General features: G+C 70.0%; 97 protein-coding genes and 5 pseudogenes (1 of these 102 running past the window's edge). 50 read left to right on the top strand and 52 right to left on the bottom strand.

From position 1 onward, the window contains the following. Positions 1-415, bottom strand: the 5' portion of a protein-coding gene (locus ABD357_RS25220) for a pirin family protein (protein WP_344393144.1). 242 nt of this gene lie to the left of the window's left edge; only the first 415 of its 657 coding nucleotides appear in the window; the start codon lies at positions 413-415; the stop codon falls past the left edge of the window. 81 nt (positions 416-496) lie between these two features. On the opposite strand from ABD357_RS25220, the gene fasR reads away from it, so the two are divergent. The 5 genes from fasR (at position 497) to ABD357_RS25195 (ending at position 5,464) form a co-directional block, all read left to right on the top strand. Then, positions 497-1,702: a fatty acid biosynthesis transcriptional regulator FasR gene (gene fasR / locus ABD357_RS25215; protein WP_344393142.1), complete on the top strand. Its 1,206-nt coding sequence runs from the start codon at positions 497-499 to the stop codon at positions 1,700-1,702. Between the two features lie 89 nt (positions 1,703-1,791). Further along, the gene (locus ABD357_RS25210; protein WP_344393140.1) at positions 1,792-2,706 is read left to right on the top strand and encodes an ACP S-malonyltransferase; all 915 of its coding nucleotides are present in this window, start codon (positions 1,792-1,794) and stop codon (positions 2,704-2,706) included. A 16-nt stretch (positions 2,707-2,722) separates the two neighbouring features. Continuing rightward, the gene (locus ABD357_RS25205) at positions 2,723-3,754 is read left to right on the top strand and encodes a ketoacyl-ACP synthase III (RefSeq protein WP_344393138.1); all 1,032 of its coding nucleotides are present in this window, start codon (positions 2,723-2,725) and stop codon (positions 3,752-3,754) included. Between the two features lie 103 nt (positions 3,755-3,857). Further along, on the top strand, positions 3,858-4,106 hold the full coding sequence (locus ABD357_RS25200; protein ID WP_119106693.1) for an acyl carrier protein: 249 nt from the start codon (positions 3,858-3,860) through the stop codon (positions 4,104-4,106). Between the two features lie 86 nt (positions 4,107-4,192). Then, complete coding sequence (locus ABD357_RS25195) at positions 4,193-5,464, top strand: beta-ketoacyl-[acyl-carrier-protein] synthase family protein (protein ID WP_344393136.1); 1,272 nt, start codon at positions 4,193-4,195, stop codon at positions 5,462-5,464. A gap of 117 nt (positions 5,465-5,581) precedes the next feature. Here ABD357_RS25195 and ABD357_RS25190 read toward each other — a convergent pair whose 3' ends face one another. Next, the gene (locus tag ABD357_RS25190) at positions 5,582-6,076 is read right to left on the bottom strand and encodes a DUF3145 domain-containing protein (protein WP_344393135.1); all 495 of its coding nucleotides are present in this window, start codon (positions 6,074-6,076) and stop codon (positions 5,582-5,584) included. A 493-nt stretch (positions 6,077-6,569) separates the two neighbouring features. Here ABD357_RS25190 and ABD357_RS25185 point away from each other — a divergent pair, with 493 nt between their 5' ends. After that, positions 6,570-7,496: an SGNH/GDSL hydrolase family protein gene (locus ABD357_RS25185; protein ID WP_344393134.1), complete on the top strand. Its 927-nt coding sequence runs from the start codon at positions 6,570-6,572 to the stop codon at positions 7,494-7,496. Positions 7,497-7,538: 42 nt separating this feature from the next. On the opposite strand, the gene ABD357_RS25180 is transcribed toward ABD357_RS25185, so the two are convergent. Then, positions 7,539-10,034, bottom strand: coding sequence for a glycoside hydrolase family 3 protein (locus ABD357_RS25180; protein WP_344393133.1), 2,496 nt, complete (start codon positions 10,032-10,034; stop codon positions 7,539-7,541). Between the two features lie 116 nt (positions 10,035-10,150). Between ABD357_RS25180 and ABD357_RS25175 the strand changes: the two genes are divergently transcribed. Both ABD357_RS25175 and ABD357_RS25170 read left to right on the top strand, forming a co-directional pair. Next, a complete protein-coding gene (locus tag ABD357_RS25175; protein ID WP_425584991.1) occupies positions 10,151-10,738 on the top strand; it encodes a TetR/AcrR family transcriptional regulator in 588 nt (195 codons plus the stop codon). Between the two features lie 130 nt (positions 10,739-10,868). Beyond that, on the top strand, positions 10,869-12,128 hold the full coding sequence (locus tag ABD357_RS25170; RefSeq protein ID WP_344393130.1) for a pyroglutamyl-peptidase I: 1,260 nt from the start codon (positions 10,869-10,871) through the stop codon (positions 12,126-12,128). 21 nt (positions 12,129-12,149) lie between these two features. Here ABD357_RS25170 and ABD357_RS25165 read toward each other — a convergent pair whose 3' ends face one another. Both ABD357_RS25165 and ABD357_RS25160 read right to left on the bottom strand, forming a co-directional pair. Beyond that, complete coding sequence (locus tag ABD357_RS25165) at positions 12,150-12,965, bottom strand: EI24 domain-containing protein (RefSeq protein ID WP_344393129.1); 816 nt, start codon at positions 12,963-12,965, stop codon at positions 12,150-12,152. Positions 12,966-13,046: 81 nt separating this feature from the next. Beyond that, positions 13,047-13,910, bottom strand: a complete 864-nt coding sequence (locus tag ABD357_RS25160; RefSeq protein ID WP_344393128.1) for a hypothetical protein — start codon at positions 13,908-13,910, stop codon at positions 13,047-13,049. Between the two features lie 154 nt (positions 13,911-14,064). On the opposite strand from ABD357_RS25160, the gene ABD357_RS25155 reads away from it, so the two are divergent. From ABD357_RS25155 to ABD357_RS25140, 4 genes are all read left to right on the top strand, one after another. Then, positions 14,065-16,614, top strand: a complete 2,550-nt coding sequence (locus ABD357_RS25155) for a M14 family zinc carboxypeptidase (RefSeq protein ID WP_344393127.1) — start codon at positions 14,065-14,067, stop codon at positions 16,612-16,614. A gap of 59 nt (positions 16,615-16,673) precedes the next feature. Then, on the top strand, positions 16,674-17,822 hold the full coding sequence (locus ABD357_RS25150; protein ID WP_344393125.1) for a serine hydrolase domain-containing protein: 1,149 nt from the start codon (positions 16,674-16,676) through the stop codon (positions 17,820-17,822). A gap of 227 nt (positions 17,823-18,049) precedes the next feature. Continuing rightward, positions 18,050-23,233 (top strand): family 43 glycosylhydrolase, encoded by a 5,184-nt coding sequence (locus ABD357_RS25145; RefSeq protein WP_344393123.1) that lies wholly within the window; start codon positions 18,050-18,052, stop codon positions 23,231-23,233. A 202-nt stretch (positions 23,234-23,435) separates the two neighbouring features. Then, entirely contained in the window at positions 23,436-25,844 is a 2,409-nt protein-coding gene (locus tag ABD357_RS25140) for a SpoIIE family protein phosphatase (RefSeq protein ID WP_344393120.1), read from the top strand. Positions 25,845-25,921: 77 nt separating this feature from the next. On the opposite strand, the gene yjfF is transcribed toward ABD357_RS25140, so the two are convergent. The 6 genes from yjfF to ABD357_RS25110 all read right to left on the bottom strand — a co-directional run bounded on the left by yjfF (position 25,922) and on the right by ABD357_RS25110 (position 33,360). Continuing rightward, positions 25,922-26,950: a galactofuranose ABC transporter, permease protein YjfF gene (gene yjfF, locus ABD357_RS25135; RefSeq protein ID WP_344393118.1), complete on the bottom strand. Its 1,029-nt coding sequence runs from the start codon at positions 26,948-26,950 to the stop codon at positions 25,922-25,924. Next, entirely contained in the window at positions 26,950-28,062 is a 1,113-nt protein-coding gene (locus ABD357_RS25130; RefSeq protein ID WP_344393117.1) for an ABC transporter permease, read from the bottom strand. The genes yjfF and ABD357_RS25130 overlap by 1 nt, the downstream gene beginning before the upstream one ends. After that, positions 28,059-29,597: a sugar ABC transporter ATP-binding protein gene (locus ABD357_RS25125; protein WP_344393116.1), complete on the bottom strand. Its 1,539-nt coding sequence runs from the start codon at positions 29,595-29,597 to the stop codon at positions 28,059-28,061. Before ABD357_RS25125 ends, ABD357_RS25130 begins: the two co-directional genes overlap by 4 nt. Positions 29,598-29,705: 108 nt before the next feature. Beyond that, positions 29,706-30,716, bottom strand: a complete 1,011-nt coding sequence (locus ABD357_RS25120) for an ABC transporter substrate-binding protein (RefSeq protein WP_344393115.1) — start codon at positions 30,714-30,716, stop codon at positions 29,706-29,708. A gap of 141 nt (positions 30,717-30,857) precedes the next feature. Further along, on the bottom strand, positions 30,858-31,922 hold the full coding sequence (locus ABD357_RS25115; protein WP_344393114.1) for a LacI family DNA-binding transcriptional regulator: 1,065 nt from the start codon (positions 31,920-31,922) through the stop codon (positions 30,858-30,860). A 439-nt stretch (positions 31,923-32,361) separates the two neighbouring features. Then, positions 32,362-33,360, bottom strand: coding sequence for an NADP-dependent oxidoreductase (locus tag ABD357_RS25110; RefSeq protein ID WP_344393113.1), 999 nt, complete (start codon positions 33,358-33,360; stop codon positions 32,362-32,364). An 87-nt stretch (positions 33,361-33,447) separates the two neighbouring features. On the opposite strand from ABD357_RS25110, the gene ABD357_RS25105 reads away from it, so the two are divergent. The 3 genes from ABD357_RS25105 to katG all read left to right on the top strand — a co-directional run bounded on the left by ABD357_RS25105 (position 33,448) and on the right by katG (position 36,789). Further along, the gene (locus ABD357_RS25105; RefSeq protein ID WP_344393112.1) at positions 33,448-33,888 is read left to right on the top strand and encodes a MarR family winged helix-turn-helix transcriptional regulator; all 441 of its coding nucleotides are present in this window, start codon (positions 33,448-33,450) and stop codon (positions 33,886-33,888) included. A gap of 211 nt (positions 33,889-34,099) precedes the next feature. Further along, positions 34,100-34,552: a Fur family transcriptional regulator gene (locus ABD357_RS25100; RefSeq protein WP_344393110.1), complete on the top strand. Its 453-nt coding sequence runs from the start codon at positions 34,100-34,102 to the stop codon at positions 34,550-34,552. A 20-nt stretch (positions 34,553-34,572) separates the two neighbouring features. Next, the gene (katG, locus tag ABD357_RS25095) at positions 34,573-36,789 is read left to right on the top strand and encodes a catalase/peroxidase HPI (protein WP_344393107.1); all 2,217 of its coding nucleotides are present in this window, start codon (positions 34,573-34,575) and stop codon (positions 36,787-36,789) included. 122 nt (positions 36,790-36,911) lie between these two features. Here the strand turns inward: katG and ABD357_RS25090 are convergent, their stop codons facing one another. Beyond that, complete coding sequence (locus ABD357_RS25090; RefSeq protein ID WP_344393105.1) at positions 36,912-37,625, bottom strand: SCO2400 family protein; 714 nt, start codon at positions 37,623-37,625, stop codon at positions 36,912-36,914. A 263-nt stretch (positions 37,626-37,888) separates the two neighbouring features. On the opposite strand from ABD357_RS25090, the gene ABD357_RS25085 reads away from it, so the two are divergent. From ABD357_RS25085 to ABD357_RS25050, 8 genes are all read left to right on the top strand, one after another. Further along, entirely contained in the window at positions 37,889-39,046 is a 1,158-nt protein-coding gene (locus ABD357_RS25085; RefSeq protein ID WP_344393102.1) for a mandelate racemase/muconate lactonizing enzyme family protein, read from the top strand. Beyond that, a complete protein-coding gene (locus tag ABD357_RS25080; protein ID WP_344393101.1) occupies positions 39,043-40,050 on the top strand; it encodes a zinc-dependent alcohol dehydrogenase in 1,008 nt (335 codons plus the stop codon). Before ABD357_RS25085 ends, ABD357_RS25080 begins: the two co-directional genes overlap by 4 nt. A 122-nt stretch (positions 40,051-40,172) precedes the next feature. Next, positions 40,173-41,141: a glycosyltransferase family protein gene (locus tag ABD357_RS25075; protein ID WP_344393099.1), complete on the top strand. Its 969-nt coding sequence runs from the start codon at positions 40,173-40,175 to the stop codon at positions 41,139-41,141. Between the two features lie 99 nt (positions 41,142-41,240). Next, a complete protein-coding gene (gene chvE / locus ABD357_RS25070; RefSeq protein WP_344393097.1) occupies positions 41,241-42,353 on the top strand; it encodes a multiple monosaccharide ABC transporter substrate-binding protein in 1,113 nt (370 codons plus the stop codon). A gap of 32 nt (positions 42,354-42,385) precedes the next feature. Continuing rightward, positions 42,386-43,936, top strand: a complete 1,551-nt coding sequence (gene mmsA, locus ABD357_RS25065) for a multiple monosaccharide ABC transporter ATP-binding protein (RefSeq protein ID WP_344393095.1) — start codon at positions 42,386-42,388, stop codon at positions 43,934-43,936. After that, positions 43,933-45,177, top strand: coding sequence for a multiple monosaccharide ABC transporter permease (gene mmsB / locus ABD357_RS25060; RefSeq protein WP_344393094.1), 1,245 nt, complete (start codon positions 43,933-43,935; stop codon positions 45,175-45,177). Before mmsA ends, mmsB begins: the two co-directional genes overlap by 4 nt. Before the next feature lie 4 nt (positions 45,178-45,181). Next, on the top strand, positions 45,182-46,303 hold the full coding sequence (locus tag ABD357_RS25055; protein ID WP_425584998.1) for an aldose epimerase family protein: 1,122 nt from the start codon (positions 45,182-45,184) through the stop codon (positions 46,301-46,303). 123 nt (positions 46,304-46,426) lie between these two features. Continuing rightward, on the top strand, positions 46,427-48,139 hold the full coding sequence (locus ABD357_RS25050) for a pyridoxal phosphate-dependent aminotransferase (RefSeq protein ID WP_344393090.1): 1,713 nt from the start codon (positions 46,427-46,429) through the stop codon (positions 48,137-48,139). A 240-nt stretch (positions 48,140-48,379) separates the two neighbouring features. On the opposite strand, the gene ABD357_RS25045 is transcribed toward ABD357_RS25050, so the two are convergent. Beyond that, on the bottom strand, positions 48,380-49,306 hold the full coding sequence (locus ABD357_RS25045) for an arabinan endo-1,5-alpha-L-arabinosidase (protein WP_344393267.1): 927 nt from the start codon (positions 49,304-49,306) through the stop codon (positions 48,380-48,382). 312 nt (positions 49,307-49,618) lie between these two features. Between ABD357_RS25045 and ABD357_RS25040 the strand changes: the two genes are divergently transcribed. Continuing rightward, positions 49,619-49,828 (top strand): hypothetical protein, encoded by a 210-nt coding sequence (locus ABD357_RS25040; RefSeq protein WP_344393088.1) that lies wholly within the window; start codon positions 49,619-49,621, stop codon positions 49,826-49,828. A 31-nt stretch (positions 49,829-49,859) separates the two neighbouring features. Here ABD357_RS25040 and ABD357_RS25035 read toward each other — a convergent pair whose 3' ends face one another. The 3 genes from ABD357_RS25035 to ABD357_RS25025 all read right to left on the bottom strand — a co-directional run bounded on the left by ABD357_RS25035 (position 49,860) and on the right by ABD357_RS25025 (position 53,049). After that, complete coding sequence (locus tag ABD357_RS25035; RefSeq protein WP_344393085.1) at positions 49,860-50,594, bottom strand: class I SAM-dependent methyltransferase; 735 nt, start codon at positions 50,592-50,594, stop codon at positions 49,860-49,862. Positions 50,595-50,791: 197 nt separating this feature from the next. Then, positions 50,792-51,562, bottom strand: a complete 771-nt coding sequence (locus ABD357_RS25030; protein WP_425584988.1) for a carbonic anhydrase — start codon at positions 51,560-51,562, stop codon at positions 50,792-50,794. Positions 51,563-52,137: 575 nt separating this feature from the next. Further along, positions 52,138-53,049, bottom strand: a complete 912-nt coding sequence (locus ABD357_RS25025; RefSeq protein WP_344393084.1) for a sulfite exporter TauE/SafE family protein — start codon at positions 53,047-53,049, stop codon at positions 52,138-52,140. A 409-nt stretch (positions 53,050-53,458) separates the two neighbouring features. Here ABD357_RS25025 and ABD357_RS25020 point away from each other — a divergent pair, with 409 nt between their 5' ends. Both ABD357_RS25020 and ABD357_RS25015 read left to right on the top strand, forming a co-directional pair. After that, positions 53,459-53,701, top strand: a complete 243-nt coding sequence (locus ABD357_RS25020) for a hypothetical protein (protein WP_344393082.1) — start codon at positions 53,459-53,461, stop codon at positions 53,699-53,701. A 298-nt stretch (positions 53,702-53,999) separates the two neighbouring features. Further along, a complete protein-coding gene (locus ABD357_RS25015) occupies positions 54,000-55,262 on the top strand; it encodes an MFS transporter (protein ID WP_344393080.1) in 1,263 nt (420 codons plus the stop codon). Between the two features lie 15 nt (positions 55,263-55,277). Here the strand turns inward: ABD357_RS25015 and ABD357_RS25010 are convergent, their stop codons facing one another. Continuing rightward, positions 55,278-56,030, bottom strand: coding sequence for a TetR/AcrR family transcriptional regulator (locus tag ABD357_RS25010; protein WP_344393078.1), 753 nt, complete (start codon positions 56,028-56,030; stop codon positions 55,278-55,280). Between the two features lie 131 nt (positions 56,031-56,161). On the opposite strand from ABD357_RS25010, the gene ABD357_RS25005 reads away from it, so the two are divergent. Together ABD357_RS25005 and ABD357_RS25000 are read left to right on the top strand one after the other, a co-directional pair. Then, positions 56,162-57,130: an ABC transporter ATP-binding protein gene (locus ABD357_RS25005; RefSeq protein ID WP_344393076.1), complete on the top strand. Its 969-nt coding sequence runs from the start codon at positions 56,162-56,164 to the stop codon at positions 57,128-57,130. Next, a complete protein-coding gene (locus tag ABD357_RS25000; RefSeq protein ID WP_344393074.1) occupies positions 57,123-57,866 on the top strand; it encodes an ABC transporter permease in 744 nt (247 codons plus the stop codon). Before ABD357_RS25005 ends, ABD357_RS25000 begins: the two co-directional genes overlap by 8 nt. Positions 57,867-57,872: 6 nt before the next feature. Here ABD357_RS25000 and ABD357_RS44815 read toward each other — a convergent pair. The 3 genes and pseudogenes from ABD357_RS44815 to ABD357_RS24985 all read right to left on the bottom strand — a co-directional run. Beyond that, positions 57,873-58,052 (bottom strand): annotated as a pseudogene (locus tag ABD357_RS44815) (hypothetical protein); the annotation flags it as partial. A 420-nt stretch (positions 58,053-58,472) separates the two neighbouring features. Further along, entirely contained in the window at positions 58,473-59,660 is a 1,188-nt protein-coding gene (locus ABD357_RS24990) for a helix-turn-helix domain-containing protein (RefSeq protein ID WP_344393071.1), read from the bottom strand. Positions 59,661-59,764: 104 nt separating this feature from the next. Next, entirely contained in the window at positions 59,765-60,406 is a 642-nt protein-coding gene (locus ABD357_RS24985; RefSeq protein WP_344393070.1) for an HAD family hydrolase, read from the bottom strand. A 149-nt stretch (positions 60,407-60,555) separates the two neighbouring features. Between ABD357_RS24985 and ABD357_RS24980 the strand changes: the two genes are divergently transcribed. Then, positions 60,556-61,122 carry a GNAT family N-acetyltransferase gene (locus tag ABD357_RS24980; RefSeq protein ID WP_344393069.1) on the top strand — a complete coding sequence of 189 codons (567 nt, stop codon included), beginning with the start codon at positions 60,556-60,558 and terminating at the stop codon, positions 61,120-61,122. Between the two features lie 215 nt (positions 61,123-61,337). On the opposite strand, the gene arfA is transcribed toward ABD357_RS24980, so the two are convergent. The 8 genes from arfA to ABD357_RS24940 all read right to left on the bottom strand — a co-directional run bounded on the left by arfA (position 61,338) and on the right by ABD357_RS24940 (position 69,770). Then, the gene (gene arfA, locus ABD357_RS24975) at positions 61,338-62,852 is read right to left on the bottom strand and encodes an arabinosylfuranosidase ArfA (protein ID WP_344393067.1); all 1,515 of its coding nucleotides are present in this window, start codon (positions 62,850-62,852) and stop codon (positions 61,338-61,340) included. A gap of 174 nt (positions 62,853-63,026) precedes the next feature. After that, the gene (locus ABD357_RS24970; RefSeq protein ID WP_344393065.1) at positions 63,027-63,890 is read right to left on the bottom strand and encodes a carbohydrate ABC transporter permease; all 864 of its coding nucleotides are present in this window, start codon (positions 63,888-63,890) and stop codon (positions 63,027-63,029) included. After that, a complete protein-coding gene (locus ABD357_RS24965) occupies positions 63,887-64,828 on the bottom strand; it encodes a carbohydrate ABC transporter permease (RefSeq protein WP_344393063.1) in 942 nt (313 codons plus the stop codon). The genes ABD357_RS24970 and ABD357_RS24965 overlap by 4 nt, the downstream gene beginning before the upstream one ends. Next, positions 64,825-66,180, bottom strand: a complete 1,356-nt coding sequence (locus tag ABD357_RS24960; RefSeq protein WP_344393062.1) for an extracellular solute-binding protein — start codon at positions 66,178-66,180, stop codon at positions 64,825-64,827. Before ABD357_RS24960 ends, ABD357_RS24965 begins: the two co-directional genes overlap by 4 nt. Positions 66,181-66,443: 263 nt before the next feature. Then, positions 66,444-67,304 carry an SMP-30/gluconolactonase/LRE family protein gene (locus ABD357_RS24955; protein WP_344393061.1) on the bottom strand — a complete coding sequence of 287 codons (861 nt, stop codon included), beginning with the start codon at positions 67,302-67,304 and terminating at the stop codon, positions 66,444-66,446. Next, on the bottom strand, positions 67,301-68,074 hold the full coding sequence (locus tag ABD357_RS24950; RefSeq protein WP_344393059.1) for an IclR family transcriptional regulator: 774 nt from the start codon (positions 68,072-68,074) through the stop codon (positions 67,301-67,303). Before ABD357_RS24950 ends, ABD357_RS24955 begins: the two co-directional genes overlap by 4 nt. Positions 68,075-68,364: 290 nt before the next feature. Further along, complete coding sequence (locus ABD357_RS24945; protein ID WP_344393057.1) at positions 68,365-69,615, bottom strand: PucR-like N-terminal domain-containing protein; 1,251 nt, start codon at positions 69,613-69,615, stop codon at positions 68,365-68,367. A 2-nt stretch (positions 69,616-69,617) separates the two neighbouring features. Next, positions 69,618-69,770 (bottom strand): hypothetical protein, encoded by a 153-nt coding sequence (locus ABD357_RS24940; protein WP_344393054.1) that lies wholly within the window; start codon positions 69,768-69,770, stop codon positions 69,618-69,620. A gap of 266 nt (positions 69,771-70,036) precedes the next feature. Here ABD357_RS24940 and pgfA point away from each other — a divergent pair, with 266 nt between their 5' ends. The 10 genes from pgfA to ABD357_RS24890 all read left to right on the top strand — a co-directional run bounded on the left by pgfA (position 70,037) and on the right by ABD357_RS24890 (position 82,754). Then, positions 70,037-71,014, top strand: coding sequence for a cell envelope lipid trafficking protein PgfA (pgfA, locus tag ABD357_RS24935; RefSeq protein ID WP_344393052.1), 978 nt, complete (start codon positions 70,037-70,039; stop codon positions 71,012-71,014). A gap of 225 nt (positions 71,015-71,239) precedes the next feature. Next, complete coding sequence (locus ABD357_RS24930; RefSeq protein WP_344393050.1) at positions 71,240-72,391, top strand: glycosyltransferase family 4 protein; 1,152 nt, start codon at positions 71,240-71,242, stop codon at positions 72,389-72,391. Beyond that, positions 72,388-73,170 carry a class I SAM-dependent methyltransferase gene (locus ABD357_RS24925; protein ID WP_344393049.1) on the top strand — a complete coding sequence of 261 codons (783 nt, stop codon included), beginning with the start codon at positions 72,388-72,390 and terminating at the stop codon, positions 73,168-73,170. The genes ABD357_RS24930 and ABD357_RS24925 overlap by 4 nt, the downstream gene beginning before the upstream one ends. Further along, positions 73,167-77,825 (top strand): alpha-(1->3)-arabinofuranosyltransferase, encoded by a 4,659-nt coding sequence (locus tag ABD357_RS24920; RefSeq protein WP_344393047.1) that lies wholly within the window; start codon positions 73,167-73,169, stop codon positions 77,823-77,825. Before ABD357_RS24925 ends, ABD357_RS24920 begins: the two co-directional genes overlap by 4 nt. Beyond that, entirely contained in the window at positions 77,822-79,171 is a 1,350-nt protein-coding gene (locus tag ABD357_RS24915; RefSeq protein ID WP_344393045.1) for a condensation protein, read from the top strand. Before ABD357_RS24920 ends, ABD357_RS24915 begins: the two co-directional genes overlap by 4 nt. Continuing rightward, positions 79,168-79,911 carry a class I SAM-dependent methyltransferase gene (locus tag ABD357_RS24910; RefSeq protein ID WP_344393043.1) on the top strand — a complete coding sequence of 248 codons (744 nt, stop codon included), beginning with the start codon at positions 79,168-79,170 and terminating at the stop codon, positions 79,909-79,911. The genes ABD357_RS24915 and ABD357_RS24910 overlap by 4 nt, the downstream gene beginning before the upstream one ends. A gap of 3 nt (positions 79,912-79,914) precedes the next feature. Beyond that, on the top strand, positions 79,915-81,003 hold the full coding sequence (locus ABD357_RS24905) for a hypothetical protein (protein ID WP_344393042.1): 1,089 nt from the start codon (positions 79,915-79,917) through the stop codon (positions 81,001-81,003). After that, positions 81,000-81,263 (top strand): Trm112 family protein, encoded by a 264-nt coding sequence (locus tag ABD357_RS24900; RefSeq protein ID WP_344393039.1) that lies wholly within the window; start codon positions 81,000-81,002, stop codon positions 81,261-81,263. The genes ABD357_RS24905 and ABD357_RS24900 overlap by 4 nt, the downstream gene beginning before the upstream one ends. Beyond that, positions 81,260-82,210: an FkbM family methyltransferase gene (locus tag ABD357_RS24895; protein WP_344393037.1), complete on the top strand. Its 951-nt coding sequence runs from the start codon at positions 81,260-81,262 to the stop codon at positions 82,208-82,210. The genes ABD357_RS24900 and ABD357_RS24895 overlap by 4 nt, the downstream gene beginning before the upstream one ends. Next, positions 82,098-82,754 (top strand): hypothetical protein, encoded by a 657-nt coding sequence (locus ABD357_RS24890; RefSeq protein WP_344393034.1) that lies wholly within the window; start codon positions 82,098-82,100, stop codon positions 82,752-82,754. Before ABD357_RS24895 ends, ABD357_RS24890 begins: the two co-directional genes overlap by 113 nt. On the opposite strand, the gene ABD357_RS24885 is transcribed toward ABD357_RS24890, so the two are convergent. Then, on the bottom strand, positions 82,738-83,616 hold the full coding sequence (locus ABD357_RS24885) for an ATP-grasp domain-containing protein (protein WP_344393033.1): 879 nt from the start codon (positions 83,614-83,616) through the stop codon (positions 82,738-82,740). The genes ABD357_RS24890 and ABD357_RS24885 overlap by 17 nt on opposite strands. A 201-nt stretch (positions 83,617-83,817) precedes the next feature. Between ABD357_RS24885 and ABD357_RS24880 the strand changes: the two genes are divergently transcribed. Further along, entirely contained in the window at positions 83,818-84,885 is a 1,068-nt protein-coding gene (locus ABD357_RS24880; RefSeq protein ID WP_344393030.1) for a MerR family transcriptional regulator, read from the top strand. A 19-nt stretch (positions 84,886-84,904) separates the two neighbouring features. Here the strand turns inward: ABD357_RS24880 and ABD357_RS24875 are convergent, their stop codons facing one another. Next, positions 84,905-85,330: a GyrI-like domain-containing protein gene (locus tag ABD357_RS24875; RefSeq protein ID WP_344393028.1), complete on the bottom strand. Its 426-nt coding sequence runs from the start codon at positions 85,328-85,330 to the stop codon at positions 84,905-84,907. 201 nt (positions 85,331-85,531) lie between these two features. After that, entirely contained in the window at positions 85,532-85,894 is a 363-nt protein-coding gene (locus tag ABD357_RS24870; protein WP_344393026.1) for a DUF4180 domain-containing protein, read from the bottom strand. 161 nt (positions 85,895-86,055) lie between these two features. Between ABD357_RS24870 and ABD357_RS44810 the strand changes: the two are divergent. Beyond that, positions 86,056-86,241, top strand: a pseudogene (locus ABD357_RS44810) (alpha/beta hydrolase); the annotation flags it as partial. Positions 86,242-86,262: 21 nt separating this feature from the next. After that, entirely contained in the window at positions 86,263-86,916 is a 654-nt protein-coding gene (locus ABD357_RS24860) for a hypothetical protein (protein WP_344393022.1), read from the top strand. Positions 86,917-86,948: 32 nt separating this feature from the next. Here the strand turns inward: ABD357_RS24860 and ABD357_RS24855 are convergent, their stop codons facing one another. Beyond that, positions 86,949-87,689 (bottom strand): Type 1 glutamine amidotransferase-like domain-containing protein, encoded by a 741-nt coding sequence (locus ABD357_RS24855; RefSeq protein WP_344393264.1) that lies wholly within the window; start codon positions 87,687-87,689, stop codon positions 86,949-86,951. A gap of 102 nt (positions 87,690-87,791) precedes the next feature. Beyond that, positions 87,792-88,511 (bottom strand): FadR/GntR family transcriptional regulator, encoded by a 720-nt coding sequence (locus tag ABD357_RS24850; protein WP_344393020.1) that lies wholly within the window; start codon positions 88,509-88,511, stop codon positions 87,792-87,794. Between the two features lie 185 nt (positions 88,512-88,696). On the opposite strand from ABD357_RS24850, the gene ABD357_RS24845 reads away from it, so the two are divergent. The 5 genes from ABD357_RS24845 to ABD357_RS24825 all read left to right on the top strand — a co-directional run bounded on the left by ABD357_RS24845 (position 88,697) and on the right by ABD357_RS24825 (position 94,715). Next, the gene (locus tag ABD357_RS24845; protein WP_344393018.1) at positions 88,697-90,088 is read left to right on the top strand and encodes an SLC13 family permease; all 1,392 of its coding nucleotides are present in this window, start codon (positions 88,697-88,699) and stop codon (positions 90,086-90,088) included. Between the two features lie 130 nt (positions 90,089-90,218). Beyond that, the gene (locus ABD357_RS24840; protein ID WP_344393016.1) at positions 90,219-91,715 is read left to right on the top strand and encodes an acyl-CoA synthetase; all 1,497 of its coding nucleotides are present in this window, start codon (positions 90,219-90,221) and stop codon (positions 91,713-91,715) included. A 37-nt stretch (positions 91,716-91,752) separates the two neighbouring features. Beyond that, positions 91,753-93,159, top strand: a complete 1,407-nt coding sequence (locus ABD357_RS24835) for a carboxyl transferase domain-containing protein (protein WP_344393013.1) — start codon at positions 91,753-91,755, stop codon at positions 93,157-93,159. 41 nt (positions 93,160-93,200) lie between these two features. Further along, the gene (locus tag ABD357_RS24830; RefSeq protein ID WP_344393012.1) at positions 93,201-93,551 is read left to right on the top strand and encodes a CU044_2847 family protein; all 351 of its coding nucleotides are present in this window, start codon (positions 93,201-93,203) and stop codon (positions 93,549-93,551) included. A gap of 126 nt (positions 93,552-93,677) precedes the next feature. Continuing rightward, positions 93,678-94,715 (top strand): rod shape-determining protein, encoded by a 1,038-nt coding sequence (locus ABD357_RS24825; protein WP_344393010.1) that lies wholly within the window; start codon positions 93,678-93,680, stop codon positions 94,713-94,715. Between the two features lie 88 nt (positions 94,716-94,803). On the opposite strand, the gene ABD357_RS24820 is transcribed toward ABD357_RS24825, so the two are convergent. Together ABD357_RS24820 and ABD357_RS24815 are read right to left on the bottom strand one after the other, a co-directional pair. After that, positions 94,804-95,385, bottom strand: coding sequence for an Rv1733c family protein (locus ABD357_RS24820; protein ID WP_344393008.1), 582 nt, complete (start codon positions 95,383-95,385; stop codon positions 94,804-94,806). A gap of 749 nt (positions 95,386-96,134) precedes the next feature. Further along, positions 96,135-96,785 (bottom strand): phosphoribosyltransferase, encoded by a 651-nt coding sequence (locus ABD357_RS24815; protein WP_344393007.1) that lies wholly within the window; start codon positions 96,783-96,785, stop codon positions 96,135-96,137. 173 nt (positions 96,786-96,958) lie between these two features. On the opposite strand from ABD357_RS24815, the gene ABD357_RS24810 reads away from it, so the two are divergent. Next, on the top strand, positions 96,959-97,378 hold the full coding sequence (locus tag ABD357_RS24810) for a CBS domain-containing protein (protein WP_344393005.1): 420 nt from the start codon (positions 96,959-96,961) through the stop codon (positions 97,376-97,378). 99 nt (positions 97,379-97,477) lie between these two features. Next, positions 97,478-97,939, top strand: a complete 462-nt coding sequence (locus tag ABD357_RS24805) for an archease (protein ID WP_344393263.1) — start codon at positions 97,478-97,480, stop codon at positions 97,937-97,939. Positions 97,940-97,965: 26 nt separating this feature from the next. On the opposite strand, the pseudogene ABD357_RS24800 reads toward ABD357_RS24805, so the two are convergent. Beyond that, positions 97,966-99,246: pseudogene (locus ABD357_RS24800) on the bottom strand (RtcB family protein); the annotation flags it as partial. A 408-nt stretch (positions 99,247-99,654) separates the two neighbouring features. After that, a pseudogene (locus ABD357_RS24795) lies at positions 99,655-100,956 on the bottom strand (flavin-containing monooxygenase); the annotation flags it as partial. A 188-nt stretch (positions 100,957-101,144) separates the two neighbouring features. Between ABD357_RS24795 and ABD357_RS24790 the strand changes: the two are divergent. Then, positions 101,145-101,771 carry a TetR/AcrR family transcriptional regulator gene (locus ABD357_RS24790; protein WP_344393003.1) on the top strand — a complete coding sequence of 209 codons (627 nt, stop codon included), beginning with the start codon at positions 101,145-101,147 and terminating at the stop codon, positions 101,769-101,771. On the opposite strand, the gene ABD357_RS24785 is transcribed toward ABD357_RS24790, so the two are convergent. The 15 genes and pseudogenes from ABD357_RS24785 to ABD357_RS24715 all read right to left on the bottom strand — a co-directional run. Then, positions 101,764-102,051 (bottom strand): DUF3303 family protein, encoded by a 288-nt coding sequence (locus tag ABD357_RS24785; protein WP_344393002.1) that lies wholly within the window; start codon positions 102,049-102,051, stop codon positions 101,764-101,766. The two genes, ABD357_RS24790 and ABD357_RS24785, sit on opposite strands and share 8 nt — an antisense overlap. Positions 102,052-102,227: 176 nt before the next feature. Next, positions 102,228-103,256, bottom strand: coding sequence for a glycoside hydrolase family 5 protein (locus ABD357_RS24780; protein ID WP_344393001.1), 1,029 nt, complete (start codon positions 103,254-103,256; stop codon positions 102,228-102,230). Positions 103,257-103,643: 387 nt separating this feature from the next. Then, the gene (locus tag ABD357_RS24775; RefSeq protein ID WP_344393000.1) at positions 103,644-104,042 is read right to left on the bottom strand and encodes an SseB family protein; all 399 of its coding nucleotides are present in this window, start codon (positions 104,040-104,042) and stop codon (positions 103,644-103,646) included. A 129-nt stretch (positions 104,043-104,171) separates the two neighbouring features. After that, entirely contained in the window at positions 104,172-105,068 is an 897-nt protein-coding gene (locus tag ABD357_RS24770; protein WP_344392998.1) for a glycosyltransferase family 2 protein, read from the bottom strand. Beyond that, complete coding sequence (locus tag ABD357_RS24765) at positions 105,065-105,943, bottom strand: glycosyltransferase family 2 protein (RefSeq protein ID WP_344393262.1); 879 nt, start codon at positions 105,941-105,943, stop codon at positions 105,065-105,067. Before ABD357_RS24765 ends, ABD357_RS24770 begins: the two co-directional genes overlap by 4 nt. Positions 105,944-105,993: 50 nt before the next feature. Then, positions 105,994-106,971, bottom strand: a complete 978-nt coding sequence (locus ABD357_RS24760; protein ID WP_344392997.1) for a glycosyltransferase family 9 protein — start codon at positions 106,969-106,971, stop codon at positions 105,994-105,996. Continuing rightward, positions 106,968-108,401 (bottom strand): D-glycero-beta-D-manno-heptose 1-phosphate adenylyltransferase, encoded by a 1,434-nt coding sequence (gene rfaE2 / locus ABD357_RS24755; RefSeq protein ID WP_344392996.1) that lies wholly within the window; start codon positions 108,399-108,401, stop codon positions 106,968-106,970. Before rfaE2 ends, ABD357_RS24760 begins: the two co-directional genes overlap by 4 nt. Position 108,402: 1 nt before the next feature. Further along, positions 108,403-108,996, bottom strand: a complete 594-nt coding sequence (locus tag ABD357_RS24750; RefSeq protein ID WP_344392994.1) for a D-sedoheptulose-7-phosphate isomerase — start codon at positions 108,994-108,996, stop codon at positions 108,403-108,405. Then, positions 108,996-110,213, bottom strand: coding sequence for a glycosyltransferase (locus ABD357_RS24745; protein WP_344392993.1), 1,218 nt, complete (start codon positions 110,211-110,213; stop codon positions 108,996-108,998). Before ABD357_RS24745 ends, ABD357_RS24750 begins: the two co-directional genes overlap by 1 nt. Further along, complete coding sequence (locus ABD357_RS24740; RefSeq protein WP_344392992.1) at positions 110,210-111,160, bottom strand: glycosyltransferase; 951 nt, start codon at positions 111,158-111,160, stop codon at positions 110,210-110,212. Before ABD357_RS24740 ends, ABD357_RS24745 begins: the two co-directional genes overlap by 4 nt. Next, positions 111,157-112,146, bottom strand: a complete 990-nt coding sequence (locus tag ABD357_RS24735) for a glycosyltransferase family 9 protein (protein ID WP_344392991.1) — start codon at positions 112,144-112,146, stop codon at positions 111,157-111,159. The genes ABD357_RS24740 and ABD357_RS24735 overlap by 4 nt, the downstream gene beginning before the upstream one ends. After that, on the bottom strand, positions 112,143-112,757 hold the full coding sequence (locus ABD357_RS24730; protein ID WP_344392990.1) for a D-glycero-alpha-D-manno-heptose-1,7-bisphosphate 7-phosphatase: 615 nt from the start codon (positions 112,755-112,757) through the stop codon (positions 112,143-112,145). Before ABD357_RS24730 ends, ABD357_RS24735 begins: the two co-directional genes overlap by 4 nt. Further along, positions 112,754-113,755, bottom strand: coding sequence for a glycosyltransferase family 2 protein (locus ABD357_RS24725; protein ID WP_344392989.1), 1,002 nt, complete (start codon positions 113,753-113,755; stop codon positions 112,754-112,756). Before ABD357_RS24725 ends, ABD357_RS24730 begins: the two co-directional genes overlap by 4 nt. Next, positions 113,752-114,276, bottom strand: a pseudogene (locus tag ABD357_RS24720) (carbamoyltransferase C-terminal domain-containing protein); the annotation flags it as partial. The pseudogene ABD357_RS24720 and the gene ABD357_RS24725, both read right to left, overlap by 4 nt. Before the next feature lie 746 nt (positions 114,277-115,022). Beyond that, positions 115,023-115,343: transposase (locus ABD357_RS24715; RefSeq protein ID WP_344392986.1), on the bottom strand; the 321-nt coding region annotated here is incomplete at its 5' end.

The following is a 115,343-nucleotide window of genomic DNA, read 5'->3' as shown; positions in this document are numbered from 1 at the left end:
CCGCGATGCCGTGGACGATCTCGTACGCGGGATCGCCGCCCGGCGACAGCGGGGCGAGCCACATCTGGACGAAGACCAGCGGCTCGGCGCCGTCGTTGCGCTCCACGTGCCGTACACCGCCCGCCGAGCTGAGCCGCTGCACGTCCCCGGGACGGACCACCGACTCGTGGCCCGCCGAGTCCCGGTGCGTCAGCTCGCCCGAGACGACCCAGGTCACTATCTCCGTGTGACTGTGCGGATGCTCGTCGAAACCCGCACCGGGCGCGAGCCGCTCCTCGTTGCAGGCGATGACCGCGCCGAAACGGAGGTTGTCGGGGTCGTAGTGGGGCCCGAAGGAGAAGGCGTGCAGGGACTCGATCCCGGCCGCCGGGTCGCCTCCGCGGTAGCGCTCGCCAGAGCGCCGTACGTCAATCACACGGCCCACCGTAGACCCGCGGCCACCCTCATCTGAGACCCGCCGCCGCACACTCCCGTCCGGATAAGGCAGTCTTGTCCCGTGCCCGAACCCGAATCCCACGCCACCAAAGCCGCTGCGCACGCCGCTCACGCGCACGCCGCGACCCTGAAGCGGCTGGAGAAGTCCTCCGGAAGTCTCGCCGCGCAGGCCATCGCGCGCATGGACGAGACGCTGCCGTGGTACCGGGCGATGCCTCCGGAGAACCGGTCGTGGATCGGGCTGGTCGCCCAGGCCGGTATCGCCGCCTTCACCGAGTGGTTCCGGCATCCGGACGCCCCGCAGGCCATCTCCACCGACGTCTTCGGCACCGCACCCCGCGAGCTGACGAGGGCGATCACGCTGCGCCAGACCGTGGAGATGGTGCGTACGACCATCGAGGTCATGGAGTCCGCGATCGACGAGGTCGCGGCCCCCGGCGACGAGTCCCTTCTGCGCGAGGCCCTCCTCGTGTACGCCCGCGAGATCGCCTTCGCCACCGCCCAGGTGTACGCACAGGCCGCCGAGGCACGCGGTGCCTGGGACGCCCGGCTGGAGTCGCTGGTCGTCAACGCCGTTCTGTCCGGCGAGGCCGACGAGGGAGCCGTCAGCCGGGCCGCGGCCCTCGGCTGGAACTCGCCCGAGCATGTGTGCGTGGTGCTGGGCACGGCGCCCGACGGTGACAGCGAGCTGACCGTCGAGGCGATCCGGCGGGCCGCCCGGCACGCCAAGCTCCAGGTCCTCACCGGCGTTCTTGGCGACCGGCTCGTCGTCATCGCCGGTGGCAGTGACGATCCTCTGGGGGTCGCCAAGTCACTGATCGGGCCGTATGCGGCGGGACCGGTGGTGGCGGGACCCGTCGTACCCGATCTGCTCGCCGCGACCCGGTCCGCGCAGGCCGCCGCCGCCGGGCTCAAAGCGTGTTTTGCCTGGCAGGACGCCCCGCGGCCGGTGTTGGCGGACGATCTGCTGCCGGAGCGCGCGATCGCCGGCGACCCCGCGGCGCGCGAGCAATTGGTGGAGGAGATCTACAGACCACTGGAGGAGGCCGGGTCCGCTCTCCTGGAGACTCTGAGCGTGTATCTGGAGCAGGCGAGCAGTCTGGAGGGCGCCGCCAGGATGCTCTTCGTTCACCCGAACACCGTGCGCTACCGGCTTCGACGTGTGACTGACGTCACCGGCTGGTCACCCTCCGATGTACGATCCGCCTTCACACTCCGGATCGCGCTGATCCTGGGGCGTCTGGCCGATGGAGATCCCCAGCTCTAGGCTTTTGTCGGGGCTCCACAAAACCCCCTGCTGTTCTTCGTCCCTGTCCCCACGGGCGGCGTGGGCCGTCCACAAGAGAGAGTGTGAGAGTGCTCGTACTCGTCGCTCCCGGCCAGGGCGCCCAGACGCCCGGCTTCCTGACCCCCTGGCTCGAACTCCCCGGCGCCGCCGACCGTCTCGGAACGTGGTCGGACGCCATCGGACTCGACCTTGCCCACTACGGCACGCAGGCCGACGCGGACGCGATCCGCGACACGGCGGTGGCGCAGCCGCTCCTCGTCGCGGCCGGACTCCTGTCGGCGTCCGCGCTCGGCGAGGTGGCACCGAGTGCCGTCGCGGGCCACAGCGTCGGCGAGATCACAGCCGCCGCCTTCGCGGGCGTACTGGACGACACGGCCGCCCTGGAACTCGTACGCAAGCGCGGTCTGGCCATGGCCGAGGCCGCCGCGATCACCGAGACCGGCATGTCGGCGCTGCTCGGCGGTGACCCCGAGACGACGATCCCGCATCTGGAGAAGCTCGGCCTGACCCCGGCGAACGTGAACGGCGCCGGTCAGATCGTCGCCGCCGGCACCATGGAGGAGCTGGCGGCTCTGGAGGCCGACAAGCCCGAGGGTGTACGACGCGTGGTGGCCCTCAAGGTCGCCGGCGCCTTCCACACGCACCACATGGCCCCCGCGGTCGCGAGCCTGGAGCAGGCCGCGGCGGAGCTGTCGCCGGCCGACCCGAAGATCACGTACGTCTCGAACAAGGACGGCCAGGCCGTCGCCACCGGCGCGGAGGTGCTGTCCCGCCTGGTCGGGCAGGTCGCCAACCCGGTCCGCTGGGACCTGTGCATGGAAACCTTCAAGGCGCTGGGCGTGACCGCGCTGGTCGAGGTGTGCCCCGGCGGCACGCTGACCGGTCTCGCCAAGCGCGCGCTGCCCGGTGTGAAGACGCTGGCGCTCAAGACCCCTGACGACCTCGACGCTGCTCGCGAGCTCATCGCCGAGCACGCTGCCTGACAAGGAGCCCGAGAGCATGTCGAAGATCAGGCCCAGCAAGGGCGCCCCGTACGCACGGATCATGGGCGTGGGCGGCTACCGTCCCACCCGGGTCGTGCCGAACGAGGTGATCCTCGAGACGATCGACTCCTCCGACGAGTGGATCCGCTCGCGCTCCGGCATCGAGACCCGTCACTGGGCCTCCGACGAGGAGACCGTCGCCGCGATGTCCATCGAGGCCTCCGGCAAGGCGATCGCCGACTCCGGGATCACGGCCGAGCAGATCGGCGCCGTGGTCGTCTCGACCGTCTCGCACTTCAGCCAGACCCCGGCCGTCGCCACCGAGATCGCCGACAAGCTCGGCACGAACAAGGCCGCCGCCTTCGACATCTCGGCGGGCTGCGCGGGCTTCGGCTACGGCATCACGCTCGCCAAGGGCATGGTCGTCGAGGGTTCGGCAGAGTACGTACTTGTCATCGGCGTCGAGCGCCTTTCCGACCTCACCGACCTGGAGGACCGGGCGACGGCCTTCCTGTTCGGTGACGGCGCGGGCGCGGTCGTCGTCGGCCCCTCGCAGGAGCCGCACATCGGCCCGACCGTCTGGGGCTCCGAGGGCGACAAGGCGGACACGATCAAGCAGACCGTGCCGTGGGACCGTTTCCGGATCGGTGACGTGTCCGAACTGCCGCTCGACTCCAAGGGCGACATCAAGTTCCCTGCGATCACGCAGGAGGGCCAGGCGGTGTTCCGCTGGGCCGTGTTCGAGATGGCGAAGGTCGCTCAGCAGGCGCTGGACGCGGCCGGAATCACCCCGGACGACCTGGACGTCTTCATTCCCCACCAGGCCAACGAGCGGATCATCGACTCGATGGTGAAGACACTCAAACTGCCGGAGCACGTCACGGTCGCGCGTGACGTGCGCACCACCGGCAACACTTCGGCCGCCTCGATCCCGCTCGCTATGGAGCGGCTCCTGGCGACCGGCGAGGCGAAGAGCGGCGACACCGCGCTCGTCATCGGTTTCGGGGCGGGTCTCGTGTACGCCGCGACGGTCGTTACCCTCCCCTAGGCACCCCGTGCCAGGTCCCCCTCGGACCCGGTGCGGACAGCAACACCTGCCGCTGACGCGGCGGGCGCCACACCCTCTGGATATCTACGAAGGAGCGCCTCACATGGCCGCCACTCAGGAAGAGATCGTCGCCGGTCTCGCCGACATCGTGAACGAGATCGCCGGGATCCCCACCGAGGACGTCCAGCTGGACAAGTCCTTCACCGACGACCTGGACGTCGACTCGCTGTCCATGGTCGAGGTGGTCGTCGCCGCCGAAGAGCGCTTCGACGTCAAGATCCCGGACGACGACGTCAAGAACCTCAAGACGGTCGGCGACGCGACCGAGTACATCCTCAAGCACCAGGGCTGAGCAGGCCGCTGAGCCCCGGGCGCTGAAGGCCCCGCCACCCGGCGGTGGCGCCGCTGATCCTCGTAAACGTTGGAGAAAGAATTCCCGTGAGCCCGACCAATCGCACCGTGGTCGTCACCGGTATCGGCGCAACCACACCGCTGGGTGGCGACGCAGCCTCGACCTGGGAGGGTCTGGTCGCCGGTCGTTCCGGTGTCAAGGCCCTGGAGCAGGAGTGGGCCGCCGAGCAGGCGGTCCGTATCGCGGCCCCGGTCGCCGTGGAACCGACCGAGGTCATTCCCCGGCCGCAGGCCCGTCGCCTCGACCGCTCGGCGCAGTTCGCGCTGATCGCGGCCAAGGAGGCCTGGGCGGACGCCGGTTACACCGACAAGGCTGGCGAAGGCGGGGACGTCGACCCGAACAGGCTGGGCGCGGTCATCGCCTCCGGCATCGGCGGCGTCACCACCCTCCTCGACCAGTACGACGTACTGAAGGAGAAGGGCGTACGCCGCGTCTCCCCGCACACCGTTCCGATGCTGATGCCTAACGGCCCGTCCGCCAACGTGGGTCTCCTCGTGGGAGCCCGCGCCGGTGTGCACACCCCGGTGTCCGCCTGCGCGTCGGGCGCCGAGGCCATCGGCTACGCGATCGAGATGATCCGCACCGGCCGCGCCGACGTGGTCGTCGCCGGTGGCACGGAGGCGGCCATCCACCCGCTGCCCATCGCCGCGTTCGGCAACATGATGGCGATGTCCAAGAACAACGACGACCCGCAGGGTGCCTCGCGCCCCTACGACACGGCGCGCGACGGCTTCGTCCTCGGTGAAGGCGCGGGCGTCATCGTCCTCGAGTCGGCCGAGCACGCCGCCAAGCGCGGTGCCCGCGTCTACGCGGAGGCGGTCGGCCAGGGCATCTCCGCCGACGGCCACGACATCGTGCAGCCGGAGCCCGAGGGCCTCGGCATCTCGCACGCCCTGCAGAACCTGCTCGACAACACCGACCTCAACCCGGCCGAGATCGTGCATGTGAACGCGCACGCCACCTCGACCCCGGCCGGCGACGTCGCCGAACTGAAGGCGCTGCGCAAGGTCTTCGGTGACGACGCCGACCACTTCGCGGTCTCCGGCACCAAGTCGATGACGGGGCACCTCCTCGGTGGCGCGGGCGGCGTGGAGTCGGTGGCGACGGTGCTCGCCCTGTACCACCGGGTGGCTCCGCCGACCATCAACATCGAGAACCTCGACCCGGAGGCCGAGGCCAACGCCGACATCGTCCGCGGCGAGGCCCGCAAGCTCCCCGTCGAGGGCCGCATCGCCGCCCTGAACGACTCGTTCGGCTTCGGCGGACACAACGTGGTGCTGGCGTTCCGGACCGTCTGATCCGGCTGATTCCAGCCGCCGCAGAGCGATTTCCGGTCGTACGCAGTGTGATGTGCGTCTACGCGTGCGAAGGGCCCCACCGTCTGGTGGGGCCCTTCGCACGTGTTTGAGCAGGCGTCAGACCACTTGGTGGAGCCAGCGCACGGGGGCGCCCTCTCCCGCGTACCGGAAGGGCTCCAGTTCGTCGTCCCAGGGCTTGCCGAGGAGCTTGGTGAGTTCGGACTCCAGTTCCGTCTCGCCGCTCTGGGCGCGGACGAGGGCGGCGCGCAGCCGGTCCTCGGGGATCAGGATGTCGCCGTGGATTCCGGTGACGGCGTGGAAGATACCAAGGTCAGGGGTGCAGCTGTAGCGCTCGCCCTCGTCGGTGGCGGACGGCTCGGCGGTGACCTCGAAGCGCAGCATCTGCCAGCCGCGCAGTGCCGAGGCCAGTTTGGAGGCGGTGCCGGCTTCTGCCTGCCAGGAGAACTCGGATCTCCAGGTGCCAGGCGCCGCGGGCTGCCGGATCCAGTCGAGGTTGACGCGAGTGCCGAGCACGCCCGCGACTGCCCATTCGACGTGTGGGCACAGCGCACGCGGCGCGGAGTGCACGTAGAGAACTCCACGTGTCGTCACTGGGACCTCCGGGCAGAGCGGGACATCTTGTAACTTGGCGGAACCTCGGTGGCAGGCAGCCACGTGGCGAGGCTACCGCGCGAGGGCGCAAGGAGTGTGACGTACCGTCGGTCCCAGCGCCCCGAAACACCTAGGTTTCACCCGGCGGGACGCGCGTTCGGAGTGTCGGCCGGGGGTCCGGGGGTTGCCCCCCGGGAAAACACAGCCACCCGGCGGGACTCGCGTTCGGAGTGTCGGCCGGGGGTCCGGGGGTTGCCCCCCGGGAAAACACAGCCACCCGGCGGGACGCGCGTTCGGAGTCTCGGCCGGGGGTCCGGGGGTTGCCCCCCGGGAAAACACAGCCACCCGGCGGGACCCGCGTTCGGATTCTCGGACGAGGGTCCGGCCCGCGGCGTAGCCGCAAACGGACTACGCGTCCTCCGGAAAAACACAGCTACTCGGAGGACGCCAGAACGACGGGTTACCGTTGCACGACTAGCGAGGGGATCCGGGAATGCGGAAGCGTAGATACCGATCACGTGCCGTTGCCGTCACAGCGGCGGCGGCACTTCTGGGCATCGTGGGGACGGCCGGCTGCGACGCGGTCGGCGGCAACGAAGCTGCCCCCACCGGTAGCACCTCGCGGTCGAAGCCGTCCACGGAACCCACCACCTGGGACCTCAGCCCGAACTCGATCGCTGCGGTCGGCGACTCCATCACGCGTGCCTTCGACGCCTGCGAGGCGCTGTCCGACTGCCCCAAGGTCTCATGGGCGACCGGCACCGACGCGAAGGTCGACAGTCTCGCGCTGCGGCTGCTCGGGAAGTCCGGGGCCGCCCAGCGGAGCTGGAACTACGCGAAGACCGGCGCCCAGATGGCCGAGCTGGACGACCAGTTGGCCCAGGCGGCGACGAGGAAGCCGGAACTGGTGACGGTGCTGGCCGGCGCCAATGACGCCTGCCAGCCGACGGTGACCGCCATGACATCAGTACCGGAGTTCCGCGCCCAGTTCGAGGACGCGATGAACACGCTGCGCGAGGCGTCGCCCAAGACCCAGGTGTTTGTGGCGAGCGTGCCCGATCTGAAGCGGCTGTGGTCGATCGGCCGGACCAGCGAGCTCAGCAAGGAGATGTGGAAGCTGGGCATCTGCTCCTCGATGCTGGCGGACCCGGACGACCTGGGCACGGCGGCGATGTCGCGGCGCGACAGGGTGCAGGACCGGGTCAAGGAGTACAACGCCGTGCTGGAAGACGTGTGCGAGAAGGACGAGCGGTGCCGCTTCGACGGCGGGGCCGTCTACAAGTACCGGTTCGACGCAGCGCAGTTGAGCACCGTGGACTGGTTCCACCCGAGCACCAGCGGCCAGAAACTGCTGGCGGAGATGGCGTATCGCGTGGTGACGGCGCCGAAGCCGGACGACTTGAAACTGCCGACCGGCTGACGGACGCGGCGCGCGCAGGGGCTCGCAAGGGCCCCTGCACCGTCACACGTCGATCGTCGTCGTGACCCGAAGGTCCGCGATCGACCGCCCCGCCTCCACCTCGTACGAACCCTTCACGAACGCCCACGAGTTCGCGGTCTCGTCCCAGATCTCGAAGGCCCGGCGCGGAAGTTCGACACCGACCTCGACGCTCTCACCGGGCCCGGCCTCGACACCCGCGAACCCGGCGAGCCACCGCACCGGCCGCTCGGCGTCGGCCTCCGTCGGCGCGAGGTAGACCTGGACGACCTCGCGGCCCACGCGCGTACCGGAGTTGGTGACGCGGACCGTGGCAGTGCCGCCCTCGACCTTGACCGACTCGTACGTCCAGTCGGTGTAGCCGAAGCCGTGGCCGAAGGCGTACGAGGGGGTCCTGCCCTCCTTCTGCCAGGCGCGGTAGCCGATGAACACGCCCTCGGTGTAAGGGAGTTCGCCGTCGACCGGGGTGACCTGGGTGACCGGGGCGTCCGTCAGCGAGCCCCAGGTGGTGGGCAGCCGGCCGCCCGGTTCGTACGCGCCGGTGAGCACGTCCGCCAGCGCGGCGCCGCCCTCCTGGCCGGGGAACCAGTCGAGCAGGACGGCGGCGACTTCGTCACGCCAGGGAAGTTCCACCGGGGAGCCGGAGTTGACGACCACGACGGTGTTCGGGTTGGCGGCGGCGATCGCGCGGACGAGGTCGTCCTGGCGGCCGGGGAGCCGCAGGTCCTTCCGGTCGAAGCCCTCGGACTCCACGCGTTCTGTGGTGGCGACCACGACGACGGCGGTGTCGGCGGCGCGGGCGGCTTCGGCCGCCTCGGCGATCAGTTCGTCGGGGTCGCGCTGCGGCTCCTGGTGGGCGAGGGTGAAGGCGATGACCTTCATGGTGACGCTCTCGGGCAGGGTCACGACGTACTTGAGAGACACCTCCACCGGCTCGCCCGCCCGCAGTTCGGCCTCGGCGCGCGGCGCTGGGGGCGCGAAGTAGGCCTGGAACGGGTCGGCGCCCTCGGCGGGGAGCTGGGGCCCGTCGAAGTGGGTGGTGCCGTCCACCTTCAGCGTGAACTCGCCCAGGCCCCGGACGCCGAACGTGTGCGGGCCGCTCTCACGCGGGGTGAAAGTGCCGGTCAGCTCGACGCTGTGCAGGGTGTCGTAGGTGACGCCCTCGGGGAGGTCGTTGCCCATCCACTGGAGGTGGCCACTCGGTACAGGGGCAGTCCCGATGACGTTGCCGTCGACGTCCCGGCAGTCGGCGCGCAGCTCGAACCCCTTGTCGGCAGCGGCGAGTTCCTCGTTCGGGTCGGCCCCGATCGCGTACGTCAGGCTGCCCTCGGGCAGGGCGGCGGTGAGTCCGTCGAGCGGTGAGACGATACGGGCGGGGAAGACGGTGGCGGACCCCCCGCCGAGAACGCGGGCGTCGCGGGCGGCGGCGCCGATCAGGGCGACCCGGTGTCCTTCAGGGAGCGGAAGGGCGCCTTCATTGCGTACGAGGACGAACGAGCGGCGGGCGATCTCGCGGGCCAGGGCCTCGCCGTCGACCGTCCCGGGCAGCTCGGTCACGGCGGGCTCGGCGCCCTCCAGGATGCCGGTGCGGGCGGCGAGCCGCAGCACGTTCCGTACCGCCGCGTCGATCTTGGCCTCTGCGACCCGGCCTTCCCGTACTGCCTGGGCGAGAGCCGCGCCGTACACGGTCTGAGGGCCGGGCATCGCGATGTCGAGGCCGCCGTCGATGGCGGCGACGGTGGACCGGGCGGCCGTCCAGTCGGAGACGTTGATGCCGTCGAAGCCCCATTCACCGCGCAGGATTTCGTCGACGAGCCGGCGGTGCTCGGTCATCGTCGTGCCGTTGACCGAGTTGTAGGCGGTCATGACGCCCCAGGGGTGGGCGCCGGCGACGATGGCCTCGAAGGGGGCCAAGTAAAGCTCGCGCAGGGCGCGTTCGGAGACCAGGTTGTTCACCGTGAAGCGGTCGGTCTCGGCGTCGTTCGCGACGAAGTGCTTGACGGTGGTGCCGACGCCGCCCTCCTGCACACCGGCGACGTACCCGGTTCCGATCCGCCCCGTCAGATACGGGTCCTCGCTGTACGCCTCGAAGTGGCGCCCGCCGAGCGGCGACCGGTGCAGGTTGACGGTGGGCGCGAGCAGGACGTGCACGCCCTTGCGGCGGGCCTCCTGGGCGAGTAACACCCCTGCCCTGCAGGCGAGTTCAGGATCCCACGTGGCGGCGAGCGCGGTCGGGGACGGCAGCGCGACGGACGGGTCGTCGGCGGTCCAGCGCACGCCTCGTACGCCGATCGGGCCGTCGGACATGACCAGGGACTTCAGCCCGATCTCGGGCAGCGCGGGCAGGGACCAGGTGTCCTGACCGGCGAGCAACCGTGCCTTCGCGTCGAGATCGAGCCTGCCGAGTGCGGCTTCGACCACGGCTTCGCGCGCCCGGTCGGCCGGGTGGACGGCCTCGTTGGCCGGGGGACTGCCCTGGTTCGCGCGGGAGCTGCCCTGATTGCCCTGCGTTTCCGCCATGCCGGTGTCTCCTCATTGACGACGTCCGTGCCGTCCGTCCATCGTGCACGTGTCACCTGTAGACAGGTAGGTTCCGTTATCCTGCCGTTATATGAATCTTCACGCACGTCGTGTGCATGTCGTACGGTGGCCATATGACGACGACCAGGGCAATCAAGGGTGCCGAGCGGCGTGCGGAGATTCTCCGGGCCGCTCTGGAGGTGATTGCCGAGCGTGGGTACCGGGGGGCGAGCCTGAGTGCGGTCGCCGAGCGGGTGGGGCTCACCCAGCAGGGGCTGCTGCACTACTTCCCGACGAAGGAGGCCATGCTCGTCGCCGTCCTGGAGGAGCGCGACCAGTGGGACGCGATGCCGGACTCCCACTGGCGCCTCGACCTGCTCGCCTCGCTCGTCGACTACAACGCGATGCGGGCGGGCATCGTGCAGACCTTCTCGGCACTGCTCGGCGAGAGCGTGACCGAGGAGCATCCGGCACGCGAGTTCTTCACCGGCCGGTACGAGAACGTGCGGGCGAACATGGCCGGGGTGCTGCGCTCCGAGTACGGCGAGCGGCTGCCGAGCGGACTCACACCGGAGCGGGCGGCTCCGCTGCTCGTCGCGGTGATGGACGGGCTTCAGTACCAGTGGCTGCTGGCTCCGGAGAAGGTGGACATGCCCGGTGCGTTCCGGGACTTCCTCACGCTGCTTGGTGAGAAGGAGAGTTAAGGAGAGCTGAGGGCGCCGACGGCTTCCGGGGCTGACGGTTTCGGCGACCGTGCCCCATGGCGTACGCCCCATCCGTCACGCGATACTTCCGCGACCCCGCGTTTCGCGTGACGGAAGGACCTGAACTCCCTTGACTTATATACGTGTTCGGCTTGGCACCCTTGGAGTGGCGGCCGTTCTCGCAGGCCTCGCGACCCCGCCCGCCCTGGCCGCGCCCGCCGAGGAGCCCACGGCTGCCGGGCCCACCGTGGAGGAACAGCGCCTCGACAGGGCGGCGCCCCAGGAGATCCTGCGCCGCTCCGGATTCGACGCGGTGGCACCGGAGTTGGCGCGGACGCTGGGCAAGGTGCGGTCGTATGCGGAGGCTGAGCGGGTGGTCGTACGGCAGGGTTCGCGGCTGTGGCAGCGGGCCGTGGACCGGGCCCAGGGCCGGGGTCCTGCGGGCGGTGACCTGAGCCGGGACGACGACCGGCCGCTGTACTGGGCGCGGCTCGGGATGACCCGAGAAGTACGCCAGTGGGAGCCGGAGTTCGGCCTGACCGATGCCCAACGCACCAAGCTGCTCACGTCAATTGAGCGAACGTCCCGAGGTCAGGACACCATCCGCTATTCGCACCGCAAGGGCGTCAAGAGGATCCTGGTGACCGGCTTCGACCCGTTCACGCTGGACCGCGACGTACGGATCTCCAACCCGTCCGGGGCCACCGCCCTCGCGCTCGACGGCACCGTGATCAATACATCGGATGGCCCGGCCCGTATCGAGACCGCGCTCTTCCCGGTCCGCTGGCAGGACTTCACCGATGGAACGGTGGAGCGGACGCTGCGCCCGTACCTCCCCCGCGTCGACCTGTTCACCACGGTCAGCCAGGGCCGGGTGGGCCGTTTCGACATCGAGCGCACCAACGGCGCCTGGCGGGGCGGTTTCCCGGACAACGAGAACCTCTCGCGCACGGAGACCATCCCGGTGAACGACCCGGCCTCGCAGCCGCAGTGGACGTCAACGACCCTGCCGTACAAGGACATTGTGGCCGCGAGTACGGGGCGCTTCCCCGTGTACGACAACACGGAGGTGACCGAGGTCCCGGCGGGCGGCTCGGATCCGGTCGTACGTCCGCAGGGACCGACGCCGGGCTCGACGGCGCGGGCCGGCGGCGGCGGGAACTACCTCTCCAACGAGATCGCCTACCGGGCGACGCTGCTGCGTGACCGCCTCGGCCTGTGCGGCTCGCTGCCCGGCGGGCATGTGCACACGCCGGTGCTCCAGTTCGGCACGGGCAACACGGATCCGGCGACGGGTACGGTCACGGATCCGCAGTTCGTCCAGAACCGGCTGGACATCATCGCGCAGGTCCGCGAGATCGTGAGGGTGGCGGCGGAGGCGTCACGGTAGGTCAGGACGCGTATCGGCAGATCACCAGGTGACGGAGTCGCCCCGGACCTGCCCCCGGGCCTCGCCCTCGTCTTCTCCCACTCCTTCTCCGGTCTGCTCGCCCAGCAGGTCGCGGGCCATCAGCGTGGCGCCCGCGACCGCGCCGGGCATCAGGAACACGGCGACGAACGGGACGACGAAGGCGAGGGCGAGGGGTGTGCCGAAGCCCCACACCAGGGTCTTGCGGGCGCGCAGCAGGCGGAGACGCTCGCGGAGTTCGACGCGACGGCGCTGCATCGCGACTGCCGTCAGCTCCTCGGTCAGGAAGAACCCGGTGACGAAGAATCCGATCACCGGCACGACGGTCTGCCCGACGAACGGAATGAACCCGAGCGCGAAGAGCAACACGCCCCACCCCGCCGCCCTGACGACGATCCGCAGACTGTCCCGCCCCGAGATCACCAGCTCCCGCCACAACGACAGCCCCGACTCGGGCGCCGTCCCGTCCGGCGAGACATCCCGGTCCACCTTCTCGGAGAGGTTCTCGTAGAAGGGCTGCCCGATGAGCAGGGTCACGGCGGTGAAGGTCACGACAGCGAGGAGAAGAGCGAGCGCGAAGAGCACAACGGTCAGGAACCCGCGGAAGAGTCCCGGCCAGGGGCTGTCCCAGTCGTCGGCGAAGGGGGTGGCCCAGGAGACGAGGTCACTCCCCCACAGCGCCAGGGCGACCAGGGCGCCCACGTACAGCACAAGCGTGATGAGCCCAGGGATCAGCCCAACCCCGAACTGCTTCCCATGCCGGGCCACCCAACGCTGCCCTTGCCCCAAGTAGCTGAACCCCACGCGCAGATCATGCATGGGGGCAGCCTATCGGGGTCCTCGTGCCCGGCCACCGGCGTCACTCGCCATGGGCGGTGCTCCCTCCGCCGCGAGCGCACCTCACACCGGATGCACAGCCACCACAACCCCCCGCTCCGCCGCAGGCGAAACCGCCGCCGACACCCGTACCGCCGCAGCCCGGGCTACCCGCCCCGCCCGGTTGGCCGACGCCAGGAGCAGGGGCTGGAGGTGTTCCAGGCCGGCCACCAGGAACTCCTCGCCGGCGATCAGGAGCGGGCGGCCCGCCTTGATGGCGGCGGCTGTCGCCTCTGTCAGGTCGGCCAGGGGCGGGAGCGTCGCGCGTACGACGCCCGCGCCCGCAGCGGCAGTCCGTTCCGCCAGGGCCAGTTGCAAGGGCAGCAGCGGAGCCAGCGCGGCCGTCAACGCGTCGGCGATGCGGCGGAGTTCGGGGGACGAGTCCCGTAGGACGTCCGCCGCGGCTCGTACCAGGGGAGCCAGGGCGAGGAGTGTGCCCGCCGCCAGCCCGGCCGCCGCGGGGAGCAGTGGGGACGTTGCCTCCACCAGTTCCCCCAACGCCTCCGCCGCCTCCTCCAGCGCCGGGCCCACCGCGTCGAGGACCGGCAGCAGGCTGTCGCCGAGCGCCGCGAGCAGCGCCTGTGCGGGTTCGCTGACGGGGTGGGCGGCGAGCGGCGCCCCGCTCGTGCCGAGGCGCGTCAGCGTGTCCACGATGCGGTAGAAGGCTTCCTGCGCCTGCGGTGACGCGCTGGCCTCGGCCAGTTCGGCCGTGGTTTCCCGCAGTACGCGCAACGCCTCCGCGCCCGAACCGTCGCGTGGATCAAAGGTGTTGATGGCGATACGGGTGATGTTGCCCGCGGTGTCCAGAAGTTGGCCGGTGATATCGGTCGTGTTCCGTGCGATACGCGCCACGTCATCCCTGCTGGGGAGCGACGGAATCGTTGCCATGGACTACTCCTCGCCTCACGCCCTGCGCTCCAGGGCCCGGCCCCCGTCGCGCCGACGCCCACTCACAGCATGCCCGCCGGCTCACGCCAACGCCCTCTTGTTGCAGGGGAATCGAACCGGTACACCTCCCGGTACCGATTAACAGGAGGTACGCGTGCGTCTACCGAGACCCGCCCTGATCGCCACCGCCACAGCCACCGCGGCGGCAACGCTCCTGCTCAGCCCGCACGGCGCCTTAGCCGAGCCGACGCCCCAGCCCCCGACCCGCGAGAGGGAGACCGAATCCGCCTCGGAGGGAGCCGACAGAGCTGCCGGAGCGCCCGAGAGCACCGCCGACCGGGCCCTCACCTCCCCCGCCCCCGACCTCACCACAGACGCCCGCGGTTACCCCCGCGAGCAGAACCTCACCCCGGACCCGCAGAACCCGGCGGACAAGTCCATCAAGCTCGGCCTCACCCCGTACCACGCCATCGCCCCGAAGCTGAACGCCCTCCAACGGCTCGGCGACCGCGTCAGCGTGGAGATCGCGGGCCGTTCGGCGGGCGGTCACCGCCTGTACCTGGTCACCGTCACCGCCCCGGAGTCGGCGAAGCAGGCCCGCGCTCAGGAACGTATGCGCGAACTCATCGAGAACGCACCCCAGGCCGCCGCCAAGGACCCCGCCTTGAAAGCCGCGTACAAAACGCCCGTCTTCTTCAACAACAACATCCACGGCAACGAGTGGGAGGGCACCGACGCCGCCCTCAAGCTGATCGAACGGCTTGCGAAGGCCAAGGACAAGGACACCACCGATCTCCTCGCCCGCAACCGTCTCTACTTCAACATCACCGCGAACCCCGACGGCCGTATCGCAGGCACCCGTGCCAACGCAGGCGGCTTCGACATGAACCGCGACTTCATCACCGCCTCGCAGCCCGAAGTCCGCGCGATGCGGCAGATCGAGATCGACAAGCAGCCGGCCGTGATGCTCGACCTGCACGGTTACGTCAACGGCACGCTCATCGAGCCGGCCACTCCCCCGCACGGCGAGAACTACGAGTACGACCTGTTCCTCAAGAACACCTACGCCAACGCCCTCGGCATGGAGTCCGCCGTCAACGGCCTCGGCTACACACCCGGGAAGGACGGCGTGGAGCCGGTCCAGATCCCCTTCCGCGACCAGGAGGAGGGCTGGGACGACTGGCCGCCGATCTTCACTCCGCAGTACGCGGCCTTCCACGGCACGGTCGCCGCTCACACGGTCGAGATCCCGCTCGCGGTGAACAACGAGGAGTACGACGAGCTGCCGGTCGCCGAACTGCGCCGCCGTTCGGCGATCAACGTGGATGTGGCGGGCGCCGCGATGGACGCGACCCTCGACTACGCTCAGAAACACCGTGCTTCACTCATCGCCGACCAGATCGAGGTCTTTCGGCGTGGCGCGACGGGTGCCGCGCAGGTGCCTGTCTCGCCGGAGACGGTGCCGGGTGTTCCGGGCATCGGACCCGAGGACGTCTACACGACCGACTTCCCACGCGCGTACGTCATTCCCTCCGGCGGCAATCAGCGTTCGGCCACCGCCGCGGCCCGTCTCGTCGACCATCTGCTCGCCAACGACGTCCAAGTCCGGCGCGCCACAAAGGACTTCAGGCTGGGCGGCACGTCGTACGCGAAGGGCTCGTACGTCATCGACATGCACCAGCCCAAGCGCGGTCTCGCCAATGTGATGCTGGCGGACGGGCGGGACATCAGCGACAAGGTGTCGACGATGTACGACATCTCGGGCTGGAGCCTGGGCCGCCTGTGGGGCGCCTCGGCCGACTCCGTACGGACCGCCGGGCTCTCCGTCCCGTCCCGTACGGTCCACGAGACCGCGGGCGTCGGCTACGTCGCCCCGTACGGCAACCTCCGTCTGCGCCTGGACGACGCCCGCGAGATCGCGGCGCTCAACTCCCTTCTGGCGGACGGGGTTTCAGTACGCCAGTCGACCGACGGCGGCAGCGCGATCGTTCCCGCGTCGGCCCGGACGAAGGCGGCAGCGCTCGCCAAGAAGTACGACGTCGCCTTCGACGCGACGAAGGCGACCGGAGGCACCCCGCTCCACCGTGTACGCGTCGCCGCGGCCGTCACCCCCGGCGAGCTCTTCGCCCTCCGCGAGATGAACTTCGACGTCGCCCCGGTGTCCACGGCGATCCTCAACGCGGGCTTCGACTGGTCGAAGGCGGACGTCCTGTTCGCGTCGGCCGGACTCGACCACGAGGACCTCACCCCGGCCGCCCGTACCGCCCTGGACGCCTTCCTCTCTCGCAAGGGTCTTGTCGGTCGCGGAGCCGTCGGAGCAGCGCTCAACGCCGCCGCGGACCTGCTCGCCGTCAAGCCGGTCGAGGGCAATGGGGACGCCAACGGCGTTGTACGCGTGGTCAATTCACGCGGCGGCATCACGCAGGGCGCTCCGGACCACAGCTTCGTGTACGCCCCCATGTGGTTCACGGACCTGGGCTCCTCAGTCCGTGTGGAGCAGTCGTACGCGACCGGAAATCCCCTGGTCTCCGGCCACTGGCGCCCATTGGATGACGGCACCGGCGGCCCCGACCGGGCGGCGGGCCGGGCCTCGGTCGTCAGCGGCCCGCACGCCGTCCTGTTCGGCACGGAACCCCTCTTCCGCGCCCATCCGAAGGGGGAATTCCCGCAGATGGCGCGGGCCTTGTTGACGGTGTCCCGCTGAAACCCTGAGGCACCACAGGCACGACAGATACCACAGGCACGAGGACTCGAGGAGTACGGATGACCCCGGAGATCCACGGCACCGTCGCCGAGGGCTACGAGGCGGTGCGCGAGGAGTTCGCGGCCGCCGTGGCCGCCGAACGCCCGGACTACGCGGGCCAGTTGAGCGCGTACGTCCACGGGCGGCGGGTCGTCGATCTCTGGGCCGGTGCGGAGACGGACGGCGAGACGCTGTTCGGTGTCTTCTCGTCCACGAAGGGGGCGGCCCATCTGGTGACCGCCCTCCTCGTGCAGGACGGGACGCTGGAGCTCGACAGTGAAGTGGCCCGGTACTGGCCGGAGTTCGCCGCCGAGGGCAAGTCGGCGATCACCCTGCGCGAGCTGCTCGCGCATCGCGCGGGCGTGGTCGGCTCCGACGCGGGCTTCACGGACGACGAACTCGCCGACGACCGCGCGGTCGCCGAACGGCTCGGGGGCCAGCGCCCGTTCTGGCGGCCGGGCACCGCCTTCGGCTATCACGCGCTCGTGATCGGCGCCCTGACGGGCGAGGTCGTACGGCGGGTCACGGGCCGTACGCTCCAGGAGGTGTACGAGGAGCGGATCCGCGCCCCGTACGGGCTGGACTTCTTCCTGGGACTGCCCGAGGTGGAGGAGCCCCGCTTCCGCTCCGTACAGCCGATGGCGCCCACGGCCGCCGAGCAGGCCGTACTGGACGCGGCTCCCACCGGCCCGCACACCCTCACGTCGATCGCGTTCAACGAGCACGTGCCGGAGCCCGGAACGCTGGAGGGCTTCGCCAACTCCCGTACCGTGCGCGCCAAGGGCCAGTCGTCGGCGGGCGGTGTCGCCTCCGCGCGCGGGCTCGCGGGGATGTACGCGGCGGCGATCAGCCGGGTGGGCGGCCGGGCGCCGCTGCTGAAGCCGGACACGATCGCCGAGGTCGGGCAGGTCCACTCGATCGGCTTCGACCTGGTGATGCGCGCCCACAAGGCGTACGGGCTCGGCTTCCAGGCCACGGCGGAGAACTGGTACCCGTTCCTGGGCGCCGGGGCCTTCGGCCACAGCGGCGCGGGCGGCAGCCAGGCCTTCGCCGACCCGCGCAGCGGCCTGGCATACGGCTACACCCGGCGTCGTATGTCGTTCCCGGGCGGGGCGGCTCCGGAGAACGAGCGGCTGGTACGGGCGGCCCACAGGGCCGCACTTGCCTAGTCAGGGACCCATGAGGGCTCCATCGAGGAGACCGGACACGCGAGCACCTTGTTCGACTGGTCGGACATCGTTCGAAAAGTGTTGACGGCCCCGTGTGCACCGGCTGACACTCTCGCAACACGGCGTCATACAGCCGAAACAGCAAGGGTGCTCAGGCGTCAGGGCCCGCCACCCACGCTCCCTTTGTTCCTTGAGCGATGAACGACGTCTCAACGAGGAGACTTGACATGCCGCAGACCGACCGGCCTCGCAGCCGCGCGAGACGCCTGGCGGGCCATCTCGCCGGGCTGACCGCCACGTCGCTGTTCCTGGGTCTCGCCGGACCCGTCGCTCCCGCACGGGCGGCGGAGATCACCGACGGCCTGGCCCTCTGGTACAAGCTCGACGCCACCTCGGGCACTGTGGCGGCCGACGCCTCCGGAAACGGCCGGAACGGCACCGTCAGCGGCACCGCCAACTGGTCCGGCAGCGGCGAGGGACTCGCCTTCAACGGCTCCGACACCTACATCAGGGTGCCGGACAACATCATGAGCGGCATGGACTCGATCTCCGTCTCGATGGACGTGAAGATCGACTCCACCCAGACCACCCCGTACTTCATCTACGGCTTCGGCAACACCAGCAACGGCGCCGGCAACGGCTATCTGTTCACCACAGGCAACTCGTTCCGGACCTCCATCGCGTCCGGGAACTGGTCCACCGAGAAGACCACCCAGGGTTCCGGAACGCTGCAGCGCTCCGTCTGGAAGCACGTCACGTACACCCAGACCGGCACGACGGGCGTCCTGTACGAGGACGGCGTGGAGGTGGCCCGCAACACGTCGGTCACCGTCACCCCCGGCTCCATCGGCTCCGGCACCACGACGGCCAACTACATCGGCAAGTCGGTCTACACCAGCGACAAGCTCTTCAAGGGCAAGATCCGCGACTTCCGGGTGTACAACAGGGCACTCGGCGACTCGGAGGTCGAGCAGCTCTCCCTCCCCGTCGCCACCCAGGGCGTCGCCGACGACAAGGCCGCTCTCACCCTCGGCGACACCAGCGCCGTCGTCTCCGACCTGACCCTGCCGGCCAAGGGCACGGTGGGCGGCTCCACGATCAGCTGGGACAGCGACACCCCGTCGGTGGTGTCGGACTCCGGTGCCGTCACGCGCCCGGCCGCCGGCGAGCCGGACGGCCACGCCACGCTCACGGCGACCCTGAAGAAGGGTTCGGTGACCGACACCAAGACCTTCGACATCACGGTCCCGGCAGCGTTCGACGACGCCACGGCCACCGAGCAGGCCGCCGAGGCGCTGAAGGTCGACAACCTCGACGACGTGCGCGGCAACCTCACCCTGCCGGCGACCGGCCAGTACGGCACGAAGGTCGCCTGGGCCTCCGCGAAGCCGGACGTCGTCTCAGGCGACGGCATCGTCCACCGCCCGGCGCACGGCGACGGCGGCACCACCGTCGAGCTGACCGCGACGGTCACCAAGGGCGACGCGAAGGCGACCCGTGCCTTCACCGCCAAGGTGCCCGAACTCCCCGCCGAGGAGCCCCTCAAGGGCTATATGTTCAGCTACTTCACCGGCGAGGGCACCTCGGACGGCGAGCAGCTCTACGCCGCCCTCAGCAAGGGCAACGACCCGCTGAAATGGCGGGAGTTGAACGACGGCAAGCCCGTCCTGACGTCCACGCTCGGCGAGAAGGGTCTGCGCGACCCGTTCATCATCCGCTCCCCCGAGGGCGACAAGTTCTATCAGATAGCCACCGACCTGCGGATCTACGGCAACGGCAACTGGGACGCCTCCCAGCGCACCGGCAGCAAGTCCATCATGGTCTGGGAGTCCACCGACCTGGTGAACTGGACCGACCAGCGCCTGGTCAAGGTCTCGCCCGACGCGGCCGGCAACACCTGGGCGCCGGAAGCCTTCTACGACGAGAAGCTCGGTTCGTACGTCGTCTTCTGGGCCTCGAAGCTGTACGACAACCCCGAGCACTCCGGCGACACGTACAACCGCATGATGTACGCGACGACGCGTGACTTCCGTACCTTCAGCGAGCCGAAGGTGTGGATCGACCGCGGTTACTCGGTCATCGACTCCACGATGATCAAGCAGGGCGACACCTACCACCGCCTCTCCAAGGACGAGCGGAACAACACCTCCTCCACCCCCAACAGCAAGTTCATCTTCCAGGAGAAGAGCGACTCGATCCTCGACGAATCCTGGGACTTCGTGGCCGAGGGCATCGGCAAGGGCGCGATGAACGCCGCGGAGGGCCCGCTGGTGTTCAAGTCCAACACCGAGGAGAAGTGGTACGCGTTCCTCGACGAGTTCGGCGGCCGCGGCTACATCCCCTTCGAGACGACGGACCTCGCTTCCGGCAACTGGACGCCGTCCACGGGATATGACCTGCCGTCAAAGCCCCGTCACGGCACGGTGCTTCCGGTCACGCAGGCCGAGTACGACCGGCTGTTGAAGACCTACGAGTCGGACCAGCTCGTCGAGTCGGTCGAGGACGTCAAGGTGACGACGGGCATCGGTGACGCACCGGTCCTGCCGGCCACCGTGATCGCCGAGTACGCCGACGGCGTCAAGCGGCCCGTCTCCGTCACCTGGGACGACGTCCCAGCCTCGGCGTACGCGCAGGCCGGCACCTTCACGGTCACGGGCAGCCTGCCCGACGGCGCCGCGCTCAAGGCCGAGGCCGAGGTCACGGTCTCGGCGGAGGGCCCCGACGTGCCCGCCGACCTGCTGCTCCGCTACGACTTCGACGAGACCGGCGGCAACATCGCCCGTGACTCCAGCGGGCACGGCTACCACGGCACGTACGTCCGTACGCCCGACTTCGGAACGGGGGTCAAGGACGGCTCCTTCCGCATGTCCGGCGGTTCCAGCTCCTCCACCACCTCCCCGTACGTCAGGATCCCGAACGGCGTCCTGAAGGGCGCTGACAGCGTCACCGTCTCCACGCACGTGAAGTGGAAGGGCGGGGACAACTTCCAGTGGCTCTTCGGCCTGGGCCCGGACAGCGACAAGTACCTCTTCGCCACCCCGTCCAACGGCGCCGGCAAGGTCTTCTCCGCGATCACCAAGGCCACTTGGTCGGGCGAGAAGCAGATGATCGGCGGCTCGCAGCTCACCCCCGGTGAGTGGAAGCACGTCACCGTCACGGTGAACGGCGCGACCGAGACGGCGGTCCTCTACGTCGACGGCGCGGAGGCGGCCCGGGCGACCGGGGTCACCGTCAAGCCGTCCGAGATGTACGACGCGTCCAAGGGCTACTCCGGCTACATCGGCAGGTCCATGTACTCCCCCGACCCGTACTTCGGCGGCGAGGTGGACGACTTCCGGATCTACAACCGGGCCCTGTCGGCCGCCGAGATCCTGGAGCTCAGCGGGAACACCACGGGTATCGCCTCGGTGACCCACCCCGCGCTGAAGCTCGACGCGATCATCGACGACGCGGACAGCAGGATCACGCTCCCGCTGACCGAGGGCAGTGATGTGACCGCCCTGGCACCGGAGTTCGGCCTCGCCCACGGCGCGACCATCAGCCCCGCGTCCGGCACCCTGCGCGACTTCACCGAGCCGGTGACGTACGAGGTGACCGGCTCGGACGGCACGAAGCGCACCTGGACGGTCCGGGCCCTCGAGATGAGGAGCCCGGTCCTGCCGGGGCTCAACGCCGACCCGAACATCGTCAGGTTCGGCGACACCTTCTACATCTACCCGACCACCGACGGCTTCCCGGGCTGGAGCGGCACGCAGTTCAAGGCGTACTCCTCCAAGGACCTGGTCCACTGGGAGGACCACGGCGTCATCCTCGACCTGGGACCGGACGTCAGCTGGGCCGACAGCCGGGCCTGGGCCCCGACGACGGCCGAGAAGAACGGGAAGTACTACTTCTACTACTCCGCCGACACGAACATCGGCGTCGCGGTCTCCGACTCGCCCACCGGCCCGTTCAAGGACCCCCTGGGCAAGCCGCTGGTCGCCCGTGGCGCCTACACGGGCCAGATGATCGACCCGGCGGTCTTCACCGACGACGACGGCCAGTCGTACCTGTACTGGGGCAACGGCAGGGCGTACGTCGTGCCGCTGAACGACGACATGGTCTCCTTCGACGCCTCGAAGGTCACCGACATCACCCCCAGTGGCTACAACGAGGGCACCTTCGTCATCAAGCGCAAGGGCACCTACTACTTCATGTGGTCGGAGAACGACACCCGCGACGAGAACTACCGCGTCGCCTACGCCACCGGTTCCTCGCCCACCGGCCCGTGGACGAAGCAGGGCGTGATCCTGGAGAAGGACCTCTCGCTCGGCATCAAGGGCCCCGGCCACCACTCGGTGGTGAAGGTGCCGAACACCGACGACTGGTACATCGCCTACCACCGTTTCGCCATCCCCGGCGGTGACGGCACCCACCGCGAAACCACCGTCGACAAGCTGGAGTTCGACTCCGACGGCCTGATCAAGAAGGTCGTCCCGACGCTGACGAGCATCGACCCGGTGACCATCGTCCGCGCCGGCCCCGACGCCGCCGGCACCGAGGGCGGCGCGATCTCCCTCACCGGCACCGTCTCCGGAGCCGGCGACCCGAAGTGGACGGTGGAGGACGGAGCGCCCTGCGCCTTCTCCGACCCCAACGCCATCCTGACCACGATCACCTGCGACGACGACGGCACGTACGAGGTCACGCTGTCCGGCGGCCGCGGCGGTGACACACTCACCGTCACGGTGGACAACGCGGCGCCTGTGATCACGGCGGGTACGGGCCCGTCATCGCCGGTGTCGGCCGGCAAGAGCGCGGTCGTCACGGCCGACTTCACCGACCTCGGCTCCGGCGACACCCAGACCTGCCGGGTCGACTGGAAGGACGGCACCGAGCCGGCCACCGGAACGGTCAGCGGCTCCCGCTGCGAAGCCACCCACACCTACACCAAGGCGGGCATTCACCGTCCGGAGATCACGGTCACGGACGACGACGGCGGCTCGGACAGCACCAAGCTCCCCGAACTGATCGTGTACGACCGGGCGGCCGGGCCGATCGCGGGCGTCGGCGTGATCTCCTCCCCGGCCGGCGCGTACCCCGCCAAGCCCACCCTGACCGGTCCGGCGGGCTTCTCCTTCGGCGCCACGTACAAGCGGGGCGCCACCGTCCCGAGCGGCAACGCCACCTTCGACTACGCGGCCGCCAAGCTGAAGTTCCGCTCCACCTCCTCCGACTGGTTGGTGGTCACCGGCTCCGATGCCCAGTACCAGGGCTCCGGCACGGTCAACGGCACCAGCGGCTACGGCTTCCGCATCTCCGTCACCAACTCCCCCGACACGTACCGCATCAAGATCTGGAAGAAGTCCACCGGCGACGTCCTCTACGACAACCTCACCGGCAGCAAGGCCTACGGCATCATCTTCGGCTGACGGCCCAACTCCTCACGACGGAGCGGCGCTTCGGGCATTGCCCCGGGCGCCGCTTCGTGTGTGAGGAGGGCCGCAAGTTCGGCGGTACGGCTGCAGCGATCCGGGCCCGCGCTTTAGTCTTCAAATAGAAATTCTGTTGACTGAGGGCTCTTGCGTTGGACAGCTCAAGATCTCGGGGCGGGAGAAACGAGACTCATAAAGGATGAGCCGGCACAAGGACACAGCGGGAGAAGGACCGAAGGACCCATTCGACGAGGCCGGTTCGGCACAGGCGGTCATCGACAGCACCGGCGCCGTCGTCGAGTGGAGCGAGGGCGCCCAACGGCTGTTGGGGCACACACCGCCGGACGTCGTCGGCCGGTCCGCGGAGCGTCTGCTGGCCCCGGGCAGCAAGATCGCACTTCCCGAGGCGGAGTCCGAACGCTGGAGCGGCACCCTCACCCTGCGCCACCGCGACGGCCATGAAGTGTCCGTGTGGCTGCTCGCCCATCGCAGGCGGCCGGAGCTCGGCGACAGCACCGGGTGGCTGGTGATCTGCCCACTGGGGGACAGAGATCCGCTGCCGTTCGACGACCCTTTGTCGGCAGCGGTGTTGGCACAGTCCCCGTGCCCCATGGCGATCTACGACGACCGGTTACGGCTGCACAGGATCAACGAGGCGATGGAACGCGTCATCGGTCTGCCCGAGGAGCGCATCCGTGGCCTGCGGCTCACGGAGATCGGCGGCAAGCAGCAGAGCGAGGAACTCGAGCGGCATCTGCGCCGGGCGTTCCTCACCGGGCAACGGCAGGACGTGGACATCTACTTACGCACGGGCGGGGAGCGGCACGCACACCCGTGGTCGGCGAAGTTCGCGCCGCTGACCGACGCCGACGGCGTGGTGCGCGGGGTCTGTCTGACCGCCCACGACATCACGGAGCAGGACCTGGCCCGTCAGCGGCTGCAGTTGGTCAACGAGGCGAGCATCCGCATCGGCACCACACTCGACGTCACACGCACCGCCCAGGAACTGGCCGACGTGTGCGTCCCCGGTCTCGCCGACTTCGTGAGCGTCGACCTCATGGACCCGCCCGACGACAGCGGCGAGTACCCCGCGAGCACGCCGGCCGCCCCCGTGGTCCTGCGCCGCGCAGCCCATCGGTCCATCACGCCGGGATGCCCCGAAGCCGTGATCGAGCCGGGCGACGTCGACGCGTATCCGGCCTCGTCACCGCAGGCCGACTCCCTGCTGGCCGGCCGGACGACCGTGAGGTCGGACCCGGTCGCCGCTCTCCAGGAATGGCTCGCCGGGGACTCGATGCGCACCGAGCGGGTCAAGGAGTACGGCGTGCACTCGGCGATGTCGGTCCCGATCCGGGCCCGCGGCGCGACGCTCGGCGTCGCCGTGTTCGTGCGGTACCGCAGTCCCGAAGCCTTCACAACCGAGGACGTGCTGCTGGCCGAGGAGATCACGGCCAGGGCGGCCGTCTGCGTCGACAACGCCCGCCGTTTCTCCCGCGAGCGCGAGACCGCGCTGGTCCTGCAGCGCAGCCTGCTGCCGCAGAAACTGCCCCGCACGACGGCGCTGCAGACGGCCTCGAGCTACCTTCCGGCGGCGCGCGCGGAGGTGGGCGGGGACTGGTTCGACGTCATTCCGCTGTCCGGTCTGCGCGTCGCCATGGTCGTCGGTGATGTCGTCGGCCACGGGATCCAGGCTTCCGCCACCATGGGGCGGCTCCGCTCGGCCCTGCGTACGCTCGCCGACGTCGACCTGGCGCCGGACGAGCTGCTGACGCACCTGGACGACCTCGTCATCCGGCTCTCCGCGGAGGCCGGGCACGCAGGCGCCACCGGCGAGGTGGGCGCCACCTGTCTGTACGCGGTGTACGACCCGGTCTCGCGCCGCTGCTCGTTCGCCAGGGCCGGCCATCCGCCACCCGTCATGGTTGTCCCGGGCGGTTCCCCCCAGCAGATCGACGTACCCGCGGGCCCGCCGCTGGGCGTGGGCGGACTGCCCTTCGAGCGCATGGAACTCGAGCTGCCCGAAGGCACCGTGCTCGCTCTGTGCACCGACGGCCTGATCGAGAATCGCCTCCGGGACATCGACGCGAGTTATGAGCTCCTGTGTCAGGTGCTGTCGCGATCCGCCGGTTCGCTGCACGAGACGTGCCAGGATCTCGTACGGACCCTGCTTCCCCCTGACGGTGCGGCCGACGACGTGGCACTCCTGCTGGCCCGTACGCAGGGCCTGGCGGCCTCGCGGGTCGCGACCTGGGACGTTCCCCCTGACCCGGCCCTTGTGGCAAGGACCAGGAAGTACGCCGTCGAACAGCTGGACGTCTGGGGCCTGGACGAGACGGCGTTCGCGGCCGAACTCGTGGTGAGTGAACTCGTCACGAACGCCATCCGGCACGGCAGTCCGCCCGTCCGGCTGCGTCTGATCCACGAGGACGCCACGCTGATCTGCGAGGTGTCGGACGGCAGCAGCACGGCCCCGCACCTGCGCCGGGCCAGGACCTTCGACGAGGGCGGTCGCGGACTGCTGCTCGTCGCCCAGCTCACCGAGCGCTGGGGCAGCCGCCACACGGACGACGGCAAGACCATTTGGGCGGAGCTGTCGGTGAGCCGATGAACGCGACAGCAAGGGAGTCCCTTCTGAGGGGGTGACTCCCTTGCTGTCGCGGTTCGTTGACCGGAGCGTGCGTCCGGTCAGGTCTTCTTTCGAGCCGTCATCGCCCGCTGGATCAGGATGAAGGCGCACAGCAGCACACCGGTGGCGATCTTCGTCCACCAGGAGCTGAGCGTGCCCTCGAACTGGATGATGCTCTTGATCAGGCCCAGTACCAGCACGCCGAACAGGGTGCCGATCACATAGCCGGAGCCACCCGTGAGAAGTGTGCCGCCGATGACGACCGCGGCGATGGCGTCGAGTTCCATGCCCGTGGCGTGCAGCGGGTCACCGGACTGGATGTAGAGGGTGAACAGCAGCCCGGCGAGCGCCGAGCAGAAGCCGCTGATCGTGTAGACGGCGATCTTCGTGCCGCCCTGCGGAAGGCCCATCAGCAGGGCCGACTGTTCGTTGCCGCCGACGGCGTACACCCGGCGCCCGAAGCGCGTGTAGTGCAGGACGTAGAACGCCACGGCGAGGACGACCAGCGCGACGATCGCGCCGATCGAGAGGAAGCCCGTCCCCAGCGACACCTGCGCCCCGGCCATGCTGCTCACCGAGGAGTCACCGATGGAGATCGACTCCTTGCTGATGACCAGGCACAGGCCCCGGAAGAGGAAGAGGCCGGCCAGGGTCACGATGAAGGGCTGGATCTCGAAGTTGTGGATCACATAGCCCATCAGGAAGCCACCGAAGGCGCCCACGGCCAGCGCCATGGGGATGACGACCAGGATCGGCAGGCCCTGACGCTCCACCAGCCATGCCGTGAACATGGTCGTGAAGCCGATCACGGAGCCCACGGACAGGTCGATGCCGCCGGACAGGATGACGAAGGTGACCCCGACGGCGGCGACCAGCAGGTAGCCGTTGTCGATGAACAGGTTCATGAAGACCTGCGGTTCGCCGAACCCGTAGTTCTGGTACCGGCTGAGGCCCGCCACGTACATCGCGAGGAAGAGCCCGGCCGTCACCAGGACGGGCAGCCGCCGGTCGCCGAGCAGCTGCGCGGCCTTGGACGGAGTTCGGCCGTCCGGGGCTGCGGGGCGCTTGGTGGTCGTGGTCGTGCTCATCACGACACCTCCATCTTGGGAGCGGGCTCGGTCGCCGCAGCGGGCTCCGCCTGGGCCGCGGCGGGCTGACCGGTGCCGCCCTTCGCGCCGGGCTTGGTGCCGAACCTGCCGCCGAGGACCTTGGCGCGGAACTTCGGGGACTGCAGCAGGCAGACGACGATGACGACGGCGGCCTTGAAGACCAGGTTGGTCTGGGTCGGCACGCCGATGGTGTAGATCGTGGTGGTCAGGGTCTGGATGACGAGGGCGCCGATCACCGTGCCGCCGATGGAGAACCGGCCGCCCAGCAGAGAGGTGCCGCCGATCACCACGGCGAGGATCGCGTCGAGTTCGATCCACAGGCCGGCGTTGTTGCCGTCCGCGGCCGAGGTGTTGGAGCTGATCATCAGGCCCGCGATGCCCGCGCACAGCGCGCAGAACACGTACACCATGATCTTGATGCGCCGGGAGCGGATGCCCACCAGGCGGCTGGCCTCCGCGTTTCCGCCGACCGACTCCACGAGCAGGCCGAGCGCCGTCTTGCGGGTCATCACCACGGTGACGGCGACGACGGCCGCGACCACGAAGATGGAGAAGGGCAGCGTCAGCCAGTAGCCGCCGCCGATGAGCTTGTACGGCTCACTGTTGATGGTGATGATCTTGCCGTCGGTGACCAGCTGGGCGACACCGCGTCCGGCGACCATGATGATCAGTGTGGCGATGATCGGCTGGATGCCCATCCTGGCGACCAGGAAGCCGTTCCACAGTCCGCAGACGACCGCCGCCAGCAGGCCGATTCCTATGGCGAAGAAGACCGCGGACAGGGCGCTCTGGTCGGACTGGTCACTGATGTACGAACAGGTCAGGGCCCCGGTGATGGCGACCACGGCGCCGACGGAGAGGTCGATGCCGCCGGTGGCGATGACCAGGGTCATGCCGACCGCCACCAGGATGAGGGGCGAGCCGAACAGCACGATCGAGACGAGGCTGCCGTGGAGGTGGCCGTTCGTCATGCGGATCGAGAAGAAGTCCGGCGTAAAGGGAACGTTGACGAGCAGCAGCACGACCAGGACCGCGACCGGCCAGAACAGGTGGTGGTGCGTCAGCGCTCGCCATCGGGGAGTGGTGGTCACTGGTGCTCTCCGCTCGCGATGGTCTCCAGGATCCGGCTGGGAGTGATCTCGGGCCCGTTGGCGATCTGCGCGACCAGCCGGCGATCGCGGAGGACTCCGATGGTGTGACTGAGCCGGAGTACCTCCTCCAGCTCGGCCGCGATGTACAGCACGGACATGCCCTCTTCGGAGAGTGAGACGACGAGCTTCTGGATCTCCGCCTTCGCTCCGACGTCGATGCCGCGCGTCGGTTCGTCGAGAATCAGCAGCTTCGGCTGGGTGATCAGCCAGCGGGCGAGCAGTACCTTCTGCTGGTTGCCGCCGCTGAGCAGGCCGACGCGGGCCTCCGGGTTGGCGGGGCGGATGTCCAGCGCCTTGATGTACTTGGCGACGAGTTCGTCACGCTGGGAGGCGGGGATGGGCCGGGTCCAGCCGCGGGCCGCCTGGAGGGCGAGGATGATGTTCTCGCGCACCGTCAGATCGGGTACGAGGCCCTCGCTCTTGCGGTTCTCGGAGCAGAAGGCGACACCCGCGCCGATCGCGTCGTTCGGGGCGCTCATCGAGACCTGCTTGCCGCCGATGGACACCTTGCCGCTGTCGGGCTGATCGGCGCCGAACAGAAGCCGGGCGAGTTCGGTGCGGCCCGAGCCGAGCAGGCCGGCGAGTCCGAGAACCTCGCCCTCCTTGATCTCCAGGTCGAAGGGGGCGATGCCGCCCGTCCTGCCGAGGCCGTCCGCCTTGACCAGCGTCTCACCGACTTCGGAGCGCAACTGGTGCTCGTGGAGGCCCTCGAGCTGGCCCAGGGCCTTGCCGATCATGAGCTGGATCAGTCCGACCTGGTCGAGTTCGCTCACCATGTGTTCGCCGACGAGAGCGCCGTTGCGCAGCACGGTCATCCGGTCGCAGATCTCGTAGATCTGGTCGAGGAAGTGGGAGACGAAGAGGATCGCGACGCCTTCGTCCCTCAACTGCCGCATCAGGCGGAACAGTTCGAGGACTTCGTCGCGGTCGAGGCTGGAGGTCGGCTCGTCCAGGACCAGCACCTTGGTGCCGGAACCCTCGCCGTCGCTGTCTCCGGTGCCCACCGACCGTACGATCGCGACCAGTTGCTGCACGGCCAGCGGGTACGAGGACAGGGGTGCGGTGACGTCGATGTCGAGGCCGAGCCGGTCGACCAGCTCCGCCGCCTCCTTGCGCATGCGCTTCCACTGGATGCGGCCCGCGCGGGTGGGTTCACGTCCGATGAAGATGTTCTCCGCCACCGACAGGTTGGGGCAGAGGTTCACCTCCTGGTAGACCGTGCTGATGCCGGCATGCTGCGCCTGCAGCGGGCTGTCGATCCGCACGGGCTGCCCGTCGAGGGTGATCGTGCCGCCGTCCAGCGAGTAGACGCCGGTCAGCACCTTGATGAGGGTGGACTTCCCGGCCCCGTTCTCGCCCATCAGGGCGTGGATCTCGCCGGGGAAGAGCCGGAAGTCGACACCCGACAGAGCCCGTACCCCCGGAAACTCTTTGACTATGCCCGTCATCTCCAGGACGGGCTGCGGCTCTGCCATGGCAGCGCTCCTCGTGAATTTCGTTCAGGCCCGCAGGGAGCCCCCTGGCCAGCCCTCTGGACGGAGGGCTCGGTCGGGCGGAGGCTCCCTGCCGGTGGGTGCGGTCGGTCAGTACTTGCGGGTCGGGAGCGCTTCCTTGGCCTGGTCCTGCATGAAGTCGCTCTCCTCGGTCTTGATCCAGCGCTCGACCGTCTCGCCGTCCTTGACCTTCTGTACGACCTCCATCAGCTGGGGGCCGAGCAGCGGGTTGCACTCGACGATGGCGTTGATCTTGCCCTCGGACATCGCCACGAAGCCGTCCTTCACGCCGTCGACCGTGACGATCAGGATGTCCTTGCCGGGCTTCTTGCCGGCCGCCTCGATGGCCTGGATGGCGCCGATGCCCATGTCGTCGTTGTGCGCGAACAGCACGTCGATGTCCGGGTTGGACTGCAGGAAGGCCGCCATGACCTGCTTGCCGCCGGCGCGGGTGAAGTCACCAGACTGGGTGACGACGATCTTCCAGTCGTCCTTGTGGTCGGCGTCCATGACTTCCTTGAAGCCCTTGGCACGCTCGATCGCGGGGGCGGCACCGGTGGTGCCCTCCAGCTGTGCGATCTTGACGGGGCCCTTGTGACCGGCCTTCTCCAGGACCTTCTCCAGGATCTTGGCGGCACGCTGGCCCTCGAACGTGAAGTCGGAGCCGACCAGCGTGACGTACAGGGACTCGTCGGAGGTCTCCACCGAGCGGTCGGTGAGGACGACCGGGATCTTCGCGGCCTTGGCCTCCTTCAGCACGGCGTCCCAGCCGGTGACGACCACCGGCGAGAAGGCTATGACGTCCACCTTCTGGGCGATGAAGCTGCGGATCGCGGAGATCTGGTTCTCCTGCTTCTGCTGCGCGTCGGAGAACTTGAGCGTGTAGCCCGCCTCCTTGGCCGCGCTCTTCACCGAGTCGGTGTTGGCGGAGCGCCAGCCGCTCTCCGAGCCGACCTGGGAGAAGCCGAGGGTGAGCTTCTTGCCGCCGCTGCCGCCGGCGGAGGAGCTCGAGGAGCTCTCGTCCTCCTTGGCGCAGGCCGCCAGGCCACCCGCGGCCGCCACGCCGACCGCCGCGGTGAGGAAGTTCCTTCTGTTGAGCATGTCTTCTCCTTTGAAGTGCCGGCCCGGCGAGGGACTCGCTGGTACTCGGTGGAACGGCCGGCCGCACTACGTCCAGCCTGTCGATCATTGTTCGAAATTCCGGTCACGCTGGTGCGTGCAGGGCGACCGGTTACCGCCGCGTCAGTCTGGAGCGCCCTCCGGTTGGAGGGCGTACGGAGGTTGAGGGCCGTACGGAAAGGTACTGGCGCGGACGACGAGTTGGGGTTCGATGGCGATCCGGGCTGTCCCGGTAGGGGTCCGGCCCTCCATGAGATCGAGGAGCAGGGCGATGCTCCGCTCGCCCACGGTCGAGAAGTCCTGCCGGACGGTGGTGAGCGGAGGTGCGAAGAACTCCGACTCCGGAATGTCGTCGAAGCCGACCACCGCCACGTCCTGGGGAGTTCTCACACCCGCCTCACGCAAGGCACGCAACACCCCCAGCGCCATCTGGTCGTTGGCGACGAAGACGGCGGTCAGCCCCCGGCCCACCCAGCCGGCCAGTTCCTGGCCGGCACGGTAGCCCGACAGCGGACTCCAGTCACCCCTCAGCGGCAGCGGCGGTTCGACGCCCGCCTCGTCGAGGGTCGCCCGCCAGCCGGCGGTCCGGTCCGCCGCCTCCTGCCAGTCCTCGGGCCCGGCGAGATGCCAGACCCTGCGGTGGCCGGCGGCCAGCAGATGACCGGTGGCCAGCCGCGCGCCCAGCTGCTGGTCCACATTGACGCTGGGGACCTCCGCGCCGGACCCGGTGCCCACCGCCACCACCGGGAAGGGGTGTCGGAGTTCGGCGAGGGCCTCGACCGCCGACCGCTGCGGGGCGATGGCGATGACGCCTTCCACCCCGCCCTCGCTGAGACGGTCCAGGGCCTCGGACAGCGTCTCGACCGTCAGCCTGCGCAGACTGACCGTCGAGACGAGATACCCCTCGGCGCGAGCCGCTTCCTCCAGCGCGAACAACGTGCTGGCCGGCCCGTAGAGCGTGGTGTTGGAGGCGACCACACCCAGGGTCCGGGTGCGCCGGGTCGCCAGTGCCCGTGCGGAGAAGTTACGGCGGTAGCCCATCTCGTCGATCGCGCGCAGCACCTTGGCCCGGGTCTCGTCCCGCACGTTGGGGTGATCCCCCAGCACGCGGGACACGGTCTGGTGGGACACCCCTGCCAGTCGTGCGACATCCGCCATGGTGGGCGGCCGAAGCTGTGCTTGTGTCACGGCCACACCTCCTTGGATGCCGTTGAACACCGTTGGCCGACGACGAATGCCGACCGGTTGATGCGGACGTCATTGTGAGCGCTAACAATCCATGGCGGTCAAGAGGGCTGCAAGGAGAAGGCGTCACGGTTGAATAACACGGCAAGAAGCGGGGGTTGAGGCGGCGGCCGGCTGCGGCGGCGGAGCACCTCCGAGGCGAAAGCCCCGGCCACAAGGTATTGACATGTGGTTCCTCATGGCCGTATATCGATGTGGGTCGGCAACTCCCTTGATCTGCACGGGACTTGGACAACGTTGTTAACGCCGTCCGCCGACGGCTCGACGACGGTCGCCGTACTCACATGACGTCGTACGCACGAGAAGCCGTACGCACCGAAGAGGCCGCACCCATACCGACGGGTGCGGCCTCTCCCCTGCCGGCCCGGGAGGCCGGCAGCCGTCAGAGCTTGACGATCATCTTCCCGGTGTTGTCGCCGCGCAGGACGCCGAGGAACGCCTCCAGATTGTTCTCGATGCCCTCGACCACCGTCTCGCGGTACTTCAGCTCGCCGGAGCCGACCCAGGGGCCGACTTCCTCGACGAACTGGGGCTGGAGGTCGTAGTGGTCGCCGACCAGAACACCCTCGACGCGGAGCCGGTTCTGGAGGATCTTGACCATGTTGCGCGGGCCGGGCGTCGGCTCGGTCGCGTTGTACTGCGAGATCATGCCGCAGATCACGGCCCGGCCCCGCAGGTTGAGCGCGCCGATCGCGGCCTCGAGGTGCTCGCCGCCGACGTTGTCGAAGTAGATGTCGATGCCGTCCGGGGCGGCCTCCTTGAGCTGCTCCCAGACCGGCCCGTTCTTGTAGTTGAAGGCGGCGTCGAAGCCGTACTCCTCGACGAGCAGCTTGACCTTCTCGTCGGAGCCGGCGGAGCCGATGACCCGCGAGGCGCCCTTGAGCTTGGCGATCTGGCCGACCTGGCTGCCGACGGCCCCGGCGGCGCCGGAGACGAAGACCGCGTCGCCCTCCTTGAAGGCGCCGACGCGCAGCAGACCCGCGTACGCGGTCAGGCCCGTCATGCCGAGCACACCGAGGTACGTGCTCAGCGGCGCCGCCTGCGGGTCCACCTTGACGGCGTGCTTGGCGTCCACGGCGGCGTACTCCCGCCAGCCGAAGAAGTGCAGGACGTGGTCGCCCACCGCGAAGCCCTCGGCGTTCGAGGCGATCACCTCGCCGACGGCGCCGCCCTGCATGGGCTCGCCGAGTTCGTAGGGCGCGACGTACGACTTCGCTTCGCTCATACGGCCGCGCATGTACGGGTCCACGCTCAGGTACTGGTTGCGCACCAGCACCTGGCCCGGGCCCGGCTGCTCGACCTCGGTCTCGACGAGGGCGAAGTCCTCGGGCTCGGGCCAGCCGACGGGGCGGCTGAGAAGGTGCCATTCGCGGTTGATCATGAGAGCCTTTCCATTTACTTCAGTACCTGAAACAAGCATGCGCCCGAATATTTCAGACTGTCAAGTAATGGGGGTACGCTGGAGTCCATGGCCGCTCCCCAGAAGACCCGCCCCGACGCCCTGACCCTGGAGGTCGTCGACCTCATCGGCACGGTGGTGGCCCGCTACCACGAGGAGTACGACGACGCTGCCGCCGAGCATGCGCTGACGGGAGCGCAGGCGCGGTTGCTGAGCCTGCTCTCGCTGGAGCCGCTGCCCATGCGGCGGCTGGCCCAGAAGCTCAAGTGCGAGCCGTCGAACGTGACCGGGATAGTGGACCGGCTGGAGTCGCGCGGGCTGGTCGAGCGGCGTCCCGATCCGGGTGACCGGCGCGTGAAGCTGGCGGCGGTGACGGATGAGGGGCGACGGGTCGCCCGGGGCCTTCGCGACTCGCTGCACTTCGCGCGTGAGCCGCTGGCCGAGCTGTCGCGGGATGAGCGGCTGGCTTTGCGGGACCTGCTGCAGCGGATGCTGGGGACTCCGTCCTGAGGCTGGGGCGCCTACGGGGGTGGGGGGTTCTTGTTCGCGGGCGAGTGCGGGTTGTGGTGGGTTGCTCGCGCAGTTCCCCGCGCCCCTTCGGGGGCGCTCCCCGAACCGTGACGCGGCGATAGGACCGTCCGACGACGGCGTCCGACACTCCCCAAAATTAGAACCATTCTTTTTCTTGAACCGTTCGTGTTTGTAGGGGTAGGTTGGCGTCATGACCGCCTCCCAGTCTCCGACCACCGCCGATGAGCTGCGCGGTGTCGGCCTGCGGGTGACGGCCGGCCGTGTCGCGTTGCTGGAGACTGTCCGGCGCGGTGACCACCTCGGCGTCGAGGCGCTCGCCTCCGGGGTGCGCGAGCGGCTGGGCCAGGTCTCCCTGCAGGCCGTGTACGAGGGCCTGCACGCGCTCGTCGCGGCCGGCCTCGTACGCCGTATCGAACCGCCCGGCAGCCCGGCCCGGTTCGAGGGGCGTGTCGGGGACAACCATCACCACCTCGTGTGCCGGTCGTGCGGCGTCCTCGCCGACGTCGACTGCGCGGTCGGCCACGCCCCCTGCCTTGCCGCATCCGACGACTGCGGCTTCACCGTCGACGAGGCCGAGGTCATCTACTGGGGCCTGTGCCCCGACTGTTCCACCCCCGCGGTACCTGAGCACCGTGATCACTAGTAGTTCGGAAGGATTCCCCCATGGCCGAGAACCCCGACGCAATCGTCACCGATCCCAAGGCGGAAGGCACGGGCGGCTGCCCGGTCGCGCACGGGCGTGCCCTGCACCCGACGCAGGGTGGCGGCAACCGCCAGTGGTGGCCTGAGCGGCTCAACCTGAAGATCCTTGCCAAGAACCCCGCCGTGGCGAACCCGCTGGGCGAGGAGTTCGACTACGCCGAGGCGTTCAAGAACCTCGACCTGGCGGCGGTGAAGCAGGACATCGCCGAGGTGCTCTCCACCTCGCAGGACTGGTGGCCCGCCGACTTCGGCAACTACGGCCCGCTGATGATCCGTATGGCCTGGCACAGTGCCGGCACCTACCGCATCAGCGACGGCCGCGGCGGCGCCGGCGCCGGGCAGCAGCGCTTCGCCCCGCTCAACAGCTGGCCGGACAACGGCAACCTGGACAAGGCGCGCCGTCTGCTGTGGCCGGTCAAGAAGAAGTACGGCCAGAACATCTCCTGGGCCGACCTCATGATCCTCACCGGCAATGTCGCCCTGGAGCAGATGGGCTTCGAGACCTTCGGCTTCGCCGGCGGCCGTGAGGACGTCTGGGAGCCCGAGGAGGACGTCTACTGGGGCCCCGAGACCACCTGGCTCGACGACCAGCGCTACAGCGGTGACCGCGAGCTGGAGAACCCCCTCGGCGCCGTCCAGATGGGTCTCATCTACGTCAACCCGGAGGGCCCGAACGGCAACCCGGACCCGATCGCCGCGGCCCGTGACATCCGCGAGACGTTCCGCCGGATGGCGATGAACGACGAGGAGACGGTCGCCCTGATCGCGGGCGGTCACACCTTCGGCAAGACCCACGGTGCGGGCCCGGCGGACGCCGTCGGCGCCGACCCCGAGGCCGCCTCCATGGAGGAGATGGGCCTGGGCTGGAAGAACACCCACGGCACCGGCAAGGGCGGCGACGCCATCACCTCCGGCCTTGAGGTGACGTGGACGGAGACGCCCACGCAGTGGAGCAACAACTTCTTCAAGAACCTCTTCGAGTACGAGTACGAGCTCACCCAGAGCCCGGCCGGCGCGAACCAGTGGGTGGCGAAGAACGCCGAGGCGATCATCCCCGACGCGCACGACCCGTCGAAGACGAAGCTCCCGACGATGCTCACCACCGACCTGTCGCTGCGCTTCGACCCGATCTACGAGCCGATCGCGCGCCGCTTCTACGAGAACCCCGACCAGTTCGCGGACGCCTTCGCCCGCGCCTGGTACAAGCTGACCCACCGCGACATGGGCCCGAAGTCGCTGTACCTCGGCCCGGAGGTCCCGGAGGAGACCCTGCTCTGGCAGGACCCGCTGCCGGAGGCGGAGGGTGAGGCCATCGACGCCGCGGACATCGCGTCCCTCAAGGCCAAGCTCCTCGACTCGGGTCTGACCGTCTCGCAACTGGTCAGCACCGCGTGGGCGTCGGCCTCGACGTTCCGCGGCAGCGACAAGCGCGGCGGCGCCAACGGTGCGCGCATCCGCCTGGAGCCGCAGCGCGGCTGGGAGGCCAACGACCCCGACCAGCTCGCCACGGTCCTGCGCACCCTCGAGGGCATCCAACAGGAGTTCAACTCCGGTGCCAAGAAGGTCTCCCTGGCCGACCTGATCGTGCTCGGCGGCTCGGCTGCCGTGGAGAAGGCCGCCAAGGACGCGGGCCACGACATCGAGGTGCCCTTCACCCCGGGTCGTGTCGACGCGACGGAGGAGCACACCGACGCGGAGTCCTTCGCCGCGCTGGAGCCCACCGCCGACGGCTTCCGCAACTACCAGGGCAAGGGCAACCGCCTGCCGGCCGAGTACCTGCTGCTCGACAGGGCGAACCTGCTCACCCTGAGCGCTCCCGAGATGACCGCCCTCGTCGGTGGCCTGCGCGTCCTGGGCGCGAACCACCAGCAGTCGCAGCTCGGCGTGCTCACCGAGACGCCCGGCAAGCTGACGAACGACTTCTTCGTCAACCTGCTCGACCTGGGTACGACGTGGAAGGCGACGTCCGCCGACCAGACCACGTTCGAGGGGCGCGACGCCGCCACGGGCGAGGTCAAGTGGACGGGCACCCGTGCCGACCTCGTTTTCGGCTCGAACTCCGAGCTGCGGGCGCTCGCGGAGGTCTACGCGAGCAATGACGCCAAGGAGAAGTTCGTGAAGGACTTCGTCGGGGCGTGGGACAAGGTCATGAACCTGGACCGGTTCGACCTGGTCTGATCTCGGCTGATCGCTCCGGTCATTCCGAATACGACCTGAGTACGAAGTCCGGGCCGGCCCGCTGGGGCCGGCCCGGGCTTCTCAGTTCCGGCCGGCAGGACGAGCGGGACCGGCGCGCGAAGCTACGAGCACCAGAACAAGACCTGCCTGCATGTCTCCGAGGGCGTCGGCTCCGGGGACGGAGGCTTCGTCGTCGGGCGGGGATCCCGTGTGTCGGGGTCCGACGGGGCTGTGGTCGGGGCCGGGGCCTCAGGCGTGGGGTCCTCGGACGTCTGCGTGGGCGAGGGCTTCTTGGTCTTGTCCTCGTCCTTGCCCTCCGGCTTCTTCGAACCCGAAGGCGAAGGAGAGGGCGACGCTTCCGGCGACCGCGTGTCCGTCACGGCGGAGCCCGCCGCCCCGCCCCGCGACGAGCCCGACGACCCGTCCTTCGACGTCCGCGAACCCGAGCCCTCGTCGTCCGTGGCCGTGTTCGGTTCCGCCGACGTCGACTCCCTGCCCAGCTCCGCCAGACTCAGCCCGCCCGCGGCGAGCAGCAGCCCGGCCCCGATCAGCAGGGCCCGCTGCCGCCGACGACGGTGCAGCGCGGCCCGCCTGTCCCGCCGGCTCTCCCGCGCCCCACGATGGGACCGGCCCCGGGACCGGTGTCCACCGGCAGCCGAGGACTCGTCGGGGTCGTCGGAGTCGGAGTCGTCGTATCCGTCGTCACCCGCCCCGTCCCGCGCGTGTGGAGCGGCCAGCGACTCGGCATACGCCCGGCAGGCTTCGGCCGGTGTGCCGCACCCCGGACAGGCGAGGGCGCCGTTGAGGTGCCGTTGGCACGGGTGGCAGTAGTCCATGACGCCGGAAGACTAGATTCCGGGCAGGTAACGTTCCTAGGGCCAGCTGTGAAAGTTGTGTAGGGAGTGGCCCGTTCACGCATACCGAAGCGAGGACAGCCCACACCATTCCCCGCCATCCCACCGCCTTCGCGTCAAAACCGTTACGCGTTCGACCGCTCGACCCATTGACACTCCGACCGCCGGATCCTTACTGTCGCGACAGCATTTCGAACGTGTGACGAAATCTCGAACAGAGCCGCCGAGCACAGGGAGCATCTGCAGTGCGCATCACTGGAATCAGCACGCACGTCGTAGGGACGCCGTGGCGGAACCTCACCTACGTCCAGGTGCACACCGACGAAGGACTCACCGGTGTCGGTGAGACCCGCATGCTGGGCCATACCGACGCGCTGCTCGGCTATCTGCACGAGGCAGAGGCCAACCACATTCTCGGGTCGGACCCGTTCGCTGTCGAGGACCTCGTCAAGCGCATGAAGTACGGCGACTACGGCCGCGCGGGCGAGATCGTGATGTCCGGTATCGCGGTGATCGAGATGGCCTGCTGGGACATCAAGGGCAAGGCCCTCGGCGTCCCCGTCTGGCAGCTGCTCGGCGGCAAGGTCACCGACAAGGTCAAGGCGTACGCCAACGGCTGGTACACCACCGAGCGGACCCCGGAGGCGTACCACAAGGCCGCGCAGGAGGTCATGGCGCGCGGCTACAAGGCCCTCAAGATCGACCCCTTCGGCACCGGTCACTTCGAGCTGGACCACGAGGCGACCCTCTACTCCGTCTCCCTCATCGAGGCCGTAAGGGACGCGATCGGAGCCGACTCCGAGCTGATGCTGGAGATGCACGGCCGCTTCTCCCCCGCCACCGCCGTCCGGCTCGCCAAGGAGCTCGCGCCCTTCAAGCCGGCCTGGCTGGAGGAGCCGGTTCCGCCGGAGAACCTCAAGGCGCTGGAGAAGGTGGCGGCGAAGGTCGACATGCCGGTCGCGACCGGTGAGCGCATCCACGACCGCATCGAGTTCCGCGAGCTCTTCGAGAGCCAGGCCGTGGACATCATCCAGCCCGACGTCGGCCACATCGGCGGCATCTGGGAGACGCGGAAGCTGGCCGCGACCGCCGAGACGCACTACATGCTCGTCGCCCCGCACAACGTGGGTGGCCCGGTGCTGACCGCCGCCTCCCTCCAAGTCGGCTTCAGCTCCCCGAACTTCAAGATCCTCGAGCACTTCAACGACTTCGCGGACGCGGAGATCAAGAAGGTCGTCAAGGGCGCGCCCCAGGTCGTGGACGGGTACTTCCACCTCTCCGACGCCCCCGGCCTCGGCGTCGAGCTGGACACGGACGCGGCAGCCGAGTTCCCGCAGCAGCAGGCCCGCTTCGACCTGTGGGCGGACGGCTGGGAGCAGCGCAAGCCGAAGGGGTCGCAGTGAGCAGCACCGCGGTCGTCATCGACGCACCGGGCGAGCACCGGCTGGCACCGCACGAGCCGGTCGCTCCGGGCGCCGGGGAGGCCCTCGTACGGGTCCACGCGAGCGGCATCTGCGGCAGTGACCGTGAGGTGTACCAGGGCAACCGGCCCGAGGGGTACGTCCGTTATCCGCTCACGCCCGGTCACGAGTGGTCCGGGACGGTCGAGGCGGTCGGCTCCGGGGTTCCGGCGTCCCTCGTCGGCCGAAAGGTGGTGGGTGAGGGCTTCCGGAACTGCCAGGTCTGCGACCGCTGCCACGCGGGCGAGACGACCCTGTGCTCCGCCGGGTACGAGGAGACGGGCTTCACCCAGCCCGGCGCGATGGCGGCCACGCTGACGCTCCCGGCACGGCTGCTCCACGTCCTCTCCGACGACGCGGACCTGACCGCCGCCGCCCTGCTGGAGCCGGCCGCCTGCATCGCCGCCGCCGCCCTCAAGGCGAACGCCCTGCCGGGCGAGAAGGTGGCCGTCGTCGGCACCGGGACGCTCGGGATGTTCGCCGTGCAGTTCCTGAAGGCCGGCTCCCCTGCCGAGCTGCTCGTCGTCGGCACCCGACCGGACCGCGCCACTCTCTCCAAGGACTTCGGCGCCACGGACTTCCGTACGAAGGACGAGCAGCTCCCCGACGACTTCGACGTCGTCATCGAGACCGCCGGGTCCGCGGACGCGGCACGCACCGCCGCCGCTCTGCTCAGACGCGGCGGACGGCTCGTCCTGACCGGTATCCCGGCTCCGGGTGCCGACGGACTCGACCCCACCGATCTCGTCGTACGGCAGCTGGAGGTGCACACCGTGTTCGGGGCGCCTCCGGGCGCCTGGGCGCACACGGTGCGGGTGTTCGGTGCCGGCCTGCTCAATCCGCTGCCCCTGGTCACCCACGAGCTGCCGCTGGAGGAGTTCGCGCACGCCATCGAGCTCGTCGGCTCCGGCGACCCGAAGGTCGGCAAGGTGCTGATCAAGCCATAGTCCACGCGGCGCCCGCACCGCCCCACGAGCCGCACGCCGGTACGGAGACCCTGACGCTCCGTACCGGCGTGCTCCCAGTCCCCACGAACCATGTCCGAAACTTCGAACGCGAAGGACAGCTTGTGACCGACCCTTCCGCCACGGCAGCCCGACGACCCGGTGAGCCGGCCCTCGCCGCGCTCGGCCTGGGTACGCCCGCCCCCGATCCCGCCGACGCCTCGCCGCACACCTTCCCCGGAGGCGGCCGCTGGCGCACCGAGATCCCCTCGTGCGAGGGGCCCGAGGCGCTGGCCGTGGTCCTCAAGGAGTCCTCGCGCCTCGATGTGCCGATCCACCGGATCAGCCAGGGCAGCGGCGTCTGGATGCTGACCGACGCCGAGATCACCGAGATGGTCGAGGCCACCGCCGAGCGCGACATCGAGCTCTGTCTGTTCACGGGCCCGCGCGGCACCTGGGACATCGGCGGCTCGACCCGTACCGACTCCCGGGGCGCCGGCCTGCGCGCCCGCGGCCATGATGCGGTGGCCGGATGCGTCGAGGACGCCGTCCGCGCAACGGAGTTGGGCGTAAAGTGCCTCCTCGTGGCTGACGAGGGCGTGCTGTGGACGTTGCATCGGGCGCGTGCCGCCGGGATCATCCCGGCCGACACGACGCTCAAGGTCTCCGCGCTGATCGGCCCGGTCAACCCGGCCGCGTACGCCGTGTACGAGCAGCTCGGCGGGGACTCGCTCAATGTGCCCAGCGATCTGACCCTGGACCATCTCACGGAGATCCGCCGGGTCAGCGCGGCTCCCATGGACATGTACATCGAGGCCCCGGACGATCTCGGCGGCTATGTGCGGATGTACGAGGTCGCCGAGCTGATCCGGCGCGGCGCACCGCTCTACCTGAAGTTCGGCCTGTCCAAGACCCCCGGAATCTACCCGTACGGTGCTCACATGCGGGACCTGACGCTGAGCACGGCCAAGGAGCGGGTGCGGCGCGGACGACTGGCTCTCGACCTGCTCGCGCGGCACGGAGCGGACGGCGACATGGCGCCGCTGGGCTCGAGGCTGCCCGGCAAACTGAACCGATTCGAAATTCCCTCATAACGTTCCGGATAAACCCTCTTCACAAAAGCTCACGCAGCCGCACACAATCCGACAGCCTCGTCAGATCCGGCGCACCCTCACACATCAAGGATAATGATCATGCGCAACCGCAGAAGTGCCCTCGCCGTCATAGCCGCGGCCTCCTCCCTCGCCCTCACCCTCTCCGCCTGCGGCCAGAGCAGCGAGGGCGGCAGCGAGGACACCAAGGGCGACGCCAAGGGCTCCACGGTCGGGATCGCCATGCCCACCAAGTCCTCCGAGCGCTGGATCGCCGACGGCGCCAACGTCGAGAAGGGCCTGAAGGCCAAGGGCTACAAGACGAAGCTGGTCTACGGTGAGGACGACCCGGACCAGCAGGTCTCACAGATCGAGAACCTGATCACCCAGGGCGTCAGCGCGCTGATCGTCGCGGCGATCGACAACAAGTCGCTGGACAACGTCCTGCAGCAGGCCGCCGACGCCGACATCCCGGTGATCTCCTACGACCGCCTGATCCTCGGCAGCGAGAACGTCGACTACTACGCCTCCTTCGACAACGAGAAGGTCGGCGAGCTCCAGGGCGGCTACATCGTCGAGAAGCTCGGTCTGAAGGACGGCAGCAAGAAGGGCCCGTTCAACGTCGAGCTGTTCGCGGGCTCGAACGACGACAACAACACCAAGTACTTCTTCCAGGGCGCGATGAACGTCCTGCAGCCGTACATCGACAAGAAGCAGCTGGTGGTCAGGTCGGGCCAGACCAAGCTGAACCAGGTCACGACCCTGCGCTGGGACGGTGGCACCGCCCAGAAGCGCATGGACGACCTGCTGACCGCCGCGTACAAGAAGGAGCGCGTCGACGCGGTGCTCTCGCCCTACGACGGCATCTCCATCGGCATCCTCTCGGCGCTGAAGTCCGACGACTACGGCTCCAAGGCCAAGCCGCTGCCGATCGTCACCGGCCAGGACGCCGAGGTCGCCTCGGTGAAGTCGATCATCGCGGACGAGCAGAGGCAGACCGTCTACAAGGACACCCGCCAGCTCGCCGAGGTCGCCACCAACATGGTCGACTCCGTGCTGAACGACAAGAAGCCCGAGGTCAACGACACCAAGACTTATGACAACGGTGCGAAGGTCGTGCCCGCCTTCCTGCTCGAGCCCGTCAGCGTCGACAAGACCAACTACCAGAAGGTCGTCGTCGACTCGGGTTACATCAAGGAAAGCGACCTGAAGTAACCGCCGTTTCTCAAGGATTGGAAGGCACGACCATGGCGGGACCCGTCCTGGAAATGCGCTCGATCGTCAAGACCTTTCCCGGCGTCAAAGCGCTGTCGGACGTCACACTGACTGTCCAGCAGGGCGAGGTCCACGCCATCTGTGGTGAGAACGGCGCCGGCAAGTCGACCTTGATGAAGGTCCTCTCCGGCGTCCACCCGCACGGCAGTTACGAAGGGGAGATCCTCTTCGAGGGAGACGTCTGCCACTTCAAGGACATCCGGGCGAGCGAGCAGCACGGCATTGTGATCATCCACCAGGAACTGGCCCTGGTGCCGTATCTCTCCATCGCGGAGAACATCTTCCTCGGCAACGAGCACGCCACACGCGGGCTCATCAGCTGGAGCGAGACGCTGAAGCACGGCTCCGAGCTGATGCGGCGAGTCGGACTGGGCGAGCACCCCGACACCCGCGTCGCCGACATCGGCGTGGGCAAGCAGCAGCTCGTCGAGATCGCGAAGGCGCTGTCGAAGAAGGTGAAGCTGCTCATCCTCGACGAGCCGACCGCGGCTCTGAACGACGAGGACAGCGGCAAACTCCTGGATCTGATCCTGGAGTTGAAGAAGCAGGGCATCACCTCGATCATCATCTCCCACAAGCTGAACGAGATCCGCCGCGTCGCGGACTCGGTGACGATCCTGCGCGACGGGCGCTCCATCGAGACGCTCGACGTGAAGGCTCCGGAGACGACCGAGGACCGGATCATCAGCGGCATGGTCGGCCGCGATCTCGAACACCGCTTCCCGGAGCGGACGCCGCACCACCCGGAGGAGGGTACGGCGCCCGCCCTGGAGATCCGCAACTGGACCGCGCACCACCCGATCGACCAGCAGCGCAAGGTGGTCGACGACGTGTCGATCTCCGTGCGGCGCGGGGAGATCGTCGGGATCGCGGGACTGATGGGCGCGGGCCGTACCGAGCTCGCGATGAGCGTCTTCGGGCGCACGTACGGCCGGTACGCGGGCGGCACGGTCCTCAAGGACGGCAAGGAGATCCGTACCAAGACCGTCCCGGAGGCGGTCAAGCACGGGATCGCGTACGTCACCGAGGACCGCAAGCACTACGGGCTCAACCTCATCGACACCATCAACCGCAACATCTCGCTGAGCGCCCTGAACAAGGTCTCGAAGCGCGGGGTCGTCGACGAGCACGAGGAGCGCCAGGTCGCCGAGGGCTTCCGCAAGTCCATGAACATCAAGGCGCCGACGGTATTCGAGCCGGTGGGCAAGTTGTCCGGCGGCAATCAGCAGAAGGTCGTCCTCAGCAAGTGGATCTTCGCGGGTCCGGATGTGCTGATCCTGGACGAGCCGACGCGTGGCATCGACGTGGGTGCCAAGTTCGAGATCTATACGGTCATCGACAAGTTGGCGGCCGAGGGCAAAGCGGTCGTCTTCATCTCCTCCGAGCTGCCCGAACTGCTCGGTATGTGCGACCGCATCTACACCATGGCCGCGGGACGACTGACGGGTGAGTTCTCGCGGGCCGAGGCTTCGCAGGAAGTGCTGATGCGTCAGATGACGAAGGACAAAGAGGTAACACGATGAGCACGGATGTGACCGCCAAGACCCCGGCCGGCGCGCCGCCGGGCAAGAGCGGATCGGCTGCGGGCGACGGTCTGCTGAAGCTGATGCTGGACGGCATGCGCCGCAACATGCGGCAGTACGGCATGCTGATCGCCCTCGGCCTCATCGTGGCGCTGTTCGCCGTGTGGACAGGCGGCGACCTGCTCCTGCCGCGCAACGTCTCCAACCTGGTGCTGCAGAACAGCTACATCCTGATCCTCGCGATCGGCATGATGCTGGTCATCATCGCGGGCCATATCGACCTGTCGGTCGGCTCGCTCACCGCGTTCGTCGGCTCGATCGCCGCGGTGCTGATGGTCAACAACGACATCGCCTGGCCACTGGCTGTGGTCATGTGCCTGGCGCTGGGAGCGGCCGCGGGCGCGATGCAGGGCTTCTTCATCGCGTATCTGGGGATACCGTCCTTCATCGTCACCCTTGCCGGAATGCTGCTCTTCCGCGGTCTGACCGAGATCTTCCTGGAGGGCCAGACGATCGGCCCGTTCCCGAAGGGGCTGCAGAAGGTCGCCAACGGCTTCCTGCCCGAGGTCGGCCCGAACACGAACTACCACAACCTCACCCTGCTGCTCGGCTTCGCGCTGATCGCGTTCGTGGTGCTCCAGGAGATGCGCGACCGCAAGCGCCAGCAGGAGTTCGCCCTGGACGTTCCGCCGGTCAAGCTCTTCATCCTGAAGCTCGTCGCGCTGGTCGCCGCCATCCTCACCGTCACGATGCTGCTCGCCAGTTACAAGGGCACTCCGGTGGTGCTGCTGATCCTCGGTGTGCTGGTCGTCGGCTTCGGCTATGTGATGCGCAACGCCGTCATCGGCCGCCATGTGTACGCGATCGGCGGCAACCTGCCCGCCGCCAAGCTGTCGGGTGTGAAGGACAAGAAGGTCACCTTCCTGGTCTTCCTGAACATGGGCATGATGGCGGCCCTGGCGGGAATGGTCTTCGCGGCCCGCTTCAACGCGGCCTCGCCCAAGGCCGGTCTCAACTTCGAACTCGAGGCGATCGCCGCCTCGTTCATCGGCGGCGCCTCCATGAGCGGCGGCGTCGGCACGGTCCTCGGCGCCATCATCGGCGGCCTCGTCCTGGGCGTGCTGAACAACGGCATGAACCTCGTCGGCGTCGGCACCGACTGGCAGCAGGTCATCAAGGGTGTCGTGCTGCTGGCAGCGGTCGGCTTCGACGTGTGGAACAAGCGCAAGGTCGGTTCGTAAATCCATCTGTACGCGGTACGGGGGCCCCTGTGGGCCCCCGTACCCATGTCCGCCCACGGCCACAGGAGGCAGGAAGCCGGTGAAGGAGCTTTTCGGCAGGCTCGCCGACGGGACGAAGATCTACCGCTGGTCGCTGGAGAACGGCGGCACGCGCCTGAAGGTCCTCTCCTACGGCGGCATCGTCCAGTCCCTGGAGATCCCCGACAGCCGCGGCCGGTACGCGAACGTGTCCCTCGGCTTCGACAACATCGAGGACTACGTGGCCTCCAGCCCGTACTTCGGCGCACTGATCGGCCGGTACGGAAACCGCATGGACAAGGGCAGATTCACCCTGGACGGCAAGGCGTACCAGGTGGACGTCAACGACGGCGAGAACAGCCTGCACGGCGGGGCCAGGGGCTTCGACAAGCAGGTGTGGGACATCGAGCCCTTCACCGAGGGCTCCGACGTCGGCCTGAACCTGTACTACACGTCCGTCGACGGCGAGATGGGCTTCCCCGGCACGCTGAAGACGAAGGTCACGTACACCCTGACCGGGCAGGGCGACTGGCGCATCGACTACGAGGCCACCACCGACGAGGCGACGGTCGTCAACCCCACCAGCCATGTGTACTGGAACCTCGCGGGCGAGAGCAGCGGTTCGGTCCACGACCACGAGCTGACGATCGCCGCCTCCCGCTACACCCCGGTCGACAAGGGCCTCATCCCCGCCGGTGAGCCGGCCCCCGTCGCGGGCACCCCCTTCGACTTCCGCGTCAAGAAGACGATCGGCGAGAACCTCCGCGAGGCTCACCAGCAGCTCCTGTACGCCAAGGGCTTCGACCACAACTGGGTCCTGGACAAGGGCGTCACGGCGCAGCCCGAGTACATCGCGACGCTGTGCGACCCGTCCTCCGGCCGCACCCTGTCGATGTCGACGACCGAGCCGGGCCTGCAGTTCTACTCCGGGAACTTCCTCGACGGGACGCTCGTCGGCACCGGCGGCACCATCTACCGCCAGGGCGACGCGCTGTGCCTGGAGACCCAGCACTTCCCGGACTCGCCGAACAAGGCGGAGTTCCCGTCCACCACGCTCCGGCCAGGCCAGACGTACCGCTCGGCGACTGTCCACTCGTTCGGCCGCTGAAACATGCCGGGGAGAATCAAACCTCCCCATGTTTCCCATGAGTTGAACACCGACGCACCTTCGTCCGTACAAGGGGACGGCCCGCATATGTCCGCGCGGGCCGCCCCCACGGACGGAGGGTCCATGGCCGACAACGTCACCTCGCTTTTCCGCACCGGCGCGCACAGCCCGTCAATGGCCACGCTGGCACGAGAGAGCGGGGAGTCGGGTCCGCTGGACTTCTGCATCCCGTGCAATCCGTACTTCCCGACGCCGGCGATGTTCGAAGAGCTGACGCACCGGCTGCGCGACATCATCACGTTCTACCCGAGCAGCGCCGACACCATCACCGGTGAGCTGTGCAATCTGCTCCAACTGCCCCCGCAGTGCGTCGCGATGGGCAACGGGTCGACCGAACTGATCACCTGGATCGACCACTTGCTGGTGCGCGAGTCCCTGGCCATCCCCGTCCCCACCTTCGGCCGCTGGACCGACCAGCCGATGGAGACCGGCAAGCGAGTCGACATGTTCCCGCTCCAGGAGAGCAACGGCTTCGCGCTCGACCCGGCGCAGTACATCCAGTTCATCCGCTCCCGGGGCAGCCGGGTCGCCGTCATCTGCAACCCGAACAATCCCGACGGCGGCTTTCTGCCCCGCCAGACGATCAACGCCTTCTGCGACGCCCTCGCCGATCTGGACCTGATCGTCATCGACGAGTCGTTCCTGGAGTTCGCCGACGCGGAGTCCGAGCCGAGCGTCGTCGAGGACGCGGTGATGCGCCCCAACGTGATCGTGCTGCGCAGCCTCGGCAAGAACTTCGGCCTGCACGGCATCCGCTTCGGCTACATGGTCGCCAACCCCTCTCTGGCCGGCCAGATCCGCTCCATGCTGCCCAAATGGAACCTCAACTCCTTCGCGGAGACCGTGGTGTTCATGCTCCGGGACCATGGCGCCGAGTACATGGAGAGCCTGCACCAGGTCCGCCGTGACCGCCTCGACATGTCCCGGCAGCTGTCCCAACTGCCCGGCCTGACGGTGTATCCGTCCCAGGGCAACTTCCTCTTCGTGCGCCTCCCCGTGGGCGCCGAGGGCACCGTGGTCCGGGATCGGCTGCTCACCGAGCACCGGATCCTGGTCCGCGAGTGCGGCAACAAAATCGGCTCGTCCAGTCGCTTCCTGCGACTCGTGGTCCGGCCTCAGGTGGATGTGCGTCGCCTGGTGTCCGGCCTGGAGTCGGTGCTCTACGGGTCCAGGAGGGGAGCCGCCGTGCCTGAGCCGGACAACAACTACAGCTCGGGTACGGCGGCCGTGGACCGGCTCGTCAGCTCCACGAACGGGTCGGGCATGCAGGGCCTCGCTGCTGCCGCCCAGGGGCAGGGCCAGCAGCAACAACAGCAACCGCAGTTGGCGCCGGTCGCCCAGTGGCAGCAGCAACAGCAACAGCAACCGCAGCTGGCGCCCGTGGCTCAGGGGCGGCAGCAGCAGGGTCTGCTTACCGCTGTGGGTGCCATGGGTCAGGGACAGGGTCAGGGGCAGGGGCAGGGGCAGCAAGGCCAGCAGCAGCCTCAGCAGCAGCCCATGACCGCCATGGCTCAGGCCCAGCAGCAGGCCGGTCTGAGCCCGGTGGGCGCGGGCCAGCCGCAGCAGCAGCCGGGGCTGAGCCCGGTGGCCGCGGGCCAGCCCCAGCAGGAACCGTGGCTGACGCCCGTGGGCCAGCCCCAGCAGCAACAGCCCGGGCTGACGCCCGTCGCCCAGCCCGGTCCGCAGCCGATGCCGCAGCCCACGCGCTGGCCGGCCGCCGCCGCGTCACGCGGCACGCCCTGGCCGGACGCCCCCGCAAACAACCGGGTCGGCTGACCGACGAGCCGGACCGGTTGCCCGGAGGCCTCGCTTTCCCGCACGAGGCCTTCGCCGGCCGGGAGGATCGGGCCGCGTCGCCCAGGACCTTCGCCAGCGGGTCCCATATCCTCCCGGCCGCGGCTCACACCGTGGTGGATCGCTCAGGCCGGCCTGAGCTCCGCGAGGTAATACAGGTACCAGCGGCCGTTCAGGATGACTGGCCAAAGGACAACGCGAGCAACAGGGCCACCAGCAGGGTCAATAGGCGACGGGCCATCCGCTGCTCCAGTTCAGAAGGTTGACGCCGAGCTTGGGAGTGCCGTTGTCCTGGCCGTCGTAGTAGTGGTAGACGATCAGGTCGCCGTCCGCGTCGTTCATGATCGACTGTCCGCCGGGGCCGATGTACCGGCCGTGGGATTCCAGTACGGGCGTACCGCCGTTGTTCATCATGGCGACGCCGTTCTTGTCGCGGTATGGCCCGGTGACGCTGGTGGCGCGGCCGACCTTGACCTTGTACGTGGAGCTGGTGCCGGCGCAGCAGGTGTCGTACGAGGCGAAGAGGTAGTAGTAGCCGTTGCGCTTGACGATGTAGGGCGCCTCGACGGCCTTGGTCCCGGTCGGACGGGAGGCGAGGGAGTACCGGGTGGCGTCGGAGCTCAGCTGCTTCCCGGTCGACGGATTGATCTGGATCATCTTGATCCCGGACCACCAACTGCCGAACGACAGCCACCACTTGCCGTCGTCGTTCACGAAGAGATTCGGGTCAATGGCGTTGTAGTCGGTCGACGAGCTCGAGGTGTGGACGATGCCCTGGTCCGCCCAGCTGCCCGGCTGACCGGTCGTCGAAGTCGCAAGCCCGATCGCCGAGTTCTGGGAGCCGAAGGACGAGACGGAGTAGTACATCAGGTACTTGCCGCCGTGGTACGAGATGTCGGGCGCCCAGGCCTCCGGCACGGACGAGTAGTTCCGCCACCAGCCCGGCCGGCTGGAGAAGGCGTCGGCGCCGTTCCTGAAGGCGATGCGGTCGCCGGACGTCTTGCTGGAGATGCCGCCGCCGGTGGCGTAGATCAGGTACTGGCCGGACGAGGTGCGGATCATCGTCGGGTCATGGGTGACGATGTCGCCGGTGACACGGCCCGGGTTCGGGTACGCGGACGCCGTGCTCGGGACGAGGGCGAGCAGGATCGCGGCGGGGAGGGCGAGGAGGGCGGTTCGGCGACTGGTCCGACGGGGGGTTCTGCGACTGGCTCTGCGAGCGGTTCTTCGGGAGGCGCTTCGGGAGGTGCTTCGGGAGGTGCGGCTCACGCGGATCCTCCTACGAGTGGGGGACGTTCTCCGGGGGATCGTTCTACGGGCGTTCGAAATGCTGAACGCTGATCACTACTTCGAACGGGACCGTAGAATCGAACCCCTTGCGCGTCAACGGTTCGCGCAACAACTCCCACCACGCCGGTCGTCGAATCACGTTCGACGACTCAGCCAACTCACCTGCCGCACATGCGCCTTGAGGCCACGGCGGGGTCGGCGGGCCGACTGCGCGAGACGACGCGCAACCCCCTGGCGTCCACGATGCGCATCTGGGGCGAACCGCACCGCCTGGCCGGGCGAGACCGCGTCGGCCTCACGGAAACCGCGCACGATGCGATCTGCTCTGGGCTCACCGGCTCTCATCACCCGCTCGAGCACCTGCCGTTCGGCGCCTCTTGAGTCGGCGGACGCGGCCCACGGCATTCACCTTTCACTCATCCCCCGGCCGCACCGCGACGAAGACGAACTCAAGGCCTGGCCGATCGGGTGCATCGCGCACGTCCTCCACCACATACCCCTGCGCGGTCAACTCTGCCTCGACCTCCTCCCGTTCACGGAATCGAAGGGTCGAGTCCGACGTCAGTACCTGCCCGTCCGCGGCGAAGACATAAGTCCCGCGGAACGTCACCAGCGGCTCACTGACGTCGATCAGGTCCAGCCATCGCTCGACCACGCCGACGCCCGGAATCTCCGTAACGCGATACGTGGCCTCCCGGTTCCACGCCTCCCAGGCGCGCTTCGCGGGATCCCGGGTCTCGAACACGAAACGCCCGCCCGGCCGCAGCGCTGCACAGACGCCTCGCAGGGTCCCCTTCCAGACCTGCGGGTCGACGATGGCCTGGGCGGCGTTGCCCGTCATGGTGGCGAGGTCAACTTGCAACGGGGGAAGCGCAGTTGCATCGCCATGGATCCAGCGCACACGGTCGGCGCCTGGCTTGGCCCGGGCCACATCGAGGGACGCTGCGGCAGGATCAACACCCACCACCTCGATCCCGCGATCGGCCAGCAGAAGCGCGAACACCCCTGTGCCGCAACCGACATCCAGCACCCGATGCGCCCCGAACTCCTCCACCACACGGACGTACGCATCGAGATCGCGGCGATCGGAATCGACCGCGTCGTAGATCGCGGCGAGCCGCGGATGCCCGAACAACTCGTCAGCCATGCGCCCGAACGTATCCGGAGACGACACTCAACGGCTGCTCATTTTCGCCCGGGCTCCGTGAGCAACTCCGCCAAGCGGTCGCAGCTCTGCTCCCGGGATGCTGCCCCCACCTGCCGATCACCGCGGCCGATCGGGTGCGGCGGGCCCCGGCACCGGCCCTGCTGTGGGTTTCCGGCCGGTACCGGGCCCGCGTGCGCTCAGGCGATCCGGTGGACCAGCTGGCTGGTCAGTTCGTAACGCGCGCCGACTATGGCCAGATCGCCCGCGTCCACCTTGGCGGCCAGCTCGGGCTCCGCCGCGAGCCGCGAGCGGACGCGTTCGACGTTGGCGTCGATCGTCGCGTCGATGCGGGCGTCGCCCTCCTTGCTGTGGTCGATGGCCGGGCTGATCTGGTCGACCAAGTACTGCATGTGGGCGGGCAGTTCCTCGCCCGACTCGTCCACCTGGACCGCCGCCTTCACGGCGCCGCACGACTGGTGCCCGAGGACCATGACCAGCGGTATGCCCAGTTCGAGCACCCCGTAGGCGATGCTGCCGAGCACGGCCTCGTCCAGAACCTCACCCGCCGAGCGCACCGTCATCAGATCGCCGAGACCCTGATCGAAAACCAGCTCCGGCGGTACGCGGGAGTCGATGCATCCGAGCACGACGGCGAAGGGGTGCTGACCCGACGTCAGTTCCTGTCTGACGGCCGGACTCTCGTCGGGATGCCGCTCGCAGTAGGTGCGCCAGCGGAGGTTGCCCGCCGCCAGTTCCCGCAATGCTCCCTGCGCCGTGGTCGGCCGGGAGCGCCTGCTGCCGGTCGGGGTCACGGCGGAAGCGGAGGGCGTGCCGAGGGCGAGACCGGCACCGAGGACAGCGGTGCCGGTCAGCGCGGCGCGGATCAGTGAACGCCTGGCGGGAGCGCTCCCGCCGGCGAGAGTCGACGTGGGGCCGACAGCTCTGGGGGGTATGGGTTCAGGATTCACAGGGAGGAACGTACGTCTGAATTCCGGCCCCGGGCGTCCACCTGGCTGGGTCTTGACACGCCATGATCCAACCTTGGGTGTTTCCATCCCGGACCATTGCCGAGCTTTCCCAGACCGTTGCCGGGCCTTTTGACAACCAGGACAAACGCTTTCAGCCATCGCCTGCGGGACCGTCCGCGCGCCCCGGAACTCCGTGCGCGAGAAACCGTACGCCGCCGTCGGGCACTGCAGGACCGTCAGGATCGTCGTCATCACCGAGATGCGGAGAGCCCCCGCCACGCGCTTCGCGCCACATGACAGATGTCATCCGCAGACGTGACAACGCCACGCGTCCACATGCGGGTTCGGCACTACTGGCGGGCCCGGCCCGGTCGCAGTCTGGAGGTGTCGCAGTCACCCCACCTGGAACGGAAAGAGAGCCCGTCATACAGACACGAAACGCGATCGTCAGGATGCTGGCCCTGGGCGCGCAGGCGGTGCTGCGCGCGCATCGCTGCCCGACGTCGAGGAACGGACTCGGACACTTCGCGACGCACTGCTCGCGGTGAGCGCGGCGCGCACCGAAGACCTGTGGTTCAGGCCGTGACGGGCTGCCGCTCCTCAGCGGGCTCGGTCTCCGCCACCTTCTCCTTGCGGTAGGCGCGGACCGAGTACGTCAGGGCGGCGGCCCACAGCGCGTACAGGAGTACGTAGACGGGGGTGCTCAGCGAGCTGGGTGCGGCGACCCAGTCGCTCTTAAGCAGCGTACGGACATTCGTCACGATAATGATGCCACCGACCGCGGACCCAAGAACGCGGGGCGGAACCAGTCGCACCAGCCACGCCGCGATCGGCGCCGCGATCAGCCCGCCGAGGAGAAACGCCGCGACCCAGCCCCAGTTGAGCCCCTGCGAACCGAGCGAGAAGAGGAAGCCCAGGCTCGCCGCCACCGCGACCAGGAACTCGCTCGTGTCGATGGAGCCGATCACCTTGCGCGGCTCCATACGTCCGCTGGCCAGCAGCGCCGGCGTACCCACCGGGCCCCAGCCGCCCCCGCCGGTCGCGTCCAGGAACCCGGCGACCACCCCGAGCGGCGACAGGAACCTCTTGCGCAGCGGCTTGCCGAGATTTCCCTTGGGCATGCCGCGGAACGTGAACCGGGACATCACATACAGCCCGAGCCCGAGCAGGATGAGCGACATCACCGGCTCGGCGACCGCGGTGGACAGCTGGGACAGAACGGTCGCACCGAGGAAGGCACCGATCGCCCCCGGCACCCCGATCTTGGCGACGACCTTCCAGTCCACGTTCCCGAACCGCCAGTGGGCGGCGCCGGACATCAGCGTCGTACCGATCTCCGCGAGGTGAACCGTGGCCGAGGCCGCGGCCGGGTTGGTGCCCACGGCGAGCAGCAGGGTGGTCGAGGTCACGCCGTAGGCCATGCCGAGGCTGCCGTCGACCAGTTGGGCACCGAGGCCCGCCAAGGCGAGCAGTACCAGGGTGCGCATACGAGTCCGTCCCGTCTTTCCTAGCTTTCCTACCGGTCCAGTAGGGATCGACGGGCCGACTGTAGAGGCTCAAGCTGAGAAGAGGTTAAAAGCGATGTGAAGATGCCTTGGAGTCGGGCGACTTCCGACACCACGACGGCCGCCGCCGACCGAAGTGTGGCGCGTCCCGCCGGGCGGCGAAAGCGATGCGTCGTGCCTTCGGCTTCGGTGAACTACCGCACCCTATTGCGTGCACCAATTTGATGGATTGTTGGGCCTACGGAGCATGGCGCCACGGCGGCTCACCCCGGCGCCGCCAGGCCGCAGCCGCCGCCTGCCTCACCCTCGCGAGCCTCCCGCTGACCTTCCTCAACGCGCCCCTCGCGGTCGGCGCCACCCTCGCCCTGACCGGACTCGCCGTGCCGGTCCTGTGGCGAGCGCGGCAGGATCAGCCGGCGCCGAGGCGGTCGCGGGGCGGGTGGTGGACGCGGGCGGTGCGCACGGCGGTTTCGGTGTGGCGGCGGGGGCCGCGGTGGTGATGACGGTCCTGGCGCTCGGCGGTCTGCGGGACTCATCACCACACGTGCCGAAGTCGTCCGCGCCCGCGGAAACCACGGCGCCGAACCCGCCGACCACACGGCGGGACTCGTTCACGAACCGCAATGCACCCTGAACCGCAACGGGCGCCCCGCCTCTTCAGCAGATCTGCTCTCATCTGCGCATCTCGGACGACTCCCTGTGCGAGCCCGCCCATTGCGAACGAATCGTCATTGCGGAGGGCTGGGGCCGGAGATGAGAATGCCTGGAGGTGCCGGGTGGTCATCCCGGCGAAGTGTTGGAGGCGCTGCTTGTGAACGCCGCATCTGAGCGGTGCGCCTTGCTCTGCGCGCCAGAGGCTGACCACTTCGCTTCGCCCACCGGCTGACTGCTTCGTTCGCGGTGGGCGCTTCCCCTCATGGGAGACCACCGCAGTGTCCGAAGATTCCGTAGATTCCTTGCCCGGTGATCGCCGTCCTCTGACAACGGTCCTTGCCGCCAACGTCGTTTCGATCACCGGGAGTTGCCTCACATACATGGGCGTGCCGTGGTTCGTGCTGCAGAGCACGGGCAGTGCCGCCAAGGCCGGCATCGTCGCGTTCTGCACGATGCTGCCCGTAGTCCTGGCCGCGCTTGTCGGTGGTCCGGTCATCGACCGGATCGGCCGGCGGCGGGTGGCCGTCATCTCGGACCTCGCCTGCGGAGCGGCCGTCGTGGCGATCCCGCTACTGCAGTTCGCCGGCGTCCTGCATTTCTGGATGCTGTGCGCGTTGATGGCGGTCACAGGGCTGTTCCGTGCGCCGGGTGAAACGGCCCGCGGTGTGCTGTTGCCCACGCTCGCCGAACGCGCCCGGATGCCGCTGACCAGGGCTGCCGGGTTGTACGACGGTGCGTCACGCTGTGCGGCGCTGACCGGATCGGCTGTCGGGGGTGTGCTCATCGCCGTACTCGGAGCCGAGAACGTCCTGTTGGTGGATGCCGCGACCTTCACCGTGTCCGCGCCGCTGTTCGCGTTCGGGGTGCGCGGCCTGCCCGAGGCGCAGGCCCAGCCGCGAGCCGAGCCGATGTCGTTGCGTGCCTACCGTCGTGAGCTGGGGCAGGGCTATCGCTTCGTGTCGGCCACGCCGTTGCTGCTGGGCCTGTGCCTCATGACGCTGGTGACCAGGGGCCTCGACCAGGGGTGGAGTGCCGTGCTCCTCCCCGTGCATGCCCGTGAGGAGCTGGGTGGTTCCGTCGATCTCGGTCTGCTGGAGGCTGCGTTCGGGATCTGCGCGCTCACGGGGGCGCTGGCCTATGGGGCGGTGGGCAGCCGCTTTCGGCGGTGGCCGGTGTTCACGGTCGCGTTTCTCATCGTGGGCCTGCCGCGCTTCGTGGTGGCCGCCTTCACCGACTCTTTCGCACCGCTGGCGGTGATGATGGCGGTTGAGGGGCTCGCCTGCGGTGTGCTCAACCCCATCATGGCCACCGTGATGTATGAGACGGTCCCGGAGGAACTGCGCAGCCGCGTGCTCAGTGCGACAACAGCCTCGTTCCAGCTGGTCACTCCGCTGGGCGGGCCGGCTGCGGGCTTCCTCGTGGATTCGGTCGGCCTGTCCTCGTCGCTGCTGGCGGTTGGCGGTGCGTATCTGCTCGCCACGCTGTGTCCGGTGGTCTTCCCGGCCTGGAGGCAGATGGACAGTGCCGGTTCTCCTTGGTGAGCCGGAAGCAACTCCCTAACCGCGCCGCGCGATCAGTGCCGCCACCCCGTCGAGCACGACCTCGAGTCCGAACTCGAAGTCCGCGTCCGGCTCGTCCGTCTGGTCCAGGGCATCGGATTCGAGGACGCGCGTGACGGCCGGGTGGCGTTCGGGGTCGGTAAGGGTGGCAAGGGTGCGCTGGTAGCGGCGCAAGACCTCGTCGGGGGCGTGGCCGCTCGTCGTGTACGCGGCATCCAGGTCGGACATCAGCGTCGCCTCGTTGCGCACATAGCCGCTGACCAGCATGATCACTCCGAGTTTCGTGCCCTCGTCGAGCCCGGTGCCGTCGAGGGCTGCGAGACCGTACTCCATCCACGCCACCGACTTCGGGCTCGCGGGCGGCCCGGAGATCGGGATCCGCAGGAGCCACAGGTTCTCGTGGAAGAACGCGCGCTGCGCCCGCGCCCACCGGGTCAGCCCCGCGCGCCACCCGGCCCCGTCGGGCAGCGGTTCGGGGGGCGCGGGCGTGACCGCCTCCTGCATCAGGATGTAGAGCTCGTCCTTGGCGCCGACGTACCGGTAGAGCGACATCGGCGAGGCGCCGAGCTCCTTGGCGACGCGCCCCATCGACACCGCCCCGATGCCCTCGGCGGCCGCGACGCCCACCGCCGCGGCCACGATGCGGTCCAGGCTGAGCCCCGGCTTCGGCCCTTTCGAGGGGCGGGCTCTGAAACCCCAGGCCGTCGCGAGGCTCGCGGGCAGGCCGGTGTCCTCGTCCGCCGCCGCCATCCGCGTCGCCTCCCTCTGCGCACCCGGGACCGTTCCTCGGCCTCCGGCTTGACGCACATCCTAGTTCTGCGTAACCCTTACACGGTAATGCGTAATAATTACGCAGTAAGTAGTCATGGAGAGGCGAGGCCATGCCCGACGCACCCGCCATCGAGGCCACCGGCCTCCGCAAGACCTACGGAAAGGTCGAGGTCCTGCGCGGTCTCGACCTGACGGTGCCGCGCGGCACCGTGCACGCCCTGCTCGGCCCGAACGGCGCGGGCAAGACCACCACCGTGCGCATCCTGGCCACGCTCACCGAGGCCGACGCGGGCACCGCCAGGGTCGCCGGGCACGACCTGCGCACCGAGCGGGCCCGGGCCCGCCGCGCGATCAGCCTCACCGGTCAGTTCGCGGCGGTCGACGAGATGCAGACCGGCGCGGAGAACCTGCGGATGATGGCCCGGCTCGCCCGCACCCACGGCGGCGCCCGCACCTCCCGCGCCGCCGCACGCACCCGGGCCGCCGAACTTCTCGACCGCTTCGACCTCGCAGACGCCGCCGACCGCCTGGTCAAGACGTACTCGGGAGGCATGCGGCGGCGCCTCGACCTGGCCGCGTCCCTGGTGGGCCAACCCGAAGTGATCTTCCTGGATGAGCCGACGACGGGCCTCGACCCGCGCAGCCGCCAGGAGCTGTGGAGCGTGGTGCGCGAGCTGTCGGCGCGGGGCACGACGGTCTTCCTGACCACCCAGTACCTGGAGGAGGCCGATCGGTTGGCGGACCGTATCGCCGTGCTGCACGGCGGCGAGCTGGTCGCCGAGGGCACCTCCGAGGAACTGAAGCGGCGCGTCGATGGCCACCGCCTCGACGTCGTCCTGACCGACCCGGCCGCCTATCTGCGCCTGGCGTCACAGGCGGTGTACAGCGAGCCCGAGACCCGCACCCTGGGCTTCTTCACCGACGGCGGTGCGCCCCAGGTGCGGGCGCTGCTCGACGCGTTGGACCCCGACGGCACGGTCATCGAACGGTTCTCGCTGCACACGGCCACCCTCGACGACGTCTTCCTGACCCTCACGAAGCCGACACAGCCCGCACACCAGGAGCCCAGCCATGTCTGACGCACTCATAATGACCGGCCGCTCCGTCCGGCTCAGCCGCCGCAACGTCGACGCCCTGATGATGGCCATGGCGCTCCCGGTGATGCTGCTCCTGATCTTCGTGTACTTCTTCGGCGGAGCCATCAACACCGGTACGGAGTATGTCACTTACGTCGTCCCCGGCGTCCTGCTGCTGTGCGCCGGCTTCGGCTCGGCCAGCACCGCCGTGGCCGTCACCGAGGACCTCAAGGGCGGCATCATCGACCGCTTCCGATCCCTCGACATCGGCGGCACCCCCGTCCTGGCGGGCCACGTTCTCGCCTCCACGGCCCGGAACCTGATCGCCACCGCCCTGGTCTTCGCGCTCGCCTTCGCGATCGGCTTCCGCCCCTCGGCCGGCCCGGGCGGCTGGCTCGCCGCGATCGGCCTCCTGGTCGCCTACATCGCGGCGCTCTCCTGGCTGTCCGCCGCGGTGGGCCTGCTCGTCAAGTCCCCCGAGGCAGCCGGGGGTTTCACCTTCTTCGTGAGCTTCCTGCCCTACCCGAGCAGCGCCTTCGTGCCGACCGACACCATGCCGTCGTGGCTCCAGGGCTTCGCCGCCCACCAGCCCGTCACCCATGTCATCGAGGCGGTACGCGGACTACTGCTCGGGCAGCCGGTGGGCTCGACGGGGTGGGTGGCACTCGCCTGGTGCACGGGCATCCTCACCGCCTCGGCGGCCGCTTCGGGAGCGCTGTTCAAGCGGCGTACGGCTTAGGTGACCTGCGCTCAGGGCCTGGGTGAGGAGGGCGGCGCGCAGGTTGTCGGGCCGCGCGTCCCATTCCCGGCCTCCGCCGACGGGCCGCAGTTGCACGTACGGGCCGACGAACCCCATGACTCTGCCGATCTTGCCGGTGCCGGTGTCCTCGACGGTGTCGCCAAGTCGGGGCTCGTACGTCGTCACCTGGCCTCCCTTTCCAGGACGGCCAGTGCCCGCGTGCACTCCTCGGGCGGCGGAACGTAGGCGCGTACGAGGGCGCTCGTGACGGAGTCGTCCGCGCAAGTGGGTAGCCACGAGGGGTGGGCCTTGCGGCGGTGGGGTCCGGAAAGGGTGGTGCTCCATGCTCCGGGCGACGGGTCGTGAACCGGCAGTACCGGCAGGCCCAGGTTGCTCGAGCTGGTCTCCAGGCCCGTCCTGGGCGCGGTTTGGCCCGGTTCAGGACTGGGTGCAGGCGATCCGAAGAGCACCACTCCTGCCCAGGCAAGTACCCGTGTTACAAGGTGCATTGTCGATCCCATCTGCCGGTTTCTGTGCGTGGGACAGATGGTGAGGGCTGGGAAGGGCCACAAGTACCCCAGCGAGGGGTAGTTGGGGGTGTCTCGTTCAGGTGGCGGCGCACCACTCGGCGAAGTTGGTGAGAGCCTCCGAGTCGGCCCGCTTCAATCGGCGGAGGGTGGCGGCGTCCTCACGGACCCAGGGGTGCTCGCGGGTGTGCTGCGGGGCGATCCGCCGGGCGACTTGCAGTGACTCGAACGCCTCGCCCGCGCGTCCGGACCACAGTTGGGCGCGGGCGAGTTCGATGTAGAAGCCGGAGCGCCGCTCGGCTGGGAGATCGGCAGGCGGCTGCCAGGCATCGGCGATCACAAGAGCCCGACCTGCGTGGTCGTCACCCAGACTGACCGCGACAGATACCTCGTGGATGCGGACGGTGTCGGGTCCGAACGCGGTGCCGCAGTAGATGCCTTCGGGGATCTGGTCGGCGAGCTTGCTGGCCTCGGCGAGGTGCGTCTCGGCAGCCGCGGCATCACGGGCGCGGCCAGCGATGACGGCCGCGCGCATGTGCAGTGCGCCCTTGGACGCGATCGCGCCCACCGTGCTGGGAGCGGGGGCCGAGTCCATGGCCTGCTCCAAGCAGCGCAGCCCAGCGGAGTAGGCGCGGGCGGCGAAGAACGTCTCGGTCCGAACGTAGGCGACGGAAGCGGTGAGCAGCGGGTCTTCCGCGTCGGACGCCGCCCATCGCATGAGTTCGATCAGGCGCGCTGACAGGTCGTGGGCTCCGAACTTGTAGGCAACGGCATCGGCGGAGCGGTAGGCACTGACCAGGAGTTGCGCCGGCTGGGGACCCTGGTGGGTTGGCGCGGCATGGTAGGCGCGGGCCAGTTCGGTGAGCAGGCTGGGGAGCCTGCGGACGAGGCGCGTGTACTGGGCGGAGAGCCGCCAGTGAGCGGCCTCGGTGACGGCGACTTGCAGGCTGGGGAGAGAACGGGTGGGGCCGTCCTCGGGGATGTCGTAGGCGGCGATGGCAGCAGAGAGTGCCGGAAGTGTGTCGTGGACGGGAGTGTGCGTGGCCGCCCGGTCGTGACGAAGGCGGACGGGGTCGATGCCAAGGGCGGCGGCGATGGCATCGAGGGTGGCCTCGGCGACGCCTCGCTCCCCGCGCTCGATCTTGCGGATGGTGCCCAGGGCGACGCATGCGGCGTCAGCGAGTTGCTGTTGCGTCATCTTGGGGCGGGCGACGCTGCGGTAGTAGGCGATGCGCTTGCCCACCCCGCTGCCGGCGTGCACGGACATACAGGCTCCAATGCGGGACGTCCACTCCGAACCGTACCCGCGCGCGCACGCTGCGGATACGCGAACGGCTCAACAACCACGGCAGTCAGGGCCGTTATCATCCGTCAGCCAGCGAGGATCTCCGTGAGTTGGGTCAGGGAGTCGATCCGCCAGTCCGCCGCCGCGACGATGGCAGGGTCGTCGGCCCACAGGTGTCCCCACGGACCCCGGCGGATGTGGGCCGCGCGCAGCCCGGAGGCCTTGGCCGGGTAGAGGTCGTTGGCCGGGTGGTCGCCAACGTAGACAGTCGCGTCTGGCGCGGCCTGCGCCACCTCGAGAACGCGCTCGAAGAACGCCGGGTCGGGCTTGGCCACACCCCACTCGCCGGACGTCACGATCAGGTCGGCCGGCAGGTCCAGGCCACGCAACAACTCACCCGCACGCCTCGTCTGATTCCCGGCGACGACGACCTTGGCACCGAGCTCACGCAGGCGGGTCAGGGCGGGGCGGACATCGTCGTACAGATCCGACTCGTCCAGGAACTCACCGCGCCCGGCAGCCTCACGGGCGCGGTACTCGGCGGCCAGGTCGACGTCGGGCTTCGCGAGGCGTACGGCGTCGGCGTTGTCGCGGCCCTGGGCGACGACCGCGCCGACGAGGGCGGAGAGCGTGTGGCGGGGAATTCCGAGCCAGTCGGCCCACGAGTTCCAGTAGCGGTCGTCGCAGGTGATGGTCTCACCGATGTCCAGGACGATGGTCTCGATCACTCCACGAAGCCTATGACCTCACAGCGGTCGGGTCCGGCAGGTCCTGATGAGCAGCCTCACGCGACCGCCGCCGCAGTCCGGACCTGCGCGCGGAGATCGAGGCCTTCCGGCGAACCGGCCCGCTCTGCCCCGCGGGTACAGTCCGAGGCATGTACCCGGTCAGCCGTTCCGGCCCGCGCCTCGATCTGCGTGAACTCGTCGACGAGGACGTGGATGCGATGCTCGCCGTCTACGGCGGCCCCGAAGCCACGGAGCACCTGTCGTTCGAACCGCGTAGCCGTGAACAGGTCGCGGAGGTCGTGTCCCGGTCGATCGCCTCCGCCACCGTGAGCCCTCGCGCCGAGTACCAGCTCGCCGTCATCGAGCGGAACACGGCCGAGCTGATCGGGTCCGGCCGCCTGGCCACCGACCCGCATCAGCAGCGCGGAGCCACCATGGGTTTCGCGCTGCGTCCTGACACCTGGGGAGTCGGCTACGGACTCGAGACCGTGCGCCTCCTCCTCGGCCTCGGGTTCGGGTTCGGGGATCTGGGCCTCCACCGCATCTGGGGAGCACGTTCTCCGCTCAACGAGGCATCAGCGAAAACCATGGCAGCGGCGGGCATGGTCGAGGAGGGGACCATCCGGGAGCACATCTTCAAGGCCGGCCGGTGGCGTGACTCCGTCGTCCACGCCATGCTCGACCGCGAATGGGCTGTTGCCTCCCGAAGGGCCTGAAGAGGTGGGGTGTTGGGGCGGCGGGCTCAGGGGGCGGGGGCCGAGTCGCACGGCGTGAGCAATTTTCCGCGCCGTGTTCACGCAGCGCTCGTTTGAGCGTCTGAAGGACGTACTCCCGCTTTGTGTTCACGCTTTTTGCAGGGTAGGGGTCATGAGCCCGTGAGGCGTGGCCCTCCCCCACGCCTCCGCACGACGAGCCTCTGCCGGCGGACGTGCTAACGGAGCCGGATCACGTTCCAGGACAAGGGCTCCAGGACGGCGTTCAGTGTGCCGTCCTGGAGGGTGGTGCCGTCGACGGGGTGCGGGGTGACGCGGTCCGGGTTGTCGAGGGTGTTGCGGGCGTCGGGGTCGGCGTCCGCGAGTGCGCTGTGCTCGACCAGGGAGGTCAACTCCAGTCCGTTCAGGGCGACTTCCAGCGGCAGCGGCTCCGTACGGCTGCGGTTGACCGCGAACACCGTCACCGAGCCGTCCTCCGCTCGTACGGCCGTGGCGTGCAGCAGGTTCGTCTCGCCGTACTTCTTCGTTTCGTACGTCGGTGAGTCGACCCGTACGTCGAGGACCTGGCCGCGCCCGTACCGGGACGCCTGCGCGAAGGGGAAGAACGTCGTCTGGCGCCAGGCCGGGCCGCCCGGCTCGGTCAGGATCGGGGCGATGACGTTGACGAGTTGGGCGAGGCAGGCCACGGTCACGCGGTCCGCATGCCGGAGCAGCGCGATGAGGAGCGAGCCGAAGACGACGGCGTCGGTGACGCTGTAGTTGTCCTCCAGGAGGCGGGGGGCCTCGGGCCAGTCGTCCTGCTCGAACGTCTTCGCGTGCTCCTCCCACTTGGGCAGGTACCAGACGTTCCACTCGTCGAAGGAGAGGTTGATCCGCTTCTTCGACTTGAGCCTCGCGCCCACGTGGTCGGCGGTCGCGACGACGTTGTCGATGAAGGACTCCATGTCGACGGCGGAGGCGAGGAAGGAGTCGACGTCGCCGTCCTCCGGCCAGTAGTAGGCGTGCAGCGAGATGTAGTCGACGAGGTCGTACGTCTCCGCCAGCACCGTCGCCTCCCACTCGGCGAACGTCGGCATGCCCTGGCTGGAGGAGCCGCAGGCGACCAGCTCGACGGTCGGGTCGAGCTGGCGCATCGCGCGGGCCGTCTCGGCGGCGATACGGCCGTACTCCTCCGCCGTCTTGTGGCCCGTCTGCCAGGGGCCGTCCATCTCGTTGCCGAGGCACCAGAGTTTGATTCCGAAGGGGTCCTTGTCGCCGTGGGCGATGCGCTTCTCCGCGAGTGCGGTGCCGGAGGTGTGGTTGGCGTACTCCTGGAGTTCCAGGGCCTCGGCGACGCCTCGGGTGCCTAGGTTGACCGCCATCATGGGCTCTGACTGGGGGCCGACCTTGCGGAGGAAGGCGATGTATTCGGAGAGGCCGAAGCGGTTGGTCTCGGTCGAGTGCCAGGCGAGGTCGAGGCGGCGGGGGCGGTCCTCGGCGGGACCCACCGAGTCCTCCCATTTGTAGCCGGAGACGAAGTTGCCGCCGGGGTAGCGGATGACTGTTGCGCCGAGTTCGCGGACCAGGTCCAGGACGTCGGTTCGGATGCCGTGTTCGTCGGCGGTGGGGTGGCCCGGTTCGAAGATGCCGGTGTAGACGCAGCGGCCGAGGTGCTCGACGAAGGAGCCGAAGAGTCGGGGGTTGACCTCGCCGACGGTGAAGGCGGGGTCGAGGGTGAAGCGGGCCTTGTGCATGGTCGCCTTTCGGGGAGGGTGGTTCTTGTTCGTTGGTGGCTGCGGGTTGTCGGTGGCTGGTCGCTCCCCCACTCTCGGCTTCGCTCGAGCGGGGCCCCCATCGCGGCGGAGCCGCATATTGATACAGCCCCGCGCTCCTAGAAGGGCGCTCAACTGGGCGTCCTTTTACGAGAGTTACTGCCCTGCCAAGCCCGTATGGGCCACCCCCGCCACTATCTGCCGCTGGAAGAAGACGAACACGATGATCAGCGGCAGCCCGGCCATCAACCCGCCGGCCATCAGCTGAGCCCACTGGATGCCGTACGAGTTCATGACGGTCGCGATGCCGTTCGGCATGGTCATCAGGTCGGGGTTGTTGGTGACCATGTACGGCCAGAGGAAGTTGTTCCATGAGGCGATGAAGGTGAAGATGCCCACGGCCGCCAGTGACGGCCTCGCGAGCGGGACGACGATCGTGAAGAAGACCCGCCAGCGGCCGGCGCCGTCGATGAACGCGGCCTCCTCCAGTTCGCGTGGGATGCCCTGAAAGAACTTGTAGAGGATGTAGACCATCGCGGCGGGCGCGCACTGCGGCAGGATCATGCCCCAGTACGTGTCGACCATCCCCATCTGCTGGACCGTGGTGAACAGGGGGACGCCGAGGACCGCCGGGGAGATCATCAGGCCCGCCATGACCACGCCCAGAAGGACGCCCTTGCCGCGGAACTCGGTGCGCGCGAACCCGTACCCGGCGAGTGCGCTCACGATCAGCACCACCGTCGTCACGCACACCGAGACGACCAGGGAGTTGACGAACCAGTTGGTGATGTTGCCCGTCGCGAACAGGGCCTTCCACGCCTGGCTCGTCCAGTCCTCCGGCAGCCAGTGCGGGGGCACCGCCACCGCCTCGGTCTCCGACTTGAGCGAGGTGAACAGGCCCCAGGCGAAGGGGGAGAGAAAGACGACGGAGACGGCCGTGCCGAGGAGGGTGAGGATGATCTGGCTGGGCGTCCAGGAGGATTTGCGGTGCTTGACGCGGACGTCCGCGGCGGTGGTCATCGGGCGGTCTCCTCACGGTTGCGCAGCAGCCACATCCGCGCGAGAGCGACGGCCGCGATGATCACGAAGAAGATGATGGAGATCGCGGAGGCGTAGCCCACGCGGTAGCTGGTGAAGCCCTCTTCGAGGGTGAACTGGACGAAGGTGCGGGTCGATTCCTCCGGTCCCGGCGAGAAGTCCATCATCACGACTGCCTGGTCGAAGACCTGGAGCGAGGCGAGGATCTGCAGGGCGATCACGAGCCCGGTGATGTTGCGCAGCATCGGCACGGTGATGTGCACCATGCGGTGCCAGGCGTTCGCGCCGTCCAGTTTGGCGGCCTCGTAGAGGTGGTCGGGGATGCCCTGGAGCGCGGCGAGGTAGAGCAGGAAGCTGAAGCCGACCGTCCACCACAGGGTCGTGATGACGATGGCGAGCATGGCGTACGACTTGTCGGTCAGCCAGGGTGTCTCGATGCCGAAGACGTGGTTGATCATGCCCGTGCCCGGGTTGAACAGCCACTGCCACAGGTTGCCCGCGACCGTGGAGGGCAGCAGGAACGGGGCGAAGAAGCACAGTCGCCACAGCCACTTCGCGTGCTCGATGTGGTGGGCGAGCGTCGCGAGGAGGAAGGCGAGGACGGTGATGCAGGGCACGACCAGGAGCGTGAAGTAGGCGCTGTGGCCGAGCGCGTCCCACATCTGCGGGTCCTGGAGGGCCTCGCGGTAGTTGTCGAGGCCGACGAAGTTGGCGCTGTCGCCCGCGATGTTGGCGTCCGTGAAGCTGAGGTAGACACCGCGCACCAGCGGCCAGATCACGAAGAGCACGAACAGGGCGAGGAACGGGGCGACGAACCAGCCGCCGTGCTGGAAGCCCTGCTTGCGGCGGGCGGTGGCACTCAGCGCGGCGGTCTTCGTGCGAGGGGGTGCGATGACGGTCTCTGTACTGGCGGTCGTCACGCGACGGCACCTCCCTGCGCGGCGGTCTGGCCGTCCATGGGGTTCTTCATGGCGAGCAACTGGGTGAGCGCGCCCTTCATCCGGCGGGCGACGGCCTCCGGCTTGGCGGAGCCCATCGTCGAGGAGACGATGACGGGACCGAGGCGCTGGGCGAGGATGCCGGTGGAGCCCGCGAACCACACCTTCGGCTCGGTCGCCTGGTGGTCCATGGCCGACACGTACTCGCTCTGCGGGTTCAGCTCCTTGTACGCGGCCGTGGACAGGGTCGGCGTGTAGGCGGGGATGTGGCCGCCGGCCGCCCACTGCTGGGCGTGCTGGACGACGTAGGCGGCGAGCCGGTGGGCGGCCTCGTTCGTGGCGCCGCCGCGTTCGGACTGGTGCGGCAGGACGAAGGCGTGCGACTCGGCGTGGGTGGCCTGCTTGCCGAAGACGGGCGGCAGCGGGGTCGCCCCGTAGTCGAGCTTCGCTCCGGAGAAGACCGGCACCGACCAGTTGCCCTCCCAGGCGAAGGGCGCGCCGTTCATGAACTGTTCGGCGCCGACGGAGCCCATGCCCGGGTTGGCGTACCCGTCGGTGATGTGTTGGCGCAGGAACTCCAGGACCTGGGTGGCCTTGTCGGTGTCGAAGGTGACCTCGGAGTTGGCGGCGTTGAACCAGGTACCGCCGAGCTGGGTGTAGAAGGCGACGAAGAACCACCACTGGAAGTTCTGGTCGTTGATCCACAGGCCGATGGCCTGCAACCCCTTCTTGGTGGCCTTCTTGGCCTCCTTGAGCACGTCGAACCACTCGCCGGTCGATGTCACGGGCACGATCCGGCCGTCGTCGTCGAGCAGGCCCGCCTTCTTCAGTACGTCCTTGCGGTAGAAGCAGAGCTGGACGTGGATGTCGAGCGGGAGGGCGTAGAGCTCGCCGTCGATGACGGCGCGCTTCCACAGGTCGGGGTTGAAGTCCGCTTCCCGTACGCCGTACTTGGCGAGCAGGTCGACGTCCCAGGGATCCAGAAGGCGGCCGGGCGAGAAGCCGGTGATCCGGCCCAGGTGCATGACACCGAGGTCGGGTGCGCGGTTGCCGGCGGCCGCCATGGCGAGCTTGGAGTAGAAGGGGTTGCCCCACTGGAAGGTGGAGTCCTTCACGTCGATGCCGGGGTTTTCCTTACGGAAGGAGTCCAGCATCGCGATCATGTTGGCGCCGTCGCCGCCGCTGAAGAGGTTCCAGTAGCGCACCCGGGTGTCCGCGCCGGAGGCGAGCGCATCGGCGCCGGTGCCCAGCGCGGCGAAACCGAAGCTGCCCGCGACCGCTAATCCGCCGATTCCGCCCAGCAGTTGCCTGCGATTCAGGTCAGGTCGTCCCATGCCCCGCCTTACTGTCCGAGGTGTCTACCGGCTTCAGCCATTCGGGATTTCGAATGGCGCACGTAACTTCGAACGGGACCGTAGAATCGAAGCGCTTGCGCGTCAAGGGTTCGCGCAGAAAGCGCTTTCCCCATTCGGTTGCTGGACAAGGAAAGCGCTTTGTGCGCTCCGCGGGGCGGGGTGGGTTGCGGCTGCGGGGCCGTCGTGGCTGGTCGCGCAGTTCCCCGCGCCCCTTACGGGGCGCCATCCGGCGCGAGCGTTGGCTATCCGGCGAACGCCGGCTGCCGGATCCCCTTCCCCGCGCCCGGCACCACCAGCACCGAGCCGGACATCGGGTGTGGCTCCTCCAGACCCGTACGGGCCGTGGTGATGTAAAGGTCCGTCAGGTCGGGGCCGCCGAAGGCGCAGGCCGTGGGGCGGCGGGTGGGGAGCTGGATCACTCGGTCCAGTTCGCCGGAGGGGGTGTAGCGGTGGACGGCGGCGCCGTCCCAGAGGGCCACCCAGACGCAGCCGTCGGCATCGACGGTGAGGCCGTCGGGGAAGCCTGCGCCGTCCTCGATGGCCGCCAACTGACGCCTGTTGACCGGTCGTTGGTCGTCTCCGACGTCGAAGACGTCGATGCGGCGCGTCGGCGAGTCGATGTAGTACATCAGGCTGCCGTCGGGGCTCCAGCCCGTGCCGTTGCTGACGGCCACGTCGTCGAGGACGACCTCCACCGTGCCGTCGGCGGTGTAACGGGAGAGCGTGCCGCCGCCCGGCGCCTCGTCGTAGCGCATCGTGCCCGCCCACAGCGAACCGTCGGGGGCGACCGCCGCGTCGTTGGCGCGGCGGCCGGGGACGACCTCCCGGTGCAGCCACCGGAAGCCGTCAGGGCCGCCGGCGCGGTCGGGACCGAGGAGTGCCACGCCGTCCCGGAGATTGAGCACCAGACCGCCACCCGTACGGGGCTTCGCGGCGCCCACGTGCTGTTCGGTCGCCAGGACCGTACGGCGGCCGGAGTCCGGCTCGTACGTGTGGACCCTGGAGCCGAGGATGTCGACCCAGATCAGCCGCTGGGCTTCGGCGTCCCAGGTCGGACCCTCGCCCAGAGCGGCGTATTCGCGTATGGCCACTTCGACGGTCATGCCACGCTCCGGTGCCCGAGTCGCTCCGACAGTTCCGCGGCGCCCTTCATGGCGAGCTGCTCCAGCTCGCCGCGGCGGTCGTCGCTCCAGCGGATCATCGGTACGGAGATGGAGAGCGCGGCGACGACCTGGCCCGTGCGGTCGCGTACGGGGGCGGCCACGCAGCTGACGTCGGGGTTCGACTCGCGGTTCTCCACGGCGACGCCCCGGCGGCGGATGTCGGCGAGGGTCTCGCGCAGGGCGGCCGGATCGGTGATGCTGTTCGGTGTCATCGCGGGGAGCTCGCCGCTCTCGGGGATCCGCGAGGTCAGCTCGGAGTCGGGGAGTGAGGCGAGCAGCATCTTGCCCACGGAGGTGCAGTGCGCGGGGAGGCGGCGGCCGGCGGCGGACACCATGCGCACGGCGTGCGTGGAGTCGACCTTGGCGATGTAGATGACGTCCGTGCCCTCCAGGATCGCGACGTGCACCGTCTCGTCGCAGGTCTCCGCGACGGACCGGGCGACCTGCTGGCCCTCGGCGGCGAGGTCCAGCTGCTCGGCGTACCGGCTGCCGAGCTGATACGGGCGCACACCGAGGCGGTAGCGTCCCGGCTGGCCCGGTACCTGCACGATGTACGAGCGCGCGGCGAGCGTGGTCACCAGCTCGTGCACGGTGGTGCGGGGCAGCTGGAGCTTGCGCACGATGTCGGGGGCGGAAAGTGTTCCGTCCCCGTCGAGAAAGAGCTCGAGAATGTCGAGAGCCCGGGTCACGGCTGGCACGAGACGTCCCACGACCGGCCCCCTCCCTAGTGTTCGATATTTCAACAGACGATCGGCATGACGAACACAGGCTACGCATAGTGGCTTTCGCCAGGCAACATGCAGGTAGGCACGACTGCCTGAGCAGGGAAAACAGAGCCGGGGGGCGCGCCTACGTCAGGGGCGCGGGGCCGTATCAATTTGCGGCTCCGCCGCAATGGGGGTCCCCCCGCTCGAGCGAATTCGAGAGTGGGGGAGCGACCAGCCACAACGGACCCGCGGCTCACAACCGGCCTGCATAAAAGCGGCCCACCAGCGGAGCGTCAGCGCCGAGCCCGCGGATCCCCCAGCTCCCCCCGCAGCCGCTGCGCACGCAACACCAGTTCCAGCTCGAACCGTCGATCGGGGTCATCGATCTCGTCCCCCCACAGTTCGCGGATCTGCCGAAGGCGATACCGCACCGTCTGCGGATGGACCCCGAGCCGAGCGGCCACCTCGGGTGCACCGCCCCGCGTCTCCAGCCACGCCAGCAGCGTCTCCGCCAGCCGCCGCCCATGGGTGGGCCCGCAATGTGCGAGCGGCGCCAGACACCGCAGCGCAAGGTCGTCGATCAACTCCTCCGGCTGAAGCAGAACCAGGGCCTCCGTGTGTTCCGTGCAGTAGAGGACGCCCCCGGAGGGCAGCAGTCCGCGCTCCATCAGCCGCACCGCCGCCTCGGCCCAGCGCAGCGACTTCGCCGCGTCGGCCAGTGGTACGGGCGGGCCGATGGCACCCGCCCAGCCGGTCATCGCGCGCCGCAGGAGCTCGGGGCGCCCGGCGGCGTCCGGGTCGGGCACGACCATCCGGGGCTGTTCGTATTCCATGTCCAGCAGTACGCCCTGCCCTACGGCGGGGGCGACGGCCTCCCGGGCGGGCCGCAGCAGTACGCCCACCGCAACCTTGCCGGGCAGCGGCCAGCCGATGCGCGCGGCCCGTTCGCCGAGCGCCTCGGTCGGGTCGCCCCGGTGGTGCTCGGTGAGCAGCAGTTCCATGAGCCCGCGCTGGAGACGGAGCCGCTCGCCGGCCTGCCGGGCGGCGGCCTCGGCGTAGCCGCGTACGGACTGGTCGACGAGCCCGTCCAGGTACTCGTAGCCGGCGTCGACCAGCTCGTACATCGCGGGCGGCGGGATCTCCACGCGCTGCCCGATCTCGGCGAAACGGCGCCAGGCGAGGCGTACTCCCATCCGGTAGATCGCCTGGAGCGAGTCGAGGCTGCGGCCGTTCAGTCCCTCACCTCGGCCGAACTCCTGGAAGACCTCGGGGTGGACGCGCGGGCGGCCCTCGGAGCTCTCCAGATGCTGGATGAAGACCTCGATGGCCCGGCGGATGCCGATCAGCGCCATGGGCTCGCCGGAGTCGTCGAGCACGACGGGCAGATGGGGGTACTCGCGGCGGATCTCCCGCAGGATCTCCTCGGCGAGGTCCGGCGCCTCGGCCAAGGCGATGGCCGCGAACTGCCGGACCTGGAGGCGCGGTACGTCACGCCAGGCCGAGCGCGTGCTGATGGTTCCCGTGGTTCCCGGGCGGAGCGCCATGGTCAGCGTTCCCGGCCGGCCGTCTCATACGTGATGAGTGGGGTGTTCGGCTGGTCGGGCGTCGCGTTCAGCAGCGCGACGATGCCGACGGCGGCACCAACGGCGAGTACGGCGGCGGCGGTTACCGTCAGCAGGGCGGCAAGCAGTCTGGGCATCGAAGGGTCAGCCCTCTCAGTCGAAAGGTGGTCCCACCGGGTTGAATGGTGGTCCCACCCCGGTCAACCGCATCAGAAGTCTGTGCGGCTGCCTGCCCATTCATACGCCCCAGCCGGCCCCTTCCGGCAGGGGACAGTCTCGACAATGCATTGACACTTCGTCAAGGGTGCGCTTACGGTTCCCGGCCCATACCGCTTGTGCACCCTCCCACCACTGTGTCCGCACATCCCTGTGCCGTGTCACCACAAGCCTCTGGAGTGCCCGGATGCGCCGCACTGCCTCACCGTTTTCGCTGATCATCCTGGGTCTGGGCGTGTTTTTGCTCGTCCTGGCCCCCCTGCTCGCCTGGTTTGTCGAACCGCGCGCCAAGCAGAATCCGATCGACATCGACACCAAGACCGTGTTCACCGGCACGGGAAGCTATTTCGACACGGATGAGATCGAAACCGTTCACAACAAAAAGATCACGATCACCCGGCAGGTCCGCGGCGATGTCGCCGACAGCGAGAAGAGCGGCCGGGCTGTCTGGGACGTTTCGACGACCCTGGACACCGAGAAGTCGCTGCCGGCCGCCGACCCGCATGACGCGCTGCGCTGGACGATGGAGCGCTGGGTGACCGACCGGAAGACGAACGCTCCGGTGCACTGCTGCCAGGAGGAGCCGTACTTCGAGGGCGAGGCGTATCTGAAGTTCCCCTTCGACGTGCAGAAGCGCGATTACCGCTGGTGGGACAACATCCTGGGCTCGACGATCACCATGGAGTACCAGGGCAAGAAGAAGATCCAGGGGTACGAGGGCATGCAGTTCACCGCGAAGGTGGCGCCCGCCAAGAACGGCACCCGGATGGTGCCGGGCAGCATCGTGGACCAGCCCGAGCGCAGCCAGGTGCTCGCCGAGGAGTGGTACTCCAACCACGGTCTCGAGCTGGTCGTCGACCAGGCCACGGGCCGGATCATGTTCGCGGCGACCGGGATCCGTCAGACGTTGCGGGCACCCGGCTCCGACGAGGACGCCGCGGTTCTGCTGGACAGCAAGCGCATCGCCTTCACCACTGATACACAGAAGAAGCAGGTGGAACTCGCCAAGGCCGACTCTCGCCAACTGCGCATGGTGGGGCAGACGTTGCCCATCGGGGCGGGCGTGGCGGGCGGACTGCTCGCCATCGTGGGGGTCATTTTGGTGGTGCGCGGGCGTCCGCATCCCGAAACGTCCGAGTCGTCCCAGCAGCCACTCACAATGTGATGAGACGTCAGCTGGATAAAGGCCGGAATTTGTCACCCGGGTGAGTAGCAGCATCGAACCGGTGGGCGAAAACTATCCACCCCCACCCAAACACAGCCTGCCCACACCATCGCCACAGCCGGTTCCACAACCACCACACATCCGCACCGCGTGAGCTTGCCGAAAACGCCGCACTTGCCGTACCCCCCACGCTGGTTCCGCACCCCGAGACGAGTTGGAGCACCAATGCCCCAGCACGTGCCTTCGTCGTTGCGCGCTGCTTTCCCCCGCACCGCGCAGCGACCCCCGGCGCATCCCCCACAGCCGCGCCGTGTCGTCTTCCTCGCCCGCCGTGACTTCGGCAACGCGGCGGCGGGCGGTTCCGAACTCCTCGTCGACAAGCTCGCCGAGGGCCTGACCCAGCTCGGCCACCAGGTCACCCTGCTGTGCGGGGGCCCGGCCGCATACCGCGACTACCGTGTCGTGTCGGCCGGCGGCGACCTCGGCCACTATCTGAAGGTCCGTTCGGCTTTCCAGCGCCAGGTCGGTGACTGCGATCTGCTGGTCGAGGTCTGCAACGGGATGCCGTATCTGGCGCCGTTGTGGCATCGCGGCCCGACCCTGTGCCTGGTCAACCATGTGCACACCGATCTGTGGAAGATGCGGTTCGGCGGTCCGCTGGCGCCCGCCGCCCGGCTCGGCCGAAGACTCGAGCACTGGGCACTCGCGGGTGCCCAGCGCCGCAATCTGCTGGTCGCCGTCTCCCCGTCGACGGCACACGCGCTGCGCGACATCGGGGTCGAGCGTGAGCGCATACGGGTCGTCCACAACGGCGTCGAGGAGCCGGGCCCGCGGGCCGAGCGCTCGCCGGAGCCGCTGTTCCTGGCGATGGGACGGCTCGTCGAGTACAAGCGCATCGATCTGCTGCTGCGGCTGTGGGAGCGGGTCCGCCCGGTCACCGGCGGCCGTCTGGTGATCGTCGGCGACGGGCCGGAACGCGAACGTCTGGAACAACTCGCAGGCCCCGGCGTGGAGTTCAGGGGTCATGTCTCCGAAGCCGAGAAGCACCGGCTGCTCTGCGCCGCCTGGATGCTGCTGCACCCCTCGGCGGTCGAGGGCTGGGGCCTGGTGGTGACCGAGGCAGCCGCCCGTGAGACTCCGGCCATCTCCTTCGACGTACCCGGTCTGCGGGACTCCATCGTGGACGGCGAGACCGGGCTCCTTGCCCGCGGCGAGTCGTCGTTCGCGGCGGCCTGGTGCACCCTCGCCCTGTCCGCCGAACGCCGCACCCTGATGGGCAAGGCGGCCCGTGAGCGTGCCGCCCAGTACCGCTGGCATCAAACGGTCCGTCAGTTCCGCGCGGTCGCGGCGGAGGCGGTGAGGAGCTACCAGCCATGAGCACTTCCACGGGTTCCGGCAGAGGCACGGGCAAAGGCAGACGTACGGGGACGGGTCTGAAGGACCCCTCGCTGCGCCGTTCCGTCGCCCTCTTCCGCGCCTTCCTCCATGAGCAAGAAGACCCGGAGGCCTGCTACTCGCTGCTCGCCCGTGACGCCGTCGACCAGGTGGAGGCGTACGACGGTCCGGTGAAGGGCCGGACCGTCGTGGACGTGGGCGGCGGGGGCGGCTGGTTCACCGAGGAATTCCGGCGGCGCGGCGCGTACGCCTACCTCTTCGAGCCGGACGTACAAGAACTCGGCGAGAAGCCGCCCGAGGGCGCGGTCGTCGCGGACGGCTATCTGCTGCCGTTGGCGGACGGCGTCGCCGACGTCTGCTTCTCCTCCAACGTCCTCGAGCATGTGGCCGACCCGCAGACCTTCCTCAGCGAGATGGTGCGGGTCACCAAGCCCGGCGGACTGATCTATGTGTCGTTCACCAACTGGCTGTCCCCCTGGGGCGGTCACGAGTGGGCGCCCTGGCACTACTTCGGCGCCGAGCGGGCCCGCGCCCGCTACCGGCGGCGTACCGGCAAGGACGCCAAGCACACCCTCGGCGAGAACCTCTTCGCCGTACATATCGGAACCACCCTCAGGCAGGTGCGCGAAAGAGACGACGTCACGGTCGTCTCGGCGCGCTCCCGCTACTGGCCGTTCCTCGCGGAAACCGTCGCGAAGGCGCCGGGGCTGCGCGAGTTCGCCACCTGGAATCTCCTCCTCATACTCCGGCGGTATCCATGACCAGTACGGTCCAGTCGGCTCCTCCCCCGGCGCCGACACGTCCCCTCCCTCCTGTGCCCGATCCCCCTGAGGGGCCGCGGTCACGACGGTGGCTTCTGGGGTTCTGGGCCGTGGTGTTCGTGCTGTTCCTGGCCGTGGACCCGGGCCGGCAGACCTTCGAGACCAAGCTCGGGGTGTCGGTCGATCCCTGGCAGTTCATGGCCGATCTCGGTCAGCTGTGGCACGACCGGGGCGGCTTCGGCGGTATCGCGGACCAGTACATCGGTTACGCCTTCCCGATGCTGCCGTACTACGCGCTGACCGACCTGCTGGGCATACCGGTGTGGCTGGCCGAGCGCCTGTGGCTGTCGCTCGTCGTGAGCGTCGCCTTCTGGGGTGCGCTGCGGCTGGCCGAGCGGCTCGGCATCGGCAACCGCCCCTCCCGGCTGCTGGGCGCGGTGGTGTACGCGCTGTGGCCAGTGTTCACCATCGTCGTCGGCTCGACCTCGGCGGCGGCGCTGCCGGGCGCGATGCTGCCGTGGGTGCTGCTGCCGCTGACGAACGAGCGTTACAGCGCGCGGATCGCCGCCCTGCGCTCGGCGCTGCTCATCCCCTTCATGGGCGGCGTCAACGCGGCGACAACTCTGGCCGCCCTGCTGCCCGTCGGCCTGTATCTCCTCTCCCGCCCGCGCGGCCCGAGGCAGCGCAAGCTGATCGCCTGGTGGGTGCCGGGGGTGATCCTGGCGACGGCCTGGTGGGTGATCCCGCTGCTGCTGCTCGGCATCTACGGCGAGAACTTCCTTCCGTACATCGAGAGTTCACAGACCACCACGGCCACCATGTCGGCCACGGAGATGCTGCGCGGCGCCGGCAACTGGGTCGCCTATCTGAACTTCGGCGAGGCCTGGCTGCCCGCCGGCTGGACCGTCGCCTCCTCGGTGCTCGTGATCGTCTGCTCGGCTCTCGCGGCCGGCCTCGGTCTCGCCGGGCTCGCCCGCCGCGATCTGCCCGAACGGCGCTGGCTGGTCCTGGTCGTGCTGTCGGTCGCACTCATCACCCTTGCCGGGTACGGCGGTTCGTTCGGGGCGCCCTTCCACGAGACCTTCCAAGGCTGGCTGGACGGCGGCCTCGCTCCCTTCCGCAACATCTACAAGTTCCAGGTGGGCCTGGCCCTCGCGCTGGTCTTCGGGCTGATGCATCTGGTCGGCGTCGCCTCCGAGACACGGGGCGCCCGTCCCGTACGCGGCCGGCGGTTCGCCCCGCTGATCGCGGCGGTCCTCGTCCTGCCCGGCCTCGCCCTGCCCTACTTCAACGGGTCGATCCTGCAACCGGGTTCGTTCCAGGAGCTCCCCAAGTACTGGAAGGCCACGGCCGACTGGCTGGAGAAGTACTCCCCCGACTCCCGCGCCCTCGTCGTCCCCGCCACCGCGCACGGCATCTACACCTGGGGCTCCCCCATCGACCAGCCCCTCGACGTGCTCGCCGAGTCCCGCTGGGCGCAGCGGGACTACGTGCCGTTCGGCACCGCGGGCAACCGGCGCGCCATGGACGCGGTCGAGCAGGCGCTGCTGACGGGCGGCGAAGTCCCTGGCCTGGCCGACTACTTGAGCCGGGCCGGGCTCCACTACGTCGTCGTGCGCAACGATCTCGACCCGGACCAGATGGGCTACGTACCGACCACGACGGTTAAGCGCACCCTGGAGGAGTCGGGCTACCGCCGGGTGACCGGCCTCGGCCCGGTGATGACGGGCGGGACGATCGCGGAAGACACCCCGGTGCAGGTCGAGGGCCTGTATCCGCGGCACCGCGCCGTCGAGATCTACGAGCCGGCCGAGGACGTGCAGCGGCCCGGGCAGGCCGGACTGAAGGCCGTCGCCGACACGGCCGTGGTCTCCGGCGGCCCTGAGGCACTGCTGCCGATGTCCGCCGATCCGGCATTCCGGGACCGGCCCGCGGTGCTGACCGGTGACAACCACCCCGGGCTCGGCACTCCCCCGCTCCAGGTGACGGGTGACGGGCTGCGGCGCGCCGACACCCGGTTCGGTCTGGTCAACGCCAACACCTCGTACACGTACACCCGCGACGAACGCAATCACTCCGGCAGCTTCCAGGACGCCGGTGAGAAGCCGCACCAGATCCTGCCGACGGAGGGCATCGAGCACCAGACGGTGGCCGAGCTGCGTGGCGCTCGCTCGGTGACCGCCTCGTCGAGCGGCAACTGGCTGTTCCATCTGCCGCAGTACGACCCCGTGAACGCCTTCGACGGCAATCCGAACACCGCGTGGGCCGAGGGCGCCGCGGGTTCGGCGAACGGCGAGTGGCTGCGGATCGGCTTCACGGAGAAGACCGACATCCCCTCCTCGATCCGGGTCACGCCGCTGCCGCAGGACAGTGTGCGGTCGGCGCCCACCCGGGTCCGGGTGGAGACCGAACGCGGCTCCGCGACGAGCTACCTCCAGGCCAACGGCATGCGGCAGCGGATCAAGGCGCCTGAGGGCGAGACGGACTGGCTGCGGATCACCATCGTCGACTCGGTGGCCCGGCACACCGGTCTCACCGGGGCCGGTTTCTCCGAGATCAGCATCCCCGACGTCCAGGTGACCCGCATGCTGCGGCTCCCCAGGGACGCCGAGCGCACCGACGCCGCCGCCGAGGTCGTCTCGCTCCACCGGGCCTCCGACCCGGGCGGCTTCTCCCCGACGGGCACGGAGGCGGGCCTGCACCGCCGCTGGAACTCCGAGGCGGCGGGCTCGTACGAGGTGAAGGCGAGCGCGGTCCCGATCCCGAGCACCGAACTCGACGAACTGCTCTACCGGGTGGCGCCCGAGCAGCAGAGCCAGATCACCGCGACCGCCGACTCCACGGCCAACCTCGGTGTCGGTCTGTCGCCGCGCAATCTCACCGACGGCGATCTGACCACCGCCTGGATCGCCGGGGACAACCCCACGATCCATCTGCGCTGGCCGGACAAGCAGGCCGTCGACGAGATCGTCCTGCCGCCCGCGGGCGGTCTGTCCACCCGGCCCACCAAGGTGAACATCAGCTCGCCGGACGGCGCGGCGATCGCCGGTGTCGACGAGAACGGCATCGTCCGCTTCCCCGCGATCACCACCGACCGGCTGGACATCACGATCACCGACACCGCGGAGATGACCGTCCACAACCCGGTCGTCGACGAAGATCTGCAACTGCCGGTCGGCCTGACCGAGGCGTACATCCCGGCGCTCGACCAGTACCGCACCCCGCAGCCCGACGTCGACCGCACCTTCGACGTGCCCTGCGGCCAGGGCCCGACGCTCGCCATCGACGACGAGCTGTACGAGACCAGCGCGTCCGGAACGGTCGAGGACCTGGTGGAGCGGCGGCCCATCGAGGTGACGCTCTGCCAGCAGGGCCGCGCGGACACCTCGCTCTCCCTCGACTCGGGCGCGCACCGCGTCGAGGCGGGCGACGCCGGTCCGCTCGCGGTCACGGACGTCACGCTGACCCGCGGCACGGTCGCAGCCCCCTCCACGACCGAGCGTGAGCTGGAGATACGGGACTGGCTGGGCGACCTCCGCGAGGTGAGCGTCGGCTCGGGTGCGGCCTCGTATCTGACGACGTACGAGAACTTCAACGAGGGCTGGAAGGCCACGCTGAACGGCGACGAGCTGGACCCGGTCCGGCTCGACGGCTGGCAGCAGGGCTGGCGGATCCCAGCGGGCGAGGGCGGCAACGTCAAGCTGTCGTACGAGCCCTCCACGACGTACGAGGCCGGGCTGATCGGCGGCGGGGTCGGAGTGCTCGCGCTCGCGGGTCTCGTCCTGTACCGGCGCAACTCGCCCAACACGGACGAGCCCTCGCCGCTGCCGCCCGCTCCCGGGATGATCCTGGGCGTCGTGGCGCTCACGCTGGTGGCTGCCGTGATCGCCGGCTTCTTCGCGCTCCTGGTGCCGGTTCTGGCACTCATCGCATGGAAGCGGCACGCGCTGCTGGTGCCGATCGCGTTCCTCGCGCTCGCGGGGGCCGGGATCGCCGCCGCCACGGGCGCGGGGACGCCGGCCTCGGCGGACGAGGGGACGTTCGGTCCCGCGGCCCAACTGCTGGCGCTGATCGGGCTGTTCGCGGGGCTGGTGTCGACGCGCGGTGCTGCGCTGGAGCCACAGGGGGCTCAGGGGGCTGTGCCTCCGGGATCGCAGCCCGGAGGTTCCGGAGGATTCGGCGGTCCCGGCGGGTTCGGTGTTCCGCCTGTGCCGCCGGCGCCTGCGCCTGCCCCCGCGCCCGGCTCGGAGGCGCCTACGGCGCCGCTGCCGAATCGGCAGCGCGGAGAGACGTACGGGCCGCCCGGGACGACGTCTCCGTCGGGGGCGCCCGAGGCCGGGTCTCCGTCGGGACCGGGTGCGGGTGCGACGCCGAGTGAGGGTGCGGGTGAGCCGGGACTGCTGCCGCCGCCCCGGACGCCTCAGGAGTCGTCTCAGACGCCGGAGTCGCAGGAAGCAGCGCCTCAGACGCCGCCGAAGTACGAGGCCGGGCCCACCGTCTCCGCGCGGGGCCCCGAGTCCGACCGGCGGATACCCGATCCACCGACCGTCCGCTTCCCGCTCAGTAAGCCGAAGCTCAAGGCGACACGTCCCGAAGGGACCGAAGCGACGGAACCACGGGACAAGGAAGAGACGGGGGAAGGCGAAACCACATGACCACCCTGGACCACTCGGCGCGTGACGGCACGGACGGACCCGTACGGCCGCCCGCCCGGATCCCGTTCCCCGTCGTGGACGAGGTCGCCCGGCACTGCCTCCAGGAGGAGGAGCCGGAGACCGTCCACATCGAGGTCCACCTGCCGGGCCATCTCGACCCGGCCCGCCTGAAGACGGCCTTCACCGCGGCCCTGCACCGCCACCCCCGCATCCTGATGCGCGAGGCCGCGGGGCCCTGGTACCGCCGCCGCTACGAATGGGAACTCACCCGCGACCCGGACGTGGAGGTGGTGACGTTCCCGGCGCCGGACCGCGACGCCCTGAAGCACGCCCGGGACAGGGCGCTCGCCTCCGCCCCGCCGCTCTCGGCGTCCCCGCCGATCAGGCTGGAGGTCGTCCGCGATCCGGAGGACGACGGCACCGTTCTCTTCCTCACCATCAACCACACCGCCCTGGACGGCCCCGCCTGCCTCAGGGTCCTGGCCACCGCGGCCGAGCTCTACGGAGGACGCGACAACGCCCCCGCCGCGCCCCCGACCCGTACAGCAGGCGCCGCCCCCACGGAAGTTGACGCCCCCTCCAGCTGGACCCCGCCCGCCCGGGTCGCCCACGGCACCCCCGAGCCCTCCCCCGGCAACGGCATGCTCGTGTCCGAGCTGAACGTGCCGCACCGGCCCAAGGGCTCCCCCTACACCGTGAACGACCAGCTCATGGTGGCCACCGCGATGATGATCGCCCACTGGAACCGGGAACACGGCGCCCATCCCCGACCCCTGCGCATCACGATGCCGGTGGACGACCGGCCGCGCGGCACGGACATGCCCATCGGCAACGGCACCCGGCTCGTCGAAGTCCCGTTCACACCCGAGGAGCTGGACGCCTCCGACCTGCCCGGCCTGTTGCGTCGTACGGCGGACCGCACGCGCGCCCTCAAGGCCCAGCCGCGGCCCCAACTCGGCCACGGGGCTGCCCTGTTGACCTCCCCCTGGGCCCCCGTGCCCTGGCGGGCCGCGCTCACCAGAGGCCTGCGCCGAGCAGCCGCGCCCTGGACGTCGACGACCCTGCTGAGCAACATCGGCCGCGTCCCGTACCCGCTCGACTTCGGCGAGGGAGCGGGCCGCGCGCACGCGGTGTGGTTCTCCGCCCCCGCGCGCATGCCCCGCGGCCTGACCGTCACGACGGCCGCCACGGCGGGCCGGCTGCACCTCGCGCTGCGCTGGTCCCGCACCCTCCTCAGCCACGGCGACGGCTGCCACCTCCGCGACCTGTTCGAGCACTATCTGCACGCGACGGAACACGCGGAGGAGCCCCCGCGGGAGAAGCCCACGAGGGGGAACGGCCCATGACCACCGCCCCGCCCCGCCGCGAACGACCGCACGGACTACGGGACTTCTACGAGGACCCGGACGTCACCGTCGCCTCCGGCACCCCCCGCAGCCTCCGCCAGGCCCGGATGCTCGCCGAAGCCCTCGGCCCGGCCACATCCGGCGCACGGACCGTCATCGACATCGGCTGCGGCGACGGCAGCGCCGCCGCGACCGCTGCCCCGATCCTCGCGGGCCACCGCATCATCGGCGTCGACTGGTCCCAGGACGCCCTGAAACGCGCGCACGCCCACATCCCGTACGCGGTACGCGGCGAACTCACCGACGGCGGGCTGCCGTTCAGGTCCGGCTGCGCCGACGCCGTCCTGTTCAGCGAGGTCATCGAACACCTCGTGGACCCGGATGCGGCCCTCGACGAGATCCACCGGATCCTGCGCCCCGGAGGTCATCTCATGCTCTCCACCCCGAACCTGGCCGCCTGGTACAACCGGGCCCTGCTCCTCGCAGGAGTCCAGCCCGTCTTCTCCGAGGTGAGCCTGCGCGCCATCCACGGCCGTCCAGGGCAGGAGGTCGTGGGCCATCTGCGGCTCTACACCGCCCGCGCGCTACGGGAGTTCGTGGCCGCCTCGGGCTTCGAGGTCGTACGACTGCGGGGGGCGCCCTTCCACGGCGTACCGCGCCCGATGCGTCCACTGGACCGGCTGGCCTGCCGGGCTCCATCCATGTCCTCGATCCTGCTCCTGCACGCACGGAGGACGTAGCCCATGTGGTGGGGGGTAGCCGCGGCGCTGCTGGCGAACGTTCTGTACAGCACCGGTTTCGTCCTGGAGAAACGGGCGCTGGCGGCCATGCCCTCGGTGAGCGTCCGCGAACCGGCACGGCTGCTGCGCCTCGTCCTCGGCAGCCCGCTGTGGATCGGCGGCTCCCTAGCCCTTGCCAGCGGCTTCGGCGCCCAGCTCGTCGTCTACTGCACCCTGCCGATCGCTGCCGCCCAGGGCATCTTCGTCTCCGGCCTCGTCATCCTCGTCCTGCTCTCCTCGGTCCTCCTCGGCGAGGAGACCTCCGGCCGCGAGCGGTACGCACTCGGCGCCATCCTCGCCGCCCTGCTCATGGTCGTACTGTCGCTGAACGAACGCTCCGACACGGTCAGCCGCAGCGCCCCCGTCTCGATGATCCTGCTGGTCTGCCTGCCGACCCTGGCGATGGGCGTCTGGCTGTACGGCTCCGCCGAGCACCGCGCGCGCCGCCGGCACCGGATGCCGACCACAGGGGTCGAATACGGCGTGGCGGTGGGCCTGTTGTACGGGGTGAGCTCGCTGGCCATCAAAGGCGTGTCGAGCTACCTGACGGCAAGCGGCCTCGGCGGAGCGGTACTTGACCTGCTGGTCTCCCCGTATCCGTACATCCTGATGTTCACCGGCGCGTTCGGCCTGATCATGTCGCAGGCGGCGCTGCAACGCTGCCGGGCCTCGCTGATCGTGCCGGTCTGTACGACGGTGACCTGCCTGTTCACGGCGGTGCTCGGCACGCTCGCGTTCGGCGAGGCGCTTCCCGAGGACCCGGTACGGCTCGCGCTGCGGCTCGGCGGTACGGCGCTGGCGGTCTCCGTACTCCTCGCGATGCCCAAGCACGACCCGCCGGCGAAGCCGGAGCCCCGGCCGTCGGAACCGGAACCGCCGTCGGAGCCGGAACGGCCGTCGGAACCTGAGCCGATGTCGGAGTCCGAGCCGACGTCGGAATCCGAGCGGCCTTCGGAGCCCGAATCCCCATCGGAGCCCGAGCGGCCACCGGAGACCGAACCGGCAGCGGAGCCCGAACACCCCACCCCCACCCGGGAGTTGACCCCACCATGAAACCTGACGACCCGCTCCTGAAGATCCTGGCGTGCCCGCTGGACAAGGGGCCCCTGCACCTCCTCGTACAGGAACCGGAGGAGCCGGGAGGGCCAGGCGACGCCCTCTACAACCCACGCCTGCAACGCCGTTACCCGATCATCGACGGCATACCCCAGCTCCTCCCGTCCTCCGGCGAGCAGGTAACGGAAGACGAACACGAGCAACTGCTGCTGCGTATAACCGGGGGAAACCCCCAGACCCCCGGGATAGCCCCATGACCCTGGCGGCCCGCCTAGCCCCCTTCATCCCGCTGCGCGTCGTCGCCGCGGCGGTCCGGCTCGTCTACCCGCGCTTCGAGCCCGAGCTGGCCCGGCTCCCCGAGCTGTGCCCGCCGGACTGCGGCACGGCCGTGGACGTCGGCGGCTGGTACGGCCCCTGGACACGCCGTCTGTCGGACCGGGCACGCCGCGTCGTGACCGTCGAACCGGTCCCGCACCTGGCCCGCCTGCTGACCGACGCCACCCCCGGCAACGTACGGGTGGTCCGCGCCGCGGCCAGCGACCGCCGGGGCACCGCCCGGCTCTGGCTGCCGCCCGGCGACCAGGGCGACCGCGGCGTCTCCTCACTCATCCGCCGGGACATCCACGCCCGCGCCCTGGACGTCCCCTGTCTCACCCTCGACAGCCTGGACCTCCACGACGTCGGCTTCATCAAGATCGACGTCGACGGCAACGAACTCGCGGTCCTGCACGGCGCCACCGCCCTGCTGACCCGCGACCGGCCGGCCCTGTTCATCGAACTGGAGGCCCGCATCCAGCCGATCGCCCCGGTCGTCTCCCACCTCGCCCAGCACGGCTACGAGGGCTGGGTCCTGCCCGGCGACACCTGGCTCCCCCTGTCCTCCTTCGACCTGGAGGCCCACCAGGCACACGCCTCCCACGTCGTCTCCCAGGGCCTGCTCCGCCGGGTGCTGCCCTTCCGCGGCAACCGGTACATCCGGTACGTGAACTCCGTCCTGTTCCTCCCGGACGGCCGCCGCCCGGGCGAGCGACCCGTACGCGACGAGCGACCCGTACGCGACGACGGGACGCGTGTCCGCGAGGATGGGACGCATGCCCGCCGCGAAGCGACCCACCGGCCCGTTCACCCGGCTCGACTTCCAGCTCGTCCTGCTGCGCCGCATGGCCGACCACAATCCGGACCTGGTCGAGGAAGCCCGTCATGAGCTGGGCGTCTCGATCGCCGAGATGCGCGAGGCCAACCGCCGCTGGCAGGCGATGATCCGCGGCCCCCGCTCCCGCTCGGCCGCCTCCCTCCCCCACTCTCGGCTTCGCTCGAGCGGGGGGACCCCCATCCACTCGGTCCTCGGCCAGCCGGAGGCGGTGACGACCCGGAAGATCGGCGACCTGGAGTGCGAGGCCCGGCTCTGGCCCGTACCCCTGTGGCCGGACCTCCGCTTCGAGGTGCTCCTCGCCCCGAACGGAGTGGTCTGGAACGAGTGGCTGGTACGGGCGCCGGGTGCGGCGGGGCCTTCCTTGCGCACGCTCGACGACCTGACCCCCTGGTCCTGCACGGTGGACGAGGCGGCCCGCGCCTTCGCTCCCGCCCGGCCGCTGGAGGGAACGGCACCGACGAGGTGGGGGCTGAAGTTCCAGGCACCGGACTCGACGGGCGTACGAAAGGACTGCGTGGCGGAGTTCACATGGGGGCTGTTGCAGCGGGTGGCCGTGAGCGGCGGCCAGGGCGTCGCCGTCAGCGGGCGGCCTTGACGATCGCCTCCGCGACGACTGGCACCGAGTCCGTGTGCGGCGAGAGGAAGAGGTTCGGCTCGATCAGCTCCAGCTCCATCACGCGGGGCTCGCCGTCGTCTCCGTCCACGAGGTCGACGCGCGCGTAGAGCAGCTCGGGGTCGCCGGGTACGGCCGCCAACGCCCGCTCGGCGACGGCGAGTTCGGCGGGTGTCGGCTCCCACGGCCGCAGGTCCGGGTGCGGGACCTTGTCCTCGTCGTACGCGGTCCCGGGTTCGAGGACGGCGCCCTTGCGTATGGCATGGAGGAATCGCCCGCCGATGAACTGGAGGGCCCGCTCGCCCGCCGTGTCGATGCTCCGTACGTACGGCTGCACGATCGCGGTCAGCCCCTCCGCGTGCATCCGCGCGAGATGGCGTACGGCTGTCTCGTGTTCCCCGGGCGCGTAACGGGCGGCGTACCGGGCCCCCGCCCCCGAGGTGGGCTTGATGACGTACTCCTGCTCCTCGGGCAGATCGACCGGATCCCCCGGAGCGAGAAAGCGCGTGTCGACGACAGGCACCCCGGCTGCGCTCAGATCCCCCAGGTACCGCTTGTCGGCGTTCCAGCGCACGACGTCTGCCGGATTGGCGAGCGTCGTCGCCTGCCCGCACCGCTCGGCCCACGCCACGAACTCGGCGGCCCGCCAGGTGTAGTTCCAGGTGGACCGGATGACGGCAAGATCGAAGTCGCCCCACGCGACGTCCGGGTCGTCCCAGCACACGACGACCGCCTCGGCCCCGGCCTCCTCCACAGCGCCCGCGAGCACCGGCAGATCGCGGTCGTAACCGCTCTCCCGCACCTCCCGGCAGGTGACGAGCGCGATGCGGGTGCTGTGTGTCACGGGGACTCCTCGTCCGTACGTCGATTCCGCACGTCGATTGCATACGTCGATTCCAGCGGTTCGGCCCGCAGGGTAACAATCCGACCGGAACCGAAGCACCTGGAATTGACCTTCCCCTTTGGGGAGGCCACAGCATCGGTGACACGACGAGGAACGACCGGCTCGCGAAGTGGGCGCATGGAGATCGCGGATGGAGGTCGCATGGAAATGCTGACGATCGGGGCGTTCGCCAAGGCGTGCCGGCTGTCGCCGAAGGCGCTTCGGCTGTACGACGAGCTGGAGTTGCTGCGGCCCGCGCGGGTGGACCCGGAGAGCGGGTACCGCTACTACGCGCCGGAGCAGTTGGAGCAGGCACGTCTGGTGGCGTGGCTGCGGCGGCTCGGGATGCCGTTGGCCCGGATACGGGAGGTCTGCGCGCTCGAACCGGCGTCCGCCGCGGCGGAGATCCGCGCGTACTGGGCGCGGGTCGAGGCCGAGACGGCGACACGACGCGATCTGGCGGCCTTCCTCGTCGACCACCTTTCACAGGTTCCGAGGAAGGACACCACCATGCTGGAACTGCGTTACGCCGCCCTCTCCGACACCGGCCTTGTCCGCCCCGCCAACCAGGACACGGCCTACGCGGGCACCCGCGTCCTGGCCGTCGCGGACGGCTTCGGGCCCGCGGGTGCCCCCGCCAGTACGGCCGCGGTCGAGGCCCTCAAGTTCCTGGACGCCGAGCCGCTTCCGGCGGGCAGTGTCCTCAACCTCCTGGAAGACGCTGTCCAGGGCGCGACACAGGCGGTCCAGGACGTGACCCAGAACCCGAAGGAGGACGGCACCACGCTCACCGCGATGCTCTGGACCGGCTCGCAACTGGCCCTCGTCCACATCGGCGACAGCCGCGCCTACCTCCTGCGCGACGGCTCCCTCTTCCAGATCACCCACGACCACACGATGGTCCAGTCGATGATCGACGAGGGCCGCCTCACCCTGGAGGAGGCCATGGCCCACCCCCAACGCGCGCTTCTCCTCAAGGCGTTGACGGGCGCGGGCCCGGCTCCCGCTCCGGACGTACGGCTGCACGACGCGCTTGCGGGCGACCGCTATCTCCTCTGCTCCGACGGCCTCTCCAGCATCGTCCCGGACTCGGAGATCCTTGAGACCCTGACCACAATCCCCGCCCCCGAACAGGCAGTTCGCGCCCTGGTCATCGCGGCCAACAACTCCGGCGGCCCGGACAACGTGAGTTGTGTCGTGGCAGACGTCGTGACGACTGAATCCCGCTGAGCGCGGAGCTGGCCTGTTGTCACGACCGGATCGGCACCCACAGCTCGATCTGATCGTGCCGGCGGTAGAACTCGACCAGGGGCCGGGCATCATCGGCCGGCAGCGTCGCCTCGAGCTCGGCCATCCCGGCGGCGATCCGCTCATAGATCTGGGGCGGGTCACCGACCAGGCGGCCGCGCAGATAGCTGCCTCCCGGCAAGGTGCCGAGCTGCAGGCCCAGGCGGTCGGGGCGGTCGTCCTCCTTGACCGGCGTGCAGACCGTGTAGGTGTTCTGGCGTACGTCGATCTGCGCGTACATCTTGCGTCCGCGCAACCCGACCAGCTTCTCGAACGACGGCCAGAGCTGCTGGATGCGGGGCAACTCGTCGACGGTGGTCTGCTGCATGACGGTGACGTCCGGCCGCTCAATGTGATCGGGCGGGGCGGGAAATACCGATGGTGTCATGGCACCGAATACAAGCACTCGGCGCTGACATCCGGCCGGGCCGAACCGGCGGGCGTATGCGGTCACCGCCCGCTGGGAATTCGGCGATGTAAGGCAGTGAGCGAGGTCGAGGTGCCGAGCCTTGGCGTCGGGTCGGAGTCCTGACGTGTCCCGCACGCACACAAGCCCTTACGCGCAGGACACCCCAACGGCCGGGCCCGCCTAGCCCTTGAGCCGCTCCCGCAGCTCCTCCACATCAGCCAGAAACCACGTCTGCCGCCCGCGGTTGCACTCACGGACGAAGTCCCGCAGCGCCGAACTGGCCTCCGTGTGAGGGGATATGTCACCGAGGATGGCGATCCCCATGCCGTACTGGACGAACTTCTGGATGATCCCTCCGGCGATACGAGTGCTCAGCTGGAAGAACGCCTCATCGAACCGCTCGGCGGGAATGACGACCCACTGGGCGCCCTGATACCCGGCATCACCGATGAAGTCCAGGGCGTCGCGTTCGCTGCGGATGAGTTCGCCCTCGGCGGCGCACATCAGGACGGGCACGTCGTGGATCTTCTCCAGGGTGGTCATGGCTCCCAGGCTACGACTCAGCCGAGGCAGCCGGTCCTGCACGGCACATGCTCGGTGACGCCACGTCATGCTTTCGACCTGACGAACGTCACTGCGAAGTGATGACACCCCGCCCTGCCAGGCGAGTGTGGAGGCGGCTGAGATGGATGCATGACCTCGACCTGGCCGGCGCCCAGGAGCTGCGGCGGGGGTTCGGGGAGCGGGCCACGATGGTCACGGCCGACCAGGGCGGGCACGGTGTCTATCCGTTCGGCCGCAACACGTGCGCGAAGACTCGGTGACGGCGTTCCTGACCGCGGCAGGGCCCGTCGCGGGACCTCGCCTGCGCGGCGGAGCCGAGCAGGTAGCGGGAGTACGGGAGTAGACGCATGTTCAAGGAGTGGCGGCATCGTCGGGCCGTGCAGCGGGTCAAGCCCGGGGACGGGCGACCATTGAAGCGTTTCCGCTGGTGGCAGATGCTTACCCGCGCACTGTTCCATCTTCGGCTGGTGAACGACGACGGCCGGCAGACGGTCTACGCCGTCGACGTCAGGCATCAGAATCAGTCGGAGGGCTACGTCAAGGCCCATCTGTATCTCGATGGCAGGCATCACGCCGAGTCCAGAGTTCCTGCCGTCTTCCCCGTCCAGGGCGGCACCGTCGAAGTAAGGACGAGCGGCTTCGGGCTCAAACGCTGCCACTACGTCAACGCCGAGGGGGCCGAGCACCAACTCGTCCCGGACCCCGCCTCCGCCGAGGGGCACCGCGCGCGCCTCGACCGATCGCACCCCGCGCTGAGCCGCTGGATCGGTTTCCTCTCGCTGATCATGCTGGTCATCGGCCTGGTTCTCCTGATCCTTCAGCTCGCCGAACAGGTCACCCGGGCGCCGGAGGGCGTCGCCCAGTACGTCGGGACCTTCACCTCGCCCATTGATCTGCCGGCATGGGGCAACGCCGTGGTCGGGCTCGTCACTGCGGCGGCCAGCACCGAGCGGGCGCTGCGGCTGCGCTACAGCCGGCTGCTCGACGGCGGGGCGGGCTGAGCACCAGGAAACAACAGCCGTACAGAGCAGTGTCAGTTGACCGTGGGCAAACGGCGCGGCTCAACGCGCTCCTCGGCGGCCGAGTCGCCGTCGCGGGTTACGACGTACGCTCCCTTGCCGGGCAACTCGGTGACGGCTTCGGTAAGTTCGGTGCCGCGGTACACCAGGCCCACTCCGTCGTCGGTGCAGTGGGTGACAGGCAGGGTGCCGTCCGCGACGAGCCGGTGCACCAGGGGGCGGCGACCGGGGTCGGTGTCGTAGTGGACGCCGTTGCCGTAGGGGAGGAAACCCAACGCGTTGGTGAGCGGGCGGAGTTCGGGGCCGAAGGAGTCCGTGGTGCCGCCCTGGAACCAGCAGATCGAGCCCGCGCTGACGCCGCTGAGGACGACGCCCGAGCGCCAGGCCCGGCGGAGGATGTCGTCCAGGCCGTGCACCCGCCACACCGCGAGGAGGTTCGCCACCGAGCCGCCCATGACCCAGACCACGTCCTGGTCCAGGAGGGTGCCCTCCACGTCCTCGTGGTTGGGCATCGGGAAGAGCTGAAGGGGCGTGAGGTCGAAGCCCGCCACGCGTGCGGCCTCGGACATGCGGGCGGTGAAGTGCTCGGCGTCGCCTATCGCCGTGCCGAGGTACATGACGCGTGGGCGGCGGCCGTGGGCGCCCGACAGGTCGACCGCGTGGTGCACCAGGGCGTCGAACATCACCATGGTCCGGCCGCCGCCGGCTCGGTGGCCGCCGGAGGTGGCGAGGATGGTGGGCTCCCGTCCGTTCACGGGAGCGGGAGACGGAGAAAGAGACGGAGAAGGGGCGTTGGCGGGTGCGGGTGTGGGTGTGGGTGTGGGTGCGGTCATGACGGGGGATCGTAACGAGCCCTGTCAGGCCGTTGGGTCGTCGTCGCCCTCCGGGTCCCAGTCCAGCAGACGTACCTTCGCCACAGTGCGGACGTGGCGGCGCATCGCCGTGGCCGCCTGCCTCGGGCGGCGGTCGGCGATCGCGTCGAGGATCGCGTGGTGCTGGGCCAGAGAGCGGGTGGGGCGGCCCGGCTGGCGGAGGGATTCGTTGCGGCTCTCGGTGATCTGGTCGGCGATGGAGCGCATGAACTCGGCGAGGATGCTGCTGTGGGCCGCCGCCGTGACCGCGGCGTGGAAGAGCCGGTCGCCCTCCACTCCGTGGGCGCCCTCCTCGATCTCACGTGCCATGTGGTCGAGGGCCTGGCGCAGGGCGGCGAGATCGTCGTCCGTGCGGCGCTCGGCGGCGAGTTCGGCGAGCTTGGTCTCCAGGGCCTCGCGGGCTTCGAGTACGTCGGGAAGGCGCCGACGGCGTTCGACGAGCCGGTCGACGGGTTCCACGTCGAGGCTGTCGCGGACCAGATACGTACCGCCGCCGTGCCGCGCCTCGACCAGGCCCTGTACCTCCAGGACCACGATCGCCTGCTTCACGGAGGCGCGGCTGACACCGAGACGGGCCGCCAGGTCGCGCTCGGGCGGCAGACGGTCACCGGCGCGCAGACCGCCCTCGGCGACGTACTGGCGCAACCGCTCCAGCACCTGCTCGTAGAGGCGCTGTTTCGTCATGGGGCGCAGGGCTTCGGTCATGGGGTCCCCCCTCGCCGGGAGCCTAACACTGTGGTCCAGTGGTCCATTGGCTGAGCCAATTCCTGCGCGACCCCTTGACGTCCGTACGCGTCGCACCCACGCTGTCCAGCGACCAAAGTGGTTCAGCCACTTGGCCAATCAGCCAGCCCTCCATGCCACTCCGGGGCCCAAGGACGGGAGCCCGTATGTCCGCCGAACTGATATCGATCCTCGTACTCGTCGTGGTGTTCGTGATCGCCACCACCCGCTCCATCAACATGGGCGCGCTCGCCTTCGCCGCCGCGTTCGGGGTCGGCGAACTCGTCGCGGACCTCAACGCCGACGAGATCTTCGCGGGCTTTCCCGGTGACCTCTTCGTCGTGCTCGTCGGGGTCACGTACCTGTTCGCGATCGCCCGCGCCAACGGCACCACCGACTGGCTCGTGCACGCCTCGATCCGGCTCGTACGCGGCCGGGTCGCGCTGATCCCGTGGGTGATGTTCGTGATCACGGGGGCGCTGACCGCGATCGGCGCGGTCAGTCCGGCCGCGGTCGCGATCGTGGCGCCGATCGCGCTGAGTTTCGCGGCGCGGTACGGGATCAGCCCACTGCTGATGGGCGCGATGGTGGTGCACGGGGCGCAGGGCGGCGGCTTCTCGCCGATCAGCATCTACGGATCGATCGTCAACGGGATCGTGGAGCGCGAGAACCTGCCGGGCAACGAGATCGCCCTCTTCCTGGCCTCCCTGTTCGCCAACCTGGTCATCGCGGGTGTGGTCTTCGTGCTCTTCGGCGGCCTGAAGCTGTGGGCGCAGGGGGCGGTGACGCCGGACGAGCCCTTCAAGGACGCCTCCAAAGACGCCTCCGACGAGGGCGACCTTCCGGAGGGCGGTTCCGGCCCGCAGCCCGCTGGTACCGCCGCCGGCACGGGAACCGGCACCGGCACCAACACCGCCGTGGCCACCCGCCCCGACGCACCCACCACGCCCGACACCACCCGCCTCACCCCGGCCCGGATCGCCACGCTCACCTCGCTCGTCGCCCTCGTCGTAGCCGTCCTCGCCTTCGACCTGGACGCCGGTCTGACCGCGATCACCCTCGCCGTCGTGCTGAGCACCGCCTGGCCGGAGGACAGCCGCAACGCGGTCGGCCAGATCGCCTGGTCGACGGTGCTGCTGATCTGCGGTGTCCTCACGTACGTCGGTGTCCTGGACGAGATGGGCACCATCACCTGGGCCGGCGAGGGCGTCAGCGGCATCGGCGTCCCGCTGCTGGCCGCGGTCCTGCTCTGCTACATCGGCGCGATCGTCTCGGCGTTCGCCTCGTCCGTCGGGATCATGGGCGCACTGATCCCCCTCGCCGTGCCATTCCTCGCCCAGGGCGAGATCGGGGCGATCGGCATGGTGGCCGCACTGGCCGTGTCGGCGACGGTCGTCGACGTGAGCCCCTTCTCGACGAACGGCGCGCTGGTACTGGCCGCGGCGCCGGACGTCGACCGCGAGCGTTTCTTCAGGCAGCTGATGGTGTACGGAGGGATCGTGGTGGCGGCGGTACCCGCGGTGGCGTGGCTTGTGATGGTGGTGCCCAACTGGGGATGACCTGGGGATGGCCTAGGGATCACCTGGGATGACCTGGGGATTCCCCGGGGAGACCTGAGGATGCCGACGACGGCATGAGTGACGTACCGCCACGAGCCACGTACCGACGAACAACCAAGGAGTACGACGCGTGTCCCCTCTCTTCCCGGCCCTGGCCGAGGCCTCCGCGGACCCGCACGGACCCGGCGCGCACCGGCCCGCCCTGCGCTTCGGCGACCGTTCCCTGACGTACGGCGAGCTGGCCGGCGTGGCCGCGCCCCTGGCCGAGCGCCTCGCGGGAGCGGGCCGGATCGCCGTCTGGGCCACGCCCACCCTGGAGACCGCGGTCGCCGTGGTCGCCGCGCTGCTGGCCGGCGTTCCCGCCGTACCGCTCAACCCGAAGTCGGGCGAGAGCGAGCTGGGGCACATCGTGTCGGACAGCGCACCGACGCTGGTGCTCGCCGGACCCGGTGACCAACTCCCTTCGGCGCTGGGTGGGTTGGGACGCGCCGACGTCGACGTACGCGCCACGCGGACGTCCCGCGTGCCTGAAGACCCCAGCCCCGAAACCCCTGCCCTGATCGTCTACACCTCCGGCACCACCGGCCCGCCCAAGGGCGCCGTCATCCCCCGCAGGGCCATCGCCGCCACCCTGGACGCCCTCGCGGACGCCTGGCAGTGGACGGGCGACGACGTACTCGTGCACGGCCTCCCCCTCTTCCATGTGCACGGCCTGATCCTCGGCATCCTCGGCCCGCTGCGCCGCGGCGGATCGGTCCGTCACCTGGGCAGGTTCGAAACTGCGGGTGTGGCAAGGGAGTTGAGCGAGGGCGCCACGATGCTGTTCGGGGTGCCGACGATGTACCACCGGATCGCGGAGGCGCTGCCCGAAGACCCGGCTCTCGCGAAGTCTCTGGGGAGGGCACGACTGCTGGTGTCGGGCTCTGCGGCTCTGCCCGTGCACGACCACGAGCGGATCGCGGCGGCGACCGGACGCCGGGTCATCGAGCGGTACGGGATGACGGAGACCCTGATGAACACCAGTGTCCGTGCGGACGGGGAGCCGCGCGCGGGCACGGTCGGCGTTCCGCTGCCGGGTGTCGAGCTGCGGCTGACGGAGGAGGACGGGGTGACGGCCGTCGAGGCGTACGACGGGGAGACGGTGGGCGAGATCCAGGTCCGCGGCCCGAACCTCTTCACCGAGTACCTGAACCGGCCCGACGCGACGGCGGCGGCGTTCACGGAGGACGGCTGGTTCCGCACGGGTGACATGGCGGTGCGCGATCCCGACGGCTACGTACGCATCGTCGGCCGCAAGGCCACCGACCTCATCAAGAGCGGTGGTTACAAGATCGGGGCGGGTGAGATCGAGAACGCGCTGCTGGAGTACCCGGGCGTACGCGAGGCCGCGGTCACCGGTGAGCCCGACGCGGACCTCGGCGAGCGGATCGTGGCGTGGATCGTGCCGGACACGGAGCCGCAGACGGAGACGGGCTCGGCTCAATCACCGCCGTCCGCCGAGGAGTTGGCGGACCATGTGGCCCGTCGCCTGGCGCCCCACAAGCGTCCGCGCGTCGTCCGTTACCTCGACGCCCTGCCCCGTAACGACATGGGCAAGATCATGAAGCGCGCGCTGCCTCATGACTGACGGTTCTATGGCTGACGGCTCCATGGCTGACGGTTCCATGAGCGACGTAACCGGCGTACGGCGCTTGACGGCTCGCGAGGCGATCGGTCGCGTGGCCGAGGGTTTCACCGAACTCCCGGCCCCGGCAGGCGAGTACGCTCCCGACGGCCCGCTGTCCTGGCAGGGCTACGACGCCTCGCGCGCCCGCGCCGCGTCCCGCACAGGCGAGGAGGAGTCCGTCGTCTGCGGCAGCGCGCGGGTCGGCGGGACGGCCGCCGTGCTGATCTCGTTCGAGTTCGGCTTCCTGGGCGGGTCGCTCGGGGAGCGCACCGGGGACCGGCTGGAGGCGGCGTACACGTACGCGCGTGAGCACCGCCTCCCCGTCGTGTCCCTCGTGGCGACGGGCGGCAGCCGGATGCAGGAGGGCATGCGCGCGCTGGTCCAACTCCAGCGTGTGGCACGGCAGTCGGCGCTCACCCGCGCGGCGGGCCTGCCGCAGCTCGCGGTGCTGCGGGACCCGACGACGGGCGGCGGCTGGGCCACGCTGGGCGCGGGCGCCGACGTGATCCTCGCGCTGCCGGGCGCCCAGGTCGGTTTCGCGGGTTCCCGGGTCCGTCCGCCGGACGCGGACCCGGCGGCGTACACGGCGGAGGCGCAACGGGCGGCGGGTTCGATCGACGCGGTGGTTCCCCCAGAGGCGCTACCCGGGGTACTGGAGCTGTGGCTGCGCCTGCTGACCCGCCCGTCGACGACACCCGCCCCTCCCCCGCCCGCCCTGGGCCGGGCCGACCTCCCCGCCACCGGCCGTGAGGCGGTCGAGAACGCCCGCTCCCCTCAACGCCCCAGTGCCCAGGCCTACTTGGACGCGTATTTCACCCACCGCGCGCCGATCAGCGGCGACCGCACCGGCGGCGGCACCGACCCCGGCACCAGTTCCGACCCCGGAATGCTCTGCGGCTTCGGCGAACACGACGGCCGTACGATCGCCTACGCGGCCCAGACGGGCACCGCCACCCGCCCCGCCGGCTATCGCACCGCTGCCCGCCTGATCCGGCTGGCGGACCAACTCGGCATCCCTGTACTGACGTTGGTGGACACCCCGGGCGCAGCCAACGACGCGGAGGCGGAAGGTCAGGGCGTGGGCGCGGCGATAGCGGAGCTGTTCGCCGCCGTGGCCGCCGCGCGCACGCCCCTCACCAGCCTCCTGATCGGCGAGGGCGGCTCGGGCGGCGCCCTCGCCCTCGCCGCTCCGGACAACACCTGGGCCACACCGGACAGTTACTTCTCGGTGATCGCTCCGGAGCTCGCGGCGGCGATCCTCAAGCGGCCGGTGGAACAGGTGCCGGCAACGGCGGACGAACTCCGAATCCGGCCACAGGACTTGGTGGAGCTGGGGGTTGTGAAAGGTGTTGTGGGGGCTGAGAAAACCGCGACAAGCCCCGACAACCACAAGTACCCTCCGTAACAATGGGGTTGATGGAGAGTCACCGAGGACGGGGGGGCACCGTGGAAGGCTTGGTCGAGTTCAAGACCAACGACGGAGTCGTGATCAACGTCGAGGGCGCGGGCACCGAGGACCTGTCCGGCCACCAGCTCGTCTCGCGCGACGACGGTACGGTCCAGGCGACCCGCACCTTCGAGGGCGCCCTGGACGGAGTGCGCGCGGCGGCCGAGTCCGCGCTCCGGGTCTTCCGGGACGGCTCGCTGCGGCCCGATTCCGTGGAGCTCGAGTTCGGGGTGAAACTCACCGCGGAGGCGGGTGCGTTGATCGCCAAGAGCGGGGCCGAAGGGCATCTGCTGCTTCGGCTCTCCTGGTCCCCCGGGCAGGCAGACGGGTCCTCGGACACGGCCGGCTGAGGCCACCCGTCCAGCGGCACCCCACCCAGCCCATCACAACGGGCGGACCCCCGAGCGTCCGCGCACGATGCCTAGGAGGACCGTCACCCGGCGGTCCCACGGTCTGCGCTCTCGGGAGGATCCGCCATGACCGCCAGTCTGGAGCAGTTGCGCCGCTGTCATTTCGCCGTCGATCTGGGGGCGGCGAGGACCCGCGTGTATGTGAAAGGTGCCGGGCTGGTCGTGGACCAGCCGAGTGTGGCCGCCGTCAACACGAGGACCGGCGCGCTGGTCGCGGTCGGGGAGCTGGCGGAGAAGATGACAGGCCGTACGCCCGACTACATCCGCGTCGTCAAGCCCGTGTCCGGCGGCACGGTCGTCGACATCGACATGGCGCAGCGGATGCTGCGGCAGCTGATCGGCGAACGCCTCCGCCGCACACTGCGCCGCAAGCCGCGGCTGCGCGCCGCCGCCTGTACGCCGCACGACGCCGACCCGCTCGCCCGGCGCGCGGCGGTCGAGACGCTGGTCGGGCTCGGGGCGTGGCGGGTCGAGCTGGTGGACACCATGATCGCGGCGGCGGTCGGCTGCGGGCTGCCCGTGGAGCAGCCCGAAGCGACCATGATCATGGTGTGCGGGGCGGCGGCCACGCAGATCGCCGTTCTCTCCCTCGGATCGGTCGTGAACGCCGAGCGCGTCCCCGTCGGCGGCGAGGTCGTCGACCACGCGATCGTCCAGTATCTGCGCCATGAGCACGAGTTGCTGCTGCCGAGTCAGTCCGTACGTCCCTTGCAGCTCGCCCTGTCCAGCAACGGTCTCACCCAGGAGGGGCCCGCCCGCACCGAGATCCACGGCCGGGACGTGGCCACGGGGCTCGCCCGCTCCGTACAGGTGGACACGGCCGCCGTACGCAATGTCATCCAGACCCCGCTCACGGCGGTGCTCGACGGGATCGGCAAGGTGCTGCGCGACTGCCCGCCGGATCTGGTGGCCGACCTCGCGGACCGCGGGATCATGATGGTCGGCGGCAGCGCCCTGCTGCCCGGGTTCGATCACATGCTGCGGGCCGCGACGGGCATGCCGGTACACATCGCCGAACGGCCCGACGTGTGCGCCGCCCTCGGCCTGGGCGCGATGCTGGAGGGCAGGCTCCGGCCGCCGGCCCTCGATCCGGTGTCGACCTGAGCGGACGGCGCGGGTGCCGCCGGCCGGCATGAGGTGGCGGTCAGCCCGTATTCCGGTAAGCCCGCATTCCGGGCAGACCGTATTCCGGTCAACCTGTCCTCCCGCCCCAGCGCAGGTCGGCCCGCTCCCACTCCGCGTCCCAGTCCCGCATACGGCGCCGGTCGAGGCGTACGCGCACGGTCCAGGCGGCCAGCCAGACGGCGCCGCCCGCGCCCGTCGCGGCCAGCAGGCCCGCCGATACCGCTTGCAGGACCGCTTCCGCGTCGTTGAGGGGCTTTGCCATCAGGGTGCCGTGCCGGTCGGTCCAGACCGTCGTCCCGGTGCCTTTCCGGGCTTCGGGTTTGACCTGGGCCTCGCCGGTGCGCGGCGTACCGTCCGGTGTCTTCCAGCGGACGGTGGCCCAGACCAGGTCGTCGCCCACGGACTGGGTCGGTGACCTCTCCGGGGCGTTCTCGGTGAGCACCGCCGTCACGGGGCGGCGCTCCTCCCGCTGCCGGTCCACGCTCCGGCTGACCACCTCGGCCGCCGCCAGCCCCGCGATCAGGCCGCCCACCAGGGCGCACAGCCATGCGCCGAGTACCAACCAGGCCTCGACGACGTCCACGCGCCGCCGGAGCGGGTTGCTCCGCCAGCGCCACAGCCTCACCGTCGTTCGACGCGTTCTCGCCATCGGCCAGCACCCCCTTGTGAGCACCGACGGCAGCCACCTCATCAGGTGTCCTACCAGTGTGCGCCCAGGAGCGGCACGGAGCACTCGGGCGGGCCTCGGGAGGGCTCCCGGGGGCTCACGGAGAGGCTCCTGACCCTGCGGGCGGCGGGTCGAGAAGCGTCAATTGCCCTGATTCCGTACGCTGATCCACTTCTGGCGGCGTGACCAGTAAGCGAGCGTGAGTCATGGGTGAACGACAGCCGATGCCGGGGGTTGTGCCGGCGAGTGTTGTGCCGGCGAAGGACGTGCCGGCGGGGGATGTGCCGACGCCGCAGTTCCCTGCGGGCTCTCCTCTCTCCCCGTTGGGCGAACCGCAGGCGTTGATCGAGGAGTTCGCGCGGGAACTGAGCCGGGGGTTGCGGACGAGCCGCCTTCGGTCGTGGGGGGCGGCTCCCTCCGGGGGTTGAGCAGGGAGGTTCGCTGTCGGGTGCGGGTTGAGTGTGGCTGGTCGCGCAGTTCTCCCGCCCCTGGGTGGGTGGTGGGTCGGGGCCGTGGGCCGGTGGGAGACTGCGGGTAGTCGGGGGTACGGGCTTTCCCGGGGCCCGGGCTTGCGCGGGGCTCGGGCTTGCGCGGGGCTCGGGACACGGGAAGGCGCAGGCTCTTGCTTTTCAGGGGCGCGGGGAACTGCGCGACCAGCCACGACGGACCCGCAGTCGCCCACGAAACCGAACCCACCACCCCCGTAGGCGCCCCCTCCCAACCCCGGAGGGCTACGCCTTGGTGTGGACGCTGCGTAGGGTGTCGATCACCTCGCGGTCCGACAGCTGGCCGAAGTCCACATACCACTCCCCTACGGCGTAGAAATGCTCCGGCCGGTGCAGGCAGATCACGTCGTCGGCCTCGTGCTGCCGTACGACGCCGAGCCCGGAGCAGACCGGAATCGCGAGCTCCAGCCGTGCAGGCGACTGGCGGCGCAGGTGGAGGAGGGCGGCGCGGGCCGTGACGCCGGTGGCCAGGCCGTCGTCGACCAGGATCACTGTTCGGTCCCGTAGGCGCGGAGCGGGGCGTCCCTCCCGGTAGAGCTGCTCCAGGCGGTGGACCTCCGCGCGCTGCCGGACGACGGCCTGCGTGAACTCGTACTCCGTCATGTCCAGAAGTGCCAGCGCCTCCTGGTCGAACACCGGCGGATCCTCGCCCACGACCGCGCCGACTCCGGCCTCCGGCTGCCCGGGTGCGCCGATCTTGCGCACCACCAGCACGTCCAGCGGCGCGCGCAGGGCGTGCGCGATCTCCGCCGCGACGGGGACACCGCCGCGGGGCAGGGCCAGTACGAGCGGGTCGACGAAGCCACCGCCCTCCGCCCGTCGCAGCAGCGCCGCCGCGAGTTCCCGGCCCGCCTGCCGACGGCTCTGGAAACGCATGATGCCCGCCTTCTTTCCGCCACGTCCGCCCGGCTGAGGGCCCTGCGAGTACCCGGGCGGCCGGGTCTTCACGCGCGCATGGAGGAACATCCGCCGGGTACTCGTCGCTCGCCCGAGCACTGGTTTATCAGGATATTTCCGGTGCTCATCCCGGGAGTCACACGGAGGTAGCCATGGCGAAGCACGTCCGGGAAGTCATGACAGCGGAACCGGTCACGGTGACCGAGCGGACCACACTCCCCGAGGTCGCCAAGCTCATGCGGGAGAAGAACATCGGCGACGTCTTCATCACCGAGGAGGATCACGTACGCGGCTTGGTGACCGATCGCGATCTGGTGATCAGGGCCATGGCCGAGGACCGGGACCCCGCCGCCACGCCCGTCCGCGAGGTGTGCAGCACCGATCTGGTCACCGTCTCTCCGCAGGACGACATCGACCAGGCGGTGCGGCTGATGCGGGAGCACGCCCTGCGGCGGCTGCCCGTCGTGGAGGAGGGCCACCTCATCGGTGCCCTCAGCATCGGCGACCTGGCCGTCGAACGCGACCCGCGCTCCGCGCTCGCCGACATCAGCTCGGCGGAGCCGAACAGATAGGACAGGCAGCGGTACGTCGCCGGCACGCAGTCGGCTTGTTCTGCTTCTTCTGCGTGCCGGTGACACATGCGTACGGGACAAACGGGGCACCCGATGCACATGGTCGGCGAGACGTACGACGACAGGCAGGCCCGTGCGCAGGGCGAGAGCGGCCACCGGCTGGTGCCGCACACCGCGGACGTGCGGATCGAGGCGTGGGGCACGACCCGGGAGAACTGCCTGGTCGAGGCCGTGCACGGGATGGTCGACTGCTTCGCCGACGTCTCGGCCGTCCGGCCGACGGCGGTCCAGCGCGCCCAGCTGTCCGGGAACTGCGACGACGATCTCCTGGCCGCCCTCCTCGACGAGGTCGTCTACCGCCTCGACGTACCGGGCCAGGTCCCCGTGGACGTCGAGCTGGAGACGGAGACTCCCGGCAGTTCTGTCGATGTGCGACTGGCGGTCGCCGACCTGTCGGACGTGGAGATCACGGGCGCCGTACCCAAGGCCGTGTCGTGGCACGAACTGCACATCGAGCCGGGTCCGTACGGCTGGACCTGCGCGGTGACGATCGATGTGTGAGGGGTGAGTACGGGTGAGAGGGGGCGTCAGCCCTTGACCACACCCAGCGGAACCAGTCGCGCGACCGTGCGGCACAGCCCCGCTCCCTCGCTCGCCGCCACTACCGCGCCGACGTCCTTGTACGCCTCCGGGGTCTCCTCCGCAAGCCCGCGCAGCGAACGCGGGCGTACCGCGATGCCGCCCCGTTCCAGCCGGGCCCGCAGTTCCTTTCCGCCGACGGTCCGGGCGGCCTGGTGGCGGCTCATCACCCGGCCCGCGCCGTGGCAGGTGGAGTGGAAGGCGTCGCCGCCGGGGACTCCGGCGAGTACGTACGAGGCCGTGCCCATGGTGCCGGGGATCAGCACCGGCTGGCCGAACTCCCTTATGTCTTCGGGCAGTTCAGGATGACCCGGTGGGAAGGCCCGGGTGGCGCCCTTGCGGTGCACGCACAGTCGGCGCCGGGTCCCGCCCACCGCGTGGGTCTCGATCTTGGCGAGGTTGTGGGAGACGTCGTACACGAGGGACAGCCGGGCGCGGGCGGCACGGAGGAAGATCCGGCGGGCGGCGTCGGACAGCAACTGGCGGTTCGCACGGCCGTAGTTGGCGGCGGCGGCCATCGCGCCGAGGTACGCCCGTCCCTCGGGCGAGTCGACCGGCGTACAGGCCAGCTGCCGGTCGGGCACGGTGATGCCGTAGCGGTTCATGGCCCGGTCCATCGCGCGTACGTGATCGGTGCAGATCTGGTGACCGAGCCCTCGTGAACCGCAGTGGATCATCACGCACACCTGGTCGCGGGCGAGCCCGAACGCGGCGGCGACCGGCTCGTCGTACACCTCGGCGACCTGCTGGACCTCCAGGAAGTGGTTGGCGGACCCGAGGCTGCCGACCTGGCCGAGACCGCGTTCCCGGGCCCGCCCGCTGACCTGCGCCCCGTCGGCGTCCGCGACCGCGCCGCCGTCCTCACAGCGGGCGAGGTCGCGTTCCTCGCCGTGACCGCGTTCCACGGCGTACCGGGAACCGCCGTCCAGGATCCGCTCCAGCTCCCCGGACCCGCTCAGGTGCCACACCCCTCCGGGGCCCGCACCGCGCGGGATGGCCCGGTCGAGCCCGTCCATGACATCGGGCAGCGCGGGCCACAGCGACCGCCGGTCACCGTCGGCGGCCAGCAGCCGCACCCCGCACGAGATGTCGAAGCCGACCCCGCCGGGCGAGACGACACCTCCGTCGTCCACGTCGGTCGCCGCCACACCGCCGATGGGGAAGCCGTAACCCCAGTGGATGTCCGGCATGGCGTACGAGGCCTCGACGATTCCCGGCAGCGTGGCCACGTTGGCGACCTGCTCCAGCGATTTCTCGGCGTCCTCGAGCAGCTCATGGGACGCGAACACGATCCCAGGCACGCGCATGTCGCCTCGCGGTTCGATCCGGAAGCGGTACGGACGTTCCTCGACGAGGTTGAGTTCCATAGCGGCCTCCCGGGGTGGGCGTGGGCGTGTGCCGTGGGCGTCGCGCCGCACGCTGCGGGTACCCGGGGCCGGTTCGAGGAATCGGGTGATCCTGGTCTCCGCACGGGCCGAGGCCGGACCGGACGCCAGGGGCCGTGGAGGGGGTTTGGGGGGACCAGAGCAGGCGACCGGTGGTGCATGCTGCCTACGGTGGGCGCCGAGGAGAAGGTGAGTGCGATGTCCCTTGCCCCCGGCCCGGCAGACCCTTCCGGGACCAGCCGCAGCACGTCGGCGACGATCCAGCCGAACATCCAGCTCGCCCGCGACCTTGCCCAGGTACTTCACGAAGGCCGCGCTGTCGACGTAACCGGTGTGGCGGGGAGATTCGACGAACTTCAGCCCGCCGGACAGATCCGGGCGGTCGGCGCGGATCATGCGGGCGAACCTCTCCGCGTTCGGCAGCCGGTGCCGCGCGTCATGGAGGTACCCGGCGATGAGCTGCGCCTGGGCGTCGAAGATCTGGTACGCACCGGAGTTGGTCTCGGTGAAGCCGACGCCGAACAGGCCCTCCTGCTCGCGCGAGAACGACGACAGGTACAGGTCCGGGTTCTGCTCGTCGCCGAAGTACCGCTGCGCGACCGGCACTTTGTGGACATAGCCCGTGGCCAGCAGGACGAGATCGAAGTCGTCGCTCGTGCCGTCGGTGAAGTGCACGGTCCTGCCCTCGGTACGGGCGATCCCGGGCTTGGCAGTGATGTCCCCGTGCTGGAGGTGGTGGATCAGCATCGAGTTGATGGCCGGGTGGGTCTCGAACAGCTTGTGGTCCGGCTTGGGCAGCCCCAGCCGCGTCGGGTCGCCGTTGATGATCCGCAGAATGGCACTGAAGACCCGCTGCGCCAGCCACATCGGCAGGTGCGGCCCACTGTTGGCGATGGTGTCCACCGGCCGGCCGAACACGTGCTTGGGGATGAACCAGTACCCGCGCCGCATGCTGATCACCGCGTGGTCCGCGGTCCGGGCCGCGTCGCAGGCTATGTCGCAGCCGGAGTTCCCCGCGCCCACGACCAGAACCCGCTTGCCCCGCAGTTCGTCCGCGTTGCGATAGCTGACGGTGTGCCGGACCTCTCCGCCGAACTCCCCCGGCAGTTCGGGGACGTTGGGGTGCCACTGCGAGCCCGTACACACCACGACCTGCCCGTGCACGCTCTCCCGCCCGTCGGCCCGGGTGACCGTCCACGTGCCGTCCGCGTTCTTCTCTACGTTTTCGACCTCGACGCCGAACTCGATGCGGTCCGTCAGCCCGTAGGCGTCGGCGAAGGACCGCAGGTACGACAGGATCTGCCGGTGGGGCGGGTAGTCCGCGAAGTGGTCGGGCATCGGGAAGCCGCCGAACCCCGACAGGGTCCTGCTGGATATGAAATGGGCCGACTCGTACATCGGACTGCCGGGATTGTCGATGTCCCAGATACCGCCGGGCCGGGAGTGCCGCTCAAGATGCGTGTACGGCAGATTCCGCTCCGCCAGGGCCCTGGCGACCGCCAGCCCGGCAGGTCCCGCCCCGATCACGCACGTATCAACCTGGCTGTCCTTCACAGGCCTGCCTCCTCGTTCATCCCGCTTCACGGGTGTTGGAGGAAACGTATTCACCGGCCGTTCAGCGGGAACTGACCTGCGCGGCCACGGACCGGACCTCAGCGGCCGCGCCAGCACGGCATCCACCTGCGCACAGCCCGACTTGCTCGGACGACTTATTCAGGGGACTAAGTCGGTATGATGCGGTCATGGCTCACGTTCCCGCGGCCGAGCGCCGCCCTCAGCTGATCAAAGCGGCCATCGACTTCATGGCGAGGGAAGGAGTCGCGGCCGGAAGTACACGTGCCATCGCCGCGGAACTGGGGGTGGCCCAAGCCACGGTGCACTACACCTTCGGCACGAAGGAAGGGCTGTACCGCGCCGTGATGGAGCAGCTCGCGCAGGATCTGATCGCACAGGTCGAGCGGGCCGCGCCGGCCGACGCCGGATTCGAGGAGACGGTCAGCACCCTGGCCGCCGCCCTCTGGCGCACGGTGCGCGAGCAGCCCGCCAGCCATCAGCTCCTCGCGGAACTGACCCACTTCGCGCTCCGCACCCCCGCCCTGAGCGAGGCCCTCGAGAGCCACCACCGGGGGGTGACCGAGGTGACGGCGCGACTGGTGACCGAGGCGGCCGAGCGCACCGGGCAGCCTCTCGCCCAGCCCGCGGAGACGATCGCGCGTTTCTTCCTCGCCGGCTTCGACGGGCTCACGATGCAGCATCTCTCGCTCCCCGACGAGGAGGCCGAGCACACCTGCCTCCAGGCCTTCGTGTCCGCCGTGGTGGCCATGGCCGGCGGCCGGCTGGAGCTGGTGTCCGTAAGCTCTGCTACTTGAGGGCCGCAAGACCCTTCTGCAAATCGTCGAGGTTCATGACCGGCTCAAACGTGACTTCCGCGCCCATCTCCTGGAAGAACGGATCGGCGATGGAGGGCAGTTGCGAACTGTCCTTCATGTCGAAGACGAGAATCATGGAGCGCCCGCCCTCAGGGGTGAAGTAGGCGGCTTCCGGCTTCAGCCGCTCGATGGCCGACTTCAGCGAGTCGGGCATCGCTCCGCCCTTCGTCGCCCGATTCGACATCTGGGTGTCCATGCGGGCCTTCATCATCATCCGCATCGCATGCTCTCCTCGCGCACCGCGACCTGCGCGGTTCCGTCCGCGCTCGCTGGGATCCGGTGCTTCCAGCTCAGCGTCACCCCCGACGATCACCGTCCGCAACATTTCCTACGCTCTACGTGACACCGGCCGGGATCCCGGCGCGGATCAGGACGCCGGGATGCGCGGGCGGCCGGTTACTGCTTCCAGGCCCAGTGCAGGCGGTCGAGGCCGCTCTGGTTGTTCAGCTTCAGGCTGAGGCGGGTGCCCGTGCCCTGGAGAGTGGTGAGGGAGTAGGTGTCGCCGTTGCGCAGGCCGGGCCAGTAGACCGAGCCCAGGCCCATCTCCCGGATGATGTCGGTCGCGGCCTGGATGTAGGCGACCTCGTTGGAGCCGTTGACCGGGCCGTTGTAGTCCAGGCCGGTGGTCATGGAGGCGCCGAACTCGTCGAGAATGGTGCGTGAGGCGCAGTCGCCAATGCGCTCCTTGAAGTCCGCTTTCCACTGGTCGACGCTGGTCCAGTCGGTGTGCCAGAAGCCGTAGTTGTGCAGGGCGATGCGGGTGCCGTTGAGGCGCGGGTCGGCGCATACCGGCTTGACGTCCTCGCTGTACTTGTACCCTCCGATCAGCATCCGGTCGCGGGGCACGTTGCGGTGGGTGGTCACCCACTTCGCGGCGATGTCGGTCCACTCCTGGGCGGTGTAGCCGAACGGCTCGTTCATCGGCTCGAAGTACACCTTGGAGTTGCGCCCGTATGCGGAGTTGATCCGCGCCCACATCCGGTCCCAGGAGGCCTGGTCGTCGATCTTGCCGTCCTTGGTGCTGTCGGCCTCCCAGTAGCCCAGGATGACCTTGAAGCCCTTGGCGCCGGCGGCGTCGATCGCGCCCCGGTACGACTTCCAGAAAGGGCCGTTCACGGAGGAGGGGTTGACCGGGAGGCGGACCGTGTTGGCGCCGAGCTTGGAGAACCCTCCGATGATCGCCCTGGACTTGGCGTAGGTCGTGGCGTAGCCGTCGGAGGTGGACAGGCCTGAGGGTACGACCGCGTCGTCGGCGAAGTTGTCACGCGGGTCGGCCCAGTTGACACCGCGGAAGTCGCTGACGGGCGGCGGCGAGGCGTGGGTGGAGGCGGCGGGAGCGGGGGAGGCGAGGGCCCCGCTGAATGCCGTGACGCCGGCCAGCAGCGCCCCCAGGCAAGCTGTCCCGCGATGGTTCTTTCGAGGCACGAAGTCCCTTTCGGCGCAGGTGAATCCGCGAACCTCACATGCGGGTCGGCGGCTCTGTGGCTCCCGCAAAGTAGAAGAGACATCGAACAGAGGTCAACACATCTGCACACCAAATTTCATCAAGAACGCAGGATCACGAGCTGCCCACGGGCAACGCGCGGGGAACCGGGCCCTGACACCAGCGGCAGGGGCGTCAGGCGTCGGCTGTCAGGGAGTCGACTTCTGGGCGAGCTCCGGTGAGTTGGTGGCGGCTGTGGTGGAGACGCACCGCAACCTCCTTGGACGCACCTGCGGCGATGAAAGTGCCGACTCGCCCAGTGCGCGACCTTCCAGTTCCGAGCCGACTCAGTCGGCTGCTTCCCCCTTCTGCCAGGGGGCAGTTCGGGATCAGCTCCCGTTGCGGTCGAGCAGTTCCCTGACGCCGTGGGCCGTGAGCGCCAGCTCCTCCGGCGTGCCGGCGTCGATGACCAGCGACAGCTGCTCCGACGGCCAGCCCTGTGCCAGCGCACCCAGCACCACGCTGCGATGACGCCGAACCTGTGGAAGTGCCTGCTCCATGCGTGCCCGGGTGGTGAAGACCGGCACCAGCTCGGTGCCGTCGGCGAGTTCGTACACGGGCAGACTCAGCGCCTTGGGGTCCGGGCCGACCGCATCCATCTCGGCGGGAAGGAGCACCTCGCTGCCGGCCAGCGTACGCAGCGCCGCGTCGTCCGCTCCGTCCTCGGCGACCACGCGCAGGGCCTGCTGGACGGCAGAAGCGCCGCTGTCGGACGGGGAGTCAGCCATCGTGCGTCCAATCACTGTTCGGGACGGATGTCTCCGGTCGGAGCACGAGAATCGGCTACCCAAGACTCCGGCCGGCATGTGCGCCACCTTGGCCACGATCAGGGGGTCGGTCCGGGCAGCGGCGGCCGGTCAGCCCGTGTAGCGGCGGGCCGTCGAATGGCGCTGGGAGTCCTCCAGCAGCCGCAGCCGGGACTCGACCTCCGGGGGAAGCACGCGACGTTCGCGCAGTATCCACGGCAGCGCGGCGGCGGCCTCGGCGAAGGCGCGCAGTGACACGGTGTCGTGCGGCACTGTGCGGGCCAGATCCACGGTGCGGCGGAGCGCGGGCCCTGCCGGGCGGCGGAGCCAGGTGAACCACAGCGTGTTGCGGATGCCGTGGGCCCGCCGGAGCGTGGCATTCCGGACGACCGAGGGCCGGTGGTGGACGGTCAGGTGCTCGGCGTACGTCAGCCACCAGCCGTCCGCCGCGAGGTCCGCCGCGAGCAGTTCCTCCTCGCCGCCCAGCCACAGCCGGGGGTGGAAGCCTCCCGCGGCCCGGAAGGCGTCGGCGCGCAGCACGGTCGCGGCGGCCAGGAAGGAGCCGAGGGCCGGCCCGGGCAGCCAACTCGGCCCAGGAATGGGCGAGTTGCGCAGTTCGGTGACGATCGGGTCCTCGGTGCCGTCCGGTTCGACGACGATACGTGCCGTGACGGCGGCGAGCGCGGGGTGCCGGTCGAGCAGGTCGGCGGCGCCGGACAGGGACTCCGGCGCCCACCAGGAGTCGTCGTCGCAGAAGGCCACGTACGGCGTACGCACCTGGCGCATGGCCAGGTTGCGGCCGACGGCGCCGAGGTTGCGGCCGGGGCACAGCAGCCGTACCTCGGGGTGGAGGCGGGCGACGGCGGAGGCGGTGCCGTCGGTGGAGGCGTTGTCGGTGACGACGACCGGGGGGCGCTCCGGCAGTTGGGCCAGGTGGTCGAGGGTGCGCAGGAGTTCGGGGCGGCGGTTGTGGGTGATGACGACGACGGTCGTGCGGGCGTCGGTCATACCGGTGCTCCGATGTCTGCGGCGTCCAGGGTGGCGGCGGCCCGCTCGACGTGCGGGGGCAGCGGCCTGCGGGCCCGCAGTGCGGCGGGCAGCCGGGCCAGGGTCTGGCGCAGGGCGTCGCGGGCGCGGGGGTCGTGGCGGGCCTCGGCGGCGAGGTCGCGGGTGCGGACCAGGGCGTACGGCAGGGGGCGGCGCAGCCATGCGGTGAGCAGGACGTTGCGGCGGACGGTGGCCGGGCGGCCGGTGCGGGGCGAGGGTGCCGGGTGGTGGTGGGCGACCACGTCGGGGCAGTGGGTGACGCCCCAGCCGCGGGCGGCGAGGTCGTAGGCGAGCAGAGTCTCCTCGCCGCCGAAGAAGAGCAGGGGGTGGAAGCCACCGGCGTCCAGGTAGGCGCTGCGGCGGACGACGGAGGCGCAGGCGAGGAAGCCGAGGACCTGGGTGCCGGGCAGGTCGGCCGCGGGGCCCAGCGGGGACGTGGCGAGCATGTCGTTGAGCGGGTCGGGCTCGGCGGCGGGACCGACCAGGGTGCGTGCGGAGAGCAGGCCGAGCCGCGGGTGGGCGTCGAACAGGCGGGCCGCGCGACTCAGGGCGCCCGGCGCCCACCAGGAGTCGTCGTCGCTGAACGCCACGTACGGGGAGTCCAGGGCCCGGACGCCGTGTGTGCGGGCGAGGGCTCCGCGGTTGTGGGGGAGGCTCAGCACGCGGACCTGGGGGAACTCGCGGGCGAGGAGGTCGCGGGTGCCGTCGGTGGAGGCGTTGTCGGCGACGACGACGGGGGGCCGCTCGGGCAGGTCCAGAAGGTGACGGAGGGTGCGGGCCAGCGAGGGGGCGCGGTTGCGGGTGGCGATGACGACGCCGACGGGCGCGGGGTTCATGTCGGGCTCGGGGTTCGCGTCGGGTGCGGAGTTCATGTCGGGTGCGGGGCTCATGACGGGCGCGCGTCGGGGAGTCCGTCGAGGGCGTCGAGGGCGTCGAGGGCGTCGAGGACATCTTCAGGGCGGATACGCAGCAAGGCGGGGTCGGTGCGGCGCCCGTGCGGGTCGCCGTCCGGGCCGGGGTGCCACAGAGTCTGGTGGCGCGGGTGCGCCGGCGGGCCCCAGCGGCTGGGCGGGACGGGCCCGAAGAGGGTGACGGAGGGGGTGGCGTGGGCGACGGCGAGGTGGGCGATGCCGGTGTCTCCGCTGATGACGGCGCGGGCGCCGCCGACCAGCGCGGAGAACCGGGCGAAGGGCAGGCCGCCGCCGAACACGTCCGCGTCGGGCAACCGCGCCTCCTTGGCCAGCCGGGCCACCAGGTCGCCCTCGTCCGCTCCCCCGGTGACCACGACCCGGTGGCCGCGTTCGCGCAGGGTCGTCGCGACGGTCGTGTAGCGGTCGACGGGCCAGCACCGCGAGGGGGCTCCGGCGCCGGGGTGCAGGACGATCGCGCCGGGGGCCGGGGACGGGTCCGGCGGGCTCGGCAGCCGCAGGTCGGCGGGGTCGGCGGGAATGCCGTACGCCTCGAGGAAGCGGCACCAGCGGTCCCGTTCGTGTTCCTCGGCGTACCAGGGCGGTCCGTCGACCTCGGGCGTGTCGGCGTGCGCGAAGGCGAGGAGCCGACGCGGGTGCAGGGATTGCAGGAGCCGGTGGCTGGGCGGGCCGTTGCCGTGCAGGTCGACCGCTACGTCGGGCGGCGGGCCGGTCCAGTCGAGGGCGCGCGGTACGGCGCGGCCGGGGGCGGCGGCGGGCAGCAGCCGGTCGACGGCTCCCGTCGCCGCCGCGACCGGGGCGAGTTCGCCGGGGGCGGCCAGCACCAGTTCGTGGTCCGGGAAGCCGCGGCGCAGCGCCCGCAGCGCGGGGACACCGGCGAGGAGGTCGCCGAGGCCCAGGGCGCGCAGGACGAGCAGCCGGGGGCGCGTGCTCATCGGGCCCCTTTCCCCGCCTGGGCTTCTTTCCCGGTCCGGGCCGTTCCTCCAGTCCGGGCCGTTCCCCCAGCCCGGGCCCCTTCCCTCGCCCGGGCCGCGATCGCGGTCGAGGAGCGGCCGTCGAGGTACGGCAGCAGGACCGCCTGTCCGCCCCACTCCTCAAGCAGCGCGGCCTCGGGCAGGTCGGCGCCGGAGTAGTCGCCTCCCTTCACCCAGATGTGGGGGCGGAGACCGGCCAGCAGACGCTCGGGGGTGTCCTCGTCGAAGACGGCGACGGCGTCGACGCAGGCAAGGGCGTTCAGTACCCGGACGCGGTCGGCCAGCGCGTTCACGGGGCGTCCGTCGCCCTTGCGCCGCCGCACCGACCCGTCCGAGTTGACGCAGACGACCAGGCAGTCGCCAAGCCTGCGGGCGGCTTGGAGCAGCCCGACGTGACCGGCGTGCAGCAGGTCGAAGCAGCCGCCCGCGGCCACGACGGTGCCGCCGGTGGCGCGGACGCGGGTGACCAGGTCGCGGGCGTCGGTCACGTCGGCGGTGGCCACCGGGGCGGCGTCCGTGTACGTGACGCCTCCGGCCCCGCCGGCTCCCACGAACTCGGTCGCCGCCGCCACGGCACCCTCCACGGCCTCCGCGACCAGCGCCCCGTCGGCGAGCAGTCCGGCCGCCGTTGCGGCGAAGCGGTCGCCGGCGCCGCAGCTGTCCCCGTGGTGGGCGGCGGACGCGGGGACGAGCAGCGGGTGCTCCCCGTACGACAGCAGGGCGCCGTTCGCGCCGAGGGTCACCGCTACGGCGGCGACCCGCCAGTGCCGTACGAGCTCGGCGGCGTCCAGGGCGGCGTCCCGCAGGGTATTCCCGTTGCCCTGGTGGTCGGCGAACGTTCGTGCCTCCGCCCGGGCCGGTGACACCAGCCGGGTGCCCGGCACCGGCGCTCCTCCTCGCGGATGCGGGTCCCACACCAGCGGTGGCCGCTCGGCGAGGACGTCCCGGAGGGCGTCCGCCGCGCCCCGGCCGTAGTCGGAGACCAGGACGGCGGAGGCCGAGCACAGTGCCTCACGCGCCGCGTCCGTCGCCTCGCGGACACGGCCCGTGCCCCGGTCCAGGCGGACCACAGGGCTGCCCCGGGCCATGACGCGGGTCTTCTCCGGCAGCGCACCGGTCAGCGGCAGCTCGATCAACTTCAGCTCCGGGGCGAGGAGCTGGCGCACCTCCTCGCTCGCCGGGTCGTCGCCAAGACCGGTGATCAGGGTGACCTCGCGGCCCTCGCGGGCGGCGAGGTACGCGGTGAGGGCGGCGCCGCCCGGCCGCAGCCGCTGCGCGCAGTCGGCGACGACCGGCACGGGCGCGTCGGGGGCGAGGCGCTCGGCGGTGCCGGTCAGGTCGCGGTCCAGCAGGGCGTCGCCGACCACGACGAGGGGTGCCTTGCGGGGCATGTCAGCTGCCCTCCCGTTCCAGTGCCGCGTCGAACGCCGCGCACACCATGTGCACCGCGACCAGGTGGAGTTCCTGGATGGTCGCGGCGGAGGCGGCGCTCACGCACAGGGCTTCGTCGCTGCCCGCCAGAAGGGGGTTCGGGGCCGGGCCGGTCAGCGTCCACACGCGCAGGCCCGCCGCGCGTCCGGTGTGGGCGGCGGACAGCAGGTTGGCGCTGGCGCCGCTGGTGGACAGCAGCATCAGCACGTCGCCGGGGCGGCCGTGGGCGCGTACCTGGCGGGCGAACACCTCGTCGACGCCGTAGTCGTTGGCGATGGCCGTCGTGCTGGAGGTGTCGGCGTGCAGGGCGATCGCGGAGAACGCCGGCCGGTCGTCGAGGTAGCGGCCGACGAGTTCGGCGGTCAGGTGCTGGGCCTGGGCCGCGCTGCCTCCGTTGCCCGCGGCGAGCAGCCGCCCGCCGCCACCCAAGACGGCCGCGAGGCGCTCGCCCCACCGCTCGGTGATGTACGCCGAGTCACTGAACGCCCCGAGTGCGTCGAGGAGTTCGTCGCAGTGCGAGGCGACCGGGGATGTCCGAGTGCTCCGGGTGCTCATCACGCCACCTCCGAAGGGATCGCGTCACACGCCGTGACGTGTTGGTGGACCTGTTCGACGCCGTCCGCGACGCGCTGCCAGGTGTAGCGGGCGAGGACGCGTTCGCGGCCGGCCGCGCCCATGCGGCGGCGCAGCCGCTCGCCGTCGAGGAGTTCACGGACGGCCCCGGCGATCGCCCGGCGGTCGCCCGCCGGCACCAGCCGGCCGGTGCCGTGGTCGGCCACGGTGTCCCGGTGGCCGCCGACGTCGGTGGCGACGACCGGTACACCGCAGGCCATCGCCTCCAGCGGGACGATGCCGAAGGGCTCGTACGTCGGGGTGCACAGGACCACGTCCGCGCTTCGGATCAGCGCGGGCATGCGCGTCGGGTCCACGGCTCCGAGCAGGTGGACCCGGTCGCCGACGCCGGCGCGCTCGGCCAGGTGCAGCAGCCGCTGTGCCTCGGGTTCGGCGGCCAGCAGTTCGGGCGGCGGCCCGCCGGCCACGACGAGTTCGGCGCCGGGGATCCGGGTGAGCGCGCGGATGGCCTGGTCGTAGCCCTTGCGGGGGACGAGCCGCCCGCAGGAGAGGATCCGGTGCCGCTCCCTGCGTACCGGTGTCCCGGCCCGCGGCCTCCCGGGGCGGAAATGGTCGGCGTCCACCCCGCACGGCACCACGGAGACCCGGCTGACCGGTACGCCCATGTCGGCCAGTTCGTGCACCTCGTCGGTGCAGGTCGCCAGGACCCGGGCGCAGCCGCGGCCGATCTGCCGCTCGACACCGATGCGCTGGGCCGGGCTGGTGTCCTCGTGGCCCTGGTGGCGCCGCTTGACGGTGCCGAGGGCGTGGAAGGTCTGCACGACGGGGACGCCGTGGGGCTCGGCACCGGTCTGTGCCGCGATCCCGGACATCCAGAAGTGGGCGTGCACGGCGTCGGGCCGCTCGCGCTCCCAGACGCGCGCGAGGTGTGCGCCGAAGGCGGGCATGTACGGGAACAGTTCGTCCTTGGGGACCGGTTCGGGCGGCCCGGCCGGTACGTGCTCGACGACGGCGCCGCCGGGCAGCGGCACCCGGTCGGGCGGGCCGGTCGCGTCGCGCCGGGTGTAGACGGTGACGTCGTGGCCGCGGCGCGCCAACTCCTCGGTGAGGCGGGCGACATACACGTTCTGGCCACCGGCGTCGACGCCGCCGAGCGCTGCCAGGGGGCTCGCGTGCTCGGAGACCATGGCGATCCTCATCGGGTCACCTCCTTCAGCAGCCGCTCCCAGTCGTCCAGGAAGCGGGTGAGTCCGTAGCGGGCGAGTGCCGCGGCGCGTGCGCCCTCGCCGACCATGCGGGCGTGCAGCGGGTCGGCGACGAAGTCCCGTATGGCGTCTTTCAGTACGTCGACGCGGTTGGAGACCACCCCGGCACCCGCCGGCACCGCCTCGGTCACCTCGGTGGTGGCGAGGGCCACCACCGGCATGCCGAGGTGCATCGCCTCCAGCAGCGACAGGCCGAGGGAGGTCCAGCGGACGGGATGGACGTACACGCGCCGTCGGCCCATCTGCGCGTGCAGCTCGCTCTGGACGAGTTCGTGGGAGCGGCAGCGATCGGACGGGACGCCGATCCGGTCGGCGAGCCCGTCGGTCCCCATGCCGAATACGTCCAAGGGGGCCGCGCGGGAGAACTCCGGCAGCAGGTCCGTGCCCGTCGTACGGCCGCGCCGCACCGGGTCGTTGACCACCACGGCCGCCCGGTCCAGCTCACCGGTCCACAGGTGCCCGGGGTCGACGATGCCGTGCTCGATGACGGTCGTGGGCGTGTTTCCGGCGTCCCACATCAGGCGGTTGAAGTGCGTGACGTGGACGAGGGTGGCGCCGGGGATATCGGCGGCCGGGTGACGGGTGTCGGGGACGTCACCGTGCGGGGCGTTGTGTTCGAGGTACACCAGCGGCGGCCGGCGCCCCAGCCGGCGGTCGACCAGGGCGAGTTCGTGCGGCCGCTGGAGGACCACCGCATCGATGTCCGCGTCCCGCAGCCGCTCGGGCGGGACTTCGACGACGGAGTCCGGCCAGTCGAAGGTGCGGGCGCGGCCGAGTCCGTCGGGCCCCCGGTCCGGCGTGACGGGGACGACGTAGGTGTGCGGGCCCTGCACGAAGGCCGTGGTCCACGACCCGTGCACATGCCAGATGAGGATCCTCATGACTCGCCCACGAGTTTCCGCACGGCGGCGAGCACGTCGAGCACGGTCACCGACTCCAGACACGGATGGCCGGGGACGGGGCAGGTCCGTGCGCGGCTGTCCGCGCAGGGGGCGGCCTGGTCGCCGAGCAGGACGTACGGAACGCCGTACGGCCGCCAGCGCTCGGCGGGCACCACCGGCGCGAAGAGCGAGACGACGGGGGTGCCGACGGCGGCGGCGAGGTGGGCCGGGGCCGTGTTGCCGGTGACGACGGCGTCGGCGCCGGCCAGGACGCCGGCGAGTTCCACGGCACCGGTACGGCCGCCGAGGTCGAGGCCGTGCTCGCCGGCGACGTACGCGGTCAGTTCCCGCTCGTCCGGGCTGCCGGTCACCACGACCCGGTGGCCGTCCGCGGCCAGTTCGCGCGCGGCCTCCGCGCTGCGCTCGCGGCTCCAGGCCCGGGCGGGCACCCCGGCGCCGGGGTGCAGCACGACGTAGGGCCCGGGACCGGTCACCGCGGCGGTGGCGGGTGGCGGCAGTACCCGCAGCCGTCCGTCGTCGGCCCGGGGAAATCCCGCGGCCTCGGCGAGGTCGAGCGCGGCCTCCGCCTCGTGGGCGTGCGGCGCGCGGTGATGGCGTACGTCGAGGAGGGAGCCTGGGTAGTCCTCGCTGTCCGCGGCGATGTGCCCCACCCCGGCCAGGCGCAGCAACAGGGCGGCAGGCAGCGGGGATTGATGGAAGGAGGTCAGGATCAGGGCGGTGTCGGCGTCGATCATGTCGAGGAGCTGCTCGACCTCTCCGCGGCCGACGGGCGGGGGCGCGAAGCCCGCCCAGGGCGCGTCCCAGACGAGGATGTCGTCCACGCCGGGCAGCAGGCGCGCGGCGGGCGCGCCCCGCGGTCCGCACAGCATCGTGACGGTGTCGGCGCGGGCGGCGACGGCCCGTACGGCGGGCCCGGCGAGCAGCACGTCGCCGAAGCTGTCGAGGCGGGTGACGAGGGCCTTCACCGTGACCTCCCGCCGATGTCGTAGGCAGTGTCGTCGGTGGTGTCGTAGGCGATCTCGAGGGGCCGCTCGTCGGCCAGGACGCGGCCCTGCGGGGGCCCGGTCAGCACCGCGCGTACGGCGGTCAGGACGTCCTGCGCCACCTGTTCCGCCAGCGCCGTCTCCTCCGGCCGCGTCTCGGGAGCCGGTACGAGGATGCCGTGGGCGCCCGCCCGGTGTGCGGCCTCGACGTCGGCGCCGATGTCGCCGACGACGACACAGTCGGCGGGCGCGGTGCAGATCCGTCCGGCCGCCCAGAGGATCAGGCCAGGTTCCGGTTTGCGGCAGTGGCAGCCGTCGTCGGGACCGTGCGGGCACACGGCCCACACGTCGAAGGGGCCGAGGAGTTCGTCGACGCGGTGGTTGACCCTGCGGACGTCGGCGTCGGTGAGCAGTCCGCGCGCGATGCCGGACTGGTTGGTGACGACGCCGGTGCGGATGCCGCCCTCGCGCAGCAGGCCGAGCGCCTCGCGGGCTCCGTCGACCGGGCGGACCCGGTCGGGGTCGCCGTTGTAGGCCACGTCGTGGACGAGGGTGCCGTCGCGGTCGAACAGCACGGCCTTCACGCCGCTCATGACGCCACCTCCTGCCAGGCGGGGGCGCCCCGGTGCCGCCACAGGCCGCTCAACCAGTGCCAGGTCGCGGCGGGCGGGATGAGCGCGCTGGTCGCGAGCATGGTCGTCACCTCGTTCCGGGTGCGCGGGCCGGGTGCGATGCGTGCCCACGCGAACTCGCCGGTGCCGGCGGCCCAGCCGAGCGCGGCTACCGCGGCGGCCCGGCGGCGTCCGGCGAAGGAGAGGGCGCACGCGGCGGCTGCGGTGGCCGTGATCGCGAGGTGGGCGCGCAGGCGGCCGCGCGGTGCCGCCGCCCGGTGCCACCAGTCGGGCCCGTGCAGGTGCCGCATGAGGGCGTCGTCGGCGTTGCCGCGCTGGGCGCGCAGGGACACCCAGCGGTCGGTTGGGCGCACGGGGTGGCGGGTGGTGCGGCGGCCCTGCCTGATGCGCCAGCCGGCGTGAAGGACGCGAAGGGCGAGGTCGGCGTCCTCCCGGAAGGCCCGGCGGAAGCGTTCGTCGAAGCCGCCGAGCTGCTGCAGCGCGTCGGTGCGGTAGGCCATGTCGGCGGTGATCCAGCGGGCCTGCGCCAGACCGGCGGTACCGCGTTCCCAGTCGGTGGGCCGGCGTTCGCCGGGCAGCGGTACGGCGATCACGCCCTGGACGCCCGCAGTGTCGGGCGTCGTGTCGGCCAGGTCCTGCGTCAGCTGTTCGCACCAGTGCGGGCCGACCTGGACGTCGTCGTCGAGGAAGGCGACCCAGGGCGAGGTGACGGCGCGCAGGCCGGTGTTGCGGGCGGCGGCGGGTCCGCGCCCGCCGCCCGGGACCACCGTCGTACGTTCGCGCAGGTCGCCCAGGACGCTGAGGGGGTGCTCCAGCCGGCCGGGGTCCGGGTCGGGCCGGTCGTCGACGAGGACGATCTCCTGCGGCTTGGGCCCGGTCGCGGCGGCGAGCGCGGCGAGGCAGTCGGCGAGGGTGTCGCGGACGAGGGTCGGGACCACGACGGCGTAGGCCGGGCTCATGCGAACGCCCTTCCCCGGCGCACCGCGTACGGCCCGAGGGCCAGCAGGTCCACGGGCGCGGAGCCGAAGCACTCCAGCGCGTCGCGTGGATCGTCGACCATGGGCCGCCCGGCGGTGTTGAGGCTGGTGTTCACGACGACGGGCAGCCCGGTGCGCCGCTCGAAGCCACGCAGCATCCGCGCCACCAGCGGCTCCTGCCTCTCCTCGACGGTCTGGATGCGCGCGGTGCCGTCGACGTGCACCACGGCCGGGATGCGGTCGCGCCATTCCCCTGCGACGTCGTGCACGAAGAGCATGTACGGGCTCGGCAGCGGCCCGGCGAACAGCTCGTGGGCCCGGTCGGCCGCGACCATGGGCGCGACGGGCCGGAACTCCTCGCGGCCCTTGACGTGGTTGAGCCGCTCCAGATTCTCGGCGCGGCCGGGGTGGGCGAGCAGCGACCGGTGCCCGAGGGCACGCGGCCCGTACTCGCTGCGCCCCTGGAACCAGGCGACGATGCCGTCGACGACGAGAGCGGCGGCCGGGTCGTGGAACAGGGCGTTGATACCAAGGATGCGCATGGGTGGTCGCTCCGTCCGGGGGACTGGTGGGGTCAGTGCTCCGGCTTTCGCGGGTGCCGCCATGACAGCTGTCTCAAACACTTGGAGATAGCTCGGCATGAAATGCCCGCTTTTTTCACAGAATGCAATCCTTGCGGCACGGCTGGTTGCAATGGCTGCGGTGAGTGGGGCGGCTGACTGCTGGGGCCGAACAATGCTTCGGCCGGCCGATTCGTCGACCGGCCGATTCGTCGACCGGCCGGCCGGTCGGCCAGTTCGTCGAGCAGCCGGTTCGTCGAACAGGTCGCGTCCCGCGAGGTGGTGTAAGCGATCATGCGCTTCGCCTTCCGGTACCTGGCTTCCGATGACCTCTCCGTTGGCGCGGCACGCGAAGTGGCCCGGTCAGGCGCCGGGAGTGCCTCAGCCGGTCGAAATACCCGGCGCGACCTGCGAGTTCCGATCCATTGATCGACTACACCACCTCGCGGGACGCGACCGTCGAACAGCCGGTTCGTCGAGCAGTCGGCCGGTTCGTCGAGCGGTGCCGATGGCCCGGGGGACAAGGCGGGCGGTGTCCGGGCACGCCAGTACGGCACTGGGCCCAGAGGGCCGCGCACGGAGGCAGACGAAACGCCGGGGCAGAGAAGGAAGCCCGGCTTCACCCATCCAGGTCGGCCACCATGGCGTATTGAATCCTCCCCCAGCTGAAGGACCCCGTTGCTGATCTCTCATTTCGAGGGGCGGGCGAGGAGGCGGCATAAGTGGGTGGTGCGGGTGCGTTCGGGGCGGTGGCCTTGCTGCCAGGCATCGATCCGGATGAGGTTGACGGCGGTGGCGGCGAGGCAGTGGCTCAGGTGAGTGGCGGCGGCGGTCCGGGAGCGGCTGCGGCGTGCGTGAGTGCGGTGGACGATCTGGCAGACGGTGGCCTCGATCCCGGCACGTCGGCGGCAGCGTTCCCGCCAGGCATCGGTTTCCTGCTCGCCGCGGCGCTGCTGGAGGGCCGCCCTCTGGGCGGGCTCACGCAACGTAAGCGCCCGTCCCCACTTGCC

This window comes from Streptomyces vastus, from assembly GCF_039532825.1.
Taxonomy (GTDB): Bacteria; Actinomycetota; Actinomycetes; order Streptomycetales; family Streptomycetaceae; genus Streptomyces; species Streptomyces vastus.
This window is presented reverse-complemented; position numbering and strand designations above follow the sequence as displayed.

Excerpts from the sequence above, each read along its gene's own strand:
- ABD357_RS25205 (WP_344393138.1), top strand. The coding sequence starts at position 2,723 with ATGTCGAAGATCAGGCCCAGCAAGGGCGCCCCGTACGCACGGATCATG.
- ABD357_RS25200 (WP_119106693.1), top strand. The coding sequence starts at position 3,858 with ATGGCCGCCACTCAGGAAGAGATCGTCGCCGGTCTCGCCGACATCGTG.
- ABD357_RS25185 (WP_344393134.1), top strand. The coding sequence starts at position 6,570 with ATGCGGAAGCGTAGATACCGATCACGTGCCGTTGCCGTCACAGCGGCG.
- ABD357_RS25180 (WP_344393133.1), bottom strand. The coding sequence starts at position 10,034 with ATGGCGGAAACGCAGGGCAATCAGGGCAGCTCCCGCGCGAACCAGGGC.
- ABD357_RS25175 (WP_425584991.1), top strand. The coding sequence starts at position 10,151 with ATGTCGTACGGTGGCCATATGACGACGACCAGGGCAATCAAGGGTGCC.
- ABD357_RS25165 (WP_344393129.1), bottom strand. The coding sequence starts at position 12,965 with ATGCATGATCTGCGCGTGGGGTTCAGCTACTTGGGGCAAGGGCAGCGT.
- ABD357_RS25160 (WP_344393128.1), bottom strand. The coding sequence starts at position 13,910 with ATGGCAACGATTCCGTCGCTCCCCAGCAGGGATGACGTGGCGCGTATC.
- ABD357_RS25150 (WP_344393125.1), top strand. The coding sequence starts at position 16,674 with ATGACCCCGGAGATCCACGGCACCGTCGCCGAGGGCTACGAGGCGGTG.
- ABD357_RS25145 (WP_344393123.1), top strand. The coding sequence starts at position 18,050 with ATGCCGCAGACCGACCGGCCTCGCAGCCGCGCGAGACGCCTGGCGGGC.
- ABD357_RS25140 (WP_344393120.1), top strand. The coding sequence starts at position 23,436 with ATGAGCCGGCACAAGGACACAGCGGGAGAAGGACCGAAGGACCCATTC.
- yjfF (WP_344393118.1), bottom strand. The coding sequence starts at position 26,950 with ATGAGCACGACCACGACCACCAAGCGCCCCGCAGCCCCGGACGGCCGA.
- ABD357_RS25125 (WP_344393116.1), bottom strand. The coding sequence starts at position 29,597 with ATGGCAGAGCCGCAGCCCGTCCTGGAGATGACGGGCATAGTCAAAGAG.
- ABD357_RS25120 (WP_344393115.1), bottom strand. The coding sequence starts at position 30,716 with ATGCTCAACAGAAGGAACTTCCTCACCGCGGCGGTCGGCGTGGCGGCC.
- ABD357_RS25110 (WP_344393113.1), bottom strand. The coding sequence starts at position 33,360 with ATGATCAACCGCGAATGGCACCTTCTCAGCCGCCCCGTCGGCTGGCCC.
- ABD357_RS25105 (WP_344393112.1), top strand. The coding sequence starts at position 33,448 with ATGGCCGCTCCCCAGAAGACCCGCCCCGACGCCCTGACCCTGGAGGTC.
- ABD357_RS25100 (WP_344393110.1), top strand. The coding sequence starts at position 34,100 with ATGACCGCCTCCCAGTCTCCGACCACCGCCGATGAGCTGCGCGGTGTC.
- katG (WP_344393107.1), top strand. The coding sequence starts at position 34,573 with ATGGCCGAGAACCCCGACGCAATCGTCACCGATCCCAAGGCGGAAGGC.
- ABD357_RS25090 (WP_344393105.1), bottom strand. The coding sequence starts at position 37,625 with ATGGACTACTGCCACCCGTGCCAACGGCACCTCAACGGCGCCCTCGCC.
- chvE (WP_344393097.1), top strand. The coding sequence starts at position 41,241 with ATGCGCAACCGCAGAAGTGCCCTCGCCGTCATAGCCGCGGCCTCCTCC.
- mmsA (WP_344393095.1), top strand. The coding sequence starts at position 42,386 with ATGGCGGGACCCGTCCTGGAAATGCGCTCGATCGTCAAGACCTTTCCC.
- mmsB (WP_344393094.1), top strand. The coding sequence starts at position 43,933 with ATGAGCACGGATGTGACCGCCAAGACCCCGGCCGGCGCGCCGCCGGGC.
- ABD357_RS25050 (WP_344393090.1), top strand. The coding sequence starts at position 46,427 with ATGGCCGACAACGTCACCTCGCTTTTCCGCACCGGCGCGCACAGCCCG.
- ABD357_RS25040 (WP_344393088.1), top strand. The coding sequence starts at position 49,619 with ATGCGCCTTGAGGCCACGGCGGGGTCGGCGGGCCGACTGCGCGAGACG.
- ABD357_RS25035 (WP_344393085.1), bottom strand. The coding sequence starts at position 50,594 with ATGGCTGACGAGTTGTTCGGGCATCCGCGGCTCGCCGCGATCTACGAC.
- ABD357_RS25025 (WP_344393084.1), bottom strand. The coding sequence starts at position 53,049 with ATGCGCACCCTGGTACTGCTCGCCTTGGCGGGCCTCGGTGCCCAACTG.
- ABD357_RS25010 (WP_344393078.1), bottom strand. The coding sequence starts at position 56,030 with ATGGCGGCGGCGGACGAGGACACCGGCCTGCCCGCGAGCCTCGCGACG.
- ABD357_RS25005 (WP_344393076.1), top strand. The coding sequence starts at position 56,162 with ATGCCCGACGCACCCGCCATCGAGGCCACCGGCCTCCGCAAGACCTAC.
- ABD357_RS25000 (WP_344393074.1), top strand. The coding sequence starts at position 57,123 with ATGTCTGACGCACTCATAATGACCGGCCGCTCCGTCCGGCTCAGCCGC.
- ABD357_RS24990 (WP_344393071.1), bottom strand. The coding sequence starts at position 59,660 with ATGTCCGTGCACGCCGGCAGCGGGGTGGGCAAGCGCATCGCCTACTAC.
- ABD357_RS24980 (WP_344393069.1), top strand. The coding sequence starts at position 60,556 with ATGTACCCGGTCAGCCGTTCCGGCCCGCGCCTCGATCTGCGTGAACTC.
- arfA (WP_344393067.1), bottom strand. The coding sequence starts at position 62,852 with ATGCACAAGGCCCGCTTCACCCTCGACCCCGCCTTCACCGTCGGCGAG.
- ABD357_RS24970 (WP_344393065.1), bottom strand. The coding sequence starts at position 63,890 with ATGACCACCGCCGCGGACGTCCGCGTCAAGCACCGCAAATCCTCCTGG.
- ABD357_RS24960 (WP_344393062.1), bottom strand. The coding sequence starts at position 66,180 with ATGGGACGACCTGACCTGAATCGCAGGCAACTGCTGGGCGGAATCGGC.
- ABD357_RS24955 (WP_344393061.1), bottom strand. The coding sequence starts at position 67,304 with ATGACCGTCGAAGTGGCCATACGCGAATACGCCGCTCTGGGCGAGGGT.
- ABD357_RS24945 (WP_344393057.1), bottom strand. The coding sequence starts at position 69,615 with ATGGCGCTCCGCCCGGGAACCACGGGAACCATCAGCACGCGCTCGGCC.
- ABD357_RS24940 (WP_344393054.1), bottom strand. The coding sequence starts at position 69,770 with ATGCCCAGACTGCTTGCCGCCCTGCTGACGGTAACCGCCGCCGCCGTA.
- pgfA (WP_344393052.1), top strand. The coding sequence starts at position 70,037 with ATGCGCCGCACTGCCTCACCGTTTTCGCTGATCATCCTGGGTCTGGGC.
- ABD357_RS24930 (WP_344393050.1), top strand. The coding sequence starts at position 71,240 with ATGCCCCAGCACGTGCCTTCGTCGTTGCGCGCTGCTTTCCCCCGCACC.
- ABD357_RS24925 (WP_344393049.1), top strand. The coding sequence starts at position 72,388 with ATGAGCACTTCCACGGGTTCCGGCAGAGGCACGGGCAAAGGCAGACGT.
- ABD357_RS24920 (WP_344393047.1), top strand. The coding sequence starts at position 73,167 with ATGACCAGTACGGTCCAGTCGGCTCCTCCCCCGGCGCCGACACGTCCC.
- ABD357_RS24915 (WP_344393045.1), top strand. The coding sequence starts at position 77,822 with ATGACCACCCTGGACCACTCGGCGCGTGACGGCACGGACGGACCCGTA.
- ABD357_RS24910 (WP_344393043.1), top strand. The coding sequence starts at position 79,168 with ATGACCACCGCCCCGCCCCGCCGCGAACGACCGCACGGACTACGGGAC.
- ABD357_RS24905 (WP_344393042.1), top strand. The coding sequence starts at position 79,915 with ATGTGGTGGGGGGTAGCCGCGGCGCTGCTGGCGAACGTTCTGTACAGC.
- ABD357_RS24900 (WP_344393039.1), top strand. The coding sequence starts at position 81,000 with ATGAAACCTGACGACCCGCTCCTGAAGATCCTGGCGTGCCCGCTGGAC.
- ABD357_RS24895 (WP_344393037.1), top strand. The coding sequence starts at position 81,260 with ATGACCCTGGCGGCCCGCCTAGCCCCCTTCATCCCGCTGCGCGTCGTC.
- ABD357_RS24890 (WP_344393034.1), top strand. The coding sequence starts at position 82,098 with ATGCCCGCCGCGAAGCGACCCACCGGCCCGTTCACCCGGCTCGACTTC.
- ABD357_RS24880 (WP_344393030.1), top strand. The coding sequence starts at position 83,818 with ATGGAAATGCTGACGATCGGGGCGTTCGCCAAGGCGTGCCGGCTGTCG.
- ABD357_RS24875 (WP_344393028.1), bottom strand. The coding sequence starts at position 85,330 with ATGACACCATCGGTATTTCCCGCCCCGCCCGATCACATTGAGCGGCCG.
- ABD357_RS24870 (WP_344393026.1), bottom strand. The coding sequence starts at position 85,894 with ATGACCACCCTGGAGAAGATCCACGACGTGCCCGTCCTGATGTGCGCC.
- ABD357_RS24860 (WP_344393022.1), top strand. The coding sequence starts at position 86,263 with ATGTTCAAGGAGTGGCGGCATCGTCGGGCCGTGCAGCGGGTCAAGCCC.
- ABD357_RS24850 (WP_344393020.1), bottom strand. The coding sequence starts at position 88,511 with ATGACCGAAGCCCTGCGCCCCATGACGAAACAGCGCCTCTACGAGCAG.
- ABD357_RS24845 (WP_344393018.1), top strand. The coding sequence starts at position 88,697 with ATGTCCGCCGAACTGATATCGATCCTCGTACTCGTCGTGGTGTTCGTG.
- ABD357_RS24835 (WP_344393013.1), top strand. The coding sequence starts at position 91,753 with ATGAGCGACGTAACCGGCGTACGGCGCTTGACGGCTCGCGAGGCGATC.
- ABD357_RS24825 (WP_344393010.1), top strand. The coding sequence starts at position 93,678 with ATGACCGCCAGTCTGGAGCAGTTGCGCCGCTGTCATTTCGCCGTCGAT.
- ABD357_RS24820 (WP_344393008.1), bottom strand. The coding sequence starts at position 95,385 with ATGGCGAGAACGCGTCGAACGACGGTGAGGCTGTGGCGCTGGCGGAGC.
- ABD357_RS24815 (WP_344393007.1), bottom strand. The coding sequence starts at position 96,785 with ATGCGTTTCCAGAGCCGTCGGCAGGCGGGCCGGGAACTCGCGGCGGCG.
- ABD357_RS24810 (WP_344393005.1), top strand. The coding sequence starts at position 96,959 with ATGGCGAAGCACGTCCGGGAAGTCATGACAGCGGAACCGGTCACGGTG.
- ABD357_RS24805 (WP_344393263.1), top strand. The coding sequence starts at position 97,478 with ATGGTCGGCGAGACGTACGACGACAGGCAGGCCCGTGCGCAGGGCGAG.
- ABD357_RS24790 (WP_344393003.1), top strand. The coding sequence starts at position 101,145 with ATGGCTCACGTTCCCGCGGCCGAGCGCCGCCCTCAGCTGATCAAAGCG.
- ABD357_RS24785 (WP_344393002.1), bottom strand. The coding sequence starts at position 102,051 with ATGCGGATGATGATGAAGGCCCGCATGGACACCCAGATGTCGAATCGG.
- ABD357_RS24775 (WP_344393000.1), bottom strand. The coding sequence starts at position 104,042 with ATGGCTGACTCCCCGTCCGACAGCGGCGCTTCTGCCGTCCAGCAGGCC.
- ABD357_RS24770 (WP_344392998.1), bottom strand. The coding sequence starts at position 105,068 with ATGACCGACGCCCGCACGACCGTCGTCGTCATCACCCACAACCGCCGC.
- ABD357_RS24765 (WP_344393262.1), bottom strand. The coding sequence starts at position 105,943 with ATGAACCCCGCGCCCGTCGGCGTCGTCATCGCCACCCGCAACCGCGCC.
- ABD357_RS24760 (WP_344392997.1), bottom strand. The coding sequence starts at position 106,971 with ATGAGCACGCGCCCCCGGCTGCTCGTCCTGCGCGCCCTGGGCCTCGGC.
- rfaE2 (WP_344392996.1), bottom strand. The coding sequence starts at position 108,401 with ATGCCCCGCAAGGCACCCCTCGTCGTGGTCGGCGACGCCCTGCTGGAC.
- ABD357_RS24750 (WP_344392994.1), bottom strand. The coding sequence starts at position 108,996 with ATGAGCACCCGGAGCACTCGGACATCCCCGGTCGCCTCGCACTGCGAC.
- ABD357_RS24745 (WP_344392993.1), bottom strand. The coding sequence starts at position 110,213 with ATGAGGATCGCCATGGTCTCCGAGCACGCGAGCCCCCTGGCAGCGCTC.
- ABD357_RS24740 (WP_344392992.1), bottom strand. The coding sequence starts at position 111,160 with ATGAGGATCCTCATCTGGCATGTGCACGGGTCGTGGACCACGGCCTTC.
- ABD357_RS24730 (WP_344392990.1), bottom strand. The coding sequence starts at position 112,757 with ATGAGCGGCGTGAAGGCCGTGCTGTTCGACCGCGACGGCACCCTCGTC.
- ABD357_RS24725 (WP_344392989.1), bottom strand. The coding sequence starts at position 113,755 with ATGAGCCCGGCCTACGCCGTCGTGGTCCCGACCCTCGTCCGCGACACC.